The following is a 115,343-nucleotide window of genomic DNA, read 5'->3' as shown; positions in this document are numbered from 1 at the left end:
GCGAGGTCCTTCGCCTTGGCGAGCAGTGCGGCCCGTTCGTCTCCCTGCGCCTTCGGGACGAGCTTGCCCAGCGACTTCTGCTCGGCGCGCAACGTGTTGGCGGCGGCGATCGAAGACCGGCGGCGGGAGTCGAGGGAGAGCAGCTTGTCGACCACTCCTTCGTCCTCGCCACGGGCGCGCTGCGAAGCGCGCACGACGTCCGGGTCATCGCGCAGAGTCCTGGGGTCAATCACGAGTGCTGAGGGTAGTCCGTGGCCTTCGCGCACTTCGAGGCAGTTTCCCCGTACAGACTGTGCGGGCCGCCGCGGAGAACCCGACAGTCTGATCGTTGTCGCCCGTTTCGGGCCATACCCATACTGAGCCCGGCCCCGGATTCCCTGCTGCGGACGGAGAAAACCGATGACCGATGCGGACCTGCTGGCGCGGCACAAGGCGGTTCTCCCGTCGTGGCTCGCGCTCTATTACGACGAGCCGATCGAGATCGTGCACGCGCAGGACCGCCGGGTCATCGACTCGACCGGGCGCAGCTACCTCGACTTCTTCGCGGGCATCCTGACGAACTCGATGGGCTACGACGTCTCGGCGATCAGCGACGCCGTGCGCAAGCAGCTCGACACCGGGATCCTGCACACCTCGACGCTGTACCTGATCCGCTCACAGGTCGAACTGGCCGAGCGCGTCGCGAAGCTCTCCGGCATCCCGGACGCGAAGGTGTTCTTCACCAACTCCGGGACCGAAGCCAACGACACCGCGCTGATGCTCGCCACGCAGTACCGGCGCAGCAACCAGGTGCTGGCGATGCGGAACTCGTACCATGGGCGGTCGTTCGCGACGGTCGGCATCACGGGCAACCGCGGCTGGTCGGCGTCGTCGCTCAGCCCGGTGAAGGTGAGCTACGTCCACGGCGGCTACCGGTACCGCAGCCCGTTCCGGGCGCTTTCGGACACGGAGTACATCGACGCGTGCGTCGCGGACCTGGTCGACGTCCTGGAGACGGGCACTTCGGGCGACGTCGCCTGCATGATCGCCGAGCCGATCCAGGGGGTCGGCGGGTTCAGTTCACCGCCGGACGGCCTGTTCAAGGCGATGAAGGAGGTCCTCGACCAGTACGGGATCCTATTCATCTCCGACGAGGTCCAGACCGGCTGGGGACGGACCGGGGAACACTACTGGGGGATCCAGGCGCACGACGTCGTCCCCGACGCGATGACCTTCGCGAAGGGCCTCGGCAACGGTCTCGCGATCGGCGGTCTCGTGGCGCGCGGCGACCTCGTCGACTGCCTGACCGCGAACTCGATCTCGACCTTCGGCGGCAACCCGGTCGCGATGGCGGGCGCGGGCGCGGTACTCGACCACATCGCCGACCACGACCTCCAGGCCAACGCGCTCGCCCGCGGCAACGAGCTGCTCGACGGCCTGCGCGCGGCGGGGAACCCGCGGATCGGGGACTTGCGCGGCAAGGGTCTGATGATCGGCGTCGAACTGGTCGAACCGGGCGGCATGGAGCCGGACACCCGGGCCGCGGCGCGGATGATGGAGGAGACCAAGGCGCGCGGGCTGCTGATCGGCAAGGGCGGGCTGCACGGCAACGTCCTGCGGATCGCGCCGCCGATGACACTCACCGCCGATGAGGCCGCGGAGGGGCTCGGGATCATCACGGACGCGCTGGCCGCGATCTCCTGACTTTGTTATGAACGGTCCGTTCATAACGAGATTTGTTATGAACGGACCGTTTATAACACCCGGTTCAGGACTTCACGAAGCGCGCGATGACCTCGCCAAGGCGGGTACCGGCGTCCTCCTGGAGGAAGTGACCGGCCCCGGTGATCGTGGGATGCTCGAGTTCGCGGGCGCCGCGCATCGAGCCCCGCAGTCCGAGGCCCCACGGCGCGGTGATCGGGTCGCCGTCGGAGAACGAGACCAGGAACGGTTTGTCCAGTTCGGCGAGCACCTTCAGCGCGGCGCGGTTGGCGGCCGAGGCCGGGTCGTCCGGGGCGATCGGCACCAGCGACGGCATCGCACGCGGCGCGGCCTTGTACATCTCGTTCGGGAAGGGCGCGTCGTAGGCGGCGCGGACCTCCGCGGACAGCTTGGTCTGGCAGCCCGACTGGACGAACCGGCCGACGTCGAGCACCTGGGCGTTCTCGACGGTGTCACGGAACTTGTGCCAGAGCTCCGGCATGTCGGTGTCGCCGGTGGGGAGGCCGGTGTTGGCCGCGACGACGCGGGAGAAACGGTCCGGGTTCTCGGCGACCAGCCGCAGGCCGATCAGGCCGCCCCAGTCCTGGCCGACCAGGGTGACCTCGGTCAGGTCGAGAATGTCGAAGGCGAACGCCCGCATCCATTCGACGTGCCGCTGGTAGGTGTGGTCGACCATGTCGCCGGGTTTGTCGGATCGGCCGAAGCCGACCAGGTCGGGTGCGATGGCGCGCAGTCCGGCGTCGGCGAGCACCGGGATGACCTTGCGATAGAGGTAGGACCAGGTGGGCTCGCCGTGCAGCAGGAGAACGGGCGGCCCATCCGCGGGTCCGGCCTCCACGTAACCCACTCTGATCACGCCGCCGTGAAGGTCGACGAGTTCCGCGTAGCGCGGCTCGAAGTCGAAATCGGGCAGGTCCGAGAACCGGTCGTCCGGTGTCCTCAAAAGGCGCACGACTCCCACGTTAGTGGGGTTCGTGCGCCTTTGCCGTTTTCAGCGGGTAGGGAAAGTCACGAGATGCCGACGGCCACGACCAGGCCGAGGGCGAGGTGCGCGGCGGCGACCACGACGCTGACCGGGGCGAACTTCTCGCTCTCGATGGTCGAGCGGACGTCGATGCGGGTCGCCCACTCCAGCAGCCGGACCGCCAGGACCTGCACGACGATGCCCAGCAGGCCGTAGACCAGCGAGGTGATGAGGCCCTCGGTCAGGTCGCTGGCGGAATTCGCGATCGCCACGACGACGATGAACGCCATCGACAGCAGGCCGGACGCGGTGACGATGACCGCGTTCGGCAGGCCGCGGCTGACCAGCTGGGACAGCTTGCCGGGCGTGGTCCAGTCGATCGCCCAGAACCCGGCGAACATCAGCAGCAGGCCGACGACGCCGTACAGCAGGATCGCGCCGATCCCTCGCACGAGGTCGGAGCCGAACGTGTCGGACAGCGCAAGGGTGGTCGTCACAGGGGTTCTCCAGAGGTACAGGTCGAGAATGTCAGGTTTGTGCGGTTGCTTCTATCACGTCTCGACGATGCGGTGCGGGACGAATGCCGCACCGTCGTCCGTAACGAGACCTGCGGTTTCGCGGATCCCGAGGCCGGCGGCCTGGTCGCCGACGATCCACGCGCCGAGCGCGGGCCGGTACCCCTGGAACTCGGGGAGCGGGTCGAACGCCTGGTAGACGAAGCCTTCGGCGCCGTAGACGCCGTCGGTCTGCGTCTCGTACCCGGTGGCGACGATCTGCACGTTCGCGCCCTCACGCCCGAGTTTCGGCTTGCGGACGTATTCCGTCAGCAGGCCGGGGTCGTCGGCGAAGGCGGGCAGCAGGTTCGGGTGCCCCGGGTAGTTCTCCCACAGGATCGCGAGCAGCGTCTTGTTGGAGAGGATCATCTTCCACAGCGGCTCGACCCACAGCGTGCGAGGCATGGTCTCGACGGCGAAGCGGCCGAATTCCTCGTCGACCACCCATTCCCACGGGTAGAGCTTCACCACGGTCGCCATCTGCTGCTCTTCGAGGTCGACGAACCGCTTGAGCACCGGGTCCCAGCCGATCTCCTCGATCGACAGGCCGACGGTGTCGAGGCCGGCCTCGGCGGCCGTCTCCTGCAAGTACGCCGTCGTCACGTGGTCCTCACCGGACGGATCGGCGGAAGACCAGGTGAAATGCAGTTCGTTGGAGGGCAGCTTGTCGGCGAGTTCACCCCAGCGCTCGACCAGCTTCTCGTGGATCGAGTTCCACTGGTCGTCCTCCGGGAAGACCGCGGTCTTCCAATGCCACTGGAGCACTGCGGCCTCGAGCAGCGAGGTCGGGGTGTCGGCGTTGTACTCGAGCAGCTTCGCCGGGCTCTTGCCGTCGTAGCGCAGGTCGAACCGGCCGTAGACGTGCGGATCCTGCCGCTTCCACGACTCGGCGATATGCGGCCAGACCCACTCGGGGATGCCGAAGCGGTGGTACTGCTCAGTGGTCACCACGTTGTCGACGGCTTCGAGGCACATCGAGTGCAGCAGTTCGACGTCCGCCTCGACGGACAGGATCTCGTCCATGTCGAAGACGTAGTGGACCGACTCGTCCCAGTACGGCCGGGACTTGCCGGAACCGTCACGGGCGGGGGTGCCGAAGACCAGGCCCTGCTCCTCGACGATGTGCTGCCAGTCCCGCCGGGGCGGCTTGGAATCCCGATACAACTACGAGCCCCCGCTCTTGCCGGTACCGCCGGAGGTACCGCTCTTGCCGCTGATGCCGAACCCGCCGCGCTGGACGGACTTGCCCGACTTGGTGCTGACGTTCGCTCCCGACGGCGCGGTGTACGAACCGCCGGACACCCGCTGCCCGACCTGACCGGTCCCGCCGTAGTTGTAGCGGTAGCTCTGCATCGGCCCGCCGAAACCACCGATGGGCAGGAAGAAGAACCCGCCGCTGACGTAACCGCCGTGCGACCGGACGTAGTTCTCGTCGCAGTTCTGGTCGTCGTTGACGATCTCGGTGTCCCTGGCGGCGCAGACCGCCGTGACCTCGTCCGGCTTCGCGACGGTGTAGAACGTCGCGACCAAACCGACCAGGCCGACGGTCACGCCGGTGCCGATCAGGATCTTCTTCTTGGTCGAGGACTTCTTTTCGGCGGCACGAGCGGCTTCGGCGTCGAGGACTTCCTGGCGTTCCTGCTCGGCCAGTGCCTGCTGCCGTGCCCGCTGCTCGGCCAACGACGGCTGCCGCGCCTCCGTGCTGCCGTCCTGGAAGCGCATCGAGCCGCGCTTTGGCGGCTCCTGGGGCGGCTGTGCGCCCTGGTTGTCATCCTGCGTCATCGAAGCTCCGTAATCGCCCGCCGGCCCGAACCCGTGTTTAACACTAACCACCCGGTATGCGCACCTTACGTGCGGCGCGGGCATCATGGAGTGGATGTCTCAACAGGCCGAGCGGTTCCGTGATCCGCGAAACGCGCTGAGCACCCTGCGCACCCGGCTCGTCATGGCCGGTGTGTTCGTGGGCGCGATCATCGCGCTTTCGCTGAGTGTGGCGTTCTCGTGGAACGTGGGCCCGGAGGGCGGTGCGGGCGGCGGTGCCCCCAAACTGTCACCCGCGGCCGTCGAAGCGTTCCATTCTCCCCCTGGCACCTGTCTGACCTGGAACAACCCGGACGCCAACGACGTGCGGCGCGTGCCGTGCGCGGAGTCCCACCTGTTCGAGGTCACCAGCATCGTCGACATCGGGACGCAGTACCCGGCGGGTGTGCCGAGCCCGAACCTGGAGCAGTGGCAGGAGATCGCCCGGTCACGCTGCACCGTCGACGTCAAGCCGTACCTCGGCCGTACGCTGGATCCGTACGGCAAATTGAGCATGAATCTGCTCCGGCCGACTCCCGCACAGTGGGAAAACGGCGACCGGCAGCTGCGGTGCGGCCTGCAATGGGCGGGCCAGGGCGGCAAGCTGCAACCGACCAAGGGGCAGGCGAAGGAGCAGAACCAGTCCGCGGTGTGGGAGCCGGGCACCTGCCTCGCGCTGCTCAACAACAGCTTCGGCGACCCCATCGACTGCGCCCAGCCGCACTCCTACGAGATGATCGCGACGCTCGACCTCAAGACGAAGTTCAAGGACGCCTACCCGTCGCAGGAAGAGCAGAACACCTGGCTGGACACCGCGTGCTCGACGGCCGCGCAGGACTACACCGGCAACGCGGATCTGGCCGCGAAGAAGGTCATCGTCAGCTGGGACGTCCGTGAGCAGGAGAGCTGGGACGCCGGCTCGACGCTGGTGAACTGCAAGGTGGCGGCGGCCCTGCCGGACAACAAGGGGCTCGCCCCGATCACCGGGAGCGTCAAAGTCGGCAACGGCGACGCCCCGCCTTCCGAGGGTGGCCAGGCAAGCCAGCCTCCGTCTTCCTCCGCTCCGAAGACCGGCGGGTGAACCCGTGCCCGTCGAGATGACCCAGCAGCGGTTCGAAGAACTGGTGTCGGAGGCGCTGGACGAGCTTCCACCCGAATTCGCGGAGGCCATGGACAACGTCGTGGTACTCGTCGAGGAGTTCAACGAGGAGTCGCCCACGATCCTCGGGCTCTACCACGGGATCGCGCTGACCGAACGGACCCACGAGTACGGCGGGGTGCTGCCGGACCGGATCTCGATCTACCGGCGGCCGTTGCTCCAGATGTGCGACACCGAGGAAGACGTCGTCGAGGAGGTGCTGATCACGGTGGTCCACGAGGTCGGCCACCATTTCGGCATCGACGACGCGCGCCTGCACGAACTCGGCTGGGGCTGAGCCGCCCGGCAGGCGATAGCAAAGGTCCCTTGCTCCCTTCCCGGCGGATTCCGTGCCGAAGGCGGCACAGTCGGTGATTTTCGTGCGCCAGGCACCACGGGTTCTTCGGATTTTTAACTGGGCGTAACAAGCCAACAACTTTGGGCGACAACCCCCGCTAAACTTTTCCGCTCGTCGGCAGGTGCCGTCGAATGCCTGGGGAGGCGTGCATGGCCGAGTCGACGGCACGAAGGAGGGGCGACCGGCGCTTGCGCTGGTTGCTCGCGTCCAGCGCGGCGTCGAATCTCGGCGACGGGATCGGCAAGGTCGCGTTCCCCCTCCTCGCGGTCACCCTGACCCGCGATCCACTGCTCATCGCCGGGCTCTCGGCGACCCAGTTCCTGCCGTGGCTGCTCTTCGCGCTCCCGGCGGGCGCGTTGCTGGACCGGATCGACCGGCGGCGCGCGATGATCCTCGCCAACGCCGCCCGCGCGGTGGTCGTCGGCGGGATGGCCGTCCTGGTCGCGGCCGGCGGGGTGACGATCTGGGTGGTCTACGCCGCGGCCCTGCTCATCGGCGTCGCGGAGGTGGTCGCCGACAGCGCCGCGAACGTGCTCATCCCGGCGGTCGTCGGCAAGGGTTCGCTCGACAGCGCGAACAGCAAGCTCCAGGCCTGCGAGATCGTCGGCCAGACCTTCCTCGGCGGACCGGTTGGCAGCACCACCTTCGCGCTCTTCGCGACCTTCCCGTTCCTGCTCAACTCGGTGGGCTTCGCGATCGCGGCGGCCGTGCTGATCGGGCTCACCGGGAGCTACCGGGCTCGTCCGTCCACGGCCTCCGAGAGCCCGTCCACCGACCTCCGGGCCGAACTGGCGGAGGGTTTCCGCTGGTTGAAGGGCAACCGGCTGGTACTGCGCCTGGTCGTCGTCGCCGGACTGATCAGCCTGGTCAGCGAACTCGCCCAGGCGCAGTTGGTGCTGTACGCGATCGAGTACCTGCGTCTCAGCGAAGCGGCCTTCGGGCTCTTCGCGTTCGTCGGCGGCATCGGCGGTTTGCTCGGCGCGGCCATCGCCCCCCGGCTGGTGAAGGCGTCCAGCCGTCGCACGGTGCTCCTCGGCGGCACCGCCTGCTGTGGCTTGGCGTTCACCGGCATGGGCCTGACGAGTTCGCCGGTGGCGGGCGCGGCCCTGTTCGGCCTGTTCGCGGCGGCCGTCGTCGCGGTGAACATCGTGCTGGGCACGGCGCGGCACACGCTCGTCCCCGGCGAGCTGCTCGGCCGCGTCCTCGGCGTGTGGCGCACCGTGGTCTGGGGGGCGATCCCGGTCGGGGCCTTGCTCGGCGGCGTGCTCACCCACGCCCTCGGTTCCCCGGCCCGGACGTTCCTCACGTCCGGGCTTTTGCTGTTCGGCGTCGCGGGCTTCGCTTTCATCGCCCTGCGGCCGGGTTCAGATGACGAATCGGCCACGGCCTTGCGGGTACTCCACCAAGACCGGTGAAAAGTCGGGCCTTTGGTGCTGGAATAGCGCATCACCGCCGGCTGGCGAGAGAGGTCCGCGATGCAGCAGACACTGGTGCCGGAGGCCGGCGTGGGGACGAAAGAACCTTCCAGACGCCCGCAGGTGATCACCGCGTTCGCCGGGTTCGTGATCGGCGCGAGCGTGATCGGCATGTTGTGGGCGCTGTCGGGCGTCAACGCGGGAGCCCTCGAAGACGCGCAGGACGCGTGTTCGGCACTGGCCAGGGTCGGCACGATCCCGGACACCACCGGCGCCGCGCCCGGCGACCGGACCGTGGCGGTGCTTGCCCCCGAGATCCTGCACCGGATGACGGCCGCACGCGAACTCTCCGCCGCGGCGGCCGCCGCCAACGACACCTACCGGCCGCTGGCCGAGCACATCGACGGTGTCAGCCGGATGGTGTTCAGCCTGCACTTCAACCAGATCTCCGGCCAGCGGCACCTGGCGCAGGCCGAACAGCTCTGCGCCCAGCTCTAGGCTCCCTTGTTGAACGTCTTGACGGTCAACTGGTTTCCGGGGATCTTCCCCGCGCAGCCGAGTCCCTGCACCGCCACGAAGTTCGACGCCGTCTCCTGCGGCAGGTACACCCGCAGCCCACGGGTCTCGGTGGGCTTGCAGGCCGCCTCGTCGTAGTTGCGGACGTTCACGAAGCCGATGTCGGCGGACGCGCTTTCGCCGTTGTTCAGCTGGACCGGGCCGCCCTTGACGCCGTCACGGAACGCGGCTTCACCGACCTGGTGGCCGTCCGCGCCGGTGACGTAGGAGACGCCGGGAAAGCCCTGGATGGTGCACGCGTGCCCGCTGGAGTTGGTGATGACGAGCTTCCGGTAGACCGTCCCGGCCGCCGCGTCCCCGTTCGCGACCGAGAGCTTCACGTCGCCTGCCTTGCAGAGCCCGTCGTTCCTGGGAGCCGGGTCCGGCCCCTGGGCGGGTTGCGGCGCCGGTGCCGGTGCCGGGCTCGAACTCGCGCTGGGCGCGACCGAGGTCTCCGGCGCCGAACTGGACGGTGTCGCGGACGAACTCTGCGCTACCGGGGCGGTTTCCGAACCGCACGCGCTGAGCAGCAAGAGTCCGGCGGTACCCGCGATGAGACCGCCGATGGAGATCATCTTCGAACGAACCATGGTCATTCGCCTCCCTGTAGCCGGGTGACCCACCGATCAGTAGACGGGTTAGCGACCCCAGGGGTTGCGCTCTCCCGGTTAATTCCCCACAAGGTGTTAATTGATCTCGTGGAGTGTGTTCCCCGGCGGAAGCGGAGGCAAACGCCCGCGTTTCGTCCTCTAGTTGCGGTACTTGCGCGTGCAACTACCGCAACCAGAGGACGAAACGCGAGGGAGTCAGGCGCGTATGACGGGGGTTCCGGCCCAGGTGAGACAGGTCCAGCCGTCGGCGGTCGCGGCGAGTTCGACGATGCCCGTGTTCGGGATGAGGCCCTGGTTGGCGATCTCGGCGGTGACGTTCCCGGCGAGCCATTCGCCGCCGAGCCGGATCGCACCGCCATGGCTCACCAGCACCACCGTGCCGTCGGGGTCGGCCTGCTCGTGCTTGGCGCGCAGCCGGGCGACCGCGTCGAGCATCCGGGTGCGGACCTGCGCGCCGGTCTCGCCGCCGGGGATCGGCGGATCGAGTTCGCCGAGCGTCCACCGGCGCACGACGCTCATGTAGGTCGTGATCGAGTCCTTGTCGGTGTTGCCTTCGAGGTCACCCGCGGCGACCTCGTGCACCCCGTCGACGACCTGGACGTCGACGCCGAGCTTGGCGGCCAGCGGCGCGGCGGTCTGCTGGGCACGGACGGCCTGTGAGGCGTAGACCGCGACAATCGGCTCGCCGTCCAGCCGCGCCGCGAGATCTTCGGCCTGTTCACGGCCCAGTTCGGTGAGCGGCGGGCCGGGCAGCGCGGTGTCGAGCGCGCCCCGCACGTTGCCGTCGGTCTGACCGTGACGGACGAGAAGGAGTTTCACGCCTGTGCTCCCTTCCGGACCGACTCGACCCAGTCGATCGCTTCGGTGAAGTCCTCGTTGGCGGCGCCCTGCTCGACCGCGGTCGTGCCGTCGTCCGCCCGCGGGTGGGAACCGAGGAACCGCACGTTGCGGCACCGTCGGCGCAACGCGGCCAGCACGTCGCCGATCCGGGGCTCGGCCACATGCCCCTCGAAGTCGATGAAGAAGCGGTACTCGCCGAAGTTGTTCCTGGTCGGGCGGGCGTCCAGCTTGGTCAGGTTGATCCCGCGGACCGCCAGTTCGGTGAGCAGTTCCGCCAATGCGCCGGTCCGGTTCGTAGCGGCGGCGACGATCGACGTGCGGTCGGCCCCGGTCGGCTCCGGCAGCTCGCCGGGCAGACGGACCAGCAGGAACCGGGTCTTGGCGTCGCAGACGTCGGCGACCTCGGTGGCCAGCACGTCCAGCGGGTAGTGCTCGGCGGCCACCGGCGCGGTGACGGCGGCGTCGAACTCGCCCGCGTCGACCGCGACCGCGGCCGCGGCGGTGGACGACGTCGCGACCGGACGCGCGCCGGGGAGGTTCGCCTCGACCCAGTGCCGGACCTGCGCGAGCGCGTGCGGGTGGCTCGCCACGGTGCGGATCTCGGTCGTGCCCGGCCTGGTCAGCACACTGAAGTGGACCGGAAGCAGCACCTCCGCCACGGCGACGAGCGGCTCGGCCTCGCTCAGGCTGTCAAGGGTGGCGGTGACCGCGCCCTCGACGGAGTTCTCGATCGGCACACAGGCCGCGGCGGCTTCACCCGAGCGCACCGCGGCCAGCGCCGCCGGGATGGTCTCCGCGGGGATCAGCTCCTCGCCGGGGGCCAGCCGCCGTGCGGCCTGTTCGGTGAAGGTCCCCCGGGGGCCGAAGTAAGCGATCCGTGACACCCCGCCAGATTACGCACGCCGCAGGTGGCGACTTTCACTCGGACAGCCGGTACGCGACCCGGTTACGCCGGGTGCCTTTTTTTGCCATGCTTAGAGCGTGACCGCCGAATCGGGCACGCACACCGGCCACGAGGATGTCGGCTCCTCTTTTGCTCCCCTGCCCGACCATCCCACCCCGGAGCTGGTGCTGTGCGCCGTCGATGACCTGCTCGCGCAAGCCTGGACCACCGTCGCGGACACTGTGGACGGACGGGTCTTCGTGCACCGCGGGTCGGTGCTCGACGTCGTCGCACAAGCCGTCGTCAGTCCCGCGAACTCCTACGGCTGGATGCGCGGCGGCATCGACGCCGTCTACGCCCGCGCCTACCCCGACGTCGAGCAGAACGTGCGCAGCGCCGTGCTCGCCTACCACGGTGGTGAACTCCCGATCGGCGAAGCCGTGATCGTGCCCACCGGCGAGGCGGAGCCCGCCTGGCTGATCAGCGCGCCGACGATGCGGGAACCCGGCGAACGCCTTCCCCGCGACACCGTGCATCCGTACCTGGCCGCCAGGGCGGTGTTCCGGCAGTGGCGTGACGGCAGGCTCGACCAGGGCCGGGTCCGTGACCTGGTGCACACGATCGCGATGCCCGGGCTCGGTACCGGCGTCGGCGGGGTCGCACCCGCCACCTGCGCCCGGCAGGTCGCCGCGGCGTGGAACGAGGTCTTCGCGCCCGGCCGCCCCCGTAATGGACGGTAGGCGGAGCTGAGATGGACCTCCGAAATGACCGATCCTCCACCGCCGAAGGCCCCGCTGTCGCGGCGGCAGGGCGCCTTCCCCTCGTCGGCGAGTGAGTGACCAAGCTGCGTCCTGCCGACGCCGATCGCGGACGCGGGTTCCCGTCGACACCTGACGCCCCTTAGCGGGCTACATCACATCGCAGCGCGTTCACGAGCCGTAAGCCCTACCGTTAAAGCGGCTTCATCCGGTTCGCGGCACGTTCACCCGCCGAGAACTCGTCAACACGGTTTTTGTACGGCGCCAGCGCAGGCGACGGGCGAGGAGTGTGCGATGCCGCGGGTCCGTGAGCTCAGTCCCTACGTCGAGCTGCACCGTGAGCAGTGGCGCGAGTTGCGCAGGGCTACCCCCCTGCCACTGACCGCCGCGGAACTACTGCGGCTGCGCGGTCTCGGCGAGCAGGTGGACCTGGCCGAGGTCGCCGAGGTCTACCTGCCGCTCTCCCGCCTGATCAATCTCCAGGTCGCCGCCCGGCAACGGTTGTACGAAGCCACCACCACCTTTCTCGGTGAAGACAGTCGGGGCACCAAGGTGCCGTACATCATCGGGATCGCCGGAAGCGTCGCCGTCGGCAAGTCGACGACCGCGCGCATCCTGCGCACCCTGCTCGCCCGCTGGCCGGACCATCCCAGGGTCGACCTGGTCACCACCGACGGGTTCCTCCATCCGCGGGCGGAACTGGTCCGGCGCGGGATCATGCACCGCAAGGGTTTCCCCGAGAGCTACGACCGGCGGGCCCTGCTGCGGTTCGTCACCGAGGTGAAGTCCGGGGCGGAACGGGTTAGCGCGCCGGTGTACTCGCACCTCGCCTACGACATCCTTCCCGGCGAGGAACAGGTCGTCCGGCAACCCGACATCCTGATCCTCGAAGGGCTCAACGTCCTCCAGCCCGGCCCTCGGCTCACCGTCTCCGATCTATTCGACTTCTCGATCTACGTGGACGCGCCGACGACCGACATCGAACGCTGGTACGTCGAGCGGTTCCTCAAACTGCGGCACACCGCGTTCGCTGACCCGGCGTCACACTTCCACCACTTCGCCGGTCTCCCGGACGACGAGGCCCGGGCCGAGGCACGCCACCTGTGGCGCACGATCAACGAGCCGAACCTGATGGAGAACATCAAGCCGACGCGGCCTCGCGCGACCCTCGTCCTCCGTAAGGACTCCGACCACACGATCAACCGGGTCCGCCTGCGCAAGCTCTGAACGGAAACACTGGGTGACCGGATCCTCACAAATCTCCACTCACGGCGAGTGTTTCACGACGACGACCGAGATCATTTCGCCGGAAGCCGATCACTCGGGCGAATTCCGGCCGTTCCCTCACAAGTACCAGCCTTCGCATCACCGGCGAGCCGGCGGGACCGGCCGGTCGCGTACCGCGATCGGGGCGCGGGTTTCCTCGGCCGATCGGCCGATTCACGCTCAGTACGTGTAACCGGTTGGCCGATACCGGCTACAGGCCCCCGAGGCGACCCTTGTGTCAGGGGAACAAGAGGTCTCGAAAAGGACCTTGAGCAGGGAGGAGGCTCACGATGTTCTCGATCATCCTGACCTGGGTCGGCTCGATTCTCGGACTAGCGCTCCTGGTGGCCATGGCCGCCGGTACCTTCGTCGTCGACTTCGACGACGCCCGCGGGGACCGCCGCCGGAAGAAGCCGGAAGTCACGGACAGCAAGGGCACCCCGGCCGCACCACTGGGCTGAACACCCAGAACGGAACCCTCGAAAGCGAGCCTCGACACCGGACTGGGCGACACCGGACTGGGCGCGGCCGATAAAGACGTCCGGACGTCTTGATCACTTCTCAGTCGAACGGGTTGTGCACCTGCGCCCCCAGCCCGGCCATGTCGGCGAGGTTCCGGGTGACCAGGATCAGCTCGTGGATCCGGGCGGTCGCGGCGATCAGCCCGTCGACGGACGGCACTTTCCGCGGCGCGTACTGCCTGCCCCATTCGGCCGCGATCTCGGCGGTCACCGGAAGGATCCGTTCCGAGAACTGCGCGGTGAGCCCGGCCAGCCAGTCGGCCAGCGCGTCCGCCCGCTCCCGGTCTTGTTCTCCTCGATGCCTGAGTTTGCCGATCCCTCTCTCGATCTCCCCCACCGTCAGCACGCTCAGATAGAGCCTGCTCGACGACACCCCGCCCCACCACCGGGCGAAACCCGGGTTCTGCGTGCGGCGCCGGGCCTCGGACACGATGTTCGTGTCCAGCAGAAAGCTCACCCGCTCACCTCCACGGCATCTCTCGGCAGATCCTCCGCGCGTTCGGCGGCGATCTCCTCCAGCACGTCGGCCAGTGCCTCCCCGTACTCCGGATGATGCTGCTCACCGGAGAGCACGAGTTTGAAATCGACGGCTTCACCGCCTCCGGCCAGCCTGCGGTAATCCATGATGTCCAGCACCACGGCCACCTCCTCCCCATGTTTGGTGACGAACTGCGGCCCCTCGGCCGCGGCCCGGCGCAGCAGCTCACTCAGCCGCTGCTTGGCGTCCTGTACCTGCCAGGTTGGTGCTTCCATCTAGACAGACTAGATGTATTGGGGAGGAGTTGCAAGGGGTTGGACCGCGAGCAAGGCACGCGCCCGGTCGAGCGCGTCGTGGAGGTCGGCGGCCTCGTCGAGGCACAGTGGGCGTTCCACCTGCAAGGACTCACTGACAACACGCGCCGCGGGCCACTGCGGAAAGCGGCCAGGGCGCTGGTCGCCCGGCTCGGCGAGCGCCCTTGAGTCCGGTGACAGGCCTCCGGCCGGTCAGGCGAGGTCGCCGAGTGCCTTCCGGTAATCGTCCAGGTCGTAGTCCATCTCGTGTTCGCCGGCTTCGGTGAGCTGGGCGGACAGCGCGTCGATGAGGTGCTCGAAGATCTCGTCGCGCTCCTGCCCGGTCTCGCTCAGCCGCCGCACGGCCTGCCAGACCTCGGCGGGCTCGTCGGCCCAAAGCTGGTCGACGATGGTGGTCTTGAGCGCGAGCCGCATCCGGGGCTCGCCGTCGAAGGTCTCCTCGGCCAGCGCCTCGTGGTACTCCGGGTGCTCGCCGATCACCAGCAGGCGGCGCTGTTCGGGGTCGGCGGGCTCGAGTTCCAGCTCTTCGTCGCCGATCTCCGCGTAGACCGTCGGGACGGCGAACATCCGGCGCTCGAGCGCCTCCGCGAGTTCCGCCGGGTCTTCGATCCCCTCGGAACCGTCGAAGTAGACGTCGAGGGTGGAGTCCTCGTCCTGCGCGAACTCCTCCAGGAACTCGGTCGCGCTCTCCAACAGCGCCACGCGGGCGGCCTCGGGGAGCCCGGCGCGGTCGGCCGCCCAGGTGACCCAGCCGAGCAGCGCGGGCTCCAGCGCGTCCTCGTACGCCTCGTCGACCTCGAACTCGCCGTCGAGCAGCGACTCGAGGAAGCGGGCGAGCTTCTCGGGACCGACCCGCAACGGGCTGCCCGGCTCGGTCTCGCAGCCGTAGTCGACCAGCAGGCGCGCATAGAACCGCGTCGCCTCGGTGTCCTCCACGAGCCCGGACCCGATGAAGTCGGCGACGACCTCTTCACGGACCTGCTCGGGCCACTCGGTGATCTCGGGCGAGGGCTCGGGAGTGGGGAGCGCCCGGATCCAGGCCAGCGCGATCGCGTGGAACCGCGCGTAGTCCTCGCTGACGTCGGGCTCCTCGACGACGTCCGTCGCCGCCAGCCCGTCCGCGAGCAGCTGGTGGGCGCGCTCGGGCAGCACCCGCTCCAGCGTGACCAGCTCCGGATCGTCGGCGGCCTGCTGCCGCATCTCGGACAGCACGTCGTGCGGCTTGTCGACCACGACGACGTCGCGGATCCGGCCGCCTTCGGTGAAGTCGACCAGCGCGAGCAGGCCGTGCTCGACACCGCCGCGGGAGAAGACGCAGAGAAGGGAGGACTCGTCACCGAAGACGTCACCGGTCCGCCAGCAATCCCCGACGGTCACCGCGGCCAGGTCCGCCGCCCATTCCGGCTCCGGGATGCCGCGGCCCAGCACCGTCTCGAGCGCGGCGGCGGCCGCATCGCGCTCTTCCTCGGTCTCGGCGAGCACACGCAGTCCGGCGAGCAGCGCGGCCGCGGCGGGGGTGATCTTCCTGGCGGCGAACGCGATGAGCTCCAGGCCCAGCGGCGCTTCGTCCTCCTCGACCTCGACGTCCCACCACTGGCCGAGCACCTCGGAGGTCAGCAGCTCGACGTCGAGCACCTCGGGTTCGGCGCCGAGGGTCGAGAAGTCCCGCAGGACGTCCTTGAAGAGGCCCGTCACACTCGGGGTGGAGGGCTGGGCTGCCTTCTTGCGGGCACGACTCACCGGACTCATGAATCACATGTTTCCACGCGGCCCCGAACGGGGTCGTCGCGGTGGTCCTGGGCGCGGAACACGGTGTCCCGGTCGCGGGGAGGGCGCGGCGGACACCGGTTCAGGACCACCGCGACTTCAACGCACCCGCCAGGGTGGCTCGACCTTCTCCGCCGGGTTTCCTCGGTTCACATCGAATAACGACCGGCGGCGGGCGCGGTTACGCCTTGGCCGGTTTCGGAATCGCGATTCTCGCCGCCTTGACCTCGGCGATCAGCCGCGTCTTGCGTTTGTGTATTTCCACCAACGTGCCGAGGTACGAGCTGAATTCTTCAGCGGTACCAGCCTTCTTGTGCACTGTGCGCAGTTTGCGCAGTTGCCGGGCGGCCTCGCGGTAGGAGTTCGGGTCTTTCCGGGTGATCAATTCTTCGACATGGTCTCGGTAGATGGGAATTGTTTCGGCCGGATGGGCTATGGAACGCGAAGCCGCGAGTTCGACGCGCACCGGTAACGAGGCTTCGAAACGCACCGCCGCCCGCCAGGCCTCGTCGGCGCGATCCTCGCCGAGCAGGGCGCGGACGAGTTCGTCGGCGGCGTCCGTGCTCTCGGCGGCGAGTTCACGCAACCGGGCCAGCGCGGCCTTCCGCTGCGCGACCCACCGCCCCGTTTCCAGCGACTCCGCACGCAGCGCGAGATACGCCGCGGCACCGGGCTGCTCGTCGAAGTCCTTGCGCGACAAGGGAACCGGTTTTTCTTCGAATGGAGGCGCCTCTTCCTTCTTGTCGTGCGTGAGTGCCCGCGCCGCGTGCGCGATGGCCTCGCTGTGCCGTCCCGCCGCACGCAGCACGCGCACGATCTTGAGGCTGACGTCGACCCGCGGCGGTTTGGCGGCGAGGATCGCGACGAGTGCGTCGACGTCGCCGGACACCTCCGCCAGTTCCTCGCGCAACCGCTCGGCCGTCTCGCGTTTCGAGCCGGACGCCTGCTCCGCGAGTACGTTGTCCACAGTGGACTTGATCAGCGCGATCCCCTTGTCCCCCAAAGCGGACGCGAAGTCGGACAGCTCGATGGACGGCCAGCCTGGCCCGTCGAACTCCACTTCGAGGATCCAGCGGGCCAGGCTCTCTTGGTCCGGCGGGCGCGCGACGCAGGCCCGCGCGTACAGCTCGACGGCCCGGTCCAGCCGGTCCGCGACCTCGCCCGAGGCGTCGTCGATCTGCTCCAGCATCTCGCTGATGTCGTCGACGGTCCGGCGGGCGAGCGGGGCCAGATCGGCCCGGCTCCCGGCGTCGAGAAGACGCTGAAGTGTGTCGAGAACGGAGCCGACCTTCGCGGCGTACTCGACGTTGCCCGCCATCACGGCGGTGTCGAGGAGGCGGTGCGCCTCCGCGAGGTCACTCCCCTGGGTGACGAAGCGGCTTTCCAGGGCCTGGCGTAACACAGGGTCACGCTCGGCGTGGGCATGAAGCAGGTCCGCCAGCGTCTCCGCGTCCAAGGTGCGCAGGAAGGGGCGCAGATCCGTCGTGGAACTCACCCGGACAAGTCTGCCCGACCGGTTCACCGACGCGTGTGGGCCAACAGCGTGCTCTTTTCGGCGTAGTCGTGCACACGGTGTGACCAACTCAAAGGCGTCGCTTCAAGGCGCGCCGGGCAGCGGATGACCGGGATCGGCAGCCGCCGGGCGAGCAGCATCACGACCGCCATCACCACCCCCGCGAGCAGCGAGATCGCCGCTGTGGTGGCGAAAGCACCACTCAATACCCGGCGGCCGCCGTCGATCGCGAGCCGCGCCGAGTACTCGATCTGGCGGGCGGCGAGGTCACCGAGCGATCGCCCGACGACCTCGGCCGCGACACGCCAGGCCGCCTGGCCGACAGGAGGTGGCGTGGCCGCGCTCAACGCGGTTTCGACCGCGCCGAACCGGCTCCAGTCCGCGCTTCCGACGAGATCCCGGTAAATCTGTCGGCTACTTTCCGTGAGTTTTCCGGCGACGGCGCCGAGCCTGGACCGGTAGGCGCCGACGGCCGCGGCGTAGTCGCGCCGCCCTTCGTCGTCCATCCCGGCGACCGCGAGGGAGACGCTGCGGTCCACTCCTTCGACGACGGTGAGCAGTTCGACGGCGAGCGCCTGCTGGTAGCCGATCTCGGCGTCGGGGGCGGCCCGCGCGATCTCGCGCAACGAGGAAAGCGTGATGTCGATGCGATCGGCGTACGCGGCGTAGGTGGCGGAGCGGCTTCCCGGCGCCTTCAACGCGATCGCCCGGTCGCGCTGCAACACCGCGATGCCCCGGCTCGCGGCGATCATGGTGACCGCGCCGTCTTCGGCGTCGTCGCGTATGCGGACGGCCTGGTGGACGAGGAATCCGCCGATGACCGACGCGACCAGTACCAGGGCCGCGCTCGGCACGAACGCGATGGAGAGCATGCGAGAGCGGATGCTTCGCTGGGACCTCAAGGTTTTCCTTCCGGATCGGTCTCCCGACGCGGAGTGACGTTATGCAAGTTGCAAATTGCACGTCAACGCTCGTCCGCCATACGGCCGTTTGCACACCGTGACGATCTGGTAGGCACGGCACGTGACTCTCGAAGACCTCAACCAGCGCCTCCGTGACTTCGCCGCGGCACGAGCCTGGGAACCGTTCCACACGCCGAAGAACCTGGTCATGGCGCTGTCCGGCGAAGTCGGCGAGCTGACTTCGCTGTTCCAGTGGCTCACCCCGGAGGAGTCCGCGAAGTGGCGTTCCGACTCCGAGCTGGCGCACAACGTCGTCGACGAGATCGCCGACGTCACGCTGTATCTCCTCCAGCTGGCGAACAGTCTCGGCGTCGACCTGATCGAGGCGGCCAACGCCAAGATCGACCGGAACGAGCATCGGTTCCCGGCGCCCGATTAGCCGCCTTTCGGGTCTTGTGACGTCTTTGGCGAGCGGAAACACTGTGCCGACGTCTTTGGAGGTGGCCCTTGTCGCGTTCGGCCCGCACCGTGGTCCTGGCTCTGCTGCTTTCCCTGAGCGCGGTCGCCGCGCCGGCACACGCGGCACCACCGCCGACGACGCATCGAGACCCCGGCAACGGGCCGGAACGCAACGAGATCGCCGCGACCGACCCGCCGCTGAGCGCAGCGCGGGCCGCGGCGGGCGAGAACGTCGCGGGCGACCACTCCGGTTATCCGCGCAAGACGAAGCTGCGCGTCCATCCGGAAAACCCGGCCGACAAGTCGATCAAGCTCGGGCTCGCGCCGTATCACGCGATCGCGCCGAAGCTGAACGCGTTGCAGGACGGCAGCGACCGGATCTCGGTCGAGATCGCCGGGCGGTCCGGTCTCGGCCGGGACCTCTACCTGGTGACGCTCACCGCGCCGGAGAGCCCGTTCGAAACACGGCGGCAGGACGCGTGGCGATCGCTGATCGAGAACGACCCGGCCCGTGCCGCGCGCGACCCGTTCCTGCGCCACGGCTACAAGGCGCCGGTGTGGATCAACAACAACATCCACGGCAACGAATGGGAAGGCACCGACGGCGCGCTCCGCGTCATCGAGAAGCTGGTGACGTCGAAGGATCCCAAGACCGCCGAACTGCTGAAGCGGAACCGCTTCTACTTCAACGTCACGGCCAATCCGGACGGTCGCGTCGCCGGTACCCGGCAAACATCGGCGGGGTTCGACCCGAACCGCGACTTCGTCACCGCGTCGCAGCCGGAGGTGCGGGCCATGCGCGGGATCGCCATCGGCAAGCAGCCGCTGATGATGCTGGACGAACACGGCTACGTCGCGAACACGCTCATCGAGCCGACCACGCCGCCACACGGCCAGAACTACGACTTCGACCTCTACCTCAAGCACGGGTACGCCAACGGTCTCGGCATGGAGCAGGCGGTCAAGGCCCTCGGACGGCCGGAGACGGCGAAGCCCGAGATCCCGTTCCGCGACTACGAACCCGGCAGCTGGGACGGCTGGGCGCCGATCTACACCGCCCAGTACGCGATGTACCACGGCGCGGTGTCGTTCACGATCGAAATCCCGATGCGGGTCAACAACGCGGACTACGAGACGCAGCCCGTCGAGGAACTGCGGCGGCGTTCGGTGATCAACACCGAGGTCGTCGAGGCCACCATCGGCAGCACGCTGACCTACGTCGACCGCAATCGCGGCGAGCTGATCGCGAACCAGATCGAGATGTTCCGCCGTGGCAGCGCGGGCGAGGCACAGCGCGAAATCCCGGACGGGTTCGTGCCCGGTTTCGGGCCGGAAGACCGCTACCGCACCGAATTCCCGCGTGCGTACGTCATCCCGGCCGGCGCGGACCAGCGGTCGGCCGTCGCGGCTTCACGGCTCGTCGACCACCTGGTGGCCAACGACGTCCGCGTCCGCCAGGCGGATCGCGCCTTCTCGCTGGCCGGGCGGCGGTATCCGGCCGGTTCGTATCTGGTCGACATGCACCAGCCCAAACGCGGTCTGGCGAACGTGATGCTGGAGCAGGGCAGCGACATCTCGGCGAAGGTACCGGTCATGTACGACATCTCCGGCTGGAGTCATCGCCTGCTGTGGGGCGCTTCGGTCGACATCGTCGCCCACGGCAGGCTCGACGTCCGGGCGCACGACGTCGCCGCCGCGTCACCCACCGGCGGTATCGACGCGGCGCCGGGTCGCGATCTCGCGCTGAAACTCGTCGACGGCAAGGACGTCAGCGCCACCAACGACCTGCTGAACCGCGGACTCGCACTGGGACGCGCGGCCGACGGCACGATCGTCGTCCCCGCGTCGGCTCGCCCCGCGGCCGCCGAAGTGGCGGACCGCTACGGCGTCCGGTTCACCGAAGCACGGGGGACCTCGACTCCGCTCAGCCGCAAGACGATCGCCGGAGCCGTCGGCCCGGATGAGCTGAAAGCGTTGCGGGACATGGGCTTCGACGTCCGTCCGGTGTCGGCGGCGGTGCTCAACGCGGGCTTCGACTGGTCGCGGATCGACCTGCTGTTCGTCTCTTCGGGACTGCGGTACCCCGATCTCAACCCCGCCGCGAAGGACGCCCTACGCGCTTTCCTCGCCCGGGGTGGCGTGGTCACCCGCGGCGCCACAGGCGCGCGGTTCAACACTGACGGGGGACTTCTCGAAGCGCGTCCGGTCGAGGGCCGGGAGGACGGCAACGGCGTCGTTTCCGTCGTCAACGGGACCGGCCCGGTCGGGGCCGGGGCACTGCCCGACTCGTTCGTCTACGGACCGTTCTGGTTCACCGGTCTCGGCTCCTCGGTCAGCGTGGAACAGCGCTACGCGAGCGGGAATCCGCTGGTCGCGGGGCATTGGCGGACCCGGGACGACGGGACAGGCGGGCCACTGCAAGCGTCGGGACAGGCAGCCGTCGTCTCCGGCACTTCGGCGCTCGGCGGACGGGTGGTGCTGTTCGGCACCGAGCCGCTGTTCCGCGATCACCCGAAGGGGTTGTACGCACAGGTCGCCAAGGCGGCTTTCTGGGCGGCCGGCTGATCGAGACGGTCTACGCTTTACGGCCATGTCCCCCGTTTCCCGCGGCCGGAAGCCGAAGAAGACCAAGAAGAACAAGAAGCAGGCGACAAAGCCGAAGGTGCCGTTGACCTCCGAACCAGTGTCCTTCCCGGACTGGTTCGAGGAGGGAGTCGGGAACATCCTCGGCGGCGTCGACGGATTGCTGGCCTGCGAAACAGCTCGCGACCTCGAGCAAGCGACGTGCGAGCTGCTCGGGGCCGAACTGAAGCGCGCCATCGACGACGACAACTACGGTCTCGACTTCGACCTGTTCTTCGCCGCTTTGGTCGCCGAGGTGTCCGCTCTGGCGAAGAGCGAGCCGACGGAAGCGCTGTGGCGCCTGCTGCACGGCCTGCTCGCGATCGCCGCTCCCGGCGTGGCGCCGACGCTGCGGTCCACGATCGCCCGTGTCGAGTCCGAGAGCGAGCGTCTGTCGGCCTGGCCGCGGTCCCTCGCGGACCTCAAGGCGACCGGTGAAGTCTGGGAGATGCGCGACGTCTACGGCACGCGCCTCGCGGTGATCGCGGCGTACACCTATCCCGGCGTATACCTGTTCGACGTCGACATGTCCGGGATCCCCGCCCTGACCGGCGGCCACGTCTACGACGACGTCGAGCAAGCCACCGAAGCTTGGCGGAAGAAACTCGGCGACGAAGCGGGCGACGCGGAGCCGAAGGCGGTGACCGACACCGAACGGCTGGCCGGCCTGGTCAGCTGCGAATTCGACGTCATCGGCTTCGAGTCCCGCGACGCGCTCGACAACTGGCATCGCGCGCAACGCCGGTTCGAGGATCTCGAAACGGCGCTGAAGAAGCGCAACCTGCCGCTCCCGCCGTACCAATCACTGTTCGATGACCCCGACCCGGCCGAAATGTCCCGTCCGTTCATCGAGTGGCACAGCGAGCGCCACGGCGGCGAACCCGATCCCGAGGCCGTGGAAGACCTGGCGGGCGAATGGATGGAGGGCCTGGTGCCGGACACCCGGTTCGACGTTTCCCCCGGCCGGATCGGCTACTACCTGGACGTGCTCGGCGACCGGCGGGACCCGGTGGCGATGGCGCTGCTGCGGAAGTGGGCATGCTGGCTGGCCGAGCGGGCCGGGCTGCCGTCTCCGCTGGTGGAGCGGGTGGTCGCCAAGGCGACGAAGTAACGTGGGGGTATGCCGATCCAGGTGCTGCTCATCGACGACCACGAGGTGGTGCGGCGCGGGCTGCGTGACCTCCTCAGCGACGAGCCCGATATCGAGGTCGTCGCTGAAGCGAGCGGGGTCGACGAGGCACTGGCCGTCGCGATGCACGTCGAACCGGACGTCGCGGTGGTCGACGTGCGCCTCGGTGACGGGGACGGCATCGCGCTCTGCCGTGAACTGCGCTCGAAGGCGAATCCGCCGCAGTGCCTGATGCTGACCGCGTTCGACGACGAGGAGGCCATGGTCGGCGCGATCATGGCGGGCGCGGCCGGGTATCTGCTGAAACAGGTCCGCGGCCAGGACGTCGTCAACGCGGTCCGCGAGGTCGCGGCGGGCCGCTCGCTGCTCGACCCGCTGTCGACGGCGCGGGTGCTGGACAAGCTGCGGCATCCGCCCGAGGACGAACTCGGGTCGCTCACCGAACGCGAGCGCGAGGTACTGGACCTGATCGGGCAGGGCATGTCCAACCGCGAGATCGCGGAACGCCTGTTCCTCGCCGAGAAGACGGTGAAGAACTACGTGACGTCCGTCCTCGCGAAGCTGGGCATGCAGCGGCGAACGCAGGCCGCGGCGTGGATCGCACGCCGGGACAGGTAGTGCGCGAAAAAAGTACCCCCCCCCCGTCGTTTTGGGCGAAGGTCCCGGTCGACCCCGAGTTCGATCAGTGGCTCACGGTCCGGTTCTCCCATCGCGTTCTGGTCGTCGTCCGCACCGTGACCACCTTGACCCGGCTGCTCGACGTCGTGTCGCTGCTGAAGGACGACCCGCGAGTCCAGGTCGTGTTCACCCACAACGAGCGAGAACCAGCGATCCTGTCCTCTGGAGTCAGTGAGTTCCTCGCCTCGCTTGACGCGAAGGTCATCTCCTGGGATCAGGCTGTCGAAACCAGGTTCGACCTGGCGATAGCCGCCAGTGAGAACGACGAACTCCACCGGCTGAAGGCGCCCGTCCTGCTCGTGCCGCACGGCATCGGACACCAAAAGCACTACCCGCACCAGCCGGTCATTTCGGGACTGAACCCGGCACGACTGGTCCGGGACGGTCACGTCGTCCCCAGCCGGATCGGCCTTTCGCACAGCAATCAGCTGCGTTATCTCCGGCAGAACTGTCCCCAAGCCGAACCGCACGCCGTCGTGGTGGGCGACCCCTGTCACGACCGGATGCTCGCCAGTCTCCATCGCGCGGCCCGCTACCGGCGCCTGCTCGACATCGGTGACCGCAAGCACGTCGTGCTGGCGTCCACCTGGGGACCGGATTCCCTGCTGGGCACCGATCCGGGCCTGCCCGCACGGCTGCTCACCCAGTTCCCCGTCGACGAGTACAAGTTCAGCCTCATCGTGCATCCGGGCGCTTGGGCCGCGCACGGTCCCTGGCAGCTCCGCGCGTGGCTGTCGCGGGCCCTGCGAGCAGGGCTCGCCGTGATCCCACCCCAACGCGGCTGGCAGGCGACCGTCGTTTCCGCGGATTGCCTGATCTCGGACGGCGGCTCCATCGCGCTGTACGCGGCCGCCGCGAAGATCCCGGTGTTGATCGGCAGCCGGGAACCCGCCACGGTGGTACCGGACTCACCGCTCGCCGACCTCCTGGCCAGGGCTCCACGTCTCGACATCGAACGCGATCTGCGCGAGCAGGTCGACCGAGCGGGCGCGACGGAACCACTCACCGACGTCGCGGAACAAGCGGTCGAGTTCTCGGGAAAGTGCGCGGAACTCCTTCGCCCCGTTCTCTACGAACTGATGGGTCTGCCGGAGCCGGACGCCCGCGCGGTCTTCCGGCCCGTACCCGATCCGGTGCCGGACGTGACGGAGCCGACGACGTTCTCGGTCGAGGTCCGGCAGCACGCGGATCATGTCGCGGTCACCCGGTTCCCCACCGAACAGGTGGAGCAGACCGCCGCTTCCGATCGCCACATCGTCGCCCACGAAGAACTGTCCACTCTGGACGATCTCGAAGGCGCCGACGTCGTCTACTGCGAATTCACCGGTGAGGACGCGGACTTCGACGGCTGGGCAAGAGAAATCACTCGTCGCCGTCCCGATGCCGGGCTCATCGCCGGGATCGGCGTGGACCGGTGCCTGCTCTGGAGTGCCGGGAAGCCTGTCGTCCAACTCACCACGCCAGGCGAGCCGCTGCCCGCGATTTCCGCCTATCACTGGCGCAGGAACCGTGATCTTCCGGCGACCGGGTCGTTCCGTGTGCGAGAGGGCCACCGCGCCCGGAACGTGGTCGCCTCGGTGCTCACCGAATGAGTGGCGGCTCGGCGTAGATCTTGGCGTGCACCGCGTCGGCACGCGGGTGCTTGACCGCTTGCAACCGCTGCCAGACGCCGGACCAGTACTCGCGTGCCTTGGTGAAGTCTCCGCACGACCAAGCGGCGTCCCCGAGTGCCTCGGCGATCTCCAGGTCGTACTGATCGCTCCCCGTCGGAGCCACCATGCGCCAGACTTCCGGCACCAGGTCGAGCGCTTGCCGCGCGGCGTCCACCGAACCCGATCGGCTCAGCGCCTTCGCCCGGACCAGCCAGACCTGGGCGAGGTCGCGTTTGTTCTCGGGGTCCGTGTTCGCCTCGGCTTCTTCCAACAGCTGGAACGCCCCGGCGAGGTCACCGAGCATCACCTGGACGTTGGCGAGCATCCTCGCGTGCAGCCCTTGCCCTCGGAAGGGAAGTCCGCCCAACGTCCGGCTGATCTTCAGCGCTTCGAAGAAGCATGCCGATGCCTCGGTGTACTGGCCTCGTTCTCGGTGGAAGAGCCCGCGGAACTCCCAAAGCGACGCCCGCAGCTGCCGATTCGTTTCGGTGTCGGGGAACTCGAGCCGTTGCAGCAGCTCTCCCAGCTTGCCGAACTCCTTCTCCGCCCGCGGGAACTCCTGAAGCAACGAGTACAGCCGTGCCTGCTGCGCGATGACCCTCAACTGGAGCGGGACGTCGCCGAGGGCTTTCGCGCTCGCGATCCCCGATCTGTTGATCTCCGCGAGTTCACGCAGATGTCCGCGGTGCAGCCCGACGATTTCCAGCGCGCCACAGAGCTGCGTCAGTTCGAGATGGAGTCCGGCGTCGTGGGCCGGTTCCGCCAGCGCGCGGTAGACCGGGATTTCGGCGACCAGCAGGTCGACCGCGTCCTGCCCAGGGGCGAGATCCAACGGCTCGGTGCCCGCCGGCAGCGTCTCGTCGTACAGCCTCAGCCGCCTGCGGCCCATCTTCCATTGATCCGCCTGCACCGCCCGGGTGCGGTGGAAACGCACGAGCCGCGGCAATCCTTCGCCACCCGGCGCGTGACCCGCGCGAGCGAGCGCCTGCCTCGCCTGTTTGGTCAGCCGGAGCCGCTTGCCGGGCTCCTCGGTCACGAAGAAGACCGACTGGAGATGCACCAACCCGTCGAGAACCTCGAACGGTTCGCAACCGGCGACGGCCGCTGCCGCCTCATACGTGAAGCTCGGTCCGGGAATTTCACTCAGCGCCCGGCAAAGATCCTGTTCACGCCGCGGAAGTCCGGCAAGAACCCGGTCGAAGGCGGCACTCACGGGACCGAGGGCCCGCCCACTGCTCAGTTCTTTCGCGAGGAGCTTGAGTGGCCGGGCGGCCAGTGCCGCTCGCTGCCTCGCCGCGATGGCCGCGGCGACCACCGTCGCCGGAAACCGGTCACATTCCACGAGGACTTCGTGCGCACCTTCGGGGTCGGCGGCGAGCAGGTCCGTCCCCGCAATCGCTTCGAAGAGCATCCGGTCCGCTCCCTCTTCGAGCCTGCTGAGAGGTACGTGCCGGGGATACTGCGTCACAAGCTCGTCGGGGGCGCCTTCGGTCAACGCCAGTACAAGACTCGTCGGCGCCGGGGGCACCAGGGCCTGGAGATCGCGGACGCTTTCGACCGAGTCGAAAACCAAGAGCAGTCGTAACGGCCCGAGCAGGTCGTTGTACTGGGTTTTCAGTTCGCCGGCACCCGATGTGATGAGCTTCGGCTCCACTCCCAGTGCTTGGAGTACCGCTTCCCTGACCTGGCTGATCCTCAACGGCGCTCCCGGGCCGTCGCGGTGATCTCCGAGGTCGATCAGCAGCGCGCCATCGGGATAGGCACCGCCGGAGCGCATCCCGTGATGTTCGGCGAGCGCCGTTTTGCCGACTCCGGACGGGCCGGAGAGCACCACCACGCCGGTACCGGCCAGCTGGGCCTGAGCGCCGACGCGGTCGTACAGGTTCGGCGAACGGGGGACGATCCGCGGGCGGGCCTGTCTCATCGCGAGCATGCTTCCGACCAGCTCCCGCAATTCCCCCGCCACGGCGGGGTCTTCGGCGGCCAGGCGACGCACCGCCGCCTCCAAGGCGGCCGGGTCGGAACGCAGGCGTTTCTCGTCCCGCCGTCCCGACAGCTTCTTCCAGAGATACTCGGCGACCTTGCCACCGGTGGTGAAACACAAGGCGATGGCCTGCTTGACGATCTCCGTCTGTACTACCGGATCAGTCACCTGTAGCCCCCTCACAGCTGTGACCGACACGCTAGCAGCGCGGATCATGCACGTCACTCACCGTGAATCCGGGTCTCCGGCTGCTTGACGAGCCCCATCAGTTCGGCCACCTGTCCGGTCGCCAAGAGGAACCTCGGCATGTCATCTCCCCACGTCTTCATCGGCTTTCCGGGGAGATCCTGTCATTTCCCGGTGGGGAGCACGACCTGCCGGTTGTGAAAGTAGTCGTCCTCACGAAGCAACGTGACGCTGCCGGGTGAGGCGCGGAAGTCGACATACCCGGCCGATTCGAGCGGCATCCGGATCCACGCCGCGATGACGAAGGTGAGCGCGCCGCCGTGGGTCACGACGATCTGGTGCTCGCGGTCGCTTTCGAGGATCGAGTCCATCGCCGCGTAGACCCGCGCGGCCATCGCGCCTTTGGTCTCGGCGCCCGGGATTCCCTCGTCGTGCCCCAGCCGCTCGCCGGCCGCCGGTGGCGGGACGAACCGCCGGTCCAGCCACTCCTGAGGTTTGCCACCGGCTTCTCCGTACGACTTCTCGCGCAACCGCCGGTCCCAAACCGGTGTCACGCCGAGCCTTTCGCCGATCACTTCCGCCGTCCGCGCCGTGCGCCGCAGGTCCGAGGAGTACAGCTCGACGTCCTCCGGCACCTTCGCGTGCAGCGACTCCGCGATGGCGACGGCGGCACGCTCGCCTTCGGGCGTGAGTTCGAAGTCGTACCAGCCCCCGACGAGGTGATCGACGTGGTGCGTGGCCTGCGGATGGGTGACGACGTGGACGGTGCGCATACCCCCGGATTAAACGCGGGTCAACTTGGCGTAGGCGATGACGTTGTCGAGATAGTTGCCGGTCGAGGAGTCGAAGTCCCCGCCGCAGGTGATCAGGCGCAGTTCCGGCCCGGCCGTGTCGCCGTAGACCTTTTCCGTCGGGAAGGTCGCTTTCGGGTGCCGCTCGACGGCGTACACGGTGAACACCGCGGTGGCCCCGTCCTTGCGATGGACGACGGCTTCGTCGCCGGGCTTCAGTTCTTTGAGCCGGACGAAGACACCGGGGACCTTCTTGTAGTCGACGTGCCCCGCGAGCACGGCGGGGCCGGTCTCGCCGGGAGCCGGGCCGCCGGTGAACCAGCCGGTGGTGATCGCGTCCTGCGGCACCTGGAGGCTGCCGTCACCGGCCAGCCCGAGGTCGATGATCTCGCCGGTGCGGACCCCGATCGCCGGGATCTCGAGCGTCGCCGGTTTCCCGGGGCCGAGCGGAGGAGCCGCGACGGACGGCGGCACCACCGAGGACTCCATCGAGGACACCGTGGAAGGTGCCGCCGGTGACGCGACCTTGCCCGGCGGCGGGGCGGCGCACGCGGTCAGCGCGGCCGCGAGCACCACCCCGATGAGGGTGCCGATGACCATCGGGAACGGCCACCGGCGCCAAGAAGCGCTGGTCATCGCTCGGCACGCCGCCGGAGAACGAGGGAGGCGCCCGCGGCCGACGCGGTCAGCAAAGCCATACCGGTCAGCGCGACCGCGCTGATCTCCAGGAGACCGCCGTTGACTTCGGCGGCTTCCTCACCGCCACCGGTCGCGACCCCGCCGACAGGCTTGACCTTCACCTGGCCGGATTTCGCGGGCTCGCCGAACCGGGACTCACAGGCGTAGCCGTCGTTGTCACCGTCGAGCTTGTGCGGATCGCGCGGATTCTTCTTCAGCTCGGCCTGTGCCGCGGCCTGGGACGGGAAATCGGCGCAATCCTTGTCCACGGATTTCGCACTACTCGGCACCGGTTTTGTTTCCGTCGCGACGGGAGGAACGGTGGGAGTGATCGTTTTCGTCGGCGTCGTTCCCCGTTTCGGTAACGTTTCGCACGCGATTCCGTCCTTGTCGTCGTCGAGACCGTGCGGATCGGATCGATCTTTCTCGTACTCCGCCTGCGCCTCTTCCTGGTACTGGAAGTCCTTGCAGTCGAGGTCGGCGATCGCGGGCGCTTCGGCCAGCGCGAACGCCACGGAAGCGGGGCCGAACAAGGAGAATCCGGCGAGGATCACGGCCGTGCCGAGGGCGCGACGAACCGAGGACATGGGGAGTCCTTTCGATGGGAATTCGCGCTCCGAGCGCGGTCGATACCCTTACAATCGCGCGTTGGCCCAGACTGTTACGGATTAATCGGAAAACGCGAATCGTCACTCTATCGAGCGACGGCGACCGTTAATTTCACACGGTTTGGCCGAGTGGAACGTCGAAAGCGACCAAAGTCCCCAGGCTCGGTGACGAATTGATCGAAAAGCGCCCGCCGGAGGTCGTCGCGCGTTCGGCGAGATGCCGGAGGCCGCGTTTGGCGACACCTTGCGGCACGCCGGATCCGTTGTCCCGCACGCGGAGTTTGACACCCTCGGCGTCGCGGCTGAGCGTCACGCGGGTCTCGCTCGCCCCGGAGTGTCTGACCACATTGGACAGTGCTTCGCGCAGGGCGGCGCGGATGTGGTCCGCCTGTTCGGCGGGGATGTCGGCCAGCTCCCCCGACAGTTCGAGGGTCGGCGGGTAGCCGAGCAGCTCGCCCGCGATCCGCACCTCGCCCCGCGCGGACTCGGCGAGGTCGGTGGCGGTGACCGTCTCGTTCGCGGGTTCCGGGCTGCGGAGGGCGCGCACGGTGCCGCGGATCTCCTCGATGGTCTGGTCGAGCTGGTCGATCGCCTCGGACAGCCGCACGCCGTCGGCCTGCGCGAACCGCTTCCGCATGTTCTTGCGGACGCGGTCGAGTTGCATGCCCGCGCCGTAGAGCCGCTGCACGATGACGTCGTGCAGTTCGCGCGCGATGCGTTCGCGCTCTTGGTAAAGAGTGACGCGGTGCCGGGCGTTGGCGCCCTCGGCCAGGGCGAGCACCACACCCGCCTGCGCCGCGAAGGCGGTGAGCACCTCGACCGTGCTGGCGGAGAACGGCGCCCCGCCGTGGTGGCGGTACACGGTGAGCGCGCCGAGGACCCTTCCGCCCGCGCCGAACGCCGACGCCGCGAAGGGTCCGAAGCCTTGCAACTCCGGCGGCACGAACGGCGCCGTGCGGGGATCGACGGTGAAGTCCTCGCTCACCACGGGTTTACCGCCGCGAGCGACCTGCCCGGCGGCGGAATCGGCGGCGAAGGCCAGTCCGCGGAGGCCCTGAGTGGTGGCCCCGTGCGCGGCCTCGACGACCACCTGGCCGTCGTCCGCGCGCACCATGACGAGACCGAGGTCGGCCTCGGCCAGTTCGACGGCGCGGGCGAGGACGGTCTCCAGCACGTCGCCCGGGTCGTCGCCGGACAGGGCGGTGCCGGTGATCTCGGTGGCGGCGGACAGTGCGCGCGCGGCAAGCGTGGGATCCATGAGCGCTCTCGACATTAGTCCGCCCCGACCGGTGTGCGCGCTGTGACGCGACCCTCTCGCACCTCCAGGACGACGTCGGCGTCCGCGGCTTCGGCGGCGTTGTGCGTGACGTGCACGACGGTCTTCCCGGCCAGTGCCTCGCCGAGGCGTTCGCGGACGGTGCGCGCGGTGACTTCGTCGAGATGCGCGGTGGGTTCGTCCAGCAGGACGAGATCGGCGCGCGCGGCGCCGAGCACGGCACGCGCGAGGGCGAGCCGCTGCGCCTGCCCGCCCGACAGCCCGGCGCCCGCGCTGTCCAGCATCGTGGAGAGTTCGACGTCTTCGAGAACGACCTGGTACAGGGCTTTTCGCAGGTCAGCCTCGGACGCCGTCGGTTTGACGAGCCGCAGGTTTTCGGCGACCGTCGTCGAGACGAGCATCGGTTCTTGCGGCGCCCAAGCCACGTTCTCGGGCACGGCGACGTCGCCCTTGCTCGGCGTCAGGAAACCGAGCAGGGCGGCGACGAGCGTCGACTTCCCGGCGCCGCTCGGGCCGACGACGGCGACGTGCGTGCCGGGCGCGATGTCGAGGTCGACCCCGGTGAGCACCCGGTGCCCGGTGCCGGGCCAGCCGAGGTCGGCGTCGCGGATCCGCACCCCACCGGTGTTATGAACGGTCCGTTCATAACAGGATTTGTTAGAAACGGTCCGTTCATCACAGCCGCCCAGGCGAAGACGGGCCTGGCGCAGGGTGTCCCAGTGCTGCGCGACAGGCGGCAGAAGCGAGAGGACTTCCGTCAGCGCGAGCGGCACCAGGGCGACCACGGGCGCGAGGACCGGGTTCAGCGCGCCGGCGGCGACGGCGTTCAGGGCGAGCCCGGTGCTCACGACGGTGGCGGCACCCGTCGCCAGGATGATCAGGGCGTCGGCCGCTCCAGCGCCGAAGGCCTGTCGCCGTGCTTCGGCGGTCAGGGCGGTGTCGGTCACGGCTATCCGGCGACGTCGCGCCTTGTCGGCCCCGTACGCGATCAGTTCGGCGGCGGCTTCGAACAGACTCAGCACCTGAGCCGACACCGACCGCCGTCCGGTGGCCAGCGCACTGGTCGCGCGGCGTTCCGCCCGAAGCGCGAGCAGCGGTGCGAACGCGCCCACCAGCACGGCCGCGGCCAGCACGAGCCCGGCGGCGGGCAGGACGACGGTCTGGACCGCGACGGCGCCCACGGCCGCCAAAGCGACCACGACCAGCGGCGTGATCACCCGGGGCAGCAGATCGCGCACGGTGTCGGTGTCGCCGACCAGCCGCCGCTGCTCCTCACCGGCCCGAAGCGCCCGAGCCGGTCCGAGCCGCACCAGCGACTCCCACAGCCGGACCCGCAGGCTTCCGGCGGTCCGGAACGCGGCGTCGTGCGTGACCAGCCGTTCGAGGTACCGCAGTCCCGCGCGGCCGAGGCCGAACGTCCGCACGCCGACGATCATCACCGTCAGCGTCAGGATCGGCGGCTGCTGCGACGCCTTGGCGATCAGCCAGCCCGAAAGCGCGGCGAGCGCGACTCCGGCGAGCAGGGCGGCGGCGCCGAGCAGCGCTCCGCCGAAGAACCTGGGGTGCAGCAACTCGCGCCACGGCACCGGCCGGGTCCCGGGTCGCTCGTCCGTCGTGACGACTTCCCCCGGCAGATCTGTCGACATGTCGATACCGGGCGTGCGTTCGTGCGCGGCGATGATCGCGGCGGCGCCGTTGTCGACGGCCTTGGCGACGGCGGCCATGACGAGACCGGCGTTGACCTCGTCGAGATGGGCGGTGGGCTCGTCGAGCAGGAGCAGCCACGCGCCCGACCGGATCCGCACCAAGGCCCGCGCCACCGCGACTCGCTGGCGTTGTCCTTGCGAGAGCTTCGAAACGGGGCGTTCGGCCAGGCCGGTCAGCCCGAGTTCGCCGAGGATGTCGTCGGCGCCGACCTCGTCGCGGACGGTGCCCCCGCCGAACACCGGCGACTGCGGCACCCAGGCGACGTTCTCGCGCCAGCGCTCGAGATCCGCGTCGGCGAGGCTGGTGCCACCGACGGTGATGGTGCCGTCGTGGGCCTGCACGAAGCCGAGCAGCGCGGCGAGCGTCGTCGATTTGCCGCCGCCGCTGGGCGCGCGCAACCATGTCACTTCGCCAGGCCGGACACTGAACGTCTCACCGTCCGGCGCGAATCCGCCCCTCCGGGCCACACGAAGGCCTTCGACGCGGACTTCACCCTTGACCGTCGCCTCGGAGCCGTTGGGCGGCAAGGGCTCCGCGAGGACGTCCGCGACCCGGCGGACGGCCTCGACGCCGTCTTCACTGGCGTGGAAAGCGACGCCGACCGCGCGTAACGGCTGGTAGCACTCCGGCGCGAGGATCAGCACGCCGAGCCCGATGGCCAACGGCAGTTCACCGGACACCAGCCGGACGCCGATGACGACCGCGACCAGCGCGACCGAAAGGGTCGCGATCAGTTCCAGCGCGAACGCCGACGCGAACGCGACCTTCAAGGTCTTGAGCGTCGAACGGCGATGACGTTCGGAGATCTTCCGTACCGTCTCGGCCTGCGCCTCGGCGCGACGGAACGCGCTGAGGATCGGCAGCGCGCGGACGAGTTCCAGCAACTGTCCCGAAAGCCGGTGTTCGGCGTCGGCGGCGTCGGCCACCCGCTCGGCGGTGTGCTTGCCGATCAGGATGGCGAACAGCGGCACCAGCGGCACGGTGATCGCGACGAGCAGGGCCGAGGGCCAGTCGGCGAACAGGATCGCCGCGCCGGCGGCGAGTGGCACGATCGCGGCGGTCACCAGCGCCGGGAGGTACTGGGTGAAGTAGGCGTCGAGCGCGTCGAGTCCCTTGGTGGTCAACGACGTCAGCTCGCCGTGGCCGCGGCGGGCGATCCATTCCGGACCGAGCCGGATGGCATGGTCGAGAGCTTTGGCGCGCAGCTCCTCCTTCGCGCGGGCGGCCGCGCGAACGGAAACGATCCGCACCGCCCAGCCGGTCAACGCGCGCCCCGCGACGAGCGCGAGCAGCACGGCCAGCTGGGCGGTGCGGTCCCCCGGTGCTCCGCGGACGACCGCGGAGAGGACGTCGGCCAGCAGGAACGCTTGTCCCACCAGCAAAACCGCGTTGACGAAAGAGAGGACTCCACTGAGGATCAACGCCCGGCGCGCCGCACTCGAAAGTGGAGCCAGCGCGCCGAGCGGACCCTTCCCCGGTCGCGCTGGGTCCATGGTGGACTCCTTGGCGGAAAGGGTGTCGCGGCCGGGAAGTTCGGTCATGGTGCGTGCACCGGTGGGATGTGCCGGGTGCCGATGCGCTTACGGAACACCCAGTACGTCCAGCCCTGGTAGATCAGGACGGCGGGGGCGCCGAACACCGCGACCCAGGTCATCACGGTCAGGGTGTACGGGCTCGACGCCTCACCCGCGATGGTCAGCGTGTTCGCCGCGTCCAAAGTGGACGGAAGGACGTCCGGGTACAGCGCGACGAAGATCGCGACCGCCGAAGCGGCGATGACCCCGCCGAGTGCGGCGAACGCCTGCCCTTCGCGACCCATGCGGATCTTGAACCACGCGATGACCGCGGCGATGACGGCGACGCCGATCAGGAGCAGCGTCCACAGGTCGCCCGAGCGGAGTTGCACGACGACGAGGAACGCGAGCAACGGCAGCAGGGCGACGGGGAGCAGGCGGGTGGCCAGGTTCCGTGCCCGGTGGCGGAGGTCGCCCTCGGTCTTGAGCGCGAGGAACGCGGCGCCGTGGACCAGCGAGAACCCGACGACCGCGACCGCGCCGAGCAGGGTTTCGAGGCTGACCGCGGCGAACGCGCCGCCGACCCGGTCGCCCTCGGCGTCGAGCGGGAGGCCGAGGACGGTGGTCGCGAGCAGCAGGCCGACGCCGAACGGCGGGAGCCACGAACCAATCCCGATGACGCGGTCCCAGTTGCGGCGCCAGCGATCGGTGTCGACCTTGCCGCGGTATTCGAACGCGACACCGCGGCCGATGAGGGCGAGCAGGACGACCAGGAGCGGGAGATACGCGGCCGAGAACAGCGACGCGTACCAGCCGGGGAACGCGGCGAACATCGCGCCGCCCGCGACGATCAGCCAGACCTCGTTGCCGTCCCAGACCGGGCCGATCGTGTTGACCATGACGCGGCGCTCGGTGTTGTCCTTCGCGAGGACCGGCATGAGCATGCCGACACCGAAGTCGAAGCCTTCGAGAAAGAGGTAACCGAGCCAGAAGAGGGCGATGACGCAGAACCAGATCGTTTCGAGGGTCATCGGCTGCTCCCTGCTGCTGGAGGCTGAAGGGGACTACCCCCGCAGGCGACACGGCCATGGGCCCCCTCGACCCGCCGCCCCGCCTGGCCGCGCCCGCACTGGATGTCGCGAAAGCCACTTTCGAGACCTTGAGCGCCGCGAAAGCCACTTTCGAGACCCGCCGCTACCACTCCACCCCGACCGACCCGACGTCGCCGCCCCTGATCGCCCTGAGTTATCCACAACCGCCCGAGTTGTCCACAGATCGGCTGTGGGTAACCCGCCTGAGCGATACCCCCGATACGCTGGGTGCGGGGCCGTCCCCCGGGAAGGGCGGGGGGCTGGGTAGGTGACGTAAAGAGGCGATCAGTAGGCGAAGGCGAGGGCATCGTCATCGCTGTCACCGCCTTTCTGGTCGTCGTTCTTGCTGGTCGAGGCTGGTTTCTTGGGTGGCATGACGGCGTCGACACCGCCGCGCACGTACTTCCGCATCAGGTAGATCTCGACGACGCCGAGCACCGCGTAGACGGTCGTCAAAGCGATCAAAGACGTCCATACCTCGCCTGTGGACAACTTGGAGACCGCGTTCGCGGTGAACATCCACACCCCGTCCACACCGGTCGGATTCGGCACCACCACGAACGGCTGACGGCCCATCTCGGTGAAGATCCAGCCGGCGCTGTTGCCGATGAAAGGCGTCGCGATCCCGCCGAGCACGAGCCACGGGAACCACCGCTGCCCGGGGATCCGGCCGCGCCGGGTCAGCCACAGCGCGAGCAGCCCGATCCCGGCCGACATCGCGCCGAAGCCGATCATCGCGCGGAAACCCCAGTAGGTCACCGGCAGATTGGGCACGTAGTCGATCGGCTTGCCCGCGAGCGAGCCGAGCTGCGGATCGTCCGGATAGTTCGTCCCGTACTTCGCCTGGTACTCGGTCACCAGGTTCTCCACGCCCTTGACCTCGGTCGAAAAGTCGTTGTGCGCCAAGAACGAGAGCAAGGCGGGCACGTTGAACGTCTTGACGTCCTCGCAGTTCGCGTTCCGGACGTCGCCGATCGCGATGATCGAGAAACTCGCCGGTTCCTCCGTATGGCACAGCGCTTCCGCCGACGCCATCTTCATCGGCTGCTGCTCGAACATCAGCTTGCCCTGCACGTCACCGGTGATCGCCAGCACCGCGAACGCCACCACCCCGGTCCAGCCGCCGAGACGCAACGACGAACGCCACACCGCGCGGTGCTCGTCGTCCTCCGAACGCTTGCGCCACAACCGCCAGCCGGCCACCCCGACCAGGAACGCCGCCGCCACCGAGAAAGCACCCGCGAGGGTATGCGGGATCGCGGCCAGGGCCGTGTTGTTCGTCAGCACCGCCCAGATCGAGTTCATCGTCGGCTTCCCGTCGACGAACTCGACCCCGACCGGATGCTGCATCCACGAGTTCGCCGCCAGGATGAAGTACGCGGAGGCCACGGTCGCCAGCGAGTACGCCCAGGCGCACGCCAGGTGGACCTTCTTCGGCAACTTGTCCCAGCCGAAGATCCACAGCCCCAGGAAGGTCGACTCGACGAAGAACGCGACGAGCCCTTCCATCGCCAGCGGCGCGCCGAACACGTCCCCGACGAACCGCGAGTACGCGCTCCAGTTCATTCCGAACTGGAACTCCTGCACGATCCCGGTGACCACACCCATCGCGAAGTTGACCAGCAGGAGTTTCCCCCAGAACTTGGTCATCTTCAGATAGCGCGGATCACCGGTCCGGACCCACGCCGTCTGCATCCCGGCGACCAGGACCGAAAGCCCGATGGTCAGCGGGACCATCAGGAAGTGATAGACGGTGGTTATGCCGAACTGCCACCTAGCGAGATCGAGAACCTCCACGCCTCAAGCCTGCTCAACGCGCGATGAACCCACCAGTTCAACTGGTCCCGATCTCGGCGGGACGTAGGTCCCGAGCCCGGCTCGGCCGAGGCCCGTGAGCGTGAGCCGCGCCTCATCGGCGATCTGCCGCGCGCTTGAATCCCTGTGTCAGCCTGTGTTCCAGGGCCAGCGCGTATGCGGTGCCGAAGGCCGCCTCGACGTCGGCGGTGATTTCGGGTCGCACGCCGACGCCTTCCCAGTTGGTCCCCGTGACCGGGTTCACGGCCCGGCCGCCTGGAACGGTGACGTCCGGATGCGTGACCACCTTGAATTGCTACGCGGATTCGCACCGCCGCCGGTCACCGCGCCGACCGTCTTCGCCTGACCCAATCGCCGAAGCAAGTAACTCAGGTCCTCCCCGCCGGGTCGCCGCCCCGGTTCTCCCGGACATCGGTCAGCGGTAGCCGACGTTCCCGCCGCGCCGACGCGATGCCGCAACCGTTCAGATCGAAGTACTGGCCGTCCGCACAATCGGACACCCACAGCGGCGACTGAAAAAAGGATTCGGTTCACCGAAACCTCACTTCCGCCCGGCCAAGAAATACAATTCGCCCGCACAGGCCGGCCGATTCGGAAAAGCCATCAGCTTGCCCTTGCCGAATCCCCCCTTTATCGTTGCGATGAAAGGGGTGGAAATCATCATGTCTGGCTCGATGTTGGCGCTCATCAGCGCGTTCGGCCTGGTATTGGCCGTGGAGTTACCGGACAAGACACTCGTCGCCACCCTGGTTCTCACCACTCGTTTCCGCGCATGGCCGGTATTCGCCGGAGTCACCGCCGCATTCGCCGTGCAATGCGCGATCGCCGCCACTTTCGGCAGTGTGCTCACTTTGCTGCCGGAGACACTGGTGACCGCGATCGTCGCCACGTTGTTCGGTATCGGCGCGTACATGCTCCTCCGTGAAGGGTTCAGTCCCGGCAAGGACGGCGGAGAGGACGCGTCGCGTTCCGGGCCGAGCCCCGCGACCTTCTTCCGCTCCGCGCTGACGTCGTTCGGTGTGCTCTTCGCCGCTGAGTGGGGCGATGCCTCGCAGCTCGCGACGGCCAGCCTCACGGCCCGCTTCGGCAACCCGTTCGCGGTCGCGCTCGGCGCCTTCGTCGCACTGGTCGCCGTCGCCGGGATCGCCGTCTTCATCGGCGCGAAGGTCCGGAGCCGCATCCGTCCCAAGCTCATCCAGCGGGTGGCGGGCTTCGTCTTCGCCGGGTTCTCGCTGTTCGCGCTGGCCCAGCTCGCCTTCTGAGGCGCACGGGGTTTTCACAGGTTCCCCGGGTAACCTTTCGGGAACGAAACGGTGAACACCTGCCCCGACGTGCTTGGAGAACCCGGTAGTGACCTTGCCCAAGATCGTCGCGGCCCGTGCCGTCTCCCCAGTGCACGGCAGGCTCGCGATCTTCGGCATGGCCGTCGCCGTCGCCATCTCGATCGACCTGCACCTGCGGCTGTCCAGCCAGGTCAGCCCGATCTGGCAGACGCTGTCCGAGTACGTCTACGGCTACCTCTCGCCCGGCTCGACCGCGGCCCCGCTGTTCGGCGCGATGTGCCTGGCGCTGGGGCTCGGCTCGCTCGCCCTCCTCGGCGGCATCGCGAAGGCGCACCGCAGCGGCTACGAGTCCGTTCTCGTCCTGCTCGGCGTGTGGTGTGCCGGGTTGTTCGTCCTCGCGCTCGTCCCTGTCGACCCTGAGGGCCAAGCCCGTTCGCTGGCCGGGCAGATCCACAACTACGCCGCGCTGACGGCCTTCCTCGCGCTTCCGGCCGCCGCCTGGGCGCTGACCCGCCCCGGCCGGGCGCGCTGCCCGTGGGAACCGCGCCGCACGACGATCCGGCGGCTTTCGGTGGCCAGTTTCGCCGCCGTGGTGATCGTGCTCGGCGGCTTCGTCTGGACGATGCTCACCGGCCCGTCGCATCAGGAGGTCACGCTCGGCCTGTTCGAGCGGCTCCTGTTCGCGGTCGACCTCACCCTGCTGGCGACCATGGTGCGCCCGCTGCTCAGCGACCGCTGACGCGCTACTCGGGCTGTTTCAGCACCTCGGCCAGCCGGACGGCGGCCGCCACGACCGCGGGCCCCGCCACGGAGGCCTCCAGCGGCTCCAGCGACACGACGCCGAGGCTGGCTTTCAGACCCGGAACCCCGCGCACGGGTGCGGCGACCCCGGACGCGCCCGCCTCCAGTTCGCCGGACGAGGTCACCCAGCCCTCGCCGCCGCCGGGACGCAACGTGATCGCCTTGCCCGCCGCTCCGGCGGACAACGGATGGCGCGTGCCGACCCGGTAGGCGACGTGGAAGCTCGTCCACGTCGGTTCGACGACCGCGACAGCCTGCGCCTGGTCCCCTTGCGCGACCGACAGATGCGCCGTCGCGCCGACCTTCTCCGCGAGTTCGCGCAGGACCGGCCTGGCCGCCTCACGCAGCTGCGGGAGGACTTGTCCGGCGAGCCGGAGCAGGCCGACACCCAGCCGCACCTTGTTCCCGTCGCGCCACACCAGGCCGCGTTCGGACAGCGGGACGAGCAGCCGGTAGACGGCGGCCCGGCTCGCGCCGATGGCGGCGGCGAGTTCGGAGATCGTCGCCGCCTCGCCACCGGCGTCCGCCACCGCCTGGAGCAACGCCAGCCCCCGGTCAAGAGTCAGTGACCCCTCGCGAGTCACCACAACCCCAGCCAAGGCTCACGCAACAGGAACCCGAGGGACCGAAGCTCCGGTGACCAAAGGTCCCTTGATCCCTTGATGGCCGGAGGCCCCGCTATCGCGATGACAGGGCGCCCTTCAAGCACAGGCGACCCTCGACGGCTACGAGCGCCCCGACAGCGCGATAGCGGCAGCACGATATTCACAAGAGCCCGAGTTCTCCGAGGTCGGCGACGGGCTCGTCGAACGAGGCAGCCGCGTAGGAGGCGAAGAGACCGCGAACGGCCTTCGCAGCCGGCTCCGACATGCCCTTGGCCTCGGCCGCCAGCGCGGCGCTGTCGGTCGATTCGAGCGCGGCGCGCACGTCACCGCCCGAAAGGGAGCGCGCGGACGCCACGATGAGGTTCAGGAACCCGTGATGGGTGAAGCCGCTGGTCTCGTCGGTATGCCGGACGGCGCGGTGGAGGCTGTTCGTCGCCTTGAACGAAGCGCCGGCCGAGCCGCTGACCACCGAGAGGAAGTCCGCGACCTCGTCGACGCTGGGGAAGTTCTCGCCCGCCTTGCCGCCGCAGCGGATCTTCGGCCAGCTGCCGTGCTCGATCACCTTCCGCACGCCGTCCAGCCAGCCGACGCCGCGCCGCGGCTCGACCACGCGGATGACGTCTTCGGGTACGAACTCGGAGACGCGTTCCAGCCAGACCTCGTCGACGTCCGACGGCGCCGGCATCTCCACCATCCGCAGCGCGAGGATCTCGCTGCGTGACTCGACGATCGAGATCGCCTTCGGGACCCCGCCGAGGCCGGTGTCGATGATCAGCGACAGCGGCAGCGGTTCCTTGGGTTTGATCTTGATCAGTTCGGTGATGAGCTCGGGCAGCCTCGACGCCTGGCACAGGAACACGCCGAGGACGCCGGAGTGTTCACCGGACCTCGACGCGAAGTGCGCACGCAGCGCTTCGGGCATGGACGCCTCGCCGGGCGGGAACAACGCCGAGTCGTCGACGAGCCGCGCGAACAGGGGAGGGGTTCCTCGGGGGCCGGGTGGCGTGAGTTCCACAGCGCTTGACACGACTGACACGCTAGTAGCGTACGACATCAGGACAAAATCGTTCGCACAACGGACACGTTCCGGGGAGATTCCGATGCCTTACTACCGGCAGGTAGGCGAGATCCCGCACAAGCGCCACACGGCGTTCCGCAAGCCCGACGGGGGCCTGTACGCCGAGGAACTGATGGGTGTCGAGGGCTTCTCGGCGGACTCCGCGCTGCTGTATCACCGCGGCCTGCCCACGGCGATCGTCGACGCCGTCGCGATCGAGGACGAGCGCGGGCCCATCGCCCCGAACCACCCGCTCAAGCCCCGCGCCTTCAAGACCCAGGATCTCAAGTTCGGCGACGCCGACGCGGTCACCGACCGGCGGCGGCTGTTCGGCAACGCGGACGTCACCATCGGCTTCGTCAACGCGACGAAGTCTTCGCCGCTGTACCGGAACGCGGCGGGCGACGAGCTCTTCTACGTCCAGGGCGGCAGTGCGACCGTCGAGACGATCTACGGTTCGCTGGGGATCGGGGACGGCGACTACCTCGTCATCCCGACGTCGTGCACCTACCGCGTGCTCCCCCACGACGACGGAGTCAAGCTGCTGACCATCGAGGCGCGCGGCCACATCGGCCCGCCGAAGCGCTATCTGTCGGCGAAGGGCCAGTTCCTGGAGCACTCGCCGTACTGCGAGCGTGACATCCGCGGACCGTCGGAGCCCTTGGTGGCCGACGGCACCGACGTCGAAGTCCTCGTGCGCCACCGTGCGGGCCTCACGCGCTACACCTACGCGACCCACCCGTTCGACGTAGTCGGCTGGGACGGCTGCCTGTACCCGTGGGTGTTCAACATCGACGACTTCGAGCCGATCACCGGCCGCGTGCACCAGCCGCCGCCCGTGCACCAGACGTTCGAGGGCCCGAACTTCGTGGTGTGCTCGTTCTGCCCGCGGAAGGTCGACTACCACCCCGACTCGATCCCGGTGCCGTACAACCACGCGAACGTCGACTCCGACGAGCTGATGTTCTACGTCCGCGGCAACTACGAGGCGCGCAAGGGTTCCGGGATCGAGGTCGGCTCGCTTTCGCTGCACCCGTCCGGCTTCACCCACGGGCCGCAGCCCGGGGCGGCGGAGGCGTCGATCGGCGCCCAGTTCTTCGACGAGACCGCGGTCATGGTGGACACCTTCGCGCCGCTGGACCTCGGCGAAGCGGCCGACGCGTCGGAGGACCACGGCTACGCGTGGACCTGGTCCGGCCGGGGCCCTGACCGCATTTAGTCCTCTAAACGCGGTGTTCAAGAACCGGGCGCGAGCAGGTGCCCACGCATTTAGAGGACTAAACGCGGCAGGTTGGCGGGATAAATACCGACGTGGCCGCAACGGTTCGGCAACGCGGCCCCGGACGGGGTGAAACCTCCGGATAATCGGTGTCCCCACCGCTGGAGGTTCTCCATGGTCGTGAATCCCGGTCAGTCCAGAGGCGGCCGCAAGGTCCTGGCGTTCGTGGCCGCGGCGGTGGTCGCGATCGGCTTGATCATCGGACTGCGCGCGCTCACCGGCGACTCCGGCGAGGAGGCCGCGGAAGCGAAGTGCACGACAGGCGACGCGATCAAGCTCCAGGTGTCATCGTCGCCGGAGAAGGCAGGCGTGGTCACCGAAATCGCCAAGGGCTACAGCGGCCGAACGGTGGCGGGACGCTGCGTCGACGTGCTCGTGCAGTCGAAGTCCTCCGGCACCGTGATGCAGGCGCTGTCCCGCGGCTGGAACGAAGCGGTGGACGGGCCGAGGCCGGACGTCTGGACACCCGCCGCGTCCGGCTGGGTGAACCTGCTGCGCCAGAACCTCACCGGCACCGATCACCCCGCGCTGGTCCCCGAGGGCGACCCGGAATCGGTCGCGAACGCGCCGCTGGTCGTCGCCATGCCGAAGCCGATGGCCGAAGCGCTCGGCTGGCCCGGCAAGGGCATCGGCTGGAAGGATCTCGCCGCGCTCGCCACCGATCCGCAGGGCTGGGCGAAGTACGGCCACCCGGAGTGGGGGAAGTTCCGGCTCGGCAAGACGAATCCGAACATCTCGACGTCCGGCCTCAACGCCACCATCGGTGCCTACTACGCGGCGACGGGCACGTCTTCGGACCTCACCGCGAACGCGCTCGCTAAGCCGGAGGCGCGGACGTTCGTGCAGAACGTCGAGCAGGCCATCGTCCACTACGGCGACAACACGCTGACGTTCCTGACGAACTTGCAGAAGGCCGACGACCGCGGCGCGGCGCTGTCGTACATCTCGGCGGTGACGGTCGAGGAGAACTCGCTCGTCGGCTACAACCAGGGCAATCCCACCAACGATCCGGAGAAGCGCGGGCAGCACGCGCCGCCGAAGGTGCCGCTCGTCGGGATCTACCCGAGTGACGGCACGCTCAACTCCGATCACCCGTTCACCGTGCTGAACTGGGCCGACGACGTCCACAAGCAGGTCGCGGCGGACTTCCTCGCGCATCTGCGCGGCGCCGAGGCACAGCAGAAGTTCAGCGACATCGGCTTCCGCACGTTCGACGGGAAGCCCGGTTCGCAGACCACTTCGGAGAACGGCGCCCAGCCCGACGCGAAGCTCAACCTGATCCGCCCGCCGAGCCCGCCGGTGCTGACCGAAGTGCTGAAGTCGTGGAAGGACCTGCGGAAGAAGGCGAACGTGCTGCTGGTGGTCGACGTCTCCGGCTCGATGGGCGACGGTGTCAGCGGGACCGGGAAGAACAAGATGGATCTCGCGAAACAGGCGGCCGTCGCGTCGCTGCCGCAGTTCAGTGACGCGGACAAGGTCGGCCTCTGGATGTTTTCCACGAAAATCGACGGCGACAAGGACTTCGTCGAACTCCGGCCGGTGACGCCGATCGGCGGCGAAGCGGGCAGGCAGGAACTGGCGTCGCGGCTGAACGGGCTGACCCCGCAGAACGGCACCGGTCTCTACGATTCTTCGCTCGCCGCGTACGAGTTCATGAAGCAGCGCCTGGATCCGAACGCGATCAACGCCGTCGTCGTGCTCACCGACGGCCGGAACGAGGATCCGGGCGGCATCGATCTACCCAACCTCGTCGGGCAGCTGCGGGCCGAAGGCGGCGGTGAGGCGGTGCGGATGTTCACCATCGCCTACGGCTCCGACGCGGACTTGGACGTGCTCAAGGAGATCGCCGAGACCACACAGGGCGTCGGGTACGACTCGTCCAAACCGGACTCGATCGACCAGGTCTTCACCGCCGTGATCTCGAATTTCTGAGACCCTCGACCATGCGCTTCGTCCGTGAGCTAGCCGAACCGTGGGGACTGCTCCTCGCGGCGACGTCGGCGGGTGCGGCCTGGGCGGTGCAACTGCCGACGCTCGCCGCGCTGGGCGTCGGCGTGACCGTGCTCGCCGCCCGCGCCGGGATCGCCGCCGCCACGCGGGCGAAACCCGCGCCCGAGCCCGGAGAACGGCCTCTCCCCGACGTCGAACCGGGTTCGCCCGAGGCGGGCTGGTTGCTGCGCGCGGAGGCCGCGGCCGAAGGCTTCCGGTCCATCTCCGACTCGCTCGACACCGGCCCGCTCGCCGACCGGGTGGCCGACATGGAACCGGTGGTGCGGGAAACCGTCGACACCCTCCGGCGGCTGGCCGGTCGCACGTCCGCCACCGGGAAGGCGCTGGCGCGGGTGGACGCGGGCGCGGTCGCCGCCGAGAAAGCCCGGCTGCGGAAGGAACTGAAGACCGCCGACGACGACATCCGCGGCGACCTCACGCAGTCGCTCGAAGCCGTGCAGGCACAGCAGGACGTGCACGCGCGGCTTTCGAGCGCACAGCGGAAACTGCTGGCACAGCTACGGTCCGGCGCGCTCGGACTCGACGGCCTGGTCGCCAGGGCGGCCGAACTGTCGGCGGCCACCGGTGATTCGCTGCTCGGCACCACCACGATCGGCGAACTGAGCGAGCAGCTGGAAGGCATCCGGCGAGGCGTCGTGGAGACCGAAGAAGCGACGCGGCGCTCGCTCTCGTGAGGCAGAGGCGATTCCCTTGAGGCAGGTGGTGCGAGAGTGGCTTTCGCGACACCGTCCCCTGATGAACTGCTGGGCCGACGGGTCGTGAGTGGGGTGTCTGTCGCGAGTGTCCTGAAGCTCAGCATGTCGCGAGAAAGAGATCCAGCCACACTCAGAATCCAGTAGGCACCTGAGACACCTTTGGCTCCACCGCGGCCACCCCCACTCAGGAGCCGAACTTCACCGGCCCGAAGACAGCGTGACCGGGCACTCCGGCCTTCGCTACCTTCCCGGCGACCGGCACACCGAGCACCCACAACCGTCCGGTCGCGGCGATGTTGGCGGCGAGGGACTGATCCGAGCCGCCCGCGCTCACGGTGACCTGCCGTCCGTCGGGCAGGACCGTCCGGCCCTTCACCGTGACCATGCCGAAGAAAGTGACCGACGCCGGCCCGGAAACGACGGCCAGTTCGGTCCAATGCGGCTCGGGGACCGGCCTGGAGACGACGAGCGCGGTGATGGCGAGACCGAGTGTTCCCAGCACGCAGAGGATCGCCAAGGCCTGCGCGTTCAGCACGAGGAAGCCGTCGCGATCCGGGAGGTCGAGGGCGGCCCACGCCGAAAAGGCGCCCGCCACCAGGGTGATCCCGGCTCCGTAGAGGTAGTACTGCCCCAGCAACCGGCGGTGCAGCGAGAGAAGCCGCCCGGGTGAAACCGACTCGGGCGCCAGCGGCCGCGAACCTTTCACCGGGGCACCCCGGATCGCGCCGCGCCGGGGCACGATGACACCCGGCAGCAGGACGAACCGGCCCAGCACCCACAGCCGTCGCTGAGCCGCGAGCTGCGCGCGAAGCGGGGCCGGAAACCGCACCACCAGCCACCGCCCGTCGAGCGGGACGCTCACCCGCGAACCGGCCACGACGGCGCCTTCGAGCCCGCTCACCAGGCGGAACGGCTTGTCCGCGAGCCGTCGCATCGGCAAGGATCCGGCGATCGTGAGGTGGCCGTAGAAGACCGAAACCGACCCCATGAAGACGAGGAGGAAGAGCGGAACGGCGATCCCGAACCGGCCTGTGACCAGCAGGGCGACGCCCAGCACGGCGAGCAGTCCCGCCGCGAACGCCAGCGTGCCCGAGGTCGTGGCCGAGCGATCGAGAAAGGACACCAGAACCGGCATGTTCGTCGCCGGAATCCCTTCGGGTGGTTCGAGCACCTGGATTCTGCGGTCTACCACCTGGTCAACGTATACGTGTTTCGGTGAGACGTGATCCAGCCTACTTCCGCTCGACGCGTATATCAGGTTAGGCTCACCTAACTTAGGAGGTGAGCCGTGACCACACCGACGTCCATTCGCCGCCCGCCGGCGCCGAACCCCGCGGAACGTGCGAAGACGATCGCCACCCGCAACGGGCCGGCGACGCTGATGCCGACCGCGGAGCAGCGTGACCAGTCAGGACAGGGCGGCCGCGTCATTCCCGAGCTGCACCACGTGCACCCGAGCGGCAGTGTCAGCATCCTGCTGCCGGACGAACACCACCTGGTGAAACGCTCGCGCGAGGCGCAGCGGGGCGAACTCGCGGTGATGGTCGAGCTGACCGATCAGGCGCCGGTCGCCCTGCGCGAACCCATCCGCGGGCTGCTGTGGATCACCGGCTGGCTCCGCCCGCTCTCGGACGTCTCCGCCCGTGCCCGCGCGGTCTCCATCGCCGAAACCCGGCCGGACGAACGGCTGCTGGACGTCGGGCACGGCCTGACGCTGCTGCGGCTGACCCCGGCGTCGCTGGTGCTCGCGGACGCCGAGGGCACGCATTCGCTCCGGCCGCACATGTTCAGCGCCGCGCCGCCGGACCCCTTTCACGACTACGAGGCGGGCTGGCTGCGGCATCTGGAGACCGACCACGCCGACGTCGTCCAGCAGCTCGCCAAACACGTGCCGACCGAACTGCGCGGCGGCTGGATCCGGCCGCTCGGGCTGGACCGCTACGGCCTGCGGCTGCGGGTCGAGGCCGACTCCGGCGACCACGACGTCCGGCTCGCGTTCTCGCGCCCGGTCGACGGGCCGCCCCAGCTCGCCGGTGAGATCCGCAGGCTGGTCGGCTGCCCGTTCTTCTCCGAGGGTTAGGCGAGTTCCGCCGGGAAGCCGCCCTTGGCGATGGGGCCCCACGACTCGATGGTGACGCGGATGATGCTCTTGCCCTGCTTCACCATCGCTTCGCGGTACTCGTCCCAGTCGGGGTGCTCACCCGAGATCGCGCGGAAGTAGTCGACCAGTGGCTCGACCGAGTCGGGGAGGTCGAGTACCTCGGCGGTGCCGTTCAGCTGCACCCACTGGCCGTTCCACTCGTCGGAAAGGACGCAGGCGGACACCTTCGGCTCGCGTCGGACGTTGACGACCTTCGCGCGCTTCGGATACGTGGAGATGACCAGACGGCCTTCGCCGTCGACACCGCAGGTCACCGGCGAGAGCTGCGGGCCGCCGTCGGCCTTGGTGGTCATCAGGATGGCGCGGTGCCGAGTGGACAGGAACTCGGCGAGCGCGGCGCGGTCGACGGTTTCGTTGGTCGCGATACTCCGTGGCATGACCCGAAGGTAGCGTTTTGCAGGGCGCCCATCACCGCGGAGGTGAGTTGTACGCCTGGCCGCGCCCTGCGGGACGTTTCCGTCAGCGCGCGGCAACCAGCAAGGTAGCGTGCGGCCGATGAGCTGGCTGCGTCCCGAACGCCCGGCGCTGCCGGAGTTCGTGGAAGACCCGGCACGCCGCCGCGTGATCGTCATCGAACTGGTCGTCGTCTTCGGAATCACCCTCGGCCTGTCCGGGTTGCGCAGCCTGCTGTCCCTTGTGGACTCACTGCTGCAACCGGTTCCGCTGGCACAGCAGCAGGCCCAGCTCAACGTTCCCCAGGCGACGCTGAGCCTCGTCGACATGCTCAAGCAGCTACTGAGCGCGGGCCAGCTGGTGGGCTGGGGCGCGCTCGGCCTGTACCTGCTGTGGCGCGGCGGCATGAAGCTGGCGTGGATCGGACTGGACCGGAGCCGTCCCGGCCGCGACATCGGCCACGGCGTTCTGCTCGCCGCCGCGATCGGGATCCCGGGGCTGGGCCTGTACTTCCTCTCCTACAGCCTCGGGTTCAGCCTCTCGGTGCAACCGTCCACATTGGGCGAGACGTGGTGGCGTCCGATCACGCTGACGTTGTCGGCGTTCGGCAACGCGTTCGCCGAGGAGGTGCTCGTCGTCGCGTATCTGCTGACCCGGCTGCGGCAGCTCGGGCTGCGCGAGAACACCTCGCTGGTCGCCTCGTCCGTGCTTCGCGGGTCGTACCACCTGTATCAGGGTTTCGGCGGTTTCGTCGGCAATGTCGTGATGGGCCTGGTGTTCGGCAGGCTGTGGCAGAAGACGAACCGGCTGTGGCCGCTGATCGCCGCGCACACCGCGCTCGACTTCGTGTCTTTCGTCGGATACGCGCTGCTCAAGGGGCGAGTTTCCGGGCTCCCCTAGCTAAGCTCGCGGAGTGATTGACGAGACGACTCCACCCCGAGTTGACAGCGAAGTCGGCCCCCTGCGTGCGGTCCTGCTGCACAGGCCCGGCAACGAGCTCAAAAGGCTCACGCCTCGCAACAACGACCAGCTCCTGTTCGACTCCATCCCCTGGGTGGACCGCGCACAGGAGGAGCACGACGCGTTCGCCGAGGTGCTGCGCGGCCGCGATGTCGAGGTGCTGCTGCTGGCCGACGCGCTGCGCACGGCGCTCTCGGACCCCCGCGCCCACGCGGCGGGCGTGCACGCGGCTGTCGACGAGCGACGCCTCGGGATCGACCTGGCCGATTCACTGCGCTCACACCTGTCGAGCGTCTCCCCCGAGGTGCTGGCCGAGGCGCTGATGGCCGGGATGACCTTCGAGGAACTGCCCGCCTCCGAGGGTGTCTCGCTGGTCCGGCTGATGAACCATCCGAACGACTTCGCCGTCGATCCGCTGCCGAACCTGCTGTTCACCCGTGACTCGTCGGCGTGGATCGGCGACCGGGTCGCGGTCTCCTCGCTCACCATGCCCGCCCGCGTCCGCGAGACCGCGGTGCTGGACCTGATCTACGCCTACCACCCGTGGTTCCGCCACGCGTCCCGCGCGTACGGCGCGCATTCGGCGCCGATCGAGGGTGGCGACGTCATGCTGCTCTCGCCGGGTGTCCTGGCCATCGGCGTCGGCGAGCGGACCACCGCGGCCGGCGCGGAGTCGCTGGCGAGGTCGGTGTTCGCCGACGGGATCGCGCACACCGTGCTCGCCGTCCCGATCCAGCAGACCCGCGCGACCATGCACCTGGACACCGTCTGCACGATGGTCGCGGCCGACGCCGTCGTCATGTATCCGCTGTCCCGTGATTCGCTGACCGCGTTCACCATGCGGCCCACCGACGACGGTTCCATGAAGGTGGAAGGCCCGGCCCCCTTCCTCACCGCGGCCGCCGAGGCGATGGGAATCGACCGGCTCCGTGTCATCGACACCGGGCTCGACCCGGTCACCGCGGAACGCGAGCAATGGGACGACGGGAACAACACTCTCGCGCTCGCTCCCGGCGTCGTCGTCGGCTATGAACGTAATGTGGAAACCAACGCGCGACTGGAGGAGGCCGGTATCGAGGTACTGGCCATCACCGGCTCCGAACTGGGCTCCGGCCGCGGCGGACCGCGGTGCATGTCGTGCCCGATCCGGCGCGAAAGCATCTGAAACAGAAATAAAGCAAGCCTTCCCTAATCAATTGCTACTGATTAGGGAAGGCTTACTTTATTGAGGTGGACCTATTATCGGTAATGGTAACCTAATAGGGGCCAGATCACCAGCAAAAAGTGGAAATCGAATAGCGCATGACGTATCTTCGAATACATGGCCCTCATCAAGAAGCAACCGCGCTCGAAGTTCTACGAACTGCTGCAGGCGCAGATCCACAACGAGTTCAACGCCTCCCAGCAGTACATCGCGCTGGCGGTCTGGTTCGACGCCGAGGACCTGCCGCAGCTCGCGAAGCACTTCTACAAGCAGTCCGTCGAGGAACGCAACCACGCGATGGCGCTGATCCAGTACATGCTGGACACCGACCACCACGTCGAGATCCCCGGCACCGGCGACGTGCGCAACACCTTCTCCGACGTCACCGAACTCATCGAGCTCGCGTTGCAGCAGGAGAAGGACGTCGCGACCGACATCCAGCAGCTGGCCAAGGCCGCCCGCGCCGAAGAGGACTACATCGGCGAGCAGTTCACGCAGTGGTTCCTCAAGGAGCAGGTCGAAGAGATCTCCCAGATGTCCACACTGCTCAACATCGTCAAACGCGCGAACGGCAACCTGTTCGAGGTGGAGAACCACCTGCACCGCGAGTCCATCGGGGACGGCGGCGCCGACTCGGGGATGCCCCCGGTCGCGGGCGGCGCGCTCTGACGCACTGACGCCCTCCCACCACAGAGAAAACCCGGGCTCTCCCCCTTGGAGCAGCCCGGGTTTTCCGTCTGTGCGGACGGCTCAGCCGAACTGGCAGTCCTGGTTGATGCTGGTCAGCAGAATGCTGACGGCCGATCCGTCGTTGGCCACGAAGATCCGGTACGCGCTCACCGCGCTGGCGGGCGCGACGTAGGCACCGCCGTCCTTGGTGCTGCCGGGATACGCGGCGAGGATGTCCGCCTCGGTCGAGCCGACCCCGATCCCCTCGGGGGTGTGCACCGTGCCGGCCGGGTTGATGACGGTGATCCCGTCGCTCTCGGTCAGCGACACCGACGTCGGCCCCGGAACGGCGGATCCCTCGGCGTATCCGTACGTGCAGCCGCCCCGGACCTCTTTCGCCCGCAGCGGCCCGGTGGTGGCCTCCGCCTCGGACTCGCTCATCCCGAGCCGGAGCTTGCCGAAACCGGCGGCGGTCAGCAGCGAGCCGGTGGTCACCTTGCCCTGTGCGGGCGGCTTCGTGGCCGTGGTGCTCTTCGGCGGCTTGACCGGGCCACCGGAGACCGTCGTCGGCGGTGGCTGGGCCGCCACGCTCGAATGCGGCGCCGAGGACGACGCCGGCGGTGGCGGCTCGGCCGCGGGCCCCGGCTGGACCTGACTGGTCGCGGACTGCCCCAAGCCGAGCTGCCCGGAGGGGAAGACCGCGCCGTTGTCCCGGTCATGGATCGAGAAAACGGTGAGTCCGCTGCCCACCATGACCACCGCGGCGGCCATCCCGGTCGTCGTCTGCATCATCTGGCGGCGGCGACGGCGGCGTTTGGCGCCGGCCACGATCGTCTCGGGATTCAGCGTGGACGGCACCCCGAGCCGATCGTCGGAGAACAGGTCGCGCAGCTTCTGCCGCACGTCCTCCTCGGACATGTTCATCCCGCTTCCCTCCCTTCGCCTTTGGCCTCGAACAGTGCGAGCTTCGTGCGCAAGGACGTGATCGCCTTGCTGGCCTGGCTTTTCACGGTGCCCTGGCTGATGCCGAGCGAATCCGCGATCTCCGCTTCCGAAAGCCCCTCGTAGTAACGCAGCACCATCACCGCGCGTTGCCTCGGCGGCAGCGCGCGTAACGCCTGCCACAGCGGCTCGTGTTCGAACGGGTCCGCCGGACTGTACGGCCGCGTGTCCGGAAGGTCGGCGACCAGGCTCTCCCGTTTGGTCCGGCGCCACCGGCTGACGTGCGCGTTCGCCATCGAACGGCGGATGTAGGCCATCGGGTCGCCGGTCTTGTGCTGCACGTAGGACCAGCGGGAGCCGATCTTCTCCAGCACGGTCTGGACCAGGTCGGCGGCGTCGTGCGGATTCCCGGTGAGGGCGTGCCCGTACCTCAGCAGACTTGGCAGGCTTGCCCGCACGAAGTCGCCGAAGTCGGTGAGCTCGCCCGGCACGTCACTCCCTCGGCTCTCGCCGGCCCCCCAGACGTCCGTCCCCGAGATGACCGTCGCGGCAGCGGTCACCGTATCGCCTCCTCCCGGGATTCCACGGCCAGGCACACCTGGCTCACCTCTCCCGAAACGCATGGCCGCCCCCACAGGTTGTCTCTTGCCGCGAACTGGTTCGAGAGACGCCCATACGGATGACGAGTCGCCCGCCTCAACGTCTCGACAGGGACTCGGGAATCCTGAACGAACCATCCCCCCGAACAGGGAATTCGTGGACGGCCACCACGGCGTTACGAGGTATCGGCCCGTACACGTGGGGGAACTGGACACCGGCCGGATGCGGCGGGTCGCCGTCCTCCCAGACGACGGGCGCGCCGACGAGCGCCGGGTCGATCTCCAGCAGCACGAGGTCGGTGCGGCCGGCGAACACGGCGTTGGCCGGGATGTGCGCGGTCCCCGGGTCCGAGCAGTGGATGAAGCCGTCGGTGTCGAGCGACGCGGCGGTGTAGACGCCGCCTTCGGGCGCCCAGTCACCCTTCGGACAGATATGAACGATCACGCACCCATCCTGACGCAATTCGTCCTCTGGTTGCGGTAGTTGCGTGTGCGACTACCGCAACCAGAGGACGAAACGCGAGGAGGTGGGGTCAGCGGATGGTGAGCTGGCGGCCGATCAGGCCGTCGCGCGAGCGGCGCTCGGTGGCGTTGAGCGGCTCGGTGTCGAGGGACTTCAGCGCGGCATCGAGCCGGACGCCGAGCTGGTCCTTCGCGTCGGCCCATTCGCGGGCGTGGGCCTCGGGATCGAGATCCCATACCGGGACGAGCAGCCCGTGCGCGCGGAACGAACCGGCGTAGCGGGAGCCCTCGCCGAGGCCGAGTTCGCCGGCTGCGGACAGCCGCGCAAGCGCTTGCAGCAGCAGGTTCTCCGGTTCGGGGCGGACCCAGCGCAGGTGCGCCTTCTCGCCGGCGAGCACCCAGTACGCACCCGCGCCGAGGCGCTCGGTCGGCATGATCGCCGCGTTCGCGCGCTCGAGGGACAGCGCGACGTCGCCGCTCGCGTCGGCGTCTTCGGGCAGCCACCAGGCGAAGTCGTTGTAGAGCGTGGCGTCGAGTTCGACGCTCGTGTCGAGCACGTCCTGCAAGCGGGCCTTCTCGTCGGCGGTGGGCGGGGTCGTCGTGTCCGGCACGGACAGGACGTCGCCCTCCTTCGCCTCCAGCACCCACTGGAGCGACCGGCCGAGGTCGCGGCTGATGTCCGAGGAGCGGGTCTGCACCTGCATCCCGACGTAGCGCTCGCCGTCGGACCGGACGAACGCGGCCGCCGCCATCGGCAGCACCGTGCCGAGGGTGACCTTCTCACCGGAGCCCGCCAGCGTGAGCGACGCCGTCGCCGAGGGGACGAATTCGCGCAGCGCGATCAGCTCGGTCTCGGCCGCGAGACCCTCGAAGGGCTGGCCGACGAAGACATCGCGCACCTTCGGCTTGCGATCCGAGGTCGTCTTGGGACCCTTCTTGCGCGAACCCTTGCCCACGTCAGCCTCCTCAGCTCGGTTCAGAACGCTATCGCGGGAAGGGCGCGCGGCTCTTAAGGCCCCCGGGGTTGGTGACGAAGACAGCGCGAACGACACCCGGCAGCCCGCCGGATCGACCGGATCGGCCGGTTTCAGCGGCCATTCGGGTATCACGGAAACGTGACCGCGGAAGGTCGCCACCATCCGGACGATCTAATCGCGGGTGATCAGCCTGCCCTTTTCCCCGTATCTCGGCGAATACTTGATCTTGGCGCTGATCGCGCCGTATCAGCGAGAAGGGATCACAGATGAGCAACTCCAAGCGCCGAGCCGCACTGGCTGCCTTGCCCGTGGCACTCGGGCTGCTGGTGGCGGGCCCCTCGGTGGGCATGGCTTCGGCCGCGCCGCAGCAGGCCGAGAAGAGCGACCAGGCACGCTGCCTGCTGCTCTGTTTCGGCCATTACCACCACTCTCATCATTACCACCATCACCACGGCTACCCGGGCTATTGGCTGTACTGACAGCTCCGCGACCGCGCCGGGGTGGGCTCCCGGCGCGGCGCTGTCCCGGGCCCGGTCGAGTTACAGTCGGCGGGTGTTCGACCTCGCCGATCCGGCCTTCCTCGCGAACCCGTATCCGTACTTCGCCGACCTCCGCGAGCGCGGCGAAGTCCACCGGCACGACGGCCTCGGCATCGCCGTGGCGGTGTCGCACTCGGCGTCGGCCGCCGTCCTGCGGCATCGCGGGCTCGGCCGGATCTGGCGGGACGCGCTGCCGGTGGAGCGGTTCGCGTCGTTCAACCTGCTGCACCGCAACTCGTTGCTGGAGAACGAGCCGCCCGCCCACACCCGGCTCCGGCGGGTGATCGCGGGCGCTTTCGGACGCGGGCACGTCCAGCGGTTGCGGCCGATGGTCGCCGAACTCGCGGACGGCATGGTCGACGGGCTCGCCGCCGAGATCGCCGAAACCGGCTCGGCCGATCTGCTGGCGCACCTCGCGCAGCCACTGCCGGTCGCGGTCATCGCCGAACTCCTTGGCGTCCCGATCAAGGACGGGCCGCGCATGGTCACCTTGTCGAACCACATCGTGAAGATGTACGAGTACGGCCTCGCCGAGGAGAAGCGCGACGCCGCCGAAGCCGCGTCGGCGGAGTTCGTCGAGTACCTGCGTGACGTGGCGAAGCAGCGCGCGAACTCCCCTGGCGACGACATCGTCAGCGACCTTCTGCGCAGCGAACTCACCGAAGACGAACTGGTTGCGACCGCGGTCCTGCTCCTGATGGCCGGGCACGAGGCGACGGTGAACGTCATCGGGAACGGCGTCAACGCGCTGCTGACCCACCGCGGCCAATGGGAGCGGCTGGTGGCCGCACCGGATCTCCTGGACCCGTGCGTCGAGGAGCTGATCCGCTTCGACTCGCCGCTCCAACTCTTCGAGCGGACGGCGACCACCGACGTCGAGATCGCCGGGTTCCGGGTGGCCGAAGGCGAGAAGATCGGCGCGCTTCTCGGCGCCGCCGCGCGGGATCCGAAGGTGTTCGACCGGCCGGACACCCTCGACATCGGCCGCACGCCGAACGCGCACCTCGGCTTCGGCATGGGCATCCACTACTGCGTCGGCGCCCCGCTCGCGCGGGTGGAGATCGCGGCCGCGCTGACGGCGCTGACCACGAAACTGCCAGGGCTGGAACTCGCGGAGGCCCCGGAGCAGCGCCCGGAGTTCGTGATCCGCGGCCTGCGTTCGCTCCTCGTCACCACCGGCTAGTTCCTGCGTGCGTCGGCTCAAACCCCGAACTGGTCACCGTGCACTAGGGGTACTCGACGACGACCTCGTAGAGCGCGGCGTTGGGGGTGGCGACCTCCGCGGCGCGTTCGGTCGACGCCTTGAACACCTGGTTCTTCCCGGCCGCCTCCCAGGCTTCCCGGCTGTCGTAGTGCGTGACGTTGACGAGCTGGAAACGTGAATCCGGCAGCAGCGCGCGGTGGAGCTTGGCATCACGGAAGCCGGGCGCGTCCCGCATCAGCTTCGCGCGCTCGCGCCACGTCTCGACGAACTCGTCCACGCGGTCGGCGGGAATCTCGAAGACATTGATGAAGGTGACGCCGTCGTCGCTCATGATCACCAGTCTCGGACCTCGAGTGAGCTGGAGGTCAACGGTGACCTGGCTCACCGCGCGCGACAGCAAAGGTCCCTTGCTCTCTTTCCGCAGGTCAGCGCACGGAAGAGGCGGGACGCTCGCGCCGTTCCGGATCCGGAGCACCCTCCACCTTCAGCACGCGAAGCAGGCGGAGCTTCTTCTCCGCGACAGGTGCCAGCAGGCCGGACATGCGCTTCACGAGCAGAGCCGTCACCACCGCCAACCCGGCCGCTGCCAGGTCGGTCAGCGCGACCAGCACGACGCCGTCGGCCAGCGCCTGGACACCGTCGCGGAACCGCCAGACGATGACGAGGACGAGCAGCAGCCAGTTCAGCATCCAGACGCCCCACCACACCAGCACGAGCCGCGACGGCTTCGGCCGCGTTTCCGGCGTCCGGCGCAGGACGGCGTGTTCGAGTTCGGCGACGATCGGCAGCACCATGATCAGGTTCACCACCGGCACCAGCACGAACGTCAGCACCTGCCGCTGCCGCCTCGGCGGCACCTCGCCGGAGACGTCCGCGGCGGCGTGCCTCGCCACGAGCAGCCACCACACGGTGAGCCCCGACGGCAGCAGCGAAAGGATCGTCGTGAGCAGGCCGGTGGTGATCACGAAACTGTCGGAAACCGTGACGACGGAGGTCGACAACGCCGAGTCGCGGCTCTGCACGAGCAGGACGTAACGCCAGATCTCGGAGGCCGCGGCGGCGAGCGCCAGTACGGTGAAGGTCCACAGCACCGGCAGGAGACTGCGCGTGATCACCCGCAGCCGCTCGCCCGGCGTGACCTCGCCGGAGGCCGTGCCGGGGACCGCGGTCGGGCGGCGCCAGACCAGGTTCGGGAAGCCCCACCGCGGCGGGACCGGGTACGACGGCGGTCCGGAGTAGCGCTCGGCCACGGGGTCGCGCCTCGGCGGCCAAGCGCCGGGAGGCGGCGACGCGACCCAACGGACGCGATGATGCGCCGGCTGCCGCATCGGCGCCGGACGCACCGGCGGCAGTGGTGCCCTTGGTGGGTAGTGGCCTGGCTGCACGGTTACAGCACTTCGGGGTCGACGCCGGGATGGTCGCCGACCATCGGGCGCCCCTCCTGCTGCCAGGACCCCATCCCGCCGGCGACGTTCACCGCGTCCCAGCCACTCGCGTTGAGCCACGCGGCGGCGCGGGCGGAGCGCCCACCGCTGCGGCAGATCACGTAGACCGGCTGGTCGTCGGGCAGATCGTCGAGTTCGCCGACGCGCGCGGGCAGGTCACCCATCGGGATGTGCTTGGCGCCCGGCGCGTGCCCGGCGGCCCACTCGTCGTCCTCGCGGACATCGAGCAGCGCGACGCCGTCCTTCGGCAGATCACGGACGGCGACGGTCGGGATGTCAGCAGGGCTCACCACCCTGCCATCCTCGCATCCCCTCCCGTTGCGCGCGCGTGAAGCGGATCTCAGTGCTGGGTCGCCTTCTCCGCTCCCACACCGGTGAGGGAGCGGACCTCCATCTCGGCGTACTTCTTCTGGTTGTGTTCTGTGGACAGGACGGTGCCGAGCCAGCCGAGGAAGAAGGCGATGGGGATGGAGACGATGCCGGGGTTGTCGAGGGGGAACCAGTGGAAGTCGACGCCTTNNTTCGCCGACGCCGCCACCGCGAACGCCAGCGCCACCAGAAAGGCCACGTTCTGGTTCTTCGCGAGGATCCCGCCGACGATCGCGACCGCCCCGATCACCAGCGCGGTGATCCGCGCGACGCGGACCTCGCTGTCGGCGTCGGTCTTGCCCTTCTTGATCACGCTGGCGTAGACGTCGTGCGCGAACGACGCCGACGCCGTGATCGTCAGGCCCGCGACCACCGCGAGAATCGTCGCGAACGCCACCGCCGCGATGAACCCGAGCAGCACCGGACCGCCCAGTTCGAGCGCCAGCAGCGGCGCCGCGGAGTTGGTCGTGCCCGGCGCTTTCGCGATCACGTCCGGGCCGACGAGCGCGCCCGCGCCGTAGCCGAGCACCAGCGTGAACAGGTAGAAGATGCCGATCAGCGCGATCGCCCAGACCACCGATCGGCGCGCGTCCTTCGCCGTCGGCACCGTGTAGAAGCGCATCAGGACGTGCGGCAGGCCCGCGGTACCGAGCACCAGCGCGATGCCCAGTGACAGGAAGTCCAGCTTGGTCGTCTCGGTCTTGCCGTACTGCTTGCCCGGCCCGAGCAGCGCTTCACCGGTCGCGCCGCCCTTGTCGACGGCGGCCTGGAACAGGCTGGAAAGGTTGAAGCCGTACTTCCCGAGCACCCACAGCGTCATCGCAAACGTGCCCGCGATCAGCAGGACGGCCTTGATGATCTGTACCCAGGTGGTGCCCTTCATCCCGCCGATCAGCACGTACAGGATCATGATCACGCCGACGACGGCGATCACCAGGTCCTGGCCGAGGTTCCCCTCGATGCCGAGCAGCAGGTTCACCAGGCCGCCCGCGCCTGCCATCTGCGCCAGCAGGTAGAAGAACGAGACGGCGAGGGTGGAGATCGCGGCCGCCGCGCGGACCGGGCGCTGCCGCATCCGGAAGGCGAGGACGTCGCCCATGGTGAACTTGCCGGTGTTGCGAAGGAGTTCCGCGACCAGCAGCAACGCCACCAGCCACGCGACGAGGAACCCGATCGAGTAGAGGAAACCGTCGTAGCCGTTGATCGCGATGGCACCGGCGATACCCAGGAACGACGCCGCGGAAAGGTAATCGCCCGAGATCGCGATCCCGTTCTGCGGACCGGTGAACGCGCGGCCCGCGGCGTAGTAGTCGGAAGCGGTCTTCGTATTCCGGCTGGCCCGGAAAACGATCACGAGGGTGATCGCGACGAACACCGCGAAAATGGTGATGTTGAGCGCCGGATCACTGCCCTGGACGCCCGCGGCCAGTGTGCTCACCGTTCGGTCCCTTCGACCTCGTGCCGGATCTTGTCGGCGAGCGGATCGAGTTTCCGGTTCGCATACCGGACATAAAGGCCGGTGATCACGAAGGTCGACACGAACTGCAACAGGCCGAAGACCAGGCCGACGGTGATGTTGCCGAAGAGTTTGGTGCTCATGAACGCGGTCGCGTAGTCGGCGAGGAGCACGTAGAGCAGATACCAGAGCAGGAACAGCGCGGAGATCGGGAAAACGAATACCCGGAGCCGTCGTCGCAGCTCGGTGAATTCCGGACTCGCCTGCACCTTTTCCCAGTCGGATTCCGGATCGGACCCGAGGTCTTGATCGGTATCACTCACTTCGGACCTCCCACCTGACGCAACCACTCGCATATCGGTGTCACGGAAGATCATGCCCCTTATAGGGCGGGTGAGGGGCAATCCATTTGAGTGAACGGTACAACTCTGAGTAGACGGTGGGGACACGACCGGGTGAACTACTTCCGGTGACGACCCTTTCCGGCCGTCCGCGCCTTCTCTTCGGCCTGCCCGAACCGGGCGACCGCGCGATCGCGCATGAACCCGAGCGGGTCGGGCGCGTGCAGCCGCAGCATCACGCCGTGGACGTCGTCCGGCCGTCCGTACCCGGTCGCGCGGCTCACCACGTAGGTGGTCAGGAACGCGGCGGGCACGGTGATCAGCGCGGGCTGGTTCGAGAACCACGGCGCCCAGCCACCGGTGTACTTGCTGACGACGTTGACCACCAGCGCGGTCAGCACCAGACCGCCGCCGACGAGCATCCCGGCCAGCGCGCCGGGCCAGCTGAGCTTCCGCCACCAGACCCCGAGCAGCAGCAGCGGACTGAACGTGGACGCGGCCAGCGCGAACGACATCCCGACCGAAAGCGAGAGGTCCTCCGACGGCAGCAGCACCGCCAGCGCGAGCGGGATCAGCGCCACGATCGCCGTCGCCACCCGGAAGTCGCGGACCCGGCCGGGCAGCAGGTCGGTGGACACCACCCCGGCGACACTCACCAGCAGCCCCGACGAACTGGAGAGGAACGCGGCGAACGCGCCTGCCGCGGTCACCGCACCCAGGATCTGCCCCCAGAGCCCGGGGAGGACCGCGGACGGCAGCAGCAGGACGGCCGCGTCGGTCTTCCCGGTCACCAGCAGTTCCGGGACGTACATCCGCGAAAGCGCGCCCAGCAGCGTCGGGAACAGGTAGAACAGGCCGAGCAGCAACAGGACGTGCACCGTCGTGCGGCGCGCGGCCTTGCCGTCGGGGTTGGTGTAGAAGCGGACCAGGACGTGCGGCAGGCCCATGGTCCCGAGGAACGTCGCGAGGATCAGCGAATAGACCTGCAAGAGATCCGTGAGACTACCCGAACCCGGCCGCAGCCAGTCGCCGTTGGAGGCGGGCGCGTCACTGACCACCGGGACCGGGGTGCCCGCGGTGAACTTCAGCGTCGTGCCCTTGGCGACCTTGTGCCCGGCTTCCGGTGTCCACACCGCGAAACCGTTGGCCCGCGCGCCTTCCACCTGGCCGTACGCCTCGAGGACGGTGACCGAGGTGACCTTCAGCGTGACGTCGGTCTGAACGGAGATGGTGGTGTTCTCGGTGAACATCGGCGGCGCGGGCTGCCCCAGCGGGCGCGCGCTGCCCGGACCGCCGGAGCCGACGAACACGATGCACAGGACGAACGTCGGCACCGCGATGGCGAACAGCTTGAGCCAGTACTGGAACGCCTGGACGACGGTGATGGCGCGCATCCCGCCCGCGATCACGTTGAAGCCGACCACGAAGGTGACCAGAAGCGCTCCGGCCCACACCGGCACCGGCAGGATGGTCGTCAACGTCAGCCCGGCGCCCTGCAGCTGCGGGACCATGTAGAGGATCCCGATGAACACCACGAACGCCGTCGAAACCCGGCGCAGCATGGTCGAGCCCAGCCGCATCTCGACGAAGTCCGGCAGCGTGTACGCGCCGGACCGCCGCAGCGGCGCGGCGACGAACAGCATCAGCGCGAGATACCCCGCGGTGAAGCCGATCGGGAACCACAGCGCGTCGGCGCCGTCCTTGAGCACGATGCCCGCGACACCCATGAACGACGCGGCGGACAGGTACTCGCCGGAGATCGCGGCGGCGTTGCGCCGGGAACGCACGGTGCGGCGGGCGACGAGGAAGTCGTGCGTGCTGACGGCCGACCTCGAGGAGCGATGCCCCAGGTAGAAGGTCAGGACCGCTACCAGCACGATGCCGGCGATGGCCCACGGATTCAGCTGCACGGCACGAATCCTCGCATGTGCGGCTCCGCGATCAGTTCTCGATCATGTCGACGAAGTCGCGTTCATGGCGTTCGGCGAGCCGGTTGTACCAGAGCCCGATGCCGAACAGGAACGGAAACGGTGCCACCCCGAGGATCAACCAGGGCAACGGAATGCCGACGACGACCACCCGCCCGAACGACGGGATCAGATAGAACAGCACCGGAAGCGAACACAGCGTCACCATCACCAGCAGCGCCAGCAGAGAGGCCGTCCGCAGCTGGCTCTTCACCAGATCCCGGACGAGGAGCTTTCCCCAGCTGGTCTGCTCTTCGAGTTCGACCCTGGCCCGCAGGGTGCTCGTGGCCTGCCGCGGATCGGCGAGGATCACTCGCTGCCGCTTGGGTTTCGCGTGGTGTTCGGGCTTCGCCTGCTCGTGCTTCGGGCCGGACGGCGCACCCGGCACGGGCTCGACGACGGCACCTTCGGGCTGCGGCGGTTTCTTGTGCCTGCCCTTGCCCAGCGTCGGGTCCGGTTCGCGGACGCCGTTGACGCGGCGGTAGAAGTCGTCGGTCATGTCCCGCCGCTACGTCGACCGGTTGGCGCCGACGAGCCGGTCCTTGAGCGCGCGCGTGTGGCGGCGGCTCACCGGCAGCACCTTCTCCTCGTTGCCGATGACGACCTGGTAACCGCCCTGCCCCATCCGCAACTCGGTGACCAGCGGCAGCGAGACCAGGAACGACCGGTGGATCCGGACGAAACCCGCCTTCTCCCAGCGCTCTTCGAGTTGCGCGAGCGGGATGCGGACCAGGTGGCTGCCGTCGGTGGTGAACAACCGGGCGTAGTCACCCTGCGCTTCGACCCACCGGACCGAAGACCGCGGGATCAGCTTCGTGGTGCCCGCGAGCTCGACGGGGATGACCTCGTCGTCGTTCTGGACGAGCCCCGTCCCCTCGGGACCGCCCCGCTGCGGCGCAGCGTTGGCGGCGAGTTTGTCGATCACGCGGACGATCGCGCGGTCGAGCCTGTCCTGCTGGTACGGCTTAAGCACGTAGTCGAGCGCGCCGAGGTCGAAGGCGTTGACCGCCTCTTCGGCGTGCCCGGTCACGAACACCAGCGCCGGTGACGGACGTAGCGCGGCGAACACGCGGGACATCTCCATGCCGGACAGTCCTGGCATGTCGATGTCAGCGAACACCGCGTCCACGATCGGGAGGCCGCGCGCCTTGCGGTCGCCGAGCCTCGGGTCGTCGGTGGACAGCAGGCGCAGCGCCTCCGAAGCGTCGATCGCCGGGAAGACCAGGGCGACGTGCGGGCTGTTCCGGAGACAGTGAACCAGTTCGTCTAGCCCTTTGGGCTCATCGTCCACCGCAAGGACAATGAGCTTCCGGGTGTCATCGTGAGCACTCACAGTGAGTCGCATAATGCCCATTGCCGGGTTCCCTGTCCAGCCCGCTTCACGAAAGTCGAACGAAAGGACGGCACCGGCACCCCCGCGCCTGGGGTGACCGGTGCCGTCATCTTTTCCGGTGACACGAACCGCCTAGCCGTGCCACATCTCTTCCTTCACGGGGTGAAGGTGAACCAGTTGACGCTCACGAGATCGGCGGGCTGCCCGCTCGCGAAGGTCAGGTAGACGTCGTGCTTCCCGGTGATCCCGCTGATGTTCGCCGGAACGGTCCGCCAGTTCTGCCGGCCTCCGGTGTCGCCGACGGCGAAGCTGCCGACAGGCGCGTTCGACCGGCTGTCGAGCCGCACCTCCACGAGTCCGCTCACGCCGCCCGCCACCCGCGCCTGGAACTGCCTGCCGGTCCGCGTCCCGAAGTCGACGCCTTGATACAGCGCCCGGTCGCCGTTGCCCGCCGGGCCGATGTTCTGGCCGCCGGACGTGGCCTGTTTGGCGCTCCCGGCGGCCTGGCCACAGGACTCGGCTTGGATCGTGCCGTACGCGCTGCCACCGCCGGGAGAACCCGTGGTCGTGGTGCCGAAGTTGTTGTCCGGGAACGCGCCGCCGATCGCGACGTTCAGTAACGGACATCGGACCTCCTCGTCAACACTGCCGAGGGTTTGTTGCCGTTCACAACAAAGCGGTATGTCCGATATGACACCTGGTCTGAACCACTTACGCCTACCACCGTTCGGGTGAACCGGGCGAGGCGGTCACGGCTCTAGGGCGTTATGAACGGACCTTTCATAACAAAATTTGTTACGAAAGGTCCGTTCATAACAACGCGGTCAGAGACCGAAGCGGCTCCAGGCGGCCTTGTGCTGAACGGCGTCCAGCAGAGCGCTCGCCGCGGCGGGAGCGCCGATGCCGAGCCGCGCCAGCAGCGCCTTCTTCGGTTCGGCGACCGAGATCTCGGCGTCCGGGTACCGCTCGGTGATCACCTGGCGGAGGCTGCCGACGCCGTCGATGAGACCGAGTTCGACCGCGCGGGCACCCAGCCAGACGTCTCCGTTGAACAGGTCGTCCGAACCGGAAAGGCGCTCGCCCCGGCGCCCGGTGACCCAGTCGACGAACAGTTCGTGGAGCTGCCCGTGCATCCTCTTCAGCCACTCGACGTCTTCCGGCTTCTCCGGGCTGAACGGGTCGAGCCGGGACTTGTTCGCCCCCGCGGTGTGCAGCCGCCGTTCGATGCCGAACCGTTCCAGCAGACCGGTGAACCCGAAGCCGCCGCTGATCACGCCGATGGAGCCGACCATCGACGTCCGGTGCGCGTAGATCTCGTCGGCCGCGCAGGCCAGCCAGTAACCACCGGACGCGGCGACGTCCTCGGCGAAGGCCAGCACGGGCACGTTCTTCTCGTCGGCGAGCTGGCGGATCCGCTCCGCGATCAGGCCCGACTGCGTCGGCGCTCCGCCCGGCGAGTTGATCTGCAACGCGACGGCCTTCAGCCGGTCGTGCGCGAAAGCGCGCGTCAGCGCCGATTCGACGGCGGCGAGGTTGATCGATCCTCTCGCCAGGGGCGACGGGGTCGGCGTGATGACCCCGTGCAGCTTCACCACGGCGACGACGTCCTTGCGCTCACCCCGTTCGCCGATCATCGGGAGACGGGAGGTCAGCTTGTCCGCAACGCTCATACCGCCAGGTTACCGACGTTCAGGACGGCAGCACGCCGCTGCGCGAACCGGTCACCCCGCTGGCTTCGTTCGGACCACCCTGTGGCGGGACCGCGGCACTGTCGGCCGAGAAGTCCGGCAGGTTCGGCCGCACGCCGGGCATGAACTTCGGCACCCGCAGCGTCACCTTCATCCCGGCGCCGGGCGCTGTCTCGACCATGAGCGCGTAGTCGCGGCCGAACACCTGCTGCATCCGCTGGTTGATGTTGCCGAGGCCGACGTGCGCGCCGGTGCGGTGCTGGCTGCGGAGATCCGCGAGCTTGGCGGGTTCCATGCCGATGCCGTCGTCCTCGACGCTGATCAGCGCCTCGGCGCCGTAATCCTCGGCGATCACCGTGACGCAGCCGCCGGACGGCTTCGACGCGAGGCCGTGTTTGACGGCGTTCTCCACCAGCGGCTGGATGATCAGGAACGGCACGACCACCGAAAGCACCTCGGGCGCGATCTTCATCCGCACCTCGAGCCGTCCGCCGAACCGGGCGTTCTCGATGGTCAGGTACCGGTCGATGTTCCGCAGTTCCTCGGCGAGTGAGGTGAACATGCCCGACGTGCGGAACGAGTAGCGCGTGAAGTCAGCGAAGTCCTGAAGCAGCTCTCGCGCCTCCTCCGGGTCTGTCCGGATCAGCGACGAGATCGTGTTGAGCGCGTTGTAGACGAAGTGCGGCGAGATCTGCGCGCGCAGCGCCTTGATCTCCGCCTGCTGGAGTTGGTTCTTCGATTCGTCCAGGCGCGCCAGCTCGAACTGGGTGCAGACGAACTGGGCGACCGCGTCGGCCATCTGCACCAGCCGCCCGCGTGTGCGCCCGACGACCAGCAGCGCCGCCTCGGTCTCGCCCTCGACGATCAGCGGCACGATCACCGCGGTCCGCATCCGGCAGGTGCCGCGGTGGTTGCACGGCATCTTGTCGTGCGCGACGACCTCGCGGCGGTGCTTGCGGATCGCGTTGCCGATGGCGTCGACCAGATCGACGTAGTGGTCGTTGGCCTCGCCGTCCCAGGACAGCAGCGTGCCCTCGCTGTCGGTGATGCCGACGGCGACGCAGTCGAGCATCTCCAGCAGCTGGCTGGTGATCTTGTCGGCGACCTGTTCGTCGAGCCCCTCGCGGAGGTCGGGCGTCGCCTTCGACATCCGGTGGACGGCTTGCAGCACCGCGTTCTCCACGATGCTCGCGGGACGCCTCAGCTTGATCAGCAGGACGACGACGAGGATCGCGAGGAGCAGCGCGACACCCCAAGGGATGATCTGCGCGATCTCGAGCCCGGACACGGCGTCCATGCTCTGCGCTCGACCAACCGGGTGCAAGGTCTGCTCCCCACTTTCCGTTGAGTTGTGACAACTGAGGGTGCGGCCGACCCTACCCAAGATCGGGGGTTCTCCTCAGGGTCACTCCCCGTGGCATCGGGAAGACTGTCCGCAGGCAATCGCTTCCGGGGGAGGAACACAATGCGCGGAACGGGGAAACTCGCGGCGGGTGCGCTGGCGGGAGTCCTGCTGGCGAGCGTGGCGGCGGGCACGGCGGCAGCGGCGGACGATCCGGTCCGCGCGGCGGTCGGGCACCTGGTCGCGGAAGGGGGATTCCCGGGCGCGGTTGCCGAGGTCCGGGACGGTGAGGCGGTCTCGCGGTTCGGCGCCGGGTACGCGAACCCTGTCACGCGTGAACTCGCGGGACCGCATCACCGGTTCCGGATCGCCAGCAACACCAAGGCGTTCGTCGCCGCGGTGGTCCTGCGACTGGCGGGTGAAGGCGCGCTTTCGCTCGACGACACCATCGAGCGGCGACTCCCCGGCGTGGTCCGCGGACCGGGCTACCAGCCGGAGAAGATCACGGTGCGCATGCTGCTGAACCACACCAGCGGGGTGCACGATCCGCTGGATCCGCACTTCTTCGACCCGTACCTCGTGCGGGAAGACCGGGCGCACGTCATCACGCCATCGGAGGTGATCCGGCGGTCGCTCGTCGATCCGCCCTCGTTCGCGCCGGGTACCGGGATCGAGTACTCGAACACGGGATTCCTGGTGCTGGGAAAGGTGATCGAGAAGGTCACCCACCACGATGTCCGCGAGGAGATCCAGCGGCGGATCCTCGGGCCGCTCGGTCTCGAGCGGACGTATTTCCCGGTCTGGTCGCCGTTTTTGCGAGGCCCGCATCTGCACGGATACGACCTGAGCGAGCCCGCGAAGGACATGACCGTGTTCAGTCCGTCGTACGACTGGACCGCGGGCGCGATGGTGTCGACGGTCGGCGAGCTCGCGACGTTCCATCGCGCGCTGCTGGCGGGACGGCTCCTGGAGCCCGCGCAGCAAGCCGAACTCAAGCGACTGGTGCCGCACAGCGAGTTCGGTGCGTACGGCGCCGGTGTCGAGACGCTCAACCTGCCGTGTCCTGGCGGTCCGAAGACGGTCTGGGGGAACACCGGGGCGGGGCCGGGGTTCTACAGCGTCTCGATGAGCACCGAGGACGGCTCGAAGCAGATCGTGCTGGCGTTGAACGTGTACGACCTGGCGAAGGAGGTGGCACACGAGGATTCGCTGCCGAGCAGTCCGCTCCCGGCTGTGGCCGCAGCCCTGTGCTGAGTCACTTCAGCAGTCGCGACATCCGCCGGTCGGCCAGTGGCTTGCCGCCGGTCTGGCAGGTCGGGCAGTACTGGAACGACTTGTCCGCGAACGAGATTTCACGGATCGTGTCGCCGCAGACCGGACACGGCAACCCGGTCCGCGCGTGCACCCGCAGCCCGGACCGCTTCTCCCCCTTGAGCCGGGCCGCCGACTGGCCGACCGAACGCGTCACGGCGCTGGTCAGCACTTCACGGATGGCCTCCGAGAGCCCGTCGAGCGCTCCTTCGGACAGCTTTCCGGTGGTGGCGTAAGGAGAAAGTTGCGCCATGTGCATGATCTCGTCGGAGTAGGCGTTGCCGATCCCGGCGATCAGCGACTGATCGGTCAGCGCCGTCTTCAACCGCTCGGTGCGTCCGTCGAACAGCTTCTCGAGGCCCGCCCGGTCCAGTGACAGCGCGTCCGGCCCGAGCCTCGCGATGCTGGCGACCTCCTTCTCGGGATCGCGCACGATCCAGACCGCCAGTCCCTTCTTCGTGCCTGCCTCGGTGAGGTCGAAGCCCGGCCCGGCGGCGGCGTCGAGGTGGACACGCAGCGAGATCGGTCCCTTGCCGGGTTTGAGCGGCGTCGGCGACAACGCGTCGGACCAGCGCAACCAGCCCGCCCTCGCCAGGTGGACGACAAGATGGAGATCGCTGGCGACGAGGTCGAGATGCTTGCCGAAGCGACCGGCCCCGGTGACCTCGCGGCCGTGCAGCTCGGTCCACGGCGGTGTGGCCGTCTTCAGGACACTGAGGGACGACACGTCGACGCGAAAGACCGTCTTGCCCACCGCGTGTTCACGCAGGTGGTGAGCGAGCGCTTCGACCTCGGGTAACTCGGGCATGGCCCCAGTCTCGCGCGTTCAGGCCGCTTCGACTACTCCACCGGGTGCAGCGGGCCGTCGAAATCCGGCAGCGAGTGCTTCTGGATGGTCTTGGTGATCTTCGAGACCTCGCCGCGCACGGTGAACATGCCCCGGATGGTGCCCACCCAGCGTTCGGACGGCCGGTCGCCCGCCAGATCGCCCTCGGTCTCGGCGACCACGGTCCACGGGCGGCGCAGAATCCACCGCAGCGGGAAGAACAACGCGATCAGCAAAAGGGCCAGCGGAACCCAGGACGGGATCATCACGTCCGCGGGCGTCCACATGATGAGCACGATCGCGAGCAGCGCCGTCACGACGATCATCGCGATACCCGGGCCGTAGCTGCCGGCCACATCGTGCTCGAAGTCGTCCGCGGTCGCGGGAGCACGCCATTCCATCTGGGCTCGGACCACCCAGTCACGGCCGTCCTCGCCGTGCACCAGCCGGTTCATTCAGTCGCCTCCCGCGCGGCCGCTCGCTCGTGGTGAGCGATCTCCACCGTACCGTGACCACGGCCGGATTCGCGAGAGTTCGAAGGCGATATGTCCCTCTCGAGCGTTAAGGGCACGTCGGGTAGTCGACGCCCGGTTCCGGATAGTGGGAAGTGGGCTTCACCGGGCTCGGCTCGTCCTCCGGAGGCTCGCCGGACGGCGTCTCGGTCGTACTCTCAGGAGTGCCTGTCACCGGCGCGGGGGCCCCTTCCGGGTCAGTGGTCGACTCCGGCGTGTTGTTCGGATCCGGGGACTCCCGCGGAGTGGTCGTCGGCGGACTCAGCGACCCCTCGGGCGGCGGGATGTCGTCCCGCTTCGAGGTGGTCTGGTTCGAGCCGGTCTCCGTCGTGCCCTCGTTGCGCGGCGAGGTCTCCTCCTGCGAGGGAACCAGGCCAGGCGGGGGTTGCTGCGGTTGCGGCTGATGAATGTCGTCGCCGACGAGTTCCTTCCGCGGTTTGCCCGCGCTGGGCAGACTCGGCATGTCGGCCACGCCGAGTTCCGCCGCCGGGCCCCGCCCGGTCTCGATCGGCTGGAAACCCTTCCCGTGCAACCGGTCCTGGGCGACCCGCTGCGGCGGGATCTCCACCGGCCCACCTTGATCCGGCGGGGCGACCTGCGCCGGCAGCAACGCCAGCTCCGGCAGCCCGCCACCGGACAACCCGATGGTGTGGGTGACGTCGGTGCCGAACACGGCCGGACCGGCGACGATCCCGACCGCGCCCGCGGCGGCCGTCGAGGCCACCGCCAGCCCGACCTTGACCTTCGACCCGAGCAAGATCCCCTTGACCGACGCGGCCAGCCCGGACAACGCCCCGGAAGACCCACTCGCGTAGATGCCGACGGCACCCGGCACCAGCAGGGCCACCACACCGGCGTGCGCCCGCAGCGAAGAACAGACGTCACGCAGCTCGTCGTGCGTGGCCCGGCAGGACTGACACCCGATCAGATGCGCCTTGATCCGGCGAGCTTCGGCACCGGTGACACTGCCTGCGGTGAACCCGCCGAGCTTCTCCACCACCGCACGGCACGAATCCGGCCCGCGGTTCACCGACAGATGCGCCTGGAGATACGCCGCCCGCAGCCCCTGCCGCGCCCGGCGCGCCAACGCCGCCGTCGCGTTCGCGCTCAACCCGAAATGCGGCGCGACCATCGAGGGCTGCTCACCCTCGACCTCCGTCTGCCACAACACTGAACGCCAGCGCTCCGGCAAACTCGTGAAAGCGGTCGTGATCAGCGAATGCTCGGCCGTACGGGCATGCGTGTCCGCCCCCGCACCGGCCCGGAACGTCAGCTCGTCGTCGCTCACCGGCACGTCACGACGCGCGCCATGCCACTCCCACGACACCCGGCGAGCCACCGTCAGCAGATACGCCCGGACATAGTCCCGCGGACCCGCGCCCCGGCGCAGCGCCTGAAGCACCCGGAAGAAGGTTTCGGCCGTGATGTCCTCCGCCTCCGACCGATCGGAGGCCAGACTGCGCGCCAGCCGCCGCACCGCGGCGGCGTGAAGCTCGAAAAGCTCCCCGAAGGCGGCGTCCTCCCCCTCGCGGAGCCGCTGGAGCAATGCCTGCTCGTCGGATTCCGAGACCGCCTGAAGCGGCACCGTGCCCTGCTCGGTCATCCGGCCAGGCACCTCCTCCCCGAAGGACTCACCATTCGGTCGAATGGGGACACCATACGGAGGTATGCAGCCGTCGTCACCCCTTGTACGCCAGGCGTGACACCGGAGCACGTGCCGGGGTGGGTCAAAACGGCTACAGACGGTCGGTGTATGGTTGTCCCACTGCTTCAAACGAGTGTCGAAGCAGTGAGGTACATGCGGATGTAGCGCAGCTGGTAGCGCATCACCTTGCCAAGGTGAGGGTCGCGGGTTCGAATCCCGTCATCCGCTCGCATGCGGAGTTCTGTGTCCAGGGAACGCCTGGACCATGACCTGCTCGCCATAATCCCCGGGGGCCGAGCCCCCCGGACCCCCACGGTTCGTTCACCTCACCTTTTCGGGCGGGTATGGGGCACGTTGATCTCTCTTGTTCTTCGGTTTCCCCGTTGTTCTTTTTGGTTACTAAGTGCTACAGGTTCAGTGAGCGGAGTCACACGACCGTAGTAATTCGGATTTGCGCATAGGTGGGGTGAGGGCGCACCGGTGGATCCGGTGCGCCCTCATGCTCAGGAGGGCACGCAGGCAGGCTGCGGCCGATGCCAAAGGGTCACCAGCCGGCCGTTCGGTAGGGGCCGCGTCGCCACCGGCGTGAATCCCGAAGCCGCCGCGGCGGCCGCCATGGCGGGCGGATCCACCTTCGGCAGGAACTCGTTGTTCAACCCGGTCGCGGTGAACAACAGGCAAGCGGTGCTAGCGTCACCGGAGATGCTGTCCTGATACCGGGTCAGCCAGCGCTCGTAATCCGGCTGCGTGTTCCCCGCCTCGACCGGCCTGATCTGCGGCACCGCCACGCCGTACCCCAGCTTCCGGAGCACGGCCAGCTGCACCGTGTTGGTGTTGAAGATGCGGTCACGGAAACCGAACGCCGTCACCCCGCGGATCGCGTGCCGGTCGACGATCTCCTGCGCCGCCCAGTCGGCCACGACGATCCACTGCTTCGCGTCCTCCGCGCTCACCGGCTCCGGGTCATCGGTCTCGACCCCGAGTCCCGCGTACTTCTGCGGGACACCCCGGCCGTCGGTGACGGTCACCCGCCCGACCAGCGGCAGTTCCGCCTCCCACAACCGCGCCGTCGGTGCGCTCAGATCCAGCTGCGGGACCAGCGCCACCACACTGATCGCCGCGACCACCACCGGCAACGCCTCGCGCAGCCGGACATGCAGGCGATACAGCCCCCACAACGCGACCAGCAGCATCGACGGGGCCAGCGGCAGGGTGAACCCGTTCCCCGTGGTCTTGGACGTCACGAAGGCCGTCACCCCTTCCACCACGAGCACCGCGGGCGGGAACAGCGGCGAAGCGATCATCGCTTTCGCAGTCTCCTTCGCCTGCCCTCCCCGCAGCTTGCGGATCGCGACGAAGAGCGCCACGACCAGCCCGGCACAGAGGAAGAGGACGTGCGGCAGGTATTGCTCGAGGGTCAGGAGGTGCAGCCGGTACGCCCAGGCGGCCGGGTTGAAGATCCCCGCTTCGGTCCCGTACTCGGCGGACTGCGGCCCATATCCGAAGCCGGTCAGATACCGGTAGACCTGCGCGCCGTTGGGGATCAGCCAGATCGCGGCGACACCGGCGGCCGCCACCGCGGCGATCCCGAAGCGGATCAGGCTTCTCTTGCGGTCCGGCGAGAGCACCGCCTGGATGAACGCGGCGAGCACCAGAGCGGGCACGAAGGCGATGATCATCGTCCTCGTGAGCGGCATGAGCCCGACGAAGACACCGAAGGCGATCGTGGACTTCGTCTTCGTCAGGCCTTCGGAGCGGATGAGGAAGTAAACGGCCGCCAGCGTCACGGCGGCCGCGGGCGCGCCGAAATGATAGGCCCTCGCCTCGACGATCACGCCGGGCATCGTGGCGACCAGCGCCGTGGCGAGCCACGCGAACGGCCTGCCCGCCACCCGGTTCGCGATGGCGTGCGTGAGCAGGATGATCGCTAGACCGGCGAGCAACGGCACGGCGAAGGCTGCGACCACGCTGGTGCCGGTCACGAAGAATTGCAGTGACGTCAGCGCGGGGGTGACGGGAGCCTGGATTCCCGGCGCCTCGACAGCCTGGATCCAGCCGAGCACGCCGTCGCGTACGGCCGCGTAGTGGTCGTTGAGCGCCATGCCGATGTAGCCGGCCTCGTCGATTTCCAGCACTTGGCCCTGGCGGTAGCCGATGATCCACCGGACGTTGAAGGCGAGCCAGACGACCGCCACCCCGAGCAGGACCCATGTGTTCACCTGGACGCGGCGAATCCCCCTGGTCAAGAGCATGGTCGAGAATCTAACCCGCGCCCAGGAGCGGTCGGAGCGCGGGCGGTTGAGGGTCGTGCTCGAGCGAAAGCTTCTCGACCAGGCCTCCCACTGACGCCACCGTCAAGCAGCACGCAGGGAAGGGCGAGGGTTTTCGTCCTTCCAGTCAGCAGCGCACCTGGCGAGAACGAAACCCGACGTCGTCAAAAATATCGCCTTAGCTCGAGTCGGCTTCTATTTTTCCTTTTGCAGAGGGAGAGGAGAACCAGCACCTTCAGCGAACTCGCGAAACCATGTCAAACCTTCCTCTGGAGACAGTGAATCGCAGGTCAGGTCATAACGGGCGCCGTCCGCCGCCGCCCATATCCATGGTTCGGCGGGGCGCCCCACTCCGCGTATTTCTTCACTTCACCGTCTCCACCACACACGATCGTCGCATGGGGCGCTCAACAGTCTATCTTGTATTCGTTCCAGCCAGCGGACGCGAGCATACGGGTTCCCGATTTAGCCAATTCTCTCGCGGCGGCCGAATAATAGCCTTTTTTGGGGTAGCCTTGCATATCCAGAACTGGATTGAAGATGGAGACGTTACCACGTATCATCAAACCTCGAGCTTTCTTCATGACCGTCTTCCAGGTGGCCAGACTCGATGCGTCATCAGTCATCACCGCCATATCAGATTCGCGAAGGAAGTCCTCGGAACGACTACCTGGCGAAATTACCAACACGTCAGGATTGCGCTGCATGAAGTCGAACGACGAAACCGCACTTGAATCGATCGAATGCAAGCTCAGCGACAGCCGGTCTACTTCACGAGAATCCGGAAGCCCCGCACTGAGCCGCTCAAGGCCAACAGTTTCCACACGATACTCAGGAGCAAAGGACTCCAGCGCGACGTGCAGGTCCATCTCTCGAGCCCATGAGATCGCCCACTCCACAACTTCCGCACGGTCAGCATGAAATTGAAGTGATAACTTCACAAAGATTCCCTAGTTATACGGCACGAAGTGCATCTCGACTCCAGCGGCTTCGAGGTCCGAGATTGCTTGAGCCTCTCGTTTGATCGGAGCTCCACTCTTGGCCTGCTTGCCCACATTGATACCGTACCGCGAGCCATTCGGACGGTGAACGAGAACATCCGGTCGCCGACTGCTCTTGTAACCGCCGACGGTCTCAATCGCCTTTTCCGGCAAGACCCCTCCTCCCGCAACTACCGCACCATCCGTGACAGTCCTGGCTACTTCTTCGATTTTCAGGTTGTGCGGCCCGGTGCCGGCCGGCTTCGGCCCTCTCTTGGCCGCGCAGTTGTGGGCGAGAACGCTCGTCGCACTGCTGCCGACGTAGAAGGCGTGGATGCCATCGATCGTGAGGTCGTGGACAGGAGACACCTGCGTGAACTGCCGAACCGCGGTGACGACCGATGACCGACCATCCGGCGAGTGTAGGTGCTGCCCGGGGACCAGGTCGCCGATCGCTACCCAGTCATCGGCTTCCTCCACCCAGACGAGGTGCCAGTCCGTGGCCACGATCGTGCCGGAAACGCCACCGGACGCGACGGTGACCTCGGTCCGCTCGTCCTCGTCGTCGTGCACGACGGTGCCGACGACGCGGCGTCGCTCCACACCGCCGGTCTCCGGATCTGTCGTCTGCACTTCATCGTCGATCCGCACTTCCTCGATCGGCTTCGTCGTGCCATCCGCCATGAGGACCCGCGTACCGGGGACGAAGCTGTTGCAACCGGACCCGCCGTCAGCACCGCCCATGGCCGCGGCCGCGGCGCCGACGACGCCCTCACCTTCGCTGACGGCGACCACAACTTGGACCGCGTTCGCCGCCATCTCGGCATCGGCGAGGATCCGTTCCGTGTCGGCGATGACCTTCTGGGCCTTCTCCACCTCACGGCCGAAGGTCGCTAGAGCCCGCGCGCCCTTCCAGAAGCTGGCTACGATCTCGCCGACCTTCAGGATCTTGCCCCACGGGATGAAGTTGAGGAGGGTGCTGATGCACGAGCCGACCGAGCCCTCGATACAGCCCATGATGTCGTCCCAGCCGATGAGGCTCTTGATCAGCTCACCGGCCGCGTCGATGAAGACGTCCCATTTGGACTTCTTCACAACGGCTTGCGCTTCCTTGTAGGACTTCTCGTTGTAGCCGCGCTTGGCCTTCTCCCGCTGCTCGGCCGCATATTTCTTGCCCTGCGGTGACGACGGGGAGCTGGCCATCACGGTGCAGCTCTTGCTGGCCTTGGCAGTGCAATAGTCGGCTTGTTCGGTGCCCTCGCGGCAGAACAGGCCGTCCTCGCCCATGTGGAAGCAGGCCGACATGCCGGACGGGTCCGTCATGGTCACCGGCGAGTTGTTCGCGTAGGCGTACGGGTTCCACAGCTGCGGGACGGCGGGGTCCAGCACCGGGTCGGTCTTGGTGAACCGGCCGAGCGCCGGGTCGTACTCGCGTGCGCCGAGGTGGGTCAGACCGGTCGCGTCCTGATAGCCGCCGACGAAACCGTGTTTGTCCGGCCAAGTGGACGGCGCGGGACCGCGTGGGTTGCCGAACGGGTCCATGTAGCGCTGGGTGGGGGTGAGTGTTCCCGCCGAGATCGCCAGGCCGTTCGTGCCGTGGAGGTCGCCGAGCATCCACTTGAGGCCGGATCCACCGACGCGCACCGCGACCTGAACCCCGCCGTGCTGGTAGAAGCGGGTCGCGGTCACCCCGGTCGTGCCGGTGGTGATGACCAACTCTAGGTCGCCGATCGCCAGCGTGGTGCCGGTCGGAGCGCGGGTGACGAGCCGATTGCCTTCGGCGTCGTAGATGTACTTGCTTTCACCCGTCGGCGTGGCGACACCGGCGGTTCTTCCTTCGTGGTCGTAACTGAACGTCTGGGTGTCGCCGCCGACGTTCCGCGTCAGCATCGAGCCTGCGTCGTCGTAGGTGTAGCCGCTCGTCGACGTGCCGTTCGGGCCGCTCGTGTCCACCTTCTGCAGAGCGTGCGGCTTGACTGCGGTCGGCCCTGCCGCCGGATAGGTGGACGTACTCGTGACGTCGCCGGTCGACTTGTGGTCGACCTCCTTCGTCCGGTTGCCGGTCTTGTCGAAGGAGTACGACTTCCAGTACGGCGCGGCGCCGCCGAGCGCCGACGCCGACTTGGCCGTCGCGCAGTCAGCCGAGGACGGAGTCCACGCCTCGGTCATGCGCCGTTGGTAGTCGTACTCGAAACACTGGGTGTCGGACGGCGCACCTGACGGGGTGTCCGAGATCTTCGTGACGTTGCCCGCCGGGTCGTAACTGTAGGTCCGGTTGGTCAGCTGCGATCCGATCTGGCTGGCCCGGTTGACGGTGGTCGTCTGCGGGCGCCGCATGATCTCGTCGTAGGTCTGGGTCACGCCGACGTTCGCGGTGGATTTCTCACCGTCGAACTGCATGCGGGACATCTCGTTGAAAGAGGTGTAGTCGGTCTTCGACACCAGGTTTGTGGTCGTGCCCGAAGAGTCGATCGCATACGACGTCGACGGCAACCCGAGTTCGTTGTACGTGTGCCGTACGTGTTCGAGCGGCAGGTTGCCCGCCTTCGGGCTCACCGTGGACGCGACAGCGCCCGTCGCCGTGTAGGCGGTGCTGAACTCGTATGTCCCGGCCAAGCCCTTTTCGACGGTTGGGACGTCGACGGCCTTCTTGGTCGGCCTGCCGTACTTGTCGTAGGCCGCGACGCGGGTGACGTACGCGTCCGTGCCCACCCACCGGGTGGATGAAGCGGGCAGGCCGATCCCGTTGGTGATCGAGTCGTAGGTCCAGCTCGCCAGTTTGGTGCCGGTGGGTGAATCCGCGGTGGTCTGGGTCTTCCGTCCCAGCTTGTCGTAGCTGAAGAAGGTGGCCTTGCCACGCGAATCGGTGCTCGACGTCAGCTGTCCGCCGTCGTCGTAGGTGTAGGTCGATTTCCCCGCGTCCGGATCGGACTGCCAGACCTTGCGGCCGCGCAAGTCGTACCCGGTCGACCAGACGTTGCCCGCCGCGTCGGCCATCGACGTCATGGCGCCCGCGGCGTTGTACGTGTAGTTCGTGACGTCGGCCGGATTGGCCGCTCCCGGCGTGTACCCGTCGGTGTGGAGGAGCCGCTGGACGGTCTGCCCGTGGACGTCGGTCACCACGGTCTGCGGTGACGCGCCCCGCGGCGGAATGGTCGTGACCCGGTCGCCGCCGTGGATGGTCGACGTCTGCCACTGTTTGACGCCCTTGGACATCAGGATCGACGCCGTCGCACGCGCACGGCTGTCGTACTCCGTCACGGTCTGGTTCAGCACCGTGTTGTCCGCGACGGTCACCAGGTTCGCGACGGGCCCGGAAGCGTTGTTGAAGTACCCGTTGTTCGACTTGAACGGGAGCCCGCGCGAGTCGTAGACGGTGTCGCTGATGATCCGCCCGCCGCCGGACGCCGCGGACTGCGCCTGCCTCGTCCGCCCGAGGCCGTCATAGATCGCGTACGACGTCGTGTACTCGCCGTTGTCCTGCAAGGCTTTCGTCGCCACCGTGGTGGGGACGGCGGTCGGTGACGTCGCCGCGTCGGTGTAGGCGAAGGTCGCCGTCGCCTTGTCACCGTCGAGCTTGCTGCGCCCCGGATTCCAGACCGCGGTCTTGCGTCCCAGCGCGTCATAGGTGATGTCCGTGCGGACCTTGTTCACGTCGACCGAGAACAGCGGGTTTCCCCGCGCGGGTTCCTTGGTGGTCGTCGTCACCCAGCCGAGGGGGTTCGTCACGGCGACTTCGGCGACCTGTCCTCCGGCGCTGTGCACATACGCGGTCTTCGTCACCGCGCCGGACACGTCGGTCGACAACGTCTCACGGCCGTAAGCGTCGTACTCGTTCGTCGCGGTCGTCACGAACTTCTTTCCCGCGGCGTCCCAGGCGCTCAGCGTGTCCGTGCGTGTGATGTCGCCCGCCGTCGGCGCGGCACCGAAGGCCTGCTTGTCATAGGAGACCTTGACGTTGGTGATGACCGTGGACGCCGTCGCCGTACCCGAACAGACCCCGGCGAACATCACGACTTCGCTCGACTTGTCGAACATCCCCCCGGCGTTCGGGACATAAGTCGTCTTGGTGCACGTGTCGTCCGTGGCGACGCCGGTGTCGCCGAGGTCCTCCTGCTCGACGACGAGACCGTTGTCGTTGAACTTCTTGTTCACCTGGTTACGGCGATAGGTTTTGCCGTCGGACAGCAGGGTGCGGCCTCGCACGGTCGCGGTGTCCACCGAATGCGCCTTGAGCAGGCCGTCCGCACTTGTCGCCGTCGGACCGCGTACCCAGGGGTCGTTGATGGCCGCGTTGTCCACCGTCGTCGTGCCGGGAAGGTACGTCCTGGACTCCCGGAGGAACCCTTGCAGGGGATCCTGATCGACGATCGTCCCCTTTTCGGAGTCCTCGACCGAGACCGTGCGTTTGCCGCCGTTCGGCAGCTGGTCGCCGTCCATCCCGCGCAGGTACAACGACTCCGTCACCGTCTGGGTGGCGGACGGCTGGCCGATGGACGTCCGCACCACGCCGTAGCCACGCCATTGGCTCCAGGTCTTCCGCTCCTTGGGCGTGAACTGACCTTCGTCGTAGTGCCAGGCGGCGTCGCCGAGGTAGTCGTAATGCGTCTTGACCGCGACCCCACCGGCCGTCAGGTCTTCTTCGGAAATGTCCGTGACGACGTACTTGTGGAACCAGTCGAGGACCGGGTCCTTCGCCGCCGGCGGACTCCAGAACGACGCGTAGCAACGCATCGTGTCGGTCTCGGGTGACGCGGGCATACGTGTCCCCGCGACGCAGTCGGGTCCGGAGTAGGCGACACCGATCCGCCCGCCGGTCTCGGTCCTGATCTCGTTGACCCGGTAACGGGTGATCGGGGAGTACTTGTCGTTGACCGTGTCCACCCGGTTCGCGAACATGAATCCGCCGAAAGTGGTGGCGGGGCGGGTGATGCTTCCGCCGCCGCCCTTCCCGGTGTGGGTGACCGAGGACAGCCACAGCGCGGACGGGGAGGCGTCTCCGGTGCCGGGGAACGTGTGTGCCAGGTTCCAGACGTCGACATCGGTCTGCGTGCCCGCGTTGTTGTACTGCGTCCGGACCGTGGTCAGCCGTTTGCGGGTGAAGAACGCTGGTGACCCGTAGTCGCAGGGTTTGTCCTTCGCGCAGATCTGTTCGAACGGGACGTCCGGCCAAGAGGCGGCGGTCGTCGCATTCAGCTGCGCGGGAGCACAGGTGACCGCACCGGACGGGAGGCAGCGCTCCGCGGTTTCGAAGACGACCTGGTTCGTGGGCGCGGAACCGTAGACGCTGCCGTCCTTCAAGCGCAGGCCGTACTCGATCCGCAGGGGGTATCCACCCGCGGTGTACTCGGTTCCGTTCGTCGTGACGTTCTGGTTGAGCCCGTAGTAGTTGATCTCCGGCTGGTAGTAGTACGTGCTGGCGTTCCCGTGCGGGTCCACCACGTAGTCCAGGTTCCAGCGCCACGGCTGACGGCAGGACGAACCGGCGAAGTTGTTCGGCTTGTAGCAGGCTTCGCCGTCGTTGTTGCCGAACACCGGGACCGTCCAGGTGGACTGGGTCTCGGCTTTCCCGGACGACCATCCGGGCGGACGGTTGAGTCCCAGGAAGTACTGGGTCCCGTCGCCGGTGGTGACCTTCCAGTGCTGCCCGTCCTGTGCGTTGTTCGCGGCGCCGTTGAGCAGTTCGATCTTGGCGCCGTCGTCGTTCTTCGGCCGCCATTGATTCGTCCCGGCGAGCTTGATCAGCTCCGTCGACTTCCCGCCGAGGACGAGGGTCGCGTTGTCGATGCCCCAGCACTGGTCGCCGGTCTTGGTCTGTCCGTTGTTGCCGCCGAGGTCCTCACTGCACGGCAGGTAGTTGCGGACCACGTAGCCGCCCGGCGTGAAGTCCCATCCGTCGCCGACCCAGGACGCCTGGTTGTTGGTCGCGGAGGTCAGCCCGTCGACGCCGCTGGACGAGTACGAAAGCGCGAGGCTCGGCGCCGCGCCGCTGGGCGCGGACGGGACAGCGAACGGATAGTTGTAGGAGAAGCTTCCGGAAGACCCGCCGCTGGACCAGGACCCGGCCGCGGACAACGGCTGGGCGGACACGTTTCCGGCGGAGCCACTCGCGGCCGCAGTCACCGCGAAGACCCGGGGCGCGGCACCGGCGAGCGCGACGTCGGCCGAGACCTGCCGCGTCTTGCCGTCGTTCACCGTCCCGGCAACCGGGGTCTTCGTCCGGCACTCGGCCTTCGCCGGTGTCACCAGCGCACAGCCCGGCAGTTCCACCAACTGCAACCGATCGGCCCAGCCGCCGCCATAGGCGCTCCCGAACGCCCGATAGTCCACCGCGACGCTCACCGGCTCGGCGCCAACACCCGTGTCGGTCACGGAGAGCACCACGCCGTGGAGTCCGAGTGCCTCACTGGCCTTCTGGTCCGCGACACGGACACGGACCTTCGGCGCCTTTTTGGCGGCGGCAGTGTCCTTCGCCTTCGCCCAGCCGACCTTGACCGGAGTGCCGCTCGCGGCGTTCTGGACGCCGAGCCCTTGCGGCTGACGGCCGGCGAGCACTTCGACCTCCGATTCGGCCGCTCCCGGCCAAACCGGCGGAGTCACCTTCGCGTCGGGCACCACCGGCGGCGGCGACGGCGGGGCGACGAGCGGCGTGACCGGGACGCTCTGGTCCTTCTGGCCTGGGCCAAGCGACCAGCCCGGTGCGCTCCCCTTGCTTTCGAGCGCGATCGCCGCGCCACCGGACGCGAGCATGATCGCGGTCACGGCCAACGCGGTGACCTGGGAAAACCGGCCTATGCGGGTCCAGCGGATGTCTTTACGCATGACGAAGCCTGCCCAAGGTTTCAAATGGAGCGTCTGCCAAGCCGGAAGAGGAAATTCAGGGGTGGTCGAGAATCATGTCCGCGGCGATGCGCTGCGGGTCCAGTACGCCGGTGTAGACGCGAACGCCGCGAACATCGCCGTACCAGTAGTCGGATTTGTATCCATCCCAGATGCCCCGTCCGAGGAACAGACTCGCGATATCACTGTTGCCCGCCCAGCCGGTGACGCCGGACCGGCACACGGGCTGGAACTGCCTCTCGTCTGTCTCCGCGTAGAGGCAGGCCACGTCGGTGACCGCGTCGTAGGTTCCGGTCAAATGCGTCCAGGTGTTCTCGTCGACGCTCTCCGACGTGACAGCGACCCCCGGAGTCGGCTGCCCCGCGGTGGCGGACGGCGAACTGGCCAACCAACTCCATTTGCCGTACCAGTTCCCTGCCGCGTCCTTGGACGGCCGGTACCCGAGCAGGAAAGGCGAGAACTTCGGGTCGTTCAGCGCGACACCGGCCCGAGTGGCGTCGTCTCCACCGACGCTGTTCGAAGGACTGCGAAGCTTTGCGTCCTGGATGTCCTCCGGCGTCCACTTGTGTCGCACCCAAGCTTCCACGGTGAAACTCCGATCGGCGCGGAGTGCGGGCGGGCGCGGACTCTCGATCTGCCCGGTCCACGACTTGTCGAACTTCGCGACATTGACGCCGTTGTCGTTCACCATGGCCGCGCCGCCCGAGACGACACCGGCCGCGCCGGTGACCCCGTCGTTGGTGTTGCCGTCGAGCTGGTAGTTCGCCCGGAGCACAGCGGTGTTCGCGAGTCCGGCGGTCTCGGCGGCGGGAAGTGCGCGGTCCCAGACCTGAACCTGGTCGATGCTGCCCTTGAAGTAGGGCGACGGCTGGCCTTTCCACCGCACCTGCCCGACGGCGAAGCCACCTGTCGCGGTCCACGCGGACCCCGCGGGAATGGCTGTCTGCCCTTCGAGGACACCGTTCACATAGATCAGCACTTTGGCCGTGGAAGAGTCATAGACGCCAGTCAAATGCGTCCAGACACCCACCTGCGGGATGCTGGTGGAGGACGCCCACCGATACACGTCTCCATCGTCGTCGGCGGCTGAAAGCCCCATGATCCACCGGTTCACGTCCGGGGAGTAGCGCAACTGGAAGGCACCGGAGCGGATGCCGTCTTGCCCGGCCACGACGTAGTAACCGTTGGCATCGGCCAGCTTCACCCACGCCGAAACGGTGAAGCTCTGCGCGGTGTCGATCACCGGCGTTTTCGTCTGCCCGTAACCGGGTCCGTCGCTGACGAAGGCCTGCCCGGACGACTGTCCGACCTTGCTCTCGGTCGCGGATTGCCCGGCGGAGTCGCTGTAACCGGTCGCGAACGCCGAACCGGGAGCGAAGGTGAGCGCACCGTCGTTTCCGGTCGCGTCCACCGTGCTGCTCTCGAACGCGTATTCACGGATGGCCGATAGACCGGTCGGCACACCGTTGTTCCCGTGCAGTGAACCGACTTCCGACGCGGTCAGCGCGCGATCGAAGAGCGCGACCTCGTCGAGTTTCCCGGAGTACAGGTAAGTCCGCGCACCGCCTGCCTTTCCGCCGCCCGCGACCAACGGCCCCGCACCGCCGGAGCCGGTGGCGGTGACCGTGGCCTGCGCTTGCCCGTTCACGTAGAGCGTCGCCGTTTTCGCGGCGGCGTCGTACACGCCGGTCAGATGCGTCCATGTCCCTTCCGCCGGAGCGGAGGTGGAAAAGGCGGAACTCTGCGCGGGGTTGGCTTGGGCCGGGTCGGCGATGCTGAAGGCCCACTTGCCGGATTCGTGGTACTGCAAGGCGAAACCGCTGCTCTGGCTGCCGTCCTGGGACAGCACGACCCGCCTGCTGTTCAGCCCGGCCGGGTTCACCCAGGCGGAAGCCGAGAAGGACTTCGCCGTGTCCACCACCCGCGCACCGGTCGCGAAGTAGTCGCCTGCCTGGCCGGACAGGGCCGCGCCTTCCCCGATCTTGCCGTCGGTGAAAGCTCCCTTGCCTTCGCCGACGTAACGCAGGCCAGGTGCCTGGGAAGCACCGTCGCCTTCGAACTGCCAGGACGCGAGAGGCGCCGTGACGTCGCGGACGCTGAAGTTGTAGTCGACCCGGGTCGACGGTGTCTTCGCCCGGTTGCACGACCAGACACTCAGGACGTGCGTCCCCTTCGTCTGCGGGGCGATGGCGACGGTCGCGGGCCCGCTGTACGCGGCGGGTTTCACGGTTCCGGGCTCGGTCCCGTTGCAGGTGGGCGGCGCGGTGTTGTCCAGCTTCCACACGTAGCTTCCGACCGAGGTCGGGGTGTTGGCCACCGCGAAGGTGAAGTCACCCGCCCGGCCGGGGCCGCCTCCGAAGCCGCCACTCGGATACGTCTGGGACGACACCGACGGCGCGGCGGGAGCGGACAGCTGCACCTCGACCTCACACGGAACGGCCCAACTGGTTTCGCGGCCGTCGGTGACGTGTGCGTCGAAGGAGTAGATCCCGTCCGCGTTCATCGACGCGGTGGACAAAGTGGCCTGAGCGTTGCGATTCGCGACATTGGAATCGCTCAATACGTTGTCGACTCCGGCTTCACGACCGTCCCACGCGTAGTTCCCGGTGCTTACCCAGCCCTTGTAGACACGGAAACCGGTGTAGAGCATGCCACCGTCCGGATCTTGGACGTTCGCCTTGACCACGTAGCCGGTGCTGGTGCGGCCGAGCACCGGGCGGATCCGCGGCATGCCAGGGACGGGCGGGACACAGGAATGCGTCGAAGTCCCGTTGACGATGGCGAGGTTGAACGGCGCGTTCGGACGCGAGTTGTAGGTGACCGAGAACCCGACCTGGGTGGAGTACCTCTTCCAGGTCTTCTGGTCGTTCTCGTTGGGCGAGACGATGCCGAAGGTGAAGGTCGGCCCGCCGGCGTTCACCAAGCTCACGATGGTCGGGAGGACGTCGAACCCGACGTTGGTCGGGCAGCCGTTCACTCCGCCGAGCCAGTTGCCCAGTGCCGGGCCACTTCCGAACTTCAGCCCTGGAACGATCGGATTGGTCAGCACCACGTTGTTGGAGCCGCCGCAGTCCTTCGAGTTGGTCACCGCCAGGTTGAGTTGCGCGGTGTAGATCAGCTTCCCGGCGAGGCCGCCGAGGTTCATCTCCACGAAGGAGCGCGCGGTGACGAGGTTTCCGGCGCAGCTCGAACTGGAGTCGTAGATGTACCCGGCCTTGAGCTGGTCGCCCGTGTCCCAAGCCGCCTCGCCCGGCGTCTTCGAAGCGCCGCAGGCGTGCTGGACCAGGTAGTGGTTGCGACCGCAGTTGGCGCAGTAGTTCGTCTGCCAGGTGGGATCGACGTAGACCGGGTATGCGGCGTTCGCCAGCAGGTCGGCGTCGGGGGTGAGGAGCAGCGCCTTGCCCGAGATCTCGGTCGCGACCTTGGCCTGGCGCCCGCCCGCCGCGGGGCCGCGGACGAAATCCACCGAGCCGGGTTCGACGCCCGACGAGTCCCACATCAAGGGCGCCTTGGCCAGGAAGACGTCGGCCCCCTTGGTGTCCTTGACCCGCAGAGCGCCGTCGGCGTCCTTCGTGACCTGGCCGTTCTTCACCGGAAGACCCAGCTTGATCTTCGCGATGGCCGGGTTCTTCGCCGCCTCCGGCGTCTTGATCACGACGACCTCGTGGACCTTGTCCACGTCGACCTCGACCTTGAGGTCGATCCCGGGAAGGACCTCGGGGTAGGTGGCCGTGGCACCCGAAACCACCGGCTGGGGAAGCGCACCCGGCCAATCGAGACCCACCGAGGTGCCGTTGGCGCTCAACTGCAGCAACGGCGAGGTCCCCGCGGTCTGGACGTCGCCCCGCCGCCCGGCGGACAGCGAGATGTCGGCCATCGCGGCCTTCGGCGACAGTGCCCCGTTCGGGCCGGGGCTCAGCGTCGAGTCCGCGGGAACCCAGTCACCGCCACGAGGGACCCGGACCGGTCGGGTGTTCTGCGTCCGCGTCAGGGAGCCGTCGGGGTTGGCGACGGTTTCCGACCGCTCGGAGGTCAGGTCGTCGATCCGGACCTTCTTCCGGCCCTCCTTGGCGAACTTCGTCGCGGATGCGGTGTCGGGAGCGGAATTCGGTACCGCCGACGGCGCTGGGGAAGCGGCTTCGGCCGGAGATGCGAAAGCCGTGGCCGGAAGTACCCCGAAAGCCACGGCCACCACGACGCTGACGACACCGAGACGCGATCTCAGGCGCGACGATCTCACGGCTGTTCCCCCTCGTTCCGCGGGGATGTGCCACCCGCACCCTGCTGAACTCTGTCCTATTCGGACGGGCGGGAAAAGCAGCCGAACAGCCTAATTTCGATCATCCACGAAACAGCAGGTAGACCTCAGATCTCGTAGCCGTCCAGCACGGTCGGCGCGACCGGGGACAGGTGGTCGTCCCCGCGTTCGGTGACCAGGCCACGTGCCATCCGGTACACCCGGAACTCGTTGTCGTGCGCGGGATCCTGGTCGTCCCAGACGTGCAGGAGACCGTACGAACCCGGCGCGAGGTCGCCGACGCGGGTGAACAGGTCCACCAGCTCGGTCCCGATCGCCGTGCCGTGTTTGTCCATACCGCCCAGGTGCAGCACCGGCACCCCGGCGGCCCAGCGCAGGTCCACCAGGTCGCCGTCGTCGAAGTCGCGGACGGCGCGGTGCACCCGCTCGACGATGCGCTCGAGCAGCGCCGCGTCATCGTCACCGGAAGGGCTCGCTTGGATGGTCACCCACCCGTGGTATTCGAACACCCGACTGAGTTTAGGCAGGTCCGGCCGTCATCACCGTCGGCGCCCCGTCCCGCCGCAGCACGTTCTTGAAAACTCGCTCACCGTGCCGCTCGAAGGCGGGCACCAGCTTCTCGCCGTAGACGCACAAGGTCCGCTCCCACGGATGCCCGAGTGTGCCGAAACGGAAGTCGTTCGCCAGGAACAGATGGTAATCCGTACGCGGGAACACCTGAACCGGCCACGGGTCGAGCGCGGCGTGCCGATGCGGGTAGAAGCGATACGACTGGTGCTGCCAGTGCAGCACCCACACCCACTCGTCCTCGGCGACACAGTCCTTCAACGCCGACAGCGCGACCCGGGCGACGTCGTTCTGCTCGACGGCGTACGGGCCGAGCCGGAATTCAGCCGACGACCGGTCGGCTCCCTCGGGCGCGAGGTCCCACGCGACGGACGGCGCGGGTTCACGGAAGCCCGGCCAGGCGTGCGAGTAGGTGCTCGGCCAGAACGCGAGCTTGTCGTAGACCCAGTACCAGGCGGGCTCATCTGAGACCCTGGAGACGGCTTCCCAAGCGTTGTTCACGAGCGACCCTCGGTGGTTCGGCCGATTAAGACTGGGAAAGCTTCGTGTTCGGGGGCCGAGTTGTCCAGTTCGTGGGCATACTCCGTGAAACTGTCACCTGATCAGGTGTCTTGCGCTGCGGCCGGAACCGTGAGAATGACGGTGCGTGAACGGCGAGCCCACCGACGCGGGCTCGCCGTCGTTCGCTCATGCGGCCGCCTCCCAAAGGCTCATGAAGGCCGAGGCCTCACTCCGCACCCACGGCCGCACCTTGTCGCGATCGCGCGGGGATAACGCGAACTCCTTCGAGCGCCGGACGTCGATCACCAGCGGACGACCGCCGGGCCGCAGCTCGTCCATGGTCTGCTCCAGCAGCCACAGCACCATCTGCGCCGCGTCGCGGCTCAACGGTTCCTCCTTGAAGTAGAGCCAGGTCGCGTAGACCGGGCCGTCGCCCTTGCGCAGGCCGAGATGCGGGTTGATGCCCACTTCGAGCGAGCCGAGCCGCCAGCGCGACCGGCCGACCTCCGCCAGGCGCAGGTCACGCCGCCCCACGTAACGCAGCCAGCCGTTGGCGATCTCGGTGTAGTGCGGCCGCGTGCGCTCGTCCGCGTTCTCGACGAGGGCACGCATCACTTCACGATCCCGGCCGGAGATCCGCCCGGCCCGGATCGCGTTCGCGGCGCGGAGGTAGAAGTTGAACCCGCCCCGGGCCGGGTCCTCGTACTGGCGGCGCCAGCGCCGGACGAACGAGGAGCGAGAGGGACCCGAGCTCGTGCTGTACCCCACGAACGTGGGCAGGGTGATGTAGGCCATCCGTGTCTGCCTTTCGCCGCTGTTCCTGCTGTACAAAGCCCATTTTAGAACACATGTACGACAGAAACCGGCGCCTTACGGGTGACTCCGGCCAGGAGGCCAAGGACCTTCGAGCAACTCGGCCGATTCTTCGAGGATCGGCACCTCGCAGACGTCACGCGGGGTGAGATCGGTGGGGATCCAGTTGTCGAGCATCGCCGACCAGCGGGTGATCCCGCGCAGCGGCGCCGGGGACCCGAGCAGCTCGCCGACCTCGCTGACCAGCGCGCCACCGGCCGCGGGTGACAGGGTGCCTTCGACCATGGCGGTGAGCCAGCCGTGGATCAGCAGCCAGCGCGCGGCCGTCGCGTCGGCGGGCAGTTCGAGGCCGAGTTCGTCGACGACCTGGCCGAGTGCTTTCTCGATGGCGTCTTCCCCGGAGGACTCGAGCCCGGCGAGCAAGGCGACAGAGGGCACGTCGAGTCCGGCGACGATCGCGTCCAGACCGGCCTCGACCAGGTGTGACGTGCGGACGTCACGTCCGGCGAGCCTGCCGATGGCCAGCTCGCGCAGCGCGCTGCGACACGCGTCGATTTCCGTCACCCGGCACTTCCCACGTCCGCCACCGTACCCGGGCGGTCGCACGACCGCTCCCGATCGGCGAGGCGGTTCCAGTACATTCGTGGCGATCAGGAGGAGAATCGGTGTCAAAGAAAAAGACCAATCGGAAGAAACGCCGACCGGGTAAAGACAAGCTGGTTTTGATCTATCACGACATGGCGGTGTACGAGGATTTCGAACGCTGCGCGAACAGACTTTTCGAGATGGTCCGCGACTGTGCACGCAAGTTTCCGGGCAAACCTCGCGGGCTTTTCATGGACGTTCAGGGGCACAGAAACATCGAAGGAGGCTTCGACCACGATGCCTGGGAGCTCATGTCCGAGTTTATACCCAACGTTTTGTTCCCCTATTTGACGGAAATGTCGACACCACTTCTCCATGCACGTAACGGGAAAGCCCAACGCGAGGATGTCCCTGACCACGTCGAATTCTTTCCACCACTGGACGGAACACAATTCGAGTACGACGTCTTGAAATCAGAGACGCGAAGCCGTCCTGAAATCAACAGCGCCAGGGCGACCCCGCCTTCGGTCGAGCAGATCGCCGATTACCTCGGTCTCTCGGATCCGTGCTGCCTGATCTGCTGGGCAACGCCGGTCGAGCGCGCACATGCCCTGCCTCGAGCTTTGGACGGCTCCCACTCACTAGCCAACTTCGCCCTCCTCTGCAAGGAGCATCATCGCGAGGCCCCAGACGTGGCCGACGCGGAGGCGTTCTGGAAGTGGATCGACTACGCATCGCTTCGAGACTCCAGCAGACGAATGACCCTGATCGAGGAAAAGCTCAAAGTACCGGCACCGGAGCCAAAGTCGGACCCCGAACCGGAAAAGAGCGAGTTCTTCGCCAAGGTGATAGCAGAGCTGAAGGCGTTGCACGAATGGAAAGACGACGACTTCCAAGGCGGGAAGTGGGGCGAGATTCTTACCGAGTACTACGAAGTTCTTCACCAGAAGACCGGTAAGCATTTCGGCATCGAAGCCAAGGTGTCGACCCACGCCTGGGCGATGGATATCGCGCGTCGACGCATATCAAAGAACACTCGCGCCACGGACCAGGGACCAGTGGAGACCGCCCTGGAGTTGGTCACGGCCTGCCTCCAGGACAAGGCATCGCTCGAAGAACTGACCGATCATTGCACGAGGCGACTGGTGCCGGTTCTTTCCGACCCGAGAGACGCCGAGCGGGTGCAGTACCTTCTGGCCGATCTCGGGAACGATCGCGAGCGAGCCCTGCAAATACTCGAAGTGACCGTCACCGCTTTAAGGCCGATCGACCGGCCCGAGGGCCGGAGCGGCCCCTGATCCGTGCTGGACCGAGGTCACGAGGGGGCGCAAGAATGTGGAAAGACCACATCAACCACCCATTCGGGTGCATGCAACACTGGCTGCCCACACCCGGCGGCAGGGGGCTACATGAGCTGGCAGGACGAGCTTCGGCAGCTGGACGTCGAGCTGGCCGCGGGTCGCATCGGGCACGCCGAGCACCGCCGGAAGCGCGACGAGCTCCTGGCGGAGGCCTCCGGCGGGACGATGCCGTCACCGGTCCCCTCCCCGTTGCGACGCCCTGGCGGGGCGTGGCACAGCACCAATCCCGCCGCGCGGCCGAGTGAACTGCCCACCGTCACGGTCCAGCAGCCTCAGCCGTACCAACAGCCTCAGCAGGCTTACGTGCCACCGCCGCCGGAGCAGCGCACCCAGCCCTTCGAAACCGAGAAGCCCAAGCCGCGCGAAGAGACGAAGAGCGCCATCCCGCGCATCGCGGACCACAGGACAACGGCGCCCTCGCCCGCCGACATCAATCCGACGGTCTACCTGCGCACCGAGCCGCCTCCGGTGCGGAACAAGCCGTCGACCCGCCAGCTGAACCGGCCGCTCCCGCCGCTGACCCCGGAACCGGGGCCGCGGCACAGCTCGCCGCCCGAGGACTACGCGGCCGTCGGCAAGCGCAAGCCGACTTGGCTGTTCATCGGCGCGGGCGTGCTGGTCGTGCTGGCGTTGATCATCGGCGGAACGCTGTGGCTGGGCTCGTCACCGTCCTCGAACGTCGCCGAGCAGCCGCCCGCGCCGAGTGTGGCCCAGCCGCCGGGCGGGCTCACGTCGTCCGGCCGGCCCAACAGTGCTCAGACGCCGTTGGAGGACAGGTTGCCCGCGCTGCCGGGGACACCGTCGAAGGACAACTCGACGATGTCGGTCGCGAAGGGGGTCGAACTCAACCTCTATTCGAAGGCCGCAGCCGACTATCTGACGGCGAAGAACGTCGCCTCCATCACCCACAAGGGTTCGAACGAGGGTGCGAACGGTTACCTCGTCCTGGTGATCTCGGCGAACGACGCCAAAGACGCCGCCGCGATCGTCAAGTACTTCCGCGAGAATTCGATCAATGCCGGATTGCGCGAGCAGCGCGTCGGCGATCGGATGGCACTGGTCGGGGCGAACAAGAACGGCCAGCTCAGCGGAACGGGTTACGTCTCCGGGACGATGGCCGTGACGACGTGGGTTTCGCAACCGCTCGGCGGCGATTCGCAGGCGCTCGACACCCGTTTGGAGCAGACTCTGACCTCGTTGGACACCGTTCTCCCGGCGAGCTGAGAAGCGCAGGTCGCGGGGAGATCACGATTCGACCCGCGGGGGCGAGCCGAGGCCGGGCAGTGCAGAATGTGCGAGGTCACCGCAGTGGTGGTATCGCGACGGCCGGGAGCGTGTTTCCCGCCTGGAATCGGATAAGGGGGCCGGTGGTGTCCTGGCAGGAAGAGCTGCGCAATCTGGACGAAGAGCTCGCATCGGGACGCCTCTCCGCGGACGATTACCGGCTCCGGCGCGACCAGGTGCTGTCCTCGGCGGTCGCGTACGGCGACCCAGCCCAGCAGCAGGTCCAGCAGCCCGGCCACCAGCCCTTTCAGCAGCAGCCGCCGCCCGCTCCGCCGCAGCAACCGCAGGCGCCGCAGCAGATCGGCAGCGCCGACTCGACGCAGATCATCGCCCCGGTGAACCAGCCACCGCAGAGCGGCGGCGAGGGCGAGCGCACCCAGGTCGTCCCGAACTGGCAGCAGCAGGCCGACCCGAACCGTACCCAGGTCGTGCCGCCGGTGGCGTCGCCGCCGGGTGGTTTCCCGCAGCAGGGCCAGTCGTCCCCGGCGGGTGGCTTCCCCCAGCAGGGCCAGGCCTCACCCGCGGGCGGTTTCCCGCAGCAGCAACACGGCTACCAGCAACAACAGCAACAGCCTCAGCAGCAGGGCTGGACCGACAACGACGCCAGCCCGCCGTGGGGAGGTTCGGACTTCCCGCCGATCTCGCCGGTCGGCAGCACGGAGTGGGTCAAGCAGGGCCCCGAGCTGTTCGAAGACAAACCCAAGGGCAAGGGCGGCAAGATCGCGATCATCGCGATCGTCGCCGTGCTGGTTCTCGGCGGTCTGGGTGTCGGCGGCTACTTCGCCTTCAAGGGCGGCGGTGACGAACCGTCGGACCCGACGGCCCAGCCGCAGCCGACCCAGTCCCAGAACGCGCCTCCGACGTCATCGGCCAAACCGAAGACGCCTGAAGAGCTGCTGTTCGAGAAGATCCCGGAGCAGTCCGGCGAAGAGGACTCGAAGAGCGGCGCGATCCCCGCTGCCGAACTCGCCGCCATCACCGGCATGGAAAAGGGCGAAGCCGATCTGGTCATCGCCGCAGGCGTGAAGCAGGTCGCGTACCGCGGCTCGCAGAAGCAGCCGGACGAGACCGGGCCGCAACCGGCGAAGATCTCGGTCACGGTCATTCCGCTGACCAGCCCCGGCGCCGCCGGTGACCTGGTCAAGCAGCTGCGCCAGTACCAGACGAGCAACGGGTTCGTGCAGATCACCGAGCCGCTGCCGGGCATGCCGCCGAAGTTGAACTTCCAGAAGAAGATCGACGGCGACAAGGGCAACTACCGCGGCACCTGGATCAGCGGCAACAACATCGTCCGGGTGGACGTCCTGCAGAACCCCCTCGGCGGCGAAGAGGGCGAGAAGGCGTTGAGCGGCACGTACCAGCGTGCGGTGAAGAAGACGCTGGAAAATTACGCCGTCACCAGCTAAGCGATGACCGCCGAGAAGGCACGGCTGCTCACGACTCTGCTCTCCCTGGCCGAGGACACCGGCTCGTTGTCCGACGAGCTGCACTTCGCGGGCTGGGACGCCACCGAGCGCGTGCCGCTCGATCACGGCGCCGCGAACGTCCTCCGGGCGCTCGTGCTGCCGAAGGCGGCGCGAGTCCTCGAAGTCGGTGCCGGTTTCGGTGCTTTGACGCGGTATCTGGGCGAGGTCTCGGTGAGGGTGCACGCCGTCGAGGCCGACCCGGTCCGCGCCGCCGCGGTGCGATTCCGCACCCGTGACCTCGGCACCGTGACGGTGTCCGACCGGCTTCCGTCCGAGACCCACGACCTCGTCGTCGTCCAGCAGGCGTACGCGACGCGAAACCTCCTGATCACGGTTCGAGAGCAGCTGTCGCCGACGGGTGCCGTCGTGGTTCTGACCGCTTCGAGAGGCGTCGCCAAGACGCTCGCGTCGGCCGGTCTCGAAGTCCAGCGTGAGCTGCTCTGTTCCCCTGGTCACGAGGTCGCCCGCGCGGTACGCGGCGCGCGGATCGACACCGAACTGCCCCGCCTCGCCGCCGCGATCACCGGCGGCGCCGGGGACGGCCTGGCCCTGCTCTGCGGTCCCGGCGCCGCCGCCCTCTGGCCCGCGTACCGGCTCGCGACGTACTTCAACACCGCCGAGCGCGCCGCGTTCGCCTGCACGCGGGCCGACGTCGTGCGCACCGGCGAGGGCGCCGAAGTCCGCCGTACGCCGCTCGCTCCGTCGCCGCCGGTCGCCGGGATCTCGGTCGGGCCGTGCACGGACAAGGTGTACGACGCGCCGACGATGGTCGAAGTCCTGCTCGACGAGCCGGAGCGTGTCGCGGACTTACTCACCGGCTGGCGGGATCTCCTGCGTGAGGAGGCCTCGCGCGGGGTCGAGGCTTTGTGGGATCTGGTGCCGCACAACGTCCTCGTCGACGGCGCGACCTTGCGCCCGATCGACCTCGAGTGGCGGAACGCGGGCGCCGGCGTGCCCGAGGTGATCGAGCGCGGAGTGCTCGTGCTGGCCGACAAACTCGCCGACGCGGGCTGGTCCGCGGCGGCGGACGGCGGGTCGCAGCGCGATCTGGCGGGCTGGCTCGGGGTGCTGATCGGCCTCCATCCCTCCTTTGTGGACAGTGCGGTGGACCGTGAGGCCGCCTTCTCGGCGATCGGCTCGTGCGGCACCGCGTCCGGCACGGACGAGGTACGGGAGTCCATCGCCGAAATCTGGCGATCGCGCCTGGCGAGAACCGTCCACGGGTACCGTTCACCGAAGGTCGGCGCCGGTGTGGCGGCGAACGAAGACGAGGTAGCGAAGCGATGACGAGCCTGCATACCGCCGGCATCCTGACCCCGGACCGGCCGGTCGGGCACCTGTTCGAGCTCCGGGGCTGGACGACCGGGATCAGCCGGATCGACGAGATGTCCGTGACCATCGCGGACGTCGAGGCGAACCTGTTCCCCGAGCCGTGCCCGGGCGCGCCCGAAGGCACTTTCGGATGGCGTGCCGTTCCGGCCACCTGGGTCCCCGCAGGCACTCAGGACATCGTCGTCACCGGCCCGGACGAGCGCGTGCTGAACCAGGCGAGTGTCCACGTCGGCACGCTGCCGGGCGACGAACCGCTGTGGCTGGGCGAACTCGAAGCGCCGAAGCAGGGCAAGGTCGCCGAAGGGCACGTCGTCTACGTGACGGGTTGGGCCTTGCTTCAGGGTCGGGCGCCCAACCTGATCGAGGTCATGGTCGAGGGCGGTGGCACGGTCAGCGCGCGCACCCGCCTGCCGCGCAAGGACGTGCCGAAGGAATTCCCAGGATTCGACGACGCCGCGGTGAGCGGCTTCGAGGCTTGGGTGCCCGTCGACCTCCCGTACGGCGAAGAGCGGGCGCTGTCGCTTCGCGTCCGGTACCGCACCGAAGGCGTCGGCGAGGTCGTGTCGCCGAAGCGCACCTTCACGCTTCGCAACCCTGTCGCGGACCTGGACGACGCCGAACTCGCCGACGAACTGGCCGGTGACACCGCCCGCGCGATGGCGCGCGTGAACATCCCGACCGATCCGAAGCATGTCCTGGTGTTCACCCACAGTCTCGGCGTCGGCGGCGGGCAGTTGTGGCTTCAGGAACTGCTGAGCCGGATGGTGACCGACCACGGCTGGCAGGTCAGCCTGGTCAGCGAAACCGACGGCCCGCTGCGCGCGGACTGCCACGAGCTCGGCATCCCCGTGCACGTCACGACGCACTACCGGAACCAGACGGTGCCCGCCTACGAAGGGCACGTCGCCGAGCTGGCGCGCTTCGCGAAGTGCTCCGGAGCGGGTGTCGCGCTCGTCAACACACTCGGCGGTTTCGTCGGCGCGGACGCGGCGAAGCGCGCCGGGATGCCGACGGCATGGGTGATCCACGAGAGTTTTTCGCTGCCCGCGTTCGCCTACCAGAACTGGGGCCCGGTGAAGCCGCCCGCCGCGGTGTGGCAACGCTGGGAGAGCACGCTCGCCGAGGTCGACAGGCTGCTGTTCGTCGCGGACGCGACGCGCGAGATGTTCCTCCCGTACAGCAAACCGGAACGCTGCCGGACCGTCCGCTACGGCACGCCGATGCACAAGTTCGGCGGCCGGACGCGGTCGGAGACCCGGCGGCAGGCGCGGAACATGCTCGGCTACACGCCGGACGACATCGTGCTGGTCAACATCGGCATCGCGGAATCCCGCAAGGGACAGGCGCCGCTGATCTCGGCGATGGAGCGGATCCACAAGGTCCACCCCGAGGCGAAGCTGTCCGTCGTCGGCCTGCACCTGTCGCCGTACGGGCTGGCGATGGAGGAATCGGTCGAGCGCGCCGGACTGGAGAAGGCGGTCAGCCTGGTACCGATCCAGCCGGATCCGCTGCGCTGGCTCCAGGCCGCGGACATCTTCGTGAACAGCTCCGACATCGAGTCGCTGCCGCGCTCGATCCTCGAAGCCGTTTGCTGTGGCGTCCCGGTCGCGGCGACCGACGTGTTCGGCGCGCGGGAGATGATCGTCGACGGCGAGACGGGCTGGCTGTTCGAGACCAACGACGTCGACGCGCTGACAGCGGCGCTGCTGCGCGCGCTGGGCACCTCGGCCACGCGCCGCCGTGAGATGGCGAAGGCCGCGTACGAGAAGCTGCTGCCTTGGCTCGATCCGGCGGGCTACGCACGCGAGTACTCCGAAATCCTGACCGAACTGAGTGGGGGCGTTCATGTCTGACACCGACATTCCCGGCCGTGTCCAGGCCGAGCTGACCCGGCTCCGCGCCGAACGGCAGGTGTTCACCGCCGAGCAGGACCGGCTGAAGGCCAAGCTGGCCGACACCGAGCACGAGCTGCGCGAGGCCACCGCCGTCGCGTCGAACGAAGGCGAGTCCGCCGAGATGAACCAGAAGCTCTCCTCGCAGCAGGAAGAACTCGATGTCTCGAAGGCACGTCTGCACGCGCTGGAGGCCGAGGTCCTGCTCGCCCACCAGCAGCGTGACTCGCTGCGCGCGGAGCTGAAGACCTGCCGTGAGGAGCGGGACAAGCTGCGGCTCGCGCTGCTCGACGCCGAACTCGTGGTGTCGGCGGGCGTCGTCGACGCGGATATCCTGCCCGGTGGCGAGCCGTCGGCCGACCGGCAGCGCCTGCTCAACGCCGAACGCCTCGCCGCCGAGATGGCCAGGGAACTCGACGCCACGCGCCGCACCGTCAGCTGGCGGGTCACCGCGCCGCTGCGGGTCGTGCGGAAGAAGATGGACCGGCCGTGACCGAACTCTGCTTCGTCTCCGCCGAGGGCGGTTCCGCCTTCATGGAGGAACTCCTCGAAGTGGTCGCCGACGCCGTGCGCACGGCGGGCGGCAAGGCGAGGACCGCGATCGGCAAGTACCCCGAGACCGATGGCGACACGGTGTACGTCGTCGTGCCCCACGAGTACTTCGTGACCGCCCCGGACGCCGACTTCCCGACCGCCGAACAGTGCCGTCGCACCATCGGTTTCTGTGTGGAGCATCCCGGGACGGCGACCTTCGAGCGTAACGCCGAACTGCTGTCCATCCTGGGCGGCGCCGTCGACATCAACACCGATTCGACCGCCGAACTGCGGCGGCGCGGCATCACCGTCGAGCATTTCCAGCTCGGCTACAGCCCGCTGTGGGACCTGTGGGGCGGCGACCTCGACAGCCCGCGCGACCTCGACGTCACCTACCTCGGCACGGCCGAGCGTCGGCGTTCGGTGCTGCTCGGCTCGTACGCGCGGGACCTCGCCGGGCTGCGGACTCGGCTGCTGACCCCGCCGCACGAACCGATGACCGCGGCCCGCGTCGACTTCCTGCCGGGCAAGGCGAAGTTCGAGCACCTCGCGCGGTCGCGGTTCCTACTGAACCTGCACCGCGAGCAGAAGCAGACCCTGGAATGGGTACGCACGCTCGAAGCGATGACCAACGGCTGCGTGGTGGTCAGCGAGACCTCCGTCGACGTCGAGCCGCTGGTCCCCGGCGAGCATCTGGTGCTGGCCAGGCCGGAGGCTCTGGGCGCGGTCGTCACCGCGCTGGCCGACGAGCCCGAGCGGGAACGGCATCTGCGTTCGGCCGCCTACGGTTTCGTGAAGTCGCTGGACATGACGGCGTCGGCGCGGCGGCTGATCGACCTGGCGTCGTCGCTGGGTTCGACATCGGCGGCGGACATCGCGCCTGCGCGGGCACTGGCGACGAGCCTGCGGAACCCGGAGAACGCGCTCGCCGTCGACACCCCGTCGTTCGACGCGCGGTTCGCGGGCGACCGGTCCGCGGGCGGTCCGGCTTCGGCCCGCGGGACGGCGTTGTCGGCACGGATCGCGCAGCGCGCGGCAGGTGCGCGACGGATCGCTTCGCGGCGATGGGAGCCCGCGGCGGCCTCTCTGGCGGGCTCCGCCGACGTGGACGTGCTGATCGTGCGCCGGACCGGCGAAGTAGACCCGGACGATCTGGCGAACGACCTGCTCACCGGCAGTGTGGCGCCGCGGAAGGTGCTCGTCGGCGAGGACGGCGTGCACCCGTGGCCGCGTCCGCGCCCGTACGACGTCCTACTGCACGACACCCCGCTCGGCCGCGGGCTCACCCGGAACTCGCTGCTGGAACGTTCGACGGCGTCGTGGCTGCTGGTGCTCGACGGCGGGATGCGCGCTTCGGAGTTCCTTCTGGAGCGGCTGCTCGCTTCCTCGGAAGGCGCCGACGTCGTGCACTGTCCGGTCGCGGATCCGGTGGACGGCCTGGTCGGCGCGCTGCCGCCGGAGGAGCGGCGCCTGCGGGTGCTGCCGTACCTCGGCAGTGGGTATCTGGTGCGGCGTTCGCTGGTCGACGAGTTCGGCGGATGGAACACCGAGGTCCTGTTCGAGGGCCTGGAGGACCACCTGTTCTGGCGGCGGGTGGCCACCGCGGCGCGGCCGACGACGCTGGTACAGCAGGTGCTGCTGCGGCGGCTGCGGCCGGATCCGGACTCGCGGCCGGTGGACCTCGACCCGCATCGGGTGTGGGCGGCGGTGGACGGCGCTCTCTAGCCCCCACCGCTGTTATGAACGGACCGTTCATAACAGAATTTGTTATAAACGGTCCGTTCATAACACTCGTGCTTGGGCGCCTGTTACCCCGTTCGGGTGAGTTAGGCCGTGTCGGTGAACGTCCTCCCCCGGTGGTGCGCCTTATGAGCAGAGCATCGGAGCGTCCGGATGCCTGACGAGGAGGAGCCGCATGGCCTGGGAAATCGTCCTGGTCGCCGCGCTGGCCGTCGTATTCGTCATACGGCTCGCGCTTCAGCTGAAGCGCGACTGACCGCTTTCGGACCGTTGGCCCGCTCCCGCGGCGCACGAGTGGGATGAACGGGGCTTTCCTCACGGATTTCGAGAGGAAAGCCCCGTTCATCCCACGACCGCCCGCCGTCCCAGCCGCATTTGCGGAATCCGCCGCGCACGGGCCCCACCGGCCGGGGAAAGCGGCGGGCCGTCTTCCCGCAGTTGTTTCTTGACGTGAATCGTCTTGTACCCCGTCGTCAGATAGCCCTCGTTCTTGAGTTTCACCATCTCGGAGTGCACCGAGGCCGGGGACGCCCCGATCGCGGACGCGATGTCCGCGTGGTTCAGCCCCACGTCGATGACGACGCTGTCTTCTCCGGGAACTCCGTAGACCACCTGCAATCGAGCCAGGAACGCGGTCAACCTGCTCCGGACCTTGGCCGGCGCGAAGCCCAGCGCGACGTCCCGGCGCCGTACCCGGAAGGCCAGGACCTCGGCGGCCGCGCCCATCGCCTGCTTGTTGTCGTAAAGAAAGCCGCGAAAGGCCTTCTGAGGGACTTCGAGCACGCGGGTCGGCTTTGTGGCGACGTAGGCAAGATGACTCGAGCAGCCGACAAGGCAGTCTTCGAGACCGAGGAGGTCACCGGCGCCGAGCAGGTCGACGATCATCGGCGGAGTGTTGCCCTGCGCCGTACGCAGCACTTTCACGAAGCCGGACTGCAGGACGAGCACCGGCGGGGCCGGATCCGCCTGATTCGCCAGGTTCGTGCCGGCCGCGTGGTCGACGTATCTGCCGAGGTCGATCAGCCGCCGCCGCTGCCGGTCGGTGAGCGCTTCCGGGAAGGACCGGCCCATCAGCCCACCACCGCCGCGAACGCGTAGAGGATGGCCGGAAGACCCGCCACCAAAGCCGTCACCGCGCCGATGACCCTGGCGGGCTGGGCGACTTTCCCGGCGAGCAGGAGCCGGGTCAGGATCGCGGCGAAAACGATGTAGGCGAGAACGACGACGCCCGCGGTGATCACCAGCAGGGGATCAGGTGTATTCGACGCCAATAGTGACTCCCAGTGAGAAGAAAAGCGTTCTTGAAGCTTTTTCAAGTTCTTGCCCGGCCGGGTGAGAATCACGTCCAGTAGGTGACGCAACCGCACGCCGTGCCTCAGAAGACTAGTGCTCAGCGCCCTTGCGAGAAAGCAACGCACTGCCCGCAACACCCTTCCAGGGAGCCCCTATTCGTCCATTCCACGACGGAAAGTGACAGTCGCTTCGGGTACCGCCGAAGAAGAAAATCACGGACCGTACACGAAGAAGCCGCCAGTTTTCGCGGATCACGGCCGAAAACGGCGGGAAATCAGGGATAGCAGTACGGACATATCGGTGGGACTTGTCCACCGGAAATCAGCGGCGGTTTTGCCGAGCCCGGAGTTTCCCCAGGTCGAAGGAAAGATTAATCGAACACGGCGATGCACGTGCAGATGCACAGCCTCGCGAGGATCGCCGGAACCCGGGCCCAAAGGAGATCCATTTAACGGAGGGTCAGCGATCCGCCGCCCTCGATCACGCCCAGTGATCCGGGAGAAACTTCGGCAATCTCAGCTTTTTGGGGGAATCCCCCACCGGCCGGATAACGCGGCAAGGGCTCCCGATCAGGGGCGACGAGGACTGACCAGGCCGGATTCGTAGGCCAGCACCACCAGTTGCGCCCGGTCGCGCGCCCCGATCTTGGTCATGATGCGGCTGACGTGCGTGCGCGCGGTGGCCGTCGAGATCACCAGATGCGCGGCGATCTCGTCGTTCGACATCCCGCCGGCGACCAGGCCGAGCACCTCGCGTTCGCGGTCGGTGATCTCACGGACGGCGCTCACGTCGATGCGGCGGTTCTCCGGCCGGTCGACGAACTCCGCGATCAGCCGCCGGGTCACGGTCGGCGCCAGCAGTGCCTCACCCGCGGCGACCACCTTCAGCGCCCGCAGCAGTTCCACCGGCTCGGTGTCCTTCAGCAGGAACCCGCTCGCGCCCGCCCGCAACGCCTCGTAGACATACTCGTCGACGTCGAAAGTGGTCAGGACCAGGACCTTCACCCCGGCCAGCCCGGGGTCCGCGGTGATCCTGCGGGTCGCTTCGAGCCCGTCGACACCGGGCATCCGGACGTCCATCACCACGATGTCCGGCTTGTGCTCGACGGCGGCCGCGACCGCTTGTTCACCGTCACCCGCCTCGGCCAGCACCTCGAAGCCGTCTTCGGTCTCCAGCAACACCCGGAAACCGGCGCGCACCAGTGCCTGGTCGTCGGCGAGGACCACCCGGATCGTCATCGTTCCCCCTGTATCGGCAGGTCCACGCGAACCTGGAATCCGCCGTCCACCACGGACGCCGTGAGCGCGCCGCCCAGCGCCGCCGCCCGTTCGGCCATCCCGCGCAGGCCATGCCCTGGAACGGGTTCGACGGCGGCACGGCCATCGTCGCGGACGAGCAGCGTCAGCGCACCGGTTTTCCGTTCGAACTTGACGTCGACTCCGCGCGCCTGGTTCGCGTGGCGGACCACGTTCGTCAGCGATTCCTGCAAGATCCGGTACGCGGCGCCGTCGACGGGAGCGGGCAACTCACCCGGTTCGCCGTCGACGCGGACCTCCAGCCCGGCGGCCCGCGCGTGCTCGAACAGCTCGTCGGCCTGGGCGAGGCTCGGCGCGGGCGCCTTGTCCTCGCCGGAACGCAGCACGGCCAGCGTCGCACGAAGGTCCTTCAGCGCCGAAGCGCTCGCCTCCTTGATGTTCAGCAACGCCTCTTTCGCCTGCTCAGGACGCCTGTCCGCGACATGCGCGGCGACCCCGGCCTGTACGTTGATCATCGCGAGGCTGTGCGCGACGACGTCGTGCACCTCGCGGGCGATGGTGAGCCGCTCCTGCTCGGCCATCCGGTGCCGGTGCTCGTCGGCCTGCTCGCGCCGGGCCCGCGCCGCGGCCAGCCCGTTGCGCACCGCAGTCCCGATCCCGACGACCGCGATCACCCACACGAGACCCAGCCCGGCCCGGGCGTCGAAGGAACCGAACCCGTGCCGGACGAACAACGCGACACCGGCGGCCGCGAGCAGCGATCCGCCGGTGATCCCGGCGACCAGCGGCCCGCGGACCTTGGTGAGCACGAACAACGCGATCGTCGGCAGCACGATCGCCGGGCCGCTGGGGTTGCCGGAGGCGTAGTAGCCCAGCGTCAGCGCGGACGTGAGCAGGAAGATCGGCATCGGGAACCGGTGGACGAGCAGCAACGGCAGCGCGATCGCGACCAGCCACAGGGCACCGGACGTGGTCAGGGCCTGCGCACCCGGTTGCCAGCGGGCGGCACTGCTCGTGGCGCCGAGGACGAACCCCAGCGGCAGCACCACGCGCAGCACACGGCCCACCCAGTGACTCCACGGATACCGTTCTTTCAGCAGCACAGCACGAAAGCTACCCGGGGCGGACGGGTGGTGCGTCCGTTGAAAAGCGGCTTCTCGGCTACGCCGCGTGCGGTAGCCGGCGCAGGACCGACGTCATCATCAGTACCCCGCCGATCACCTGCACCGCCAGCACGAGCACCCGCCCGATCCCGTGCGAACTCATGCCGACCGCGCTGAACAGGCCCCACGCCCCCGAGCCCGCCATCACCCCGGCGCCGGTCCACACCAGCACCAGCCGCGGCCAGAACCGTCCCCGTGACACCGACGCCAAGGCCACCGCGGCGAACACGCCGAGCAAGGCGACCACGACGTCTTGCCCGCGAGCCGACATGCCACCGGAGCCGGACGCCCAGCTTCCGTGGCCGATCGCGGAGACGAGGGCGGCGGCGATGCCGAGTACGCCGGCCACGCCGATCGTGCCCGGCCGCACGGCGCCGGTGACGACGAACCACCAACGGTCGCGGGCGTAGAGCACGAACGCGGTCAGCAGCAGGATGCCTTGCCAGGCGAAACCGCCGTAGACGACGGCCCAGACCCAGTTTTCCAGCGGCATTCCGGCCAGGTGCGCGTGTGCCAGATCGGTGACGATCACCGGGAGGTTCAGCACGATCGGCGCGAGCAGGCCGGTGCCGATCCAGATCGGGAACAGCACGAGCGGCGCGGGGATCCGGCGGCCCCAGGAGTAGGTGAACGCCAGCGCGAGCACCACGGCGACGACGTCCATCCCGCCGGTGAGCAGGTTCGCGAAGAGCATCAGCTCGGAGTCCACAAAGGACGGATCTCGGAGGCCGAGGCCGCCTCCCGTGACCCAGGATGCCTTGAGTGTCAGATACGGAAGCGTGCCCAGTATCGCGGCGTAGCAGACGATCAGGCGGGCGCTGGAGATCTTGGGGACGGCGACTGCTGAAGTCATGCCCTCAGCGTCGGCTTTCACCCCGCGGAAAGACTCCCTCGCGAGCCTGGTCCGTCTCCCTCCTCAGAAGGAACTGGGCAAGTTGGCCGCGGTTTCCTCGTCCGCCGGGGTGAGCGTCGCCGGTGAGATTTTCGAACGCCGTCCGAGGTACAGGTACGAGAACTCGAACCGCAGCAGGCCGACGTCCGGGTGCCGCTTGAGCACGAGGGGCAGGTTGGTCGCCCCGTCGACGTCGCCCATCAGCCAGTCGTAGGCCCGGTTGTACGCGAGGATGTCGCGGCCCTGTGGACTGAGGCGGGTTGTCCACAGGTGGAAGAAATTGTGGACAACTGGGGCCGGGGCTCCGTGCCGTGTGTCAGCGGCCGGCGGCGTAGCCCTGCATTCCCCGCGCGTTGGCGGCGGCGCGGAGAACTCCGCCGGAGCGCGAAACGGCCGAAAGCCGCCCCAGCGCCCAAGGTCCGGCATCGACGACAGCGTGTCCACGTGCGGTCAGAGCGTCCATTGTGGACTGACCGAGCCGCGACTCCACCACGAGTTCCCGCGGCGTCCACGAGCGCGGATGGAACGAACTCGGGAACGCGGTCGTATGCCACGCGGGCGAGTCGATCGACTCCTGGAGGTTCAGCCCACCGAGGGTGTGCGCCAGCCAGAAACACAGCTGCCACTGGTCCTGCTGGTCCCCGCCGGGGGTCCCGAACGCCAGCACCGGCTCGCCGTCACGCAGGCCCATCGAGGGCGAAAGTGTGATCCGAGGCCGTTTCCGCGGCGCCAGCGAGTTCGGCAGGCCCTGTTCCAGCCAGAACATCTGACCGCGCGAGTCGAGGCAGAACCCGAGTTCCGGAATCGTCGGACTCGACTGCAACCAGCCGCCCGACGGCGTCACCGAGATCATGTTCCCCGCCGCATCGACGACGTCGATGTGCACGGTGTCGCCCCGGGTCTCGCCCAGCGGCCCGACCGTCGGCTCCCCCGTCGCGCCGGAACCGGATTCGAGACCTCGCAGCTTTTCGAGGATCGCGGGCAGCCGCGGCGAAGGACCACCCGGCCGGAGTTCGGCCGACGCCTCCTCGGTGATCAACGCCCGCCGGGCGTCCGCGTATTCGCGAGAGATCAGCAACTCGATCGGCACGTCGGGAGAATCCCCGTACCAGGCCTCACGGTCGGCGAACGCCAGCTTCGTCGCCTCGACGGCCAAGTGCACCGTGCGTTCCGTCGGAATACCGTCTACATAGGACAGTTCATCGCGTAGCCCGTCCAGCAACCGCGCCTGCTGGAGCAGCGTGGGACCCTGGGTCCAGGCACCCATCTTCACCAGGCCCCAGTCGCCGAAGTCGACCTGCAGCGCGTCTTCGTACGTCGCTTCCCAGCCCGCGATGTCCTCGCCGGTGAGGAGACCGGCGTGATCGCGGCCGGAGTCGTCGCGGAAAGCCTCGCGGCTGAACGCCTCGATCGCTTCGGCGACGAAACCCTGAGACCACGCGCGACGTCCGGCGTCGATCTGCGCCTCGCGGCCGCCGGCCGACTCGGCCTCGGCGAGCAGCCGTTCCCAGGTGTCCGCGAGCGCCGGATTGCGGTGCAGTCCCTCGACGGGCTTGCCGTCGGAGAGCCACAGCGCGGCCGACGTCGGCCAATGCCCGGTGAACAGGTCCCGCACCGCGCGGATCGTGTCGCCGACCCGGCTGACCAGCGGAGTCCCGTTACGCGCATAGGAAATCGCGTAACCGAGCACGTCGCGCAAAGACTTCGTGCCGTGATCGCGCAGGAGCAGCAGCCAGCCGTCCCACGCCCCCGGCACGGTCGCGGGGAGCAGACCGCTGCCGGGGATCAGGTCGAGTCCGAGATCCGCGAAGTACTCGGGCGTCGCCGCCGCGGGCGAGACCCCCTGACCCGCGAGGACGCGCGGGGTTCGATCGGCGGCGGTGACGAAGATGCCGGGGACCTGACCCGCCGGGCCGCACAGATGCGGCTCGGCGACCTGCAGGACGAACCCGGCCGCTACCGCCGCGTCGAAGGCGTTGCCGCCGGTTTCCAGCACCGCCATCCCGGTGGCCGAGGCCAGCCAGTGCGTCGATGCCACCATGCCGTGGGTGCCGGCCAGTTCCGGCCTGGTCGTGAACACGTCGCTGATACTACGCTTTGCTAACTACTTTTTCAGTCCCAGCAGTTGAAGAGGGCTTCGCCGAGGTTGTCGGGTCGCCAGAACCTCGCTTCGCGATAGTCCACCCAAGGCGGCGCGGTGAGGTCGATCGGCGCTTCGAGTTCGGCCCGCGTGTACAACCGATGCCCGCGAAGCAGCTCTCCCAGAACGGCCAGCAGCCCTGGCTCGTCGACGAAGGTAATCGATCCGAAGCCAACGGGCGCTTCGGCGATTCCGAAGATCTCGTGCCTTCCGCCCTCGTCCCAATCCTGCGTCCACAACACCGCGGCGGTTCGGTGCGGATAGACGATTTCCGCCTGCTCGAAGTTCCCCGGCTGCTGGTACGGCAGAAACCGGGCGATCTGGCCACGCGTTCGCCGAGCCGCCTCGTAGCAAGCCTTCCGAAACTCCTTCTGGTCCATCACGACTCGAAACTAGCCCCGCGAGGCGACCGGAGCGTCATAGTTTTCGAGCGGCACCGCGTTGGCCGCGCGGGAGGTCAGCCAGGTGAACACCTTGGTCATCGGCCGTGAGCCCAGCACCCGGTACAGGACGTTCCGGTAGCCGACCATGAACCGCGTCTTCGGGGCGAGGAACGTGCCGATCCCGGCCGCCTGCTTCTGTGAAACCTTCACCGGGCCCCGCATTTTCTCTTCGTACCGCGCGAAAGCGACTTCGTGATCGCCGTGCGCGGCGGCGAGTTCTCCCGCCAGGACGTACGCGCCCATCATCGCGAGCCCGGTGCCCGAACCACCAGGACCGGCGCAATGCGCGGCGTCACCGAGCAGCACGATCCGGCCCCGTGACCACTGGTCGAGGTGGATCTGGCTGAGCGAATCGAAGTACAGCGCGTCGACGTCGTCCAAGCCTTCCAACAGCGCCGGAGCTTCCCAGCCGAAGTCGGCGTAGCGCTCGGCGAGAGCCTTCTTCTGCGCTTCGACATCGCGACGGTCGACCTCCAGCGGCCCGGACGCGAAGACCAAACTGACGTTGAGGGCCTCGCGATCGCGACCGCTGGCGGCCATCACCGTCCGGCCGGGGACGCTGCAGATCAGGCCGAGGTGATCGAGACCGAGGTGGTTGGGCACGGTGAAGCCCGCGGTGTGGAAACCGAGGTCGGTCCGGAACTGTCCCTCGTCGCCGAAGGCCAGCCGCCGGACACCCGAGTGGAGCCCGTCCGCGCCGACGACCAGGTCGAATCCGCGCGGTTCACCGTTGGCGAAGGTGACGGTGACGCCGTCCGAATCCTCGTCCAGGCCGGTGATCCAGTCGCCGAAGACGTACTCGGCGCCGTCCTTCGTGTGCTCGTAGAGGATGCGTGTCAGGTCTCCGCGCTCGATCTCGACTTCGCCGCTGAAGAACACCGACGGCATCTCGGCGACCTTCTTTCCTCGCGTATCGACGATGAACTGCGCGCCCATCGCGGTCTCCTTCGCGCGGATGTCTTCGAGGATCCCCATGCGCTTCAACAGGGTCATCTGCTCGCCGCGGAAGTCGACCGCGCTGCCGCCTTCGCGCAGGGCCGGGGCGCGCTCGACGACGGTCGGCGCGAAGCCGCGCTCCCGCAGCCAAAAGGCGAGGGCAGGCCCCGCGATGCCGGCGCCGGAGATCAGAACGGTGGTCGTCATGGCTGCTCCCAGTGGGTTCGTGGTGATGGGAGCGACCGTACGGCAGGTTTGCACGCTTGGTCAATCCATTTGGTTAAACCAAGTGGATAAACCGTGTGGTCTAGGATCCCGGGCATGGGTAATCGCGAGGACCTGATGAGCGGGGCCATCCAGTGCCTCAAGGAAAAGGGCTGGTCACGCACGACGGTGCGGGACATCGCGACAGCGGCCGGGGTCAGCCACGCGGCGATCGGCTACCACTTCGGCTCGCGCGAAGCACTACTGCTGACGGCGTTCTCGCAGGCGATGGACGACTGGGGCAAGGAGGTCCAGCGGGAGATGAGGAGCGCTGTCGACCCCAACGCCTCGACGGACGAGCAGTACCGGGCCTCGTGGCGCGCGATGATCGACTCCTACGGGCGCAACCGTCAGCTGTGGATCGCCTCGATCGAGGCGTTCGTGCAGTCCGAGCATCACCCAGAGCTACGGAAACAGCTCGCCGCCGCGCAACGCGAAGGCCGCCGGGGAATGGCGGCGGGCATCCTCGGGATCGACGAGAACACCCTCACCGAGGCGGACGAGCGGCGGATCGGCGCGGTGGCCACGGCCCTGAACTCGGGCATCATGCTCCAGCACATGCTCGACCCGGAGAACGCACCGTCGGCCGAGGAGGTCGTGGACGGGTTGCTGAAGCTCGTCTCCCTGGTGCGATAGGCAGGTGGGTCAGGAGACGGCGACCTTCCGCCGCAGCGCCGCCCGTGGCCGCCCGACGCCCTGCCACGACAGGCCGGCGTCCAGGATCCGTTGCGGCTCCAGGAGATTGCGCGTGTCGACGACTGAGTCGCCGTCCATCTGCTCGGCCATGTAGTTCCAGTCGAGCCGCTTGAACTCATCCCACTCCGTCAGCACGACGACGGCGTCGGCCGCCTTCGCGACCTGATACGGGTCGTCGACGACGGTCATCCCGGCGATCTGGCCGCCGACGGCGGGATCGTAGGCGGTCAGATCCGCCCCGAGCGCGCCCAGCACCGAAGCGACCGCGAGAGCGGGTGAGTCGCGCAGGTCGTTCGTCCCGGCCTTGAACGCCAGCCCGAGGAGGCCGATGCGCGAACCGGCCAGCGTGCCGCCCACGGCGCCGGCGATCTTCGCGACGATCCGGTCCCGTTGCGCGATGTTCTCCTCGATCGCCGAGGTCAGCAGCGTGAAGTCGTACTGCACGGACTCGGCGACCTTGACCAGCGCGCTGGTGTCCTTCGGCAGGCACGAACCGCCCCAGCCGGGGCCGGGCTTGAGGAACGAGCGGCCGATACGGCGGTCGTAGCCCATCCCTTCGGTGACCAGGTCGATGTCCGCGCCGAGACGTTCGCACAGTTCGGCGATCGAGTTCACATAGGACAGTTTCATCGCCAGGAAGCAGTTCGCCGCGTACTTGACCAGTTCCGCGCTGGCCGCGTCGGCGACGACGACCGGGGCGGCGAGATCGGCGTAGAGATCGCCGACCCAGCGGGCGGCGGCGGCGTCGTCGGAACCGACGACGATCCGGTCCGGGCCGAGGAAGTCCTCCACCGCGGTGCCTTCACGCAGGAACTCGGGGTTCGAAACGACCGGCACGTCCGTGCGGCCGAGCATCGCTTGGATGCGCTTCGACGTCCCCACCGGGACGGTCGATTTGGTGATCAGCGCGCAACCCGGAGGGATGACGTCGCCGATCTCGGTGGTCACGGCTTCGACGGTCCGCAGGTCCGCCGAGCCACCCGCGCCCATCGGCGTCGGCACGCAAAGGAAAACGGCCTCGGCGTCGCGAACGGCGTCCCGCGCGCCGACCACGAACTCGAGTCTTCCGCTGGTCAGCCCCCTCGACACCAGCTCGGACAATCCCGGCTCCAGGATGTCCACTCGTCCGGCGGAAAGCCTTGCGACCTTCGCCTGGTCGACATCGACGCAAGTGACTCGATGCCCCAGGCCGGCCAGGCAGGCCCCCGTGGTCAATCCGACGTAACCGGTCCCCACCACCACGATCCGAGCAGCGCTCATGCTGCTGAAGGTGACAGCCGGAGTTGACCTCCGAGCGAACGGAATGCTTCAGGCCCGAATACTCCTCACGACATGCTGCGCACCGACGTGAGACAACACACGCGCCGTGGCCATGCGAACGAGCGTTAACCTAGGGAACGGTTGTCGACGAAAGGGAGAACATGCAGATCACCGATACCGCGGCGCTCGTCACGGGTGGCGCGTCCGGGCTCGGCGGTGCGACCGCGAAGGCGCTCGCGGCGAAGGGCGCGCGGGTCTTCGCGCTGGACCTCGCCGGTGCCATCGCGAACGCCGAGCAGGTCGAGGGCATCACCTACGTCGAGGCCGACGTGACCGACCCGGAGCAGGTGCGCGCGGCCGTCGCGACCGCGGCCGAGTCCGGGGTGCCGTTGCGGACCGTGGTGAACTGCGCCGGGATCGGACCGTCCGCCCGGATCCTTTCGAAGAAGGGCCCGCACGACCTCGCCCTGTTCGCGAAGGTCGTCCAGATCAACCTGATCGGTTCCTTCAACGTGCTGACGATCGCCTCCGAGGCCATCGCCAAGACCGAGCCGCTGGCCGACAACGCGCGCGGCGTCATCATCAACACCGCGTCGATCGCGGCCTACGACGGCCAGATCGGGCAGGTGGCGTATTCGTCGTCCAAGGGCGGCATCGTCGGGATGACCCTGCCCGCCGCCCGTGACCTCGCGTCGCACGGGATCCGGGTGCTGACCATCGCGCCGGGCATCGTCGACACTCCGATGCTGGCGACGGTGAGCGACGAGTTCCGCGCTTCGCTTGCCGAAGGCGTTCCGTTCCCGAAGCGGCTCGCGCGGCCGGACGAGTACGCGCAGCTCGCGCTGTCGCTGATCGACCACGACTACCTGAACGGCGAGGTCGTCCGGATGGACGGCTCGCTGCGCATGGCCCCTCGCTGACTCTCTCCCGCGCGCTATGAAAGGTCCCTTCCTGGCGAATTTCGCCAGGAAGGGACTTTCATAGCGCGTCAGGGACGGGTGAAGCGCACGTCCAGGCCGATGCCCTCGGTGGTGACCGCGCAGGTCCGGAACGCGGTTTCGGCGACCAGCCCACTGAAGTCGACAGGCGTGTAGGCGCGCCGCCGAAGCCCGCCGAGTGCCTGCCGGACACCGAGCGCGGCCAGCTTGCCGAGCTTCATGCTCTCGACCTCACGCAAGATGTCACCGTCGGTCGCGTCCCGGTTCATGTCCTGCACCACGGCCGTGCCACCCGGGCGCAGTACGCGGTACATCTCGTCGAGCGATTTCACCGGCCACACGAAATTCTTGAACGCGGCCTGGCAGACGACGAAGTCGAACGACTCGTCGTCGAACGGCATCGCCGCGACGTCGCCTTCGCGGAAATCGATCTCGACGCCCTGGGTTCGCGCGTACTCGCTCGCGATCTCGACGAACGTCGGCGCGACGTCGAGGCCGGTGACGGAGAACCCGAGCCGCGCCAGTTCGACCGCGAAGTAGCCGGGGCCGAAGGCGACTTCGAGGATCTTCGCGCCTTCCGGCAGGTCCGCGGTGAGTTCGCGGGCCTGCTTCCGCCAGAGTTCGATCTGCGGTCCGGTTCCGCGTTGCCGGGCGTAGTTCCGCGCCAGCGCACCGCCCATCTCCGGCACGATCTTGAACCGTTTTCTGTCCTTGGTGTTCGACATGGTCACTCCAGGTGGGTTTCCCGGAGCCCGGCTATTCTCGAAGTGCCGTCTCGTGGCCGGGTTCCGGTTGCGGGATCGTCACCCCGGCGGGGTGCTGCAACACCTCGCCGGGGCTCTTTCAACTGCGGGTGCTCCCCCTTTCGGCCAGGAAATCCCGCCACTCGGCGAGACCGGGCATCGAGCCGGACGTCAGTTCCCCCAGGATCGAACGGACCCATTCCGCTTCGGCCACACGCATGGCCAGGTGGTACTCGCCCTCCACGAGCATCAGCCGCGGAACCTCCTCGAGGAACCGTGCCGATTCCGCCCGCGCCGAGGCGATCTCCTCGTCCAAAGCGGCCAGCCGGGTGCGGAGCAGGGCGATCACCTCGTCCGGCCCGAGCCACGCCATCACGGAAAGCCCGGCGACGAACTTCGGCTCCTCCGGCGCGAGTTCGGCGAGGAGTTCGCGCAGCCAGTCGAGTAATTCGTCACGGCCGGCGTCGGTGATCCGGTACACCGTGCGTTCGGGGCGGGCGCCGTCGCGAGTGCTCTCGACGGCCTCGATGAAACCGTGTTTCCCCAGGTTGGCGATGACCGTGTAGAACGAGCCCCATTTGATCCCCATGTCGCGGTCCTTGCCGCGGCTCTTCAGGATCGAGGCCATTTCGTAGGGATGCGTCGGGCGCTCGTTCAACGTCGACAGGATCGCCAACGCCAGCAGGTTCCCGACCTTCCGCCGCTTCACGATGCCTCCTCGTTCACGAGTACTCGTCCACGAGTATCCGCAGAAGCGCGCTCGAGCGCAAGTCGCCCGGCGAGCGGGCGATCAGAGGTCGTTCATGTACGGCACGGCCGTCTGCGCGTGGTCGGTCATCCACTTCCGCAGCGCGTGCGTGGCCAGGACGTCGTCCTCGTTGTAGCGCAGCAGCCGCTCCCGCTGGAGGTCGTCCGGGACACCGCCGTCCATGCCGACGGCGTCGCGGTACCAGCTCATCGACGCCTCGCCGCCCGCTTCGGGATCGCGCCAGGCGAAACCGGCGACCGGGGCGATCACCTTGAGCCCCTTGCCGTGCGAGCACAGGAACTGGTCGGTGACGCTGCGGAAGAGGTCGATCCACTCCTCGGAGTCCACAAAGGACGCGATCTCGGCCTTGGCAGGAACGCCGGGGTACTCGCCGAACCGGTCGACCGAACCGAAAAGCCAGCGGTTCTCGGCGAGCGCGTTGTAGCAGTAGGCACGGAAGGTCAGCCCAGCCGCGAGCGTGCGTTCGCGGACTTCCTTGAACCAGGCCCAGAATTCGGCGAACGACCGCGCCTCGTCCGCCGTCGGCAGCGGCTCCCAGGTCGCGAAGGCCCGGTAACCCTGCTCCATCCCGATGTCGGCGCCGGTCAGCAGCGAACCCCACAGGTACGCGCCGGAATCGCCGAAACTCTCCATGTCGACATCGACCTCGACGTCGCCGCGAGGAACCTCGATCCGGTCGACCTTGCGCACCATCGTGAGATCGGCGAGCCAGGCACGCGCGAGGATGATCGCGTCGGCGAAGGTGCCGCCGGTCCAGTTCATCGGCGGCGGCTCGTCGGCCGGGTCGAGCGCGGCCAGTTTGTCCACTGTGGACACCCCGGCGCGACGGAGCTCCATCGCGTCCTCGCCGCGGACGACCAGGCTCACGTCGCGGGTTTCGGTGAGCACGACCTCGCATGTCGGCCACCAAGGGCAGCGACGGCATTCGAGGACGCGTGAAGGTTCGGCAAGCGGCTCCTCGCCTTCGGCGGCCGCGCTCGCGATGGCGAGCCTGTCTACGAAGCGGCTCTGATACTCCGTCAGCGCGCTCCGGCCGCCCGGCCAGGTACCCGCCGACAGGTCGTGCCAGACGACGACGTCCGCGTCGAGGCCGATGACGCCGCCGATGGCTCGGTGCCCCTCGTGCCTCCCGAGCGCTTCGAGCATCCGGTAGAGGTGCGCGAGCCGCATCTGGTCGCGCGGCTGCGAGCGAACCTTTCGCGCCGGGTCGGGCAACCGGTTCGCCGGGTCGAGGTCGGTCATCACCGTGGTCGGGGCGCCTGCGCCGCGATCGGTGATGCGGTGCCGCACGACCAGCACCGGCACGTAGCCGTCGGCTGTGCGGACCAAGAGTTCGGAGCCGCCGCGCCGGTGACCGGCACGATCCACCGGGAGCAGGGCACCCCAGATGTAGTGCGCTTCGGCCGCGAAGGCCTCTTCGGTGAGCTGCACACGCTCGGCGGCGGGAAGGTCGCGAGGGATCTTCACCCAGCTCACGCCGGGTCCTGTCGCCTCCATCAGCTGCCGCACGATGGCCTCACGATGCGCTGACGCGTCGTCGATCCGCTGCTGCGCGGCGGGGTCGGGCGGGGCGAGCGGGACCTCGCGCATCGCCGGATCGTGTTCGAGGTGCACGCGACGCCGGCAGCGGCTCACCGCTCCCGCGTCCAGTAGCACCTCGTTACTCACAGACAACACTCTAGAAGGCGACCGGCAAGCCGACATGCCCGCCACTTCGGGGACCAGTAAGTTCGTCTGTGACACAGCGTGGGAGGTGCCATGGCGCGCAAGGCCAAAGCCGTCGAGGCCGAAGGCAGGATCACTCGGAAGAAGGCGAAAAACGCCGTCGCGGTGGCCAAAGTGCTCGGTCCGGCCGTACTGCCGGTGATCGCGCCGTACGCCGTTCGAGCGGCGGGTGCCGCGCGAGAGCTGTACGACCGTTATCAAGCGAAGAAGCTCGGCGTCGCCGTCGACCAGCTCGGCGAGTTCAGCGGACGCGGTGCCGCGCTGCACGCGCGGATCGCCGGGCTGACTCAGGGACTCGCGGAGCTGAAGAAGTCCGCGAAGGCGACCGACGCCGACGCGGCCTTCGCGAAGAACACTCAGGGGACGCTGGAGCAGCTTTCGGCGACTGTCCGCGCTTCGGAGCGGATGCCGGCGGCGCGGCGGAAGGCGGCGCACCGGGCCGTGGCCGGGGAGCTGGACCAGCTGGAGGGAAAGCTCCTGCACCGCCTGGGCGTCTGACGTCGCTTCGGGTCGAACGGCTGTTATGAACGGACCTTTCATAACGTTTTTTGTTATGAAAGGTCCGTTCATAACACGGCCCGGTTACTCCAGGCGGGTGGTGAGGGCGGCGAACTCGGCCGAGAGGTCTCCCCGAGGGCGCCCGCGCCCGACGGAGACTTCACCCGTCGAGCGCCCCTTCGGCACGTTTCCGTCAGCGCGAGATTCAGGAAATAAAGCCCTTCTTCTTCATCCATTCGTAGGCGACTTCGCCTTGGTCCCGCCCGTCGACGTCGACCTGCTTGCACAGTTCGATCATCTGCTCGTTGTCGATCGCCGCGGCGACGGCTTCGAGCGGGCCGCGGAGTTCCGGGTGCTGCTTCAGGAAGTCCGAGCGCAGCGTCGGTACGGCGTTGTACTGCGGGAACGCCTTTTTGTCGTCTTCGAGGACACGGAGGTCGAGTCCGGCGATGCGGCCGTCGGTCGTGAAGATCTCGCCGATCGGGCAGGTCCCGCTCGCGACGGCCGAGTAGATCGTGCCGATGCCGAAGTTCTTGATCACCGGGTTCTGGAAACCGTATGCCCGCACGGCGGCGGGGAATCCGTCCTGGCGGCTGGTGAACTCGGTCTCCAGGCAGAACACGCCCTGGTCCGGCTTCTGCTTGAGGAACGCCGCCAGGTCCGACGTCGTCTTCAGGTTGTTCGCCGCTCCGTAGGCTTCAGTGACCGCGAAGCCGTACTGGTCGTTCAGGGGCGAGTAGTTCAGCCAGGTGACGCCGTACTTCGCCTCGTCAGCCGTCTTCGTGGCCTCGTACTGGGCTTGTTCCCCGCCGGGGACGGGAAGTTCGTTGCCCTGGTAGTTGATCCAACCGGTGCCGGTGTATTCCCAGGTGACGTCGGTTTGGCCGGCGAGCAGTGCCTGCCGTGACGAGTTGGAGCCCTTGATGTCGGTCAGGTCGATGACGTCCGCACCCGCGGCGGAAAGCGCCATTTCGGCCATGTAGCCCAGGATGATGTTCTCGGTGAAGTCCTTGGACCCCACCGTCACCTCGACGCCCTTGAGCGCTTCGATGGGCTGGATCGAACCGGGTTCGATCTTGTATGGCAGCGCGGTGTTGACCTCGAGGCCACACGCGGAAAGCGTGCCGCACAACAGGACCGCGCCGAGGATCGCTTTCAATCGCATGTCAGCGCAGTCCCTTCGGTCCGAAGAACTGTTCCGCGACCGCGCCCAGCCAGTCCACCAGCAGCGCCAGCGCGACGGCGAGCACCGAACCGGTGATCAGCACCTTCGTCAGGTTGAGCTTGTAGCCGGTGTCGATCAGGAGGCCGAATCCGCCGGCGTTGACGAACATGCCGAACGTCGCCGTGCCGACGGCCAGCACCAGCGAAGTCCGCAGGCCAGCCAGGATCAGCGGAACGGCCAGCGGGAACTCGACCCGCCACAGCACGCCGGAGGCCGACATGCCGATGCCGCGGCCGGCGTCGATCAGTGCGGGGTCGATTTGTTGCAGGCCGACCATCGTGTTCCGCAGCACCGGAAGCAGCGAGTAGAACGCCAGCGGCAGCGCCGCGACCCACAGTCCGCCGGTCGCGCCGGTGACGATGAACCACAGCACCAGCACCCCGAGCGCGGGCGCGGCCTGGCCGATGTTCGCGACCGCCAGGAACACCGGCGCCGCCCACTTCGCGTACGGCCGTGTCACGAGCACGCCGAGCGGAACCGCCACGGCGACCACGATCGCGGTGACCACGACGGTCATCGCCAGGTGGTCGCGCAGCGCTTCGAGCAGCCCGGTGGCGTTGAGCGTCTCCTTCTCCGTCGCGGTCAGGTCGCCGCCGAACACCCAGATCAGCACACCGACGACGATCAGCAGGACCACCGCCGGCTGGGCGAACAGCCGGACCCGTTCGGCGCTTTTCGACGAGGACTCGGTGCTGAAGCCGGTATCGACGGCCGTCATGCGGTCACACCTTCCGCCGGGTTGTCGTCCGAGTGCTCCTCACGCAGCTGCTGGATCGTCGAGATGACGGTGTCGAGCTCGATCGTCCCGGCGTACTCACCGCGAGCGCCGGTCACCGGGACGCTGCCGCCCTCGGCGAGCATCGCTTCGAGCGCGTCCTGCAACGTCGACTGGAGGCTGACCGAGTCGCGCAGTGGCTTGCCCGCGGTGGCCAGTGACGTGGCAGCGGTCAGTTCACGGACGTGGACCCACCGCATCGGACGACGGCGCTGGTCGAGCACCAGCACGAAATGCTTCCGCTGCCGGGTCAGCTTCTCGCGGACGTCCGACGGCGATTCGCTGACCGCCGCCGTCAGTGCGTCCTGCTTCAGCTCGACGTCGCGGACCCGCAGCAGTGTCAGCTGCTTCAGCGAGGCACCGGCGCCGACGAAACCGGCGACCGTGTCGTCGGCCGGGTTCGCGAGGATCGCGTCCGGGGTGTCGTACTGGAGGATCTTCGACTGGTTGCCGAGCACCGCGATCTTGTCGCCGAGCTTCACGGCCTCGTCGAAGTCGTGGGTGACGAAGACGATCGTCTTCTTCAGTTCGGTCTGCAGCCGCAGCAGTTCGTCCTGGAGGTTGCCGCGGGTGATCGGGTCCACCGCGCCGAACGGTTCGTCCATCAGCAGCACCGGCGGGTCCGCCGCCAGTGCCCGCGCGACGCCGACGCGCTGCTGTTGACCGCCGGACAGCTGACGCGGGAAGCGGTCGCGGAAGTCGGCCGGGTCCAGCCCGACCAGGTCCATCATCTCCTCGACCCGGTCGTTGACCTTCTTCTTGTCCCAGCCGAGCAGGCCGGGCACCACCGCGATGTTCTGCGCGACGGTGAAGTGCGGGAACAGCCCCGCCTGCTGGATCGCGTAGCCGATGCGACGGCGCAGGGTGTCGACGTCGAGCTTCAGCGCGTCGTCACCGCCGATGGTGATCCGGCCGGACGTCGGCTCGATCAGCCGGTTGATCATCCGCATGGTGGTGGTCTTGCCGCAGCCGGACGGGCCGACGAAGACCACGATCTTGCCGGCGGGCACCACCATCGAGAACTCGTCGACCGCGGGCTCGCGAGTGCCGGGGTAGCGCTTGGAGACGTTCTCCAGCTCGATTTCGACGCCGGATACGGTTTCCGGCGACCCCATTTCAGTCGACTCAGCCACGGACACCCCTTGAGACGGTCAGACGGTTGATCAGGACGTAAACGGCGTCGAGGACCAGCGCGAGGACGACCACGCCGAGCGTCCCCGTCAGCGCCTGGTTGAGGGAGTTCGTGCTCCCCGCGTTGGTGAGGCCGGAGAAGACCTCCGCGCCGAGGCCCGGGCCCTTCGCGTAGGCCGCGATGACCGCGATGCCCATGAGCATCTGCGTCGCGACCCGCATCCCGGCGAGGATGGCGGGCCAGGCGAGCCGCAGCTCCACCCTGGTCAGCACGCCGAACCGGCTCATGCCGATGCCGCGTGCCGCGTCACTGACCGCGGGATCGACGCCGCCGAGCCCGACGATCGTGTTCCGCACGATCGGCAGCAGCGCGTAGAGCACGAGAGCGATGACGGTGGTGTTCGCGCCGAGGCCGAAAACCGGGATGAGCAGGCCCAAGAGAGCGAACGAGGGGACGGTGAGGATCGTGCTCGCCAGCGCCGTGGCCACGGCCGACCCGATGGGGCTGCGGTAGACCGCGACCCCGATCACCACGCCGAGCACGGCGGCGATGATCGTGCACTGCACGACCGCGCTGACATGGAGAAGCCCTTGGAGGGCGAGTCTGTCCCACCGATCCGAGATGTACTCGAAGAGGTTCATCGCGTGCTGGTTCTCCCGCCGCCTCTGAGTGAGAGTCCTCACCCATTCGGAGTAGCTGTATCGGGAGCCTGACTACCCAAAGCGCGCGCGGTCAAACCCCGGTTTACCGCTGTTCATCCCGTCAACCTTCCCCATTCGGCCTAAATGGGCAAACGCACACGCCGTCCCGCGGGGTCTTTCCCACTGCTCAACAGCCGGGAGGACATCGACCGCGCCGCCGGACGTCGCCTACCCTTCACCCCGTGAGCGAGGGCAGTCATCACCGAAGCGCGTTACGCGTTGTGCGTGGTGGCTTGCTCGGCGTGAGTTCCGCGGCGCTGGCCGTGACCGCTCACGTGCTCGGGGACGGCGAAGTACCCGATACGGCGATGACGTTGTTGCTCACCGTGCTCATCGGCTGGAACGCCGCCGCGCTCGCCGCGAAGGCGCGCGGACCGCTCGCCACGATCATCGACCTGGGCGCGGGCCAGGTCGTGATGCACCTCGTGCTCAGCTCGCTGAGCAGGCACGAACTGATGCATGACGAACCCGCGCCTCTTTCGGGCGGGCTCGCGATGACCGTTGCCCACGTCGTCGCGACGCTGGTCACCGCGCTGCTGCTGGCCAAGGCCGACGGACTGCTGCTCGGCGTCCTCGCCTGCCTGCGCACGCTGGTCCCGTTCATCCTCAACGCGCTCCCGGTGCCCGCCGCGGCGGTGACACCGGTACTCGCCCGTCCGGCGGGTCCCGGCCACGTCGTCCGTGTGGACCTCCGCCGGGTCCACGGCAGGCGCGGCCCGCCGCTGTTCTCCTGAACCCGACTCATCCCGTACTCCGGCGAGGTCCCCGAACCCGCCGTCTCAATCACTTTCAGGAGTTCTTCGTGTCCAAGCACGTCTTCGAACGCGCCGGTTTCCTCGCCGCCGCCATCGGTGCCGCCGGTCTGCTCTCGGCAGGGGTCGCCTCGGCCCACGTCACCGCCAACGTCTACGGCCCCCAGCCCGAAAAGGGCGGTTACGGGTCGATCTTCTTCCGCGTCCCCAACGAGGAGAAGGACGCCGGCACGGTCAAGGTCGAGGTCGCCCTCAAACCCGAGTACGCGCTCAGCTCCGTGCGCACCAAGCCGATCCCCGGCTGGAAGGCCGAGGTCGTCAAGTCGAAGCTGCCCGCCCCGGTGACCACCGCCTCCGGCACCCAGCTCACCGAAGCCGTCACCTCGGTCTCCTGGACCGCGGAGGCAGGCACCAAGATCGCCGCCGGTTCGGCCGAGTTCCAGGAGTTCCAGATCAGCGCGGGCCAGTTCCCGACCAACGTCGACGCGCTGGAGTTCCCGGCCACCCAGACCTACGAGAACGGCAAGGTCGTCGAGTGGAACCAGCCGACCCCGGCCTCCGGCGAGGAGCCGGAGCACCCCGCCCCGAGCGTGAAACTCGCCGAGAAGAGCGGTGACGGGCACGGCGGTGGCCACGGCTCCGACGCGAAGCCCTCCGAGGAATCGCACGCTTCTTCGTCGTCGTCCGACAACACCGCCCGCTGGCTCGGCGGCGCC

107 protein-coding genes and 1 tRNA gene (2 of these 108 running past the window's edge) are annotated in these 115,343 nt (G+C 68.2%); 39 read left to right on the top strand and 69 right to left on the bottom strand.

The window, feature by feature from the left end:
• Positions 1-233, bottom strand: partial view of a serine--tRNA ligase gene (gene serS, locus BS329_RS26855; protein ID WP_076164026.1) — the 5' portion only. The gene continues 1,036 nt to the left of window position 1, outside the view; only the first 233 of its 1,269 coding nucleotides appear in the window; its start codon is at positions 231-233; the stop codon falls past the left edge of the window.
• Between the two features lie 166 nt (positions 234-399).
• Between serS and BS329_RS26850 the strand changes: the two genes are divergently transcribed.
• A complete protein-coding gene (locus BS329_RS26850) occupies positions 400-1,683 on the top strand; it encodes an aspartate aminotransferase family protein (RefSeq protein WP_076164025.1) in 1,284 nt (427 codons plus the stop codon).
• A gap of 64 nt (positions 1,684-1,747) precedes the next feature.
• Here the strand turns inward: BS329_RS26850 and BS329_RS26845 are convergent, their stop codons facing one another.
• The 4 genes from BS329_RS26845 to BS329_RS26830 are packed head-to-tail and all read right to left on the bottom strand — an operon-like array spanning position 1,748 to position 5,001.
• Entirely contained in the window at positions 1,748-2,653 is a 906-nt protein-coding gene (locus tag BS329_RS26845) for a haloalkane dehalogenase (protein WP_143253214.1), read from the bottom strand.
• 56 nt (positions 2,654-2,709) lie between these two features.
• On the bottom strand, positions 2,710-3,162 hold the full coding sequence (locus BS329_RS26840; RefSeq protein ID WP_061980368.1) for a DUF350 domain-containing protein: 453 nt from the start codon (positions 3,160-3,162) through the stop codon (positions 2,710-2,712).
• A 54-nt stretch (positions 3,163-3,216) separates the two neighbouring features.
• Complete coding sequence (locus BS329_RS26835) at positions 3,217-4,383, bottom strand: glutathionylspermidine synthase family protein (RefSeq protein ID WP_076164023.1); 1,167 nt, start codon at positions 4,381-4,383, stop codon at positions 3,217-3,219.
• Positions 4,384-5,001 (bottom strand): hypothetical protein, encoded by a 618-nt coding sequence (locus BS329_RS26830; RefSeq protein WP_244197303.1) that lies wholly within the window; start codon positions 4,999-5,001, stop codon positions 4,384-4,386.
• 94 nt (positions 5,002-5,095) lie between these two features.
• On the opposite strand from BS329_RS26830, the gene BS329_RS26825 reads away from it, so the two are divergent.
• From BS329_RS26825 to BS329_RS26810, 4 genes are all read left to right on the top strand, one after another.
• Positions 5,096-6,100 (top strand): septum formation family protein, encoded by a 1,005-nt coding sequence (locus BS329_RS26825; protein ID WP_076164438.1) that lies wholly within the window; start codon positions 5,096-5,098, stop codon positions 6,098-6,100.
• Positions 6,101-6,104: 4 nt separating this feature from the next.
• The gene (locus BS329_RS26820) at positions 6,105-6,455 is read left to right on the top strand and encodes a metallopeptidase family protein (RefSeq protein ID WP_076164021.1); all 351 of its coding nucleotides are present in this window, start codon (positions 6,105-6,107) and stop codon (positions 6,453-6,455) included.
• A gap of 209 nt (positions 6,456-6,664) precedes the next feature.
• Positions 6,665-7,930, top strand: a complete 1,266-nt coding sequence (locus BS329_RS26815) for an MFS transporter (RefSeq protein WP_076164020.1) — start codon at positions 6,665-6,667, stop codon at positions 7,928-7,930.
• Between the two features lie 60 nt (positions 7,931-7,990).
• Positions 7,991-8,428 carry a hypothetical protein gene (locus tag BS329_RS26810; protein ID WP_076164019.1) on the top strand — a complete coding sequence of 146 codons (438 nt, stop codon included), beginning with the start codon at positions 7,991-7,993 and terminating at the stop codon, positions 8,426-8,428.
• Here the strand turns inward: BS329_RS26810 and BS329_RS26805 are convergent.
• From BS329_RS26805 to pheA, 3 genes are all read right to left on the bottom strand, one after another.
• Positions 8,425-9,081, bottom strand: a complete 657-nt coding sequence (locus BS329_RS26805; protein WP_076164018.1) for a DUF4232 domain-containing protein — start codon at positions 9,079-9,081, stop codon at positions 8,425-8,427. The two genes, BS329_RS26810 and BS329_RS26805, sit on opposite strands and share 4 nt — an antisense overlap.
• Before the next feature lie 210 nt (positions 9,082-9,291).
• A complete protein-coding gene (locus BS329_RS26800) occupies positions 9,292-9,915 on the bottom strand; it encodes a histidine phosphatase family protein (protein WP_076164017.1) in 624 nt (207 codons plus the stop codon).
• On the bottom strand, positions 9,912-10,820 hold the full coding sequence (pheA, locus tag BS329_RS26795; RefSeq protein WP_076164016.1) for a prephenate dehydratase: 909 nt from the start codon (positions 10,818-10,820) through the stop codon (positions 9,912-9,914). The genes BS329_RS26800 and pheA overlap by 4 nt, the downstream gene beginning before the upstream one ends.
• 97 nt (positions 10,821-10,917) lie before the next feature.
• On the opposite strand from pheA, the gene BS329_RS26790 reads away from it, so the two are divergent.
• The 3 genes from BS329_RS26790 to BS329_RS43965 all read left to right on the top strand — a co-directional run bounded on the left by BS329_RS26790 (position 10,918) and on the right by BS329_RS43965 (position 13,304).
• The gene (locus BS329_RS26790) at positions 10,918-11,559 is read left to right on the top strand and encodes a macro domain-containing protein (protein ID WP_076164015.1); all 642 of its coding nucleotides are present in this window, start codon (positions 10,918-10,920) and stop codon (positions 11,557-11,559) included.
• Between the two features lie 312 nt (positions 11,560-11,871).
• Positions 11,872-12,804, top strand: coding sequence for a type I pantothenate kinase (coaA, locus tag BS329_RS26785; protein WP_076164014.1), 933 nt, complete (start codon positions 11,872-11,874; stop codon positions 12,802-12,804).
• Positions 12,805-13,133: 329 nt separating this feature from the next.
• The gene (locus BS329_RS43965; protein WP_167480033.1) at positions 13,134-13,304 is read left to right on the top strand and encodes a hypothetical protein; all 171 of its coding nucleotides are present in this window, start codon (positions 13,134-13,136) and stop codon (positions 13,302-13,304) included.
• A 100-nt stretch (positions 13,305-13,404) separates the two neighbouring features.
• Here the strand turns inward: BS329_RS43965 and BS329_RS26775 are convergent, their stop codons facing one another.
• Positions 13,405-13,821: a type II toxin-antitoxin system VapC family toxin gene (locus BS329_RS26775; RefSeq protein ID WP_076164012.1), complete on the bottom strand. Its 417-nt coding sequence runs from the start codon at positions 13,819-13,821 to the stop codon at positions 13,405-13,407.
• Positions 13,818-14,117: a type II toxin-antitoxin system Phd/YefM family antitoxin gene (locus BS329_RS26770; protein ID WP_076164011.1), complete on the bottom strand. Its 300-nt coding sequence runs from the start codon at positions 14,115-14,117 to the stop codon at positions 13,818-13,820. Before BS329_RS26770 ends, BS329_RS26775 begins: the two co-directional genes overlap by 4 nt.
• A gap of 39 nt (positions 14,118-14,156) precedes the next feature.
• Between BS329_RS26770 and BS329_RS43510 the strand changes: the two genes are divergently transcribed.
• Positions 14,157-14,324 carry a hypothetical protein gene (locus tag BS329_RS43510; RefSeq protein WP_158075834.1) on the top strand — a complete coding sequence of 56 codons (168 nt, stop codon included), beginning with the start codon at positions 14,157-14,159 and terminating at the stop codon, positions 14,322-14,324.
• A gap of 24 nt (positions 14,325-14,348) precedes the next feature.
• Here BS329_RS43510 and BS329_RS26765 read toward each other — a convergent pair whose 3' ends face one another.
• The 3 genes from BS329_RS26765 to BS329_RS26755 form a co-directional block, all read right to left on the bottom strand.
• Positions 14,349-15,905: a DUF1841 family protein gene (locus BS329_RS26765; RefSeq protein WP_076164010.1), complete on the bottom strand. Its 1,557-nt coding sequence runs from the start codon at positions 15,903-15,905 to the stop codon at positions 14,349-14,351.
• A gap of 199 nt (positions 15,906-16,104) precedes the next feature.
• Positions 16,105-17,418 (bottom strand): hypothetical protein, encoded by a 1,314-nt coding sequence (locus BS329_RS26760; protein WP_143253213.1) that lies wholly within the window; start codon positions 17,416-17,418, stop codon positions 16,105-16,107.
• A gap of 23 nt (positions 17,419-17,441) precedes the next feature.
• The gene (locus tag BS329_RS26755) at positions 17,442-18,308 is read right to left on the bottom strand and encodes a nitrate- and nitrite sensing domain-containing protein (RefSeq protein WP_076164009.1); all 867 of its coding nucleotides are present in this window, start codon (positions 18,306-18,308) and stop codon (positions 17,442-17,444) included.
• A gap of 151 nt (positions 18,309-18,459) precedes the next feature.
• Between BS329_RS26755 and BS329_RS26750 the strand changes: the two genes are divergently transcribed.
• The 5 genes from BS329_RS26750 to BS329_RS26730 all read left to right on the top strand — a co-directional run bounded on the left by BS329_RS26750 (position 18,460) and on the right by BS329_RS26730 (position 24,818).
• The gene (locus BS329_RS26750; RefSeq protein ID WP_076164008.1) at positions 18,460-18,777 is read left to right on the top strand and encodes a nucleotide pyrophosphohydrolase; all 318 of its coding nucleotides are present in this window, start codon (positions 18,460-18,462) and stop codon (positions 18,775-18,777) included.
• 68 nt (positions 18,778-18,845) lie between these two features.
• Complete coding sequence (locus BS329_RS26745; protein WP_076164007.1) at positions 18,846-21,362, top strand: M14 family zinc carboxypeptidase; 2,517 nt, start codon at positions 18,846-18,848, stop codon at positions 21,360-21,362.
• Positions 21,363-21,387: 25 nt separating this feature from the next.
• Positions 21,388-22,530, top strand: a complete 1,143-nt coding sequence (locus tag BS329_RS26740) for a hypothetical protein (protein ID WP_076164006.1) — start codon at positions 21,388-21,390, stop codon at positions 22,528-22,530.
• 9 nt (positions 22,531-22,539) lie between these two features.
• On the top strand, positions 22,540-23,166 hold the full coding sequence (locus BS329_RS26735; RefSeq protein ID WP_076164005.1) for a response regulator: 627 nt from the start codon (positions 22,540-22,542) through the stop codon (positions 23,164-23,166).
• A gap of 116 nt (positions 23,167-23,282) precedes the next feature.
• Positions 23,283-24,818: a hypothetical protein gene (locus BS329_RS26730; RefSeq protein WP_143253212.1), complete on the top strand. Its 1,536-nt coding sequence runs from the start codon at positions 23,283-23,285 to the stop codon at positions 24,816-24,818.
• Here BS329_RS26730 and BS329_RS26725 read toward each other — a convergent pair.
• From BS329_RS26725 to BS329_RS44710, 9 genes are all read right to left on the bottom strand, one after another.
• Positions 24,808-27,030, bottom strand: coding sequence for a tetratricopeptide repeat protein (locus tag BS329_RS26725; RefSeq protein ID WP_076164003.1), 2,223 nt, complete (start codon positions 27,028-27,030; stop codon positions 24,808-24,810). The two genes, BS329_RS26730 and BS329_RS26725, sit on opposite strands and share 11 nt — an antisense overlap.
• Before the next feature lie 182 nt (positions 27,031-27,212).
• Positions 27,213-27,821: a histidine phosphatase family protein gene (locus tag BS329_RS26720; RefSeq protein WP_076164002.1), complete on the bottom strand. Its 609-nt coding sequence runs from the start codon at positions 27,819-27,821 to the stop codon at positions 27,213-27,215.
• A gap of 9 nt (positions 27,822-27,830) precedes the next feature.
• Positions 27,831-28,475 (bottom strand): class F sortase, encoded by a 645-nt coding sequence (locus tag BS329_RS26715; protein WP_076164001.1) that lies wholly within the window; start codon positions 28,473-28,475, stop codon positions 27,831-27,833.
• Positions 28,472-29,104: an excalibur calcium-binding domain-containing protein gene (locus tag BS329_RS26710; protein WP_076164000.1), complete on the bottom strand. Its 633-nt coding sequence runs from the start codon at positions 29,102-29,104 to the stop codon at positions 28,472-28,474. Before BS329_RS26710 ends, BS329_RS26715 begins: the two co-directional genes overlap by 4 nt.
• Positions 29,105-29,237: 133 nt before the next feature.
• The gene (locus BS329_RS26705; RefSeq protein WP_076163999.1) at positions 29,238-30,383 is read right to left on the bottom strand and encodes a GAF domain-containing sensor histidine kinase; all 1,146 of its coding nucleotides are present in this window, start codon (positions 30,381-30,383) and stop codon (positions 29,238-29,240) included.
• 14 nt (positions 30,384-30,397) lie between these two features.
• The gene (gene cydC / locus BS329_RS26700; RefSeq protein WP_084750200.1) at positions 30,398-33,649 is read right to left on the bottom strand and encodes a thiol reductant ABC exporter subunit CydC; all 3,252 of its coding nucleotides are present in this window, start codon (positions 33,647-33,649) and stop codon (positions 30,398-30,400) included.
• The gene (gene cydB / locus BS329_RS26695) at positions 33,646-34,653 is read right to left on the bottom strand and encodes a cytochrome d ubiquinol oxidase subunit II (RefSeq protein WP_076163998.1); all 1,008 of its coding nucleotides are present in this window, start codon (positions 34,651-34,653) and stop codon (positions 33,646-33,648) included. The genes cydC and cydB overlap by 4 nt, the downstream gene beginning before the upstream one ends.
• A gap of 345 nt (positions 34,654-34,998) precedes the next feature.
• Entirely contained in the window at positions 34,999-36,510 is a 1,512-nt protein-coding gene (locus BS329_RS26685) for a cytochrome ubiquinol oxidase subunit I (protein ID WP_076163996.1), read from the bottom strand.
• Positions 36,511-36,622: 112 nt separating this feature from the next.
• Positions 36,623-36,814, bottom strand: a complete 192-nt coding sequence (locus BS329_RS44710) for a hypothetical protein (RefSeq protein WP_244197302.1) — start codon at positions 36,812-36,814, stop codon at positions 36,623-36,625.
• 388 nt (positions 36,815-37,202) lie between these two features.
• Here BS329_RS44710 and BS329_RS26675 point away from each other — a divergent pair, with 388 nt between their 5' ends.
• Entirely contained in the window at positions 37,203-37,790 is a 588-nt protein-coding gene (locus tag BS329_RS26675; RefSeq protein ID WP_076163995.1) for a TMEM165/GDT1 family protein, read from the top strand.
• 88 nt (positions 37,791-37,878) lie between these two features.
• Positions 37,879-38,550, top strand: a complete 672-nt coding sequence (locus BS329_RS26670; protein ID WP_143253211.1) for a DUF998 domain-containing protein — start codon at positions 37,879-37,881, stop codon at positions 38,548-38,550.
• Positions 38,551-38,554: 4 nt separating this feature from the next.
• Here BS329_RS26670 and BS329_RS26665 read toward each other — a convergent pair whose 3' ends face one another.
• The gene (locus tag BS329_RS26665; RefSeq protein WP_076164432.1) at positions 38,555-39,196 is read right to left on the bottom strand and encodes an IclR family transcriptional regulator; all 642 of its coding nucleotides are present in this window, start codon (positions 39,194-39,196) and stop codon (positions 38,555-38,557) included.
• Positions 39,197-39,377: 181 nt separating this feature from the next.
• Positions 39,378-40,232 carry a hypothetical protein gene (locus BS329_RS26660; RefSeq protein WP_279628199.1) on the bottom strand — a complete coding sequence of 285 codons (855 nt, stop codon included), beginning with the start codon at positions 40,230-40,232 and terminating at the stop codon, positions 39,378-39,380.
• 85 nt (positions 40,233-40,317) lie between these two features.
• Here BS329_RS26660 and BS329_RS26655 point away from each other — a divergent pair, with 85 nt between their 5' ends.
• The 3 genes from BS329_RS26655 to BS329_RS26645 all read left to right on the top strand — a co-directional run bounded on the left by BS329_RS26655 (position 40,318) and on the right by BS329_RS26645 (position 44,237).
• The gene (locus BS329_RS26655; protein ID WP_076163994.1) at positions 40,318-41,493 is read left to right on the top strand and encodes a homogentisate 1,2-dioxygenase; all 1,176 of its coding nucleotides are present in this window, start codon (positions 40,318-40,320) and stop codon (positions 41,491-41,493) included.
• 174 nt (positions 41,494-41,667) lie between these two features.
• Complete coding sequence (locus BS329_RS26650; protein ID WP_076163993.1) at positions 41,668-43,485, top strand: substrate-binding and vWA domain-containing protein; 1,818 nt, start codon at positions 41,668-41,670, stop codon at positions 43,483-43,485.
• Positions 43,486-43,496: 11 nt separating this feature from the next.
• Positions 43,497-44,237, top strand: coding sequence for a hypothetical protein (locus tag BS329_RS26645; RefSeq protein ID WP_076163992.1), 741 nt, complete (start codon positions 43,497-43,499; stop codon positions 44,235-44,237).
• A 205-nt stretch (positions 44,238-44,442) separates the two neighbouring features.
• Here the strand turns inward: BS329_RS26645 and BS329_RS26640 are convergent, their stop codons facing one another.
• Positions 44,443-45,450: a hypothetical protein gene (locus BS329_RS26640; protein WP_076163991.1), complete on the bottom strand. Its 1,008-nt coding sequence runs from the start codon at positions 45,448-45,450 to the stop codon at positions 44,443-44,445.
• Positions 45,451-45,546: 96 nt separating this feature from the next.
• Between BS329_RS26640 and BS329_RS26635 the strand changes: the two genes are divergently transcribed.
• On the top strand, positions 45,547-46,338 hold the full coding sequence (locus BS329_RS26635) for a DUF2470 domain-containing protein (protein WP_076163990.1): 792 nt from the start codon (positions 45,547-45,549) through the stop codon (positions 46,336-46,338).
• Here BS329_RS26635 and BS329_RS26630 read toward each other — a convergent pair.
• Complete coding sequence (locus BS329_RS26630) at positions 46,335-46,796, bottom strand: PPOX class F420-dependent oxidoreductase (protein WP_076163989.1); 462 nt, start codon at positions 46,794-46,796, stop codon at positions 46,335-46,337. The genes BS329_RS26635 and BS329_RS26630 overlap by 4 nt on opposite strands.
• 118 nt (positions 46,797-46,914) lie before the next feature.
• Between BS329_RS26630 and BS329_RS26625 the strand changes: the two genes are divergently transcribed.
• The 3 genes from BS329_RS26625 to BS329_RS26615 all read left to right on the top strand — a co-directional run bounded on the left by BS329_RS26625 (position 46,915) and on the right by BS329_RS26615 (position 49,645).
• Positions 46,915-47,712: a CPBP family intramembrane glutamic endopeptidase gene (locus BS329_RS26625; protein WP_076163988.1), complete on the top strand. Its 798-nt coding sequence runs from the start codon at positions 46,915-46,917 to the stop codon at positions 47,710-47,712.
• Positions 47,713-47,725: 13 nt separating this feature from the next.
• On the top strand, positions 47,726-48,937 hold the full coding sequence (locus BS329_RS26620; RefSeq protein ID WP_076163987.1) for an arginine deiminase: 1,212 nt from the start codon (positions 47,726-47,728) through the stop codon (positions 48,935-48,937).
• Between the two features lie 156 nt (positions 48,938-49,093).
• Positions 49,094-49,645: a ferritin gene (locus tag BS329_RS26615; protein ID WP_076163986.1), complete on the top strand. Its 552-nt coding sequence runs from the start codon at positions 49,094-49,096 to the stop codon at positions 49,643-49,645.
• 81 nt (positions 49,646-49,726) lie between these two features.
• On the opposite strand, the gene BS329_RS26610 is transcribed toward BS329_RS26615, so the two are convergent.
• The 4 genes from BS329_RS26610 to BS329_RS26595 form a co-directional block, all read right to left on the bottom strand.
• Positions 49,727-50,569, bottom strand: a complete 843-nt coding sequence (locus tag BS329_RS26610) for a hypothetical protein (RefSeq protein WP_076163985.1) — start codon at positions 50,567-50,569, stop codon at positions 49,727-49,729.
• Positions 50,566-51,078: a SigE family RNA polymerase sigma factor gene (locus tag BS329_RS26605; RefSeq protein WP_076164429.1), complete on the bottom strand. Its 513-nt coding sequence runs from the start codon at positions 51,076-51,078 to the stop codon at positions 50,566-50,568. The genes BS329_RS26610 and BS329_RS26605 overlap by 4 nt, the downstream gene beginning before the upstream one ends.
• Before the next feature lie 205 nt (positions 51,079-51,283).
• Positions 51,284-51,631 (bottom strand): DUF952 domain-containing protein, encoded by a 348-nt coding sequence (locus tag BS329_RS26600; RefSeq protein ID WP_076163984.1) that lies wholly within the window; start codon positions 51,629-51,631, stop codon positions 51,284-51,286.
• A gap of 88 nt (positions 51,632-51,719) precedes the next feature.
• Positions 51,720-52,604 (bottom strand): DUF5926 family protein, encoded by an 885-nt coding sequence (locus BS329_RS26595; RefSeq protein WP_076163983.1) that lies wholly within the window; start codon positions 52,602-52,604, stop codon positions 51,720-51,722.
• Between the two features lie 287 nt (positions 52,605-52,891).
• Between BS329_RS26595 and BS329_RS26590 the strand changes: the two genes are divergently transcribed.
• Together BS329_RS26590 and BS329_RS26585 are read left to right on the top strand one after the other, a co-directional pair.
• Entirely contained in the window at positions 52,892-53,104 is a 213-nt protein-coding gene (locus tag BS329_RS26590) for a hypothetical protein (protein ID WP_076163982.1), read from the top strand.
• A 73-nt stretch (positions 53,105-53,177) separates the two neighbouring features.
• Positions 53,178-54,347 carry a cytochrome P450 gene (locus BS329_RS26585; RefSeq protein WP_076163981.1) on the top strand — a complete coding sequence of 390 codons (1,170 nt, stop codon included), beginning with the start codon at positions 53,178-53,180 and terminating at the stop codon, positions 54,345-54,347.
• A gap of 43 nt (positions 54,348-54,390) precedes the next feature.
• Here the strand turns inward: BS329_RS26585 and BS329_RS26580 are convergent, their stop codons facing one another.
• From BS329_RS26580 to BS329_RS26530, 11 genes are all read right to left on the bottom strand, one after another.
• Positions 54,391-54,699 carry an antibiotic biosynthesis monooxygenase family protein gene (locus BS329_RS26580; RefSeq protein WP_076164428.1) on the bottom strand — a complete coding sequence of 103 codons (309 nt, stop codon included), beginning with the start codon at positions 54,697-54,699 and terminating at the stop codon, positions 54,391-54,393.
• 94 nt (positions 54,700-54,793) lie between these two features.
• Positions 54,794-55,720: a DUF4328 domain-containing protein gene (locus BS329_RS26575; RefSeq protein WP_084750294.1), complete on the bottom strand. Its 927-nt coding sequence runs from the start codon at positions 55,718-55,720 to the stop codon at positions 54,794-54,796.
• 35 nt (positions 55,721-55,755) lie between these two features.
• Positions 55,756-56,106: a rhodanese-like domain-containing protein gene (locus tag BS329_RS26570; protein WP_076163979.1), complete on the bottom strand. Its 351-nt coding sequence runs from the start codon at positions 56,104-56,106 to the stop codon at positions 55,756-55,758.
• Between the two features lie 47 nt (positions 56,107-56,153).
• Positions 56,154-57,620: a solute symporter family protein gene (locus BS329_RS26565; protein ID WP_076163978.1), complete on the bottom strand. Its 1,467-nt coding sequence runs from the start codon at positions 57,618-57,620 to the stop codon at positions 56,154-56,156.
• On the bottom strand, positions 57,617-57,961 hold the full coding sequence (locus BS329_RS26560) for a DUF485 domain-containing protein (protein WP_076163977.1): 345 nt from the start codon (positions 57,959-57,961) through the stop codon (positions 57,617-57,619). Before BS329_RS26560 ends, BS329_RS26565 begins: the two co-directional genes overlap by 4 nt.
• Before the next feature lie 137 nt (positions 57,962-58,098).
• A complete protein-coding gene (locus tag BS329_RS26555; protein ID WP_076163976.1) occupies positions 58,099-59,889 on the bottom strand; it encodes a sodium/solute symporter in 1,791 nt (596 codons plus the stop codon).
• Between the two features lie 31 nt (positions 59,890-59,920).
• Positions 59,921-60,445: a DUF485 domain-containing protein gene (locus tag BS329_RS26550; RefSeq protein WP_076163975.1), complete on the bottom strand. Its 525-nt coding sequence runs from the start codon at positions 60,443-60,445 to the stop codon at positions 59,921-59,923.
• A 9-nt stretch (positions 60,446-60,454) separates the two neighbouring features.
• The gene (locus BS329_RS26545) at positions 60,455-61,291 is read right to left on the bottom strand and encodes a LytR/AlgR family response regulator transcription factor (protein WP_076163974.1); all 837 of its coding nucleotides are present in this window, start codon (positions 61,289-61,291) and stop codon (positions 60,455-60,457) included.
• Positions 61,292-61,434: 143 nt separating this feature from the next.
• Entirely contained in the window at positions 61,435-61,806 is a 372-nt protein-coding gene (locus BS329_RS26540; RefSeq protein WP_244197327.1) for a carbohydrate-binding protein, read from the bottom strand.
• 297 nt (positions 61,807-62,103) lie between these two features.
• On the bottom strand, positions 62,104-62,949 hold the full coding sequence (locus tag BS329_RS26535; protein WP_076163973.1) for a S49 family peptidase: 846 nt from the start codon (positions 62,947-62,949) through the stop codon (positions 62,104-62,106).
• A 19-nt stretch (positions 62,950-62,968) separates the two neighbouring features.
• Complete coding sequence (locus BS329_RS26530; RefSeq protein ID WP_076163972.1) at positions 62,969-64,264, bottom strand: histidine kinase; 1,296 nt, start codon at positions 64,262-64,264, stop codon at positions 62,969-62,971.
• 168 nt (positions 64,265-64,432) lie between these two features.
• Between BS329_RS26530 and BS329_RS26525 the strand changes: the two genes are divergently transcribed.
• Positions 64,433-65,563, top strand: coding sequence for a serine hydrolase domain-containing protein (locus tag BS329_RS26525; protein ID WP_076163971.1), 1,131 nt, complete (start codon positions 64,433-64,435; stop codon positions 65,561-65,563).
• Between the two features lies 1 nt (position 65,564).
• Here the strand turns inward: BS329_RS26525 and BS329_RS26520 are convergent, their stop codons facing one another.
• From BS329_RS26520 to BS329_RS26510, 3 genes are all read right to left on the bottom strand, one after another.
• Positions 65,565-66,428 carry an Fpg/Nei family DNA glycosylase gene (locus tag BS329_RS26520; RefSeq protein WP_076163970.1) on the bottom strand — a complete coding sequence of 288 codons (864 nt, stop codon included), beginning with the start codon at positions 66,426-66,428 and terminating at the stop codon, positions 65,565-65,567.
• A gap of 32 nt (positions 66,429-66,460) precedes the next feature.
• Entirely contained in the window at positions 66,461-66,901 is a 441-nt protein-coding gene (locus BS329_RS26515; protein WP_076163969.1) for a DUF983 domain-containing protein, read from the bottom strand.
• Between the two features lie 106 nt (positions 66,902-67,007).
• Positions 67,008-68,561, bottom strand: a complete 1,554-nt coding sequence (locus tag BS329_RS26510) for a sigma-70 family RNA polymerase sigma factor (protein WP_076163968.1) — start codon at positions 68,559-68,561, stop codon at positions 67,008-67,010.
• Between the two features lie 197 nt (positions 68,562-68,758).
• Between BS329_RS26510 and BS329_RS26505 the strand changes: the two genes are divergently transcribed.
• Positions 68,759-68,831: transfer RNA gene (locus BS329_RS26505), tRNA-Gly, on the top strand.
• Between the two features lie 275 nt (positions 68,832-69,106).
• On the opposite strand, the gene BS329_RS26500 is transcribed toward BS329_RS26505, so the two are convergent.
• The 8 genes from BS329_RS26500 to BS329_RS26470 form a co-directional block, all read right to left on the bottom strand.
• Entirely contained in the window at positions 69,107-70,855 is a 1,749-nt protein-coding gene (locus BS329_RS26500) for a glycosyltransferase family 39 protein (protein WP_244197301.1), read from the bottom strand.
• Between the two features lie 425 nt (positions 70,856-71,280).
• Positions 71,281-71,742: a hypothetical protein gene (locus tag BS329_RS42795; protein ID WP_143253209.1), complete on the bottom strand. Its 462-nt coding sequence runs from the start codon at positions 71,740-71,742 to the stop codon at positions 71,281-71,283.
• A gap of 81 nt (positions 71,743-71,823) precedes the next feature.
• On the bottom strand, positions 71,824-78,675 hold the full coding sequence (locus tag BS329_RS26495) for an RHS repeat-associated core domain-containing protein (RefSeq protein ID WP_076163967.1): 6,852 nt from the start codon (positions 78,673-78,675) through the stop codon (positions 71,824-71,826).
• A 55-nt stretch (positions 78,676-78,730) separates the two neighbouring features.
• Entirely contained in the window at positions 78,731-82,933 is a 4,203-nt protein-coding gene (locus tag BS329_RS26490) for a LamG domain-containing protein (RefSeq protein ID WP_076163966.1), read from the bottom strand.
• 125 nt (positions 82,934-83,058) lie between these two features.
• Positions 83,059-83,460, bottom strand: a complete 402-nt coding sequence (locus tag BS329_RS26485) for an immunity 7 family protein (protein WP_076163965.1) — start codon at positions 83,458-83,460, stop codon at positions 83,059-83,061.
• 10 nt (positions 83,461-83,470) lie between these two features.
• A complete protein-coding gene (locus tag BS329_RS26480) occupies positions 83,471-84,019 on the bottom strand; it encodes a DUF2716 domain-containing protein (RefSeq protein ID WP_076163964.1) in 549 nt (182 codons plus the stop codon).
• A gap of 186 nt (positions 84,020-84,205) precedes the next feature.
• Complete coding sequence (locus BS329_RS26475; protein ID WP_076163963.1) at positions 84,206-84,814, bottom strand: class I SAM-dependent methyltransferase; 609 nt, start codon at positions 84,812-84,814, stop codon at positions 84,206-84,208.
• Between the two features lie 75 nt (positions 84,815-84,889).
• Complete coding sequence (locus BS329_RS26470; protein ID WP_076163962.1) at positions 84,890-85,396, bottom strand: hypothetical protein; 507 nt, start codon at positions 85,394-85,396, stop codon at positions 84,890-84,892.
• Positions 85,397-85,497: 101 nt separating this feature from the next.
• On the opposite strand from BS329_RS26470, the gene BS329_RS26465 reads away from it, so the two are divergent.
• From BS329_RS26465 to BS329_RS26435, 7 genes are all read left to right on the top strand, one after another.
• Positions 85,498-86,715 carry an HNH endonuclease gene (locus BS329_RS26465; protein WP_143253208.1) on the top strand — a complete coding sequence of 406 codons (1,218 nt, stop codon included), beginning with the start codon at positions 85,498-85,500 and terminating at the stop codon, positions 86,713-86,715.
• A 111-nt stretch (positions 86,716-86,826) separates the two neighbouring features.
• On the top strand, positions 86,827-88,002 hold the full coding sequence (locus BS329_RS26460) for a hypothetical protein (protein WP_076163960.1): 1,176 nt from the start codon (positions 86,827-86,829) through the stop codon (positions 88,000-88,002).
• Between the two features lie 143 nt (positions 88,003-88,145).
• The gene (locus BS329_RS26455; protein WP_076163959.1) at positions 88,146-89,468 is read left to right on the top strand and encodes a flagellar basal body-associated protein FliL; all 1,323 of its coding nucleotides are present in this window, start codon (positions 88,146-88,148) and stop codon (positions 89,466-89,468) included.
• 3 nt (positions 89,469-89,471) lie between these two features.
• On the top strand, positions 89,472-90,815 hold the full coding sequence (locus BS329_RS26450) for a class I SAM-dependent methyltransferase (RefSeq protein ID WP_076163958.1): 1,344 nt from the start codon (positions 89,472-89,474) through the stop codon (positions 90,813-90,815).
• Entirely contained in the window at positions 90,812-92,713 is a 1,902-nt protein-coding gene (locus tag BS329_RS26445; protein ID WP_076163957.1) for a glycosyltransferase family 4 protein, read from the top strand. The genes BS329_RS26450 and BS329_RS26445 overlap by 4 nt, the downstream gene beginning before the upstream one ends.
• A complete protein-coding gene (locus BS329_RS26440; protein ID WP_244197300.1) occupies positions 92,706-93,245 on the top strand; it encodes a hypothetical protein in 540 nt (179 codons plus the stop codon). The genes BS329_RS26445 and BS329_RS26440 overlap by 8 nt, the downstream gene beginning before the upstream one ends.
• Positions 93,242-95,011, top strand: a complete 1,770-nt coding sequence (locus BS329_RS26435) for a glycosyltransferase family protein (protein WP_076163955.1) — start codon at positions 93,242-93,244, stop codon at positions 95,009-95,011. The genes BS329_RS26440 and BS329_RS26435 overlap by 4 nt, the downstream gene beginning before the upstream one ends.
• A gap of 357 nt (positions 95,012-95,368) precedes the next feature.
• Here BS329_RS26435 and BS329_RS26430 read toward each other — a convergent pair whose 3' ends face one another.
• The 9 genes from BS329_RS26430 to BS329_RS26400 all read right to left on the bottom strand — a co-directional run bounded on the left by BS329_RS26430 (position 95,369) and on the right by BS329_RS26400 (position 103,356).
• On the bottom strand, positions 95,369-96,097 hold the full coding sequence (locus tag BS329_RS26430; RefSeq protein ID WP_076163954.1) for a Crp/Fnr family transcriptional regulator: 729 nt from the start codon (positions 96,095-96,097) through the stop codon (positions 95,369-95,371).
• Positions 96,097-96,297: a hypothetical protein gene (locus BS329_RS42790; protein ID WP_143253207.1), complete on the bottom strand. Its 201-nt coding sequence runs from the start codon at positions 96,295-96,297 to the stop codon at positions 96,097-96,099. The genes BS329_RS26430 and BS329_RS42790 overlap by 1 nt, the downstream gene beginning before the upstream one ends.
• Positions 96,298-96,888: 591 nt before the next feature.
• Entirely contained in the window at positions 96,889-97,557 is a 669-nt protein-coding gene (locus tag BS329_RS26425; RefSeq protein WP_076163953.1) for a response regulator, read from the bottom strand.
• Positions 97,554-98,678: a sensor histidine kinase gene (locus tag BS329_RS26420; RefSeq protein ID WP_143253206.1), complete on the bottom strand. Its 1,125-nt coding sequence runs from the start codon at positions 98,676-98,678 to the stop codon at positions 97,554-97,556. The genes BS329_RS26425 and BS329_RS26420 overlap by 4 nt, the downstream gene beginning before the upstream one ends.
• Positions 98,679-98,736: 58 nt before the next feature.
• Entirely contained in the window at positions 98,737-99,591 is an 855-nt protein-coding gene (locus BS329_RS26415; RefSeq protein WP_076164423.1) for a hypothetical protein, read from the bottom strand.
• 63 nt (positions 99,592-99,654) lie between these two features.
• Positions 99,655-99,831 (bottom strand): hypothetical protein, encoded by a 177-nt coding sequence (locus BS329_RS42000; RefSeq protein ID WP_425266377.1) that lies wholly within the window; start codon positions 99,829-99,831, stop codon positions 99,655-99,657.
• Between the two features lie 115 nt (positions 99,832-99,946).
• Positions 99,947-101,710 (bottom strand): gamma-glutamyltransferase family protein, encoded by a 1,764-nt coding sequence (locus BS329_RS26410; protein WP_076163952.1) that lies wholly within the window; start codon positions 101,708-101,710, stop codon positions 99,947-99,949.
• Between the two features lie 32 nt (positions 101,711-101,742).
• Positions 101,743-102,150, bottom strand: coding sequence for a hypothetical protein (locus BS329_RS26405; RefSeq protein ID WP_244197326.1), 408 nt, complete (start codon positions 102,148-102,150; stop codon positions 101,743-101,745).
• A 12-nt stretch (positions 102,151-102,162) separates the two neighbouring features.
• Complete coding sequence (locus BS329_RS26400) at positions 102,163-103,356, bottom strand: FAD-dependent monooxygenase (RefSeq protein ID WP_076163950.1); 1,194 nt, start codon at positions 103,354-103,356, stop codon at positions 102,163-102,165.
• 114 nt (positions 103,357-103,470) lie between these two features.
• Between BS329_RS26400 and BS329_RS26395 the strand changes: the two genes are divergently transcribed.
• A complete protein-coding gene (locus tag BS329_RS26395) occupies positions 103,471-104,049 on the top strand; it encodes a TetR/AcrR family transcriptional regulator (protein WP_076163949.1) in 579 nt (192 codons plus the stop codon).
• Between the two features lie 9 nt (positions 104,050-104,058).
• On the opposite strand, the gene BS329_RS26390 is transcribed toward BS329_RS26395, so the two are convergent.
• Positions 104,059-105,369, bottom strand: a complete 1,311-nt coding sequence (locus BS329_RS26390; protein WP_076163948.1) for a UDP-glucose dehydrogenase family protein — start codon at positions 105,367-105,369, stop codon at positions 104,059-104,061.
• A 161-nt stretch (positions 105,370-105,530) separates the two neighbouring features.
• On the opposite strand from BS329_RS26390, the gene BS329_RS26385 reads away from it, so the two are divergent.
• Positions 105,531-106,289, top strand: a complete 759-nt coding sequence (locus BS329_RS26385) for an SDR family NAD(P)-dependent oxidoreductase (protein ID WP_076163947.1) — start codon at positions 105,531-105,533, stop codon at positions 106,287-106,289.
• Between the two features lie 68 nt (positions 106,290-106,357).
• Here BS329_RS26385 and BS329_RS26380 read toward each other — a convergent pair whose 3' ends face one another.
• The 3 genes from BS329_RS26380 to BS329_RS26370 form a co-directional block, all read right to left on the bottom strand.
• On the bottom strand, positions 106,358-107,032 hold the full coding sequence (locus BS329_RS26380) for a class I SAM-dependent methyltransferase (protein WP_076164422.1): 675 nt from the start codon (positions 107,030-107,032) through the stop codon (positions 106,358-106,360).
• Between the two features lie 118 nt (positions 107,033-107,150).
• Positions 107,151-107,759, bottom strand: coding sequence for a PadR family transcriptional regulator (locus tag BS329_RS26375; RefSeq protein WP_084750194.1), 609 nt, complete (start codon positions 107,757-107,759; stop codon positions 107,151-107,153).
• Positions 107,760-107,840: 81 nt separating this feature from the next.
• A complete protein-coding gene (locus BS329_RS26370) occupies positions 107,841-109,487 on the bottom strand; it encodes a TM0106 family RecB-like putative nuclease (RefSeq protein WP_425266376.1) in 1,647 nt (548 codons plus the stop codon).
• Between the two features lie 90 nt (positions 109,488-109,577).
• Here BS329_RS26370 and BS329_RS26365 point away from each other — a divergent pair, with 90 nt between their 5' ends.
• A complete protein-coding gene (locus BS329_RS26365) occupies positions 109,578-110,042 on the top strand; it encodes a DUF6474 family protein (protein WP_076163944.1) in 465 nt (154 codons plus the stop codon).
• A 205-nt stretch (positions 110,043-110,247) separates the two neighbouring features.
• Here the strand turns inward: BS329_RS26365 and BS329_RS26360 are convergent, their stop codons facing one another.
• From BS329_RS26360 to BS329_RS26345, 4 genes are read right to left on the bottom strand one after another with little or no spacing between them, the layout of a single operon-like run.
• A complete protein-coding gene (locus BS329_RS26360) occupies positions 110,248-111,207 on the bottom strand; it encodes a glycine betaine ABC transporter substrate-binding protein (RefSeq protein WP_076163943.1) in 960 nt (319 codons plus the stop codon).
• 1 nt (position 111,208) lies between these two features.
• The gene (locus BS329_RS26355; protein ID WP_076163942.1) at positions 111,209-111,985 is read right to left on the bottom strand and encodes an ABC transporter permease; all 777 of its coding nucleotides are present in this window, start codon (positions 111,983-111,985) and stop codon (positions 111,209-111,211) included.
• Positions 111,982-113,157, bottom strand: a complete 1,176-nt coding sequence (locus tag BS329_RS26350) for an ABC transporter ATP-binding protein (RefSeq protein ID WP_076163941.1) — start codon at positions 113,155-113,157, stop codon at positions 111,982-111,984. The genes BS329_RS26355 and BS329_RS26350 overlap by 4 nt, the downstream gene beginning before the upstream one ends.
• Before the next feature lie 10 nt (positions 113,158-113,167).
• Positions 113,168-113,815, bottom strand: a complete 648-nt coding sequence (locus BS329_RS26345; RefSeq protein ID WP_076163940.1) for an ABC transporter permease — start codon at positions 113,813-113,815, stop codon at positions 113,168-113,170.
• A gap of 302 nt (positions 113,816-114,117) precedes the next feature.
• Here BS329_RS26345 and BS329_RS26340 point away from each other — a divergent pair, with 302 nt between their 5' ends.
• Positions 114,118-114,609: a hypothetical protein gene (locus BS329_RS26340; protein WP_143253230.1), complete on the top strand. Its 492-nt coding sequence runs from the start codon at positions 114,118-114,120 to the stop codon at positions 114,607-114,609.
• Between the two features lie 68 nt (positions 114,610-114,677).
• Positions 114,678-115,343: the 5' portion of a YcnI family copper-binding membrane protein gene (locus BS329_RS26335; protein ID WP_076163939.1), read on the top strand. Its footprint extends 102 nt past the window's final position; the window shows 666 of its 768 coding nt (coding positions 1-666); the start codon lies at positions 114,678-114,680; its stop codon lies off the right edge, out of view.

Origin of the sequence: Amycolatopsis coloradensis, assembly GCF_001953865.1 — a bacterium.
Lineage (GTDB): Bacteria > Actinomycetota > Actinomycetes > Mycobacteriales > Pseudonocardiaceae > Amycolatopsis > Amycolatopsis coloradensis.
The sequence above is the reverse complement of the archived record's forward strand: the minus strand, read 5'-3'. Positions and strand labels throughout refer to the sequence as shown.

Bases quoted from the DNA above. Each gene is read 5' to 3' on its own strand.
- BS329_RS26850 (WP_076164025.1), top strand. From the start codon at position 400: ATGACCGATGCGGACCTGCTGGCGCGGCACAAGGCGGTTCTCCCGTCG.
- BS329_RS26830 (WP_244197303.1), bottom strand. From the start codon at position 5,001: ATGACGCAGGATGACAACCAGGGCGCACAGCCGCCCCAGGAGCCGCCA.
- BS329_RS26825 (WP_076164438.1), top strand. From the start codon at position 5,096: ATGTCTCAACAGGCCGAGCGGTTCCGTGATCCGCGAAACGCGCTGAGC.
- BS329_RS26815 (WP_076164020.1), top strand. From the start codon at position 6,665: ATGGCCGAGTCGACGGCACGAAGGAGGGGCGACCGGCGCTTGCGCTGG.
- BS329_RS26810 (WP_076164019.1), top strand. From the start codon at position 7,991: ATGCAGCAGACACTGGTGCCGGAGGCCGGCGTGGGGACGAAAGAACCT.
- BS329_RS26805 (WP_076164018.1), bottom strand. From the start codon at position 9,081: ATGACCATGGTTCGTTCGAAGATGATCTCCATCGGCGGTCTCATCGCG.
- coaA (WP_076164014.1), top strand. From the start codon at position 11,872: ATGCCGCGGGTCCGTGAGCTCAGTCCCTACGTCGAGCTGCACCGTGAG.
- BS329_RS43965 (WP_167480033.1), top strand. From the start codon at position 13,134: ATGTTCTCGATCATCCTGACCTGGGTCGGCTCGATTCTCGGACTAGCG.
- BS329_RS26770 (WP_076164011.1), bottom strand. From the start codon at position 14,117: ATGGAAGCACCAACCTGGCAGGTACAGGACGCCAAGCAGCGGCTGAGT.
- BS329_RS26765 (WP_076164010.1), bottom strand. From the start codon at position 15,905: ATGAGTCCGGTGAGTCGTGCCCGCAAGAAGGCAGCCCAGCCCTCCACC.
- BS329_RS26755 (WP_076164009.1), bottom strand. From the start codon at position 18,308: ATGCTCTCCATCGCGTTCGTGCCGAGCGCGGCCCTGGTACTGGTCGCG.
- BS329_RS26740 (WP_076164006.1), top strand. From the start codon at position 21,388: ATGTCCCCCGTTTCCCGCGGCCGGAAGCCGAAGAAGACCAAGAAGAAC.
- BS329_RS26735 (WP_076164005.1), top strand. From the start codon at position 22,540: ATGCCGATCCAGGTGCTGCTCATCGACGACCACGAGGTGGTGCGGCGC.
- BS329_RS26720 (WP_076164002.1), bottom strand. From the start codon at position 27,821: ATGCGCACCGTCCACGTCGTCACCCATCCGCAGGCCACGCACCACGTC.
- BS329_RS26715 (WP_076164001.1), bottom strand. From the start codon at position 28,475: ATGACCAGCGCTTCTTGGCGCCGGTGGCCGTTCCCGATGGTCATCGGC.
- BS329_RS26710 (WP_076164000.1), bottom strand. From the start codon at position 29,104: ATGTCCTCGGTTCGTCGCGCCCTCGGCACGGCCGTGATCCTCGCCGGA.
- BS329_RS26705 (WP_076163999.1), bottom strand. From the start codon at position 30,383: ATGGATCCCACGCTTGCCGCGCGCGCACTGTCCGCCGCCACCGAGATC.
- cydC (WP_084750200.1), bottom strand. From the start codon at position 33,649: ATGACCGAACTTCCCGGCCGCGACACCCTTTCCGCCAAGGAGTCCACC.
- cydB (WP_076163998.1), bottom strand. From the start codon at position 34,653: ATGACCCTCGAAACGATCTGGTTCTGCGTCATCGCCCTCTTCTGGCTC.
- BS329_RS26675 (WP_076163995.1), top strand. From the start codon at position 37,203: ATGTTGGCGCTCATCAGCGCGTTCGGCCTGGTATTGGCCGTGGAGTTA.
- BS329_RS26655 (WP_076163994.1), top strand. From the start codon at position 40,318: ATGCCTTACTACCGGCAGGTAGGCGAGATCCCGCACAAGCGCCACACG.
- BS329_RS26650 (WP_076163993.1), top strand. From the start codon at position 41,668: ATGGTCGTGAATCCCGGTCAGTCCAGAGGCGGCCGCAAGGTCCTGGCG.
- BS329_RS26645 (WP_076163992.1), top strand. From the start codon at position 43,497: ATGCGCTTCGTCCGTGAGCTAGCCGAACCGTGGGGACTGCTCCTCGCG.
- BS329_RS26630 (WP_076163989.1), bottom strand. From the start codon at position 46,796: ATGCCACGGAGTATCGCGACCAACGAAACCGTCGACCGCGCCGCGCTC.
- BS329_RS26625 (WP_076163988.1), top strand. From the start codon at position 46,915: ATGAGCTGGCTGCGTCCCGAACGCCCGGCGCTGCCGGAGTTCGTGGAA.
- BS329_RS26615 (WP_076163986.1), top strand. From the start codon at position 49,094: ATGGCCCTCATCAAGAAGCAACCGCGCTCGAAGTTCTACGAACTGCTG.
- BS329_RS26610 (WP_076163985.1), bottom strand. From the start codon at position 50,569: ATGAACATGTCCGAGGAGGACGTGCGGCAGAAGCTGCGCGACCTGTTC.
- BS329_RS26590 (WP_076163982.1), top strand. From the start codon at position 52,892: ATGAGCAACTCCAAGCGCCGAGCCGCACTGGCTGCCTTGCCCGTGGCA.
- BS329_RS26580 (WP_076164428.1), bottom strand. From the start codon at position 54,699: ATGAGCGACGACGGCGTCACCTTCATCAATGTCTTCGAGATTCCCGCC.
- BS329_RS26550 (WP_076163975.1), bottom strand. From the start codon at position 60,445: ATGACCGACGACTTCTACCGCCGCGTCAACGGCGTCCGCGAACCGGAC.
- BS329_RS26545 (WP_076163974.1), bottom strand. From the start codon at position 61,291: ATGCGACTCACTGTGAGTGCTCACGATGACACCCGGAAGCTCATTGTC.
- BS329_RS26535 (WP_076163973.1), bottom strand. From the start codon at position 62,949: ATGAGCGTTGCGGACAAGCTGACCTCCCGTCTCCCGATGATCGGCGAA.
- BS329_RS26530 (WP_076163972.1), bottom strand. From the start codon at position 64,264: ATGGACGCCGTGTCCGGGCTCGAGATCGCGCAGATCATCCCTTGGGGT.
- BS329_RS26525 (WP_076163971.1), top strand. From the start codon at position 64,433: ATGCGCGGAACGGGGAAACTCGCGGCGGGTGCGCTGGCGGGAGTCCTG.
- BS329_RS26520 (WP_076163970.1), bottom strand. From the start codon at position 66,428: ATGCCCGAGTTACCCGAGGTCGAAGCGCTCGCTCACCACCTGCGTGAA.
- BS329_RS26515 (WP_076163969.1), bottom strand. From the start codon at position 66,901: ATGAACCGGCTGGTGCACGGCGAGGACGGCCGTGACTGGGTGGTCCGA.
- BS329_RS26510 (WP_076163968.1), bottom strand. From the start codon at position 68,561: ATGACCGAGCAGGGCACGGTGCCGCTTCAGGCGGTCTCGGAATCCGAC.
- BS329_RS26500 (WP_244197301.1), bottom strand. From the start codon at position 70,855: ATGCTCTTGACCAGGGGGATTCGCCGCGTCCAGGTGAACACATGGGTC.
- BS329_RS42795 (WP_143253209.1), bottom strand. From the start codon at position 71,742: ATGGACCTGCACGTCGCGCTGGAGTCCTTTGCTCCTGAGTATCGTGTG.
- BS329_RS26495 (WP_076163967.1), bottom strand. From the start codon at position 78,675: ATGCGTAAAGACATCCGCTGGACCCGCATAGGCCGGTTTTCCCAGGTC.
- BS329_RS26475 (WP_076163963.1), bottom strand. From the start codon at position 84,814: ATGGCCTACATCACCCTGCCCACGTTCGTGGGGTACAGCACGAGCTCG.
- BS329_RS26460 (WP_076163960.1), top strand. From the start codon at position 86,827: ATGAGCTGGCAGGACGAGCTTCGGCAGCTGGACGTCGAGCTGGCCGCG.
- BS329_RS26450 (WP_076163958.1), top strand. From the start codon at position 89,472: ATGACCGCCGAGAAGGCACGGCTGCTCACGACTCTGCTCTCCCTGGCC.
- BS329_RS26445 (WP_076163957.1), top strand. From the start codon at position 90,812: ATGACGAGCCTGCATACCGCCGGCATCCTGACCCCGGACCGGCCGGTC.
- BS329_RS26440 (WP_244197300.1), top strand. From the start codon at position 92,706: ATGTCTGACACCGACATTCCCGGCCGTGTCCAGGCCGAGCTGACCCGG.
- BS329_RS26430 (WP_076163954.1), bottom strand. From the start codon at position 96,097: ATGGGCCGGTCCTTCCCGGAAGCGCTCACCGACCGGCAGCGGCGGCGG.
- BS329_RS26425 (WP_076163953.1), bottom strand. From the start codon at position 97,557: ATGACGATCCGGGTGGTCCTCGCCGACGACCAGGCACTGGTGCGCGCC.
- BS329_RS26415 (WP_076164423.1), bottom strand. From the start codon at position 99,591: ATGACTTCAGCAGTCGCCGTCCCCAAGATCTCCAGCGCCCGCCTGATC.
- BS329_RS42000 (WP_425266377.1), bottom strand. From the start codon at position 99,831: ATGGGCGACGTCGACGGGGCGACCAACCTGCCCCTCGTGCTCAAGCGG.
- BS329_RS26405 (WP_244197326.1), bottom strand. From the start codon at position 102,150: ATGGACCAGAAGGAGTTTCGGAAGGCTTGCTACGAGGCGGCTCGGCGA.
- BS329_RS26400 (WP_076163950.1), bottom strand. From the start codon at position 103,356: ATGACGACCACCGTTCTGATCTCCGGCGCCGGCATCGCGGGGCCTGCC.
- BS329_RS26395 (WP_076163949.1), top strand. From the start codon at position 103,471: ATGGGTAATCGCGAGGACCTGATGAGCGGGGCCATCCAGTGCCTCAAG.
- BS329_RS26390 (WP_076163948.1), bottom strand. From the start codon at position 105,369: ATGAGCGCTGCTCGGATCGTGGTGGTGGGGACCGGTTACGTCGGATTG.
- BS329_RS26385 (WP_076163947.1), top strand. From the start codon at position 105,531: ATGCAGATCACCGATACCGCGGCGCTCGTCACGGGTGGCGCGTCCGGG.
- BS329_RS26380 (WP_076164422.1), bottom strand. From the start codon at position 107,032: ATGTCGAACACCAAGGACAGAAAACGGTTCAAGATCGTGCCGGAGATG.
- BS329_RS26365 (WP_076163944.1), top strand. From the start codon at position 109,578: ATGGCGCGCAAGGCCAAAGCCGTCGAGGCCGAAGGCAGGATCACTCGG.
- BS329_RS26360 (WP_076163943.1), bottom strand. From the start codon at position 111,207: ATGCGATTGAAAGCGATCCTCGGCGCGGTCCTGTTGTGCGGCACGCTT.
- BS329_RS26355 (WP_076163942.1), bottom strand. From the start codon at position 111,985: ATGACGGCCGTCGATACCGGCTTCAGCACCGAGTCCTCGTCGAAAAGC.
- BS329_RS26350 (WP_076163941.1), bottom strand. From the start codon at position 113,157: ATGGGGTCGCCGGAAACCGTATCCGGCGTCGAAATCGAGCTGGAGAAC.
- BS329_RS26345 (WP_076163940.1), bottom strand. From the start codon at position 113,815: ATGAACCTCTTCGAGTACATCTCGGATCGGTGGGACAGACTCGCCCTC.